68 protein-coding genes and 1 riboswitch (1 of these 69 running past the window's edge) are annotated in these 82,740 nt (G+C 61.6%); of the genes, 33 read left to right on the top strand and 35 right to left on the bottom strand.

The genetic code is table 11. The features are described from left to right. Positions 1-29: 29 nt before the first annotated feature. The 8 genes from M5B42_RS16290 to M5B42_RS16255 all read right to left on the bottom strand — a co-directional run bounded on the left by M5B42_RS16290 (position 30) and on the right by M5B42_RS16255 (position 8,464). Positions 30-2,561, bottom strand: coding sequence for a sulfite reductase flavoprotein subunit alpha (locus M5B42_RS16290; protein ID WP_248746404.1), 2,532 nt, complete (start codon positions 2,559-2,561; stop codon positions 30-32). A gap of 173 nt (positions 2,562-2,734) precedes the next feature. Next, the gene (locus M5B42_RS16285) at positions 2,735-3,142 is read right to left on the bottom strand and encodes a type II toxin-antitoxin system HicB family antitoxin (RefSeq protein ID WP_100941218.1); all 408 of its coding nucleotides are present in this window, start codon (positions 3,140-3,142) and stop codon (positions 2,735-2,737) included. Continuing rightward, a complete protein-coding gene (locus M5B42_RS16280; RefSeq protein ID WP_100941219.1) occupies positions 3,111-3,335 on the bottom strand; it encodes a type II toxin-antitoxin system HicA family toxin in 225 nt (74 codons plus the stop codon). The genes M5B42_RS16285 and M5B42_RS16280 overlap by 32 nt, the downstream gene beginning before the upstream one ends. 180 nt (positions 3,336-3,515) lie before the next feature. Continuing rightward, positions 3,516-4,679: a type III PLP-dependent enzyme gene (locus M5B42_RS16275; RefSeq protein WP_103494710.1), complete on the bottom strand. Its 1,164-nt coding sequence runs from the start codon at positions 4,677-4,679 to the stop codon at positions 3,516-3,518. Between the two features lie 337 nt (positions 4,680-5,016). After that, the gene (locus tag M5B42_RS16270) at positions 5,017-6,174 is read right to left on the bottom strand and encodes a betaine/proline/choline family ABC transporter ATP-binding protein (protein WP_248746403.1); all 1,158 of its coding nucleotides are present in this window, start codon (positions 6,172-6,174) and stop codon (positions 5,017-5,019) included. Beyond that, on the bottom strand, positions 6,171-6,824 hold the full coding sequence (locus M5B42_RS16265) for an ABC transporter permease (protein WP_248746402.1): 654 nt from the start codon (positions 6,822-6,824) through the stop codon (positions 6,171-6,173). Before M5B42_RS16265 ends, M5B42_RS16270 begins: the two co-directional genes overlap by 4 nt. Before the next feature lie 9 nt (positions 6,825-6,833). Next, complete coding sequence (locus M5B42_RS16260; RefSeq protein WP_248746401.1) at positions 6,834-7,727, bottom strand: glycine betaine ABC transporter substrate-binding protein; 894 nt, start codon at positions 7,725-7,727, stop codon at positions 6,834-6,836. Between the two features lie 20 nt (positions 7,728-7,747). After that, a complete protein-coding gene (locus tag M5B42_RS16255) occupies positions 7,748-8,464 on the bottom strand; it encodes an ABC transporter permease (RefSeq protein WP_103494714.1) in 717 nt (238 codons plus the stop codon). Positions 8,465-8,804: 340 nt separating this feature from the next. Here M5B42_RS16255 and M5B42_RS16250 point away from each other — a divergent pair, with 340 nt between their 5' ends. Together M5B42_RS16250 and M5B42_RS16245 are read left to right on the top strand one after the other, a co-directional pair. Further along, entirely contained in the window at positions 8,805-10,388 is a 1,584-nt protein-coding gene (locus M5B42_RS16250; RefSeq protein ID WP_248746400.1) for a peptide chain release factor 3, read from the top strand. A 304-nt stretch (positions 10,389-10,692) separates the two neighbouring features. Beyond that, on the top strand, positions 10,693-10,914 hold the full coding sequence (locus tag M5B42_RS16245) for a hypothetical protein (RefSeq protein ID WP_248746399.1): 222 nt from the start codon (positions 10,693-10,695) through the stop codon (positions 10,912-10,914). Positions 10,915-11,028: 114 nt separating this feature from the next. Here the strand turns inward: M5B42_RS16245 and M5B42_RS16240 are convergent, their stop codons facing one another. The 10 genes from M5B42_RS16240 to M5B42_RS16195 form a co-directional block, all read right to left on the bottom strand. Then, on the bottom strand, positions 11,029-12,000 hold the full coding sequence (locus M5B42_RS16240; RefSeq protein ID WP_103494716.1) for a peptide ABC transporter ATP-binding protein: 972 nt from the start codon (positions 11,998-12,000) through the stop codon (positions 11,029-11,031). Further along, on the bottom strand, positions 12,000-12,968 hold the full coding sequence (locus M5B42_RS16235) for an ABC transporter ATP-binding protein (RefSeq protein WP_103494717.1): 969 nt from the start codon (positions 12,966-12,968) through the stop codon (positions 12,000-12,002). Before M5B42_RS16235 ends, M5B42_RS16240 begins: the two co-directional genes overlap by 1 nt. Positions 12,969-12,978: 10 nt before the next feature. Further along, on the bottom strand, positions 12,979-13,890 hold the full coding sequence (locus tag M5B42_RS16230) for an ABC transporter permease subunit (RefSeq protein ID WP_103494718.1): 912 nt from the start codon (positions 13,888-13,890) through the stop codon (positions 12,979-12,981). 10 nt (positions 13,891-13,900) lie between these two features. Then, positions 13,901-14,911 (bottom strand): ABC transporter permease subunit, encoded by a 1,011-nt coding sequence (locus M5B42_RS16225; RefSeq protein ID WP_100941231.1) that lies wholly within the window; start codon positions 14,909-14,911, stop codon positions 13,901-13,903. 76 nt (positions 14,912-14,987) lie between these two features. Beyond that, complete coding sequence (locus M5B42_RS16220; RefSeq protein WP_248746398.1) at positions 14,988-16,583, bottom strand: ABC transporter substrate-binding protein; 1,596 nt, start codon at positions 16,581-16,583, stop codon at positions 14,988-14,990. Positions 16,584-16,660: 77 nt separating this feature from the next. Next, positions 16,661-18,079, bottom strand: coding sequence for an OprD family porin (locus M5B42_RS16215; protein ID WP_248746397.1), 1,419 nt, complete (start codon positions 18,077-18,079; stop codon positions 16,661-16,663). Positions 18,080-18,250: 171 nt separating this feature from the next. Then, positions 18,251-19,849 (bottom strand): ABC transporter substrate-binding protein, encoded by a 1,599-nt coding sequence (locus tag M5B42_RS16210; protein WP_248746396.1) that lies wholly within the window; start codon positions 19,847-19,849, stop codon positions 18,251-18,253. A gap of 297 nt (positions 19,850-20,146) precedes the next feature. Then, a complete protein-coding gene (locus M5B42_RS16205; protein ID WP_248746395.1) occupies positions 20,147-21,772 on the bottom strand; it encodes an ABC transporter substrate-binding protein in 1,626 nt (541 codons plus the stop codon). 257 nt (positions 21,773-22,029) lie between these two features. After that, the gene (locus tag M5B42_RS16200) at positions 22,030-23,631 is read right to left on the bottom strand and encodes an ABC transporter substrate-binding protein (RefSeq protein ID WP_248746394.1); all 1,602 of its coding nucleotides are present in this window, start codon (positions 23,629-23,631) and stop codon (positions 22,030-22,032) included. Between the two features lie 100 nt (positions 23,632-23,731). Next, complete coding sequence (locus tag M5B42_RS16195; RefSeq protein ID WP_103494724.1) at positions 23,732-24,442, bottom strand: SIMPL domain-containing protein; 711 nt, start codon at positions 24,440-24,442, stop codon at positions 23,732-23,734. Positions 24,443-24,877: 435 nt separating this feature from the next. Here M5B42_RS16195 and M5B42_RS16190 point away from each other — a divergent pair, with 435 nt between their 5' ends. The 5 genes from M5B42_RS16190 to M5B42_RS16170 all read left to right on the top strand — a co-directional run bounded on the left by M5B42_RS16190 (position 24,878) and on the right by M5B42_RS16170 (position 30,812). Beyond that, a complete protein-coding gene (locus tag M5B42_RS16190; RefSeq protein WP_248746393.1) occupies positions 24,878-26,188 on the top strand; it encodes a hypothetical protein in 1,311 nt (436 codons plus the stop codon). 160 nt (positions 26,189-26,348) lie between these two features. Then, positions 26,349-27,608 carry an ATP-binding protein gene (locus tag M5B42_RS16185; RefSeq protein WP_100941239.1) on the top strand — a complete coding sequence of 420 codons (1,260 nt, stop codon included), beginning with the start codon at positions 26,349-26,351 and terminating at the stop codon, positions 27,606-27,608. Continuing rightward, a complete protein-coding gene (locus M5B42_RS16180) occupies positions 27,605-28,165 on the top strand; it encodes a response regulator transcription factor (protein ID WP_100941240.1) in 561 nt (186 codons plus the stop codon). Before M5B42_RS16185 ends, M5B42_RS16180 begins: the two co-directional genes overlap by 4 nt. A 96-nt stretch (positions 28,166-28,261) precedes the next feature. Then, the gene (locus M5B42_RS16175; RefSeq protein WP_248746392.1) at positions 28,262-29,992 is read left to right on the top strand and encodes an ABC transporter ATP-binding protein/permease; all 1,731 of its coding nucleotides are present in this window, start codon (positions 28,262-28,264) and stop codon (positions 29,990-29,992) included. A gap of 70 nt (positions 29,993-30,062) precedes the next feature. Further along, complete coding sequence (locus tag M5B42_RS16170; protein WP_103494727.1) at positions 30,063-30,812, top strand: FadR/GntR family transcriptional regulator; 750 nt, start codon at positions 30,063-30,065, stop codon at positions 30,810-30,812. A gap of 4 nt (positions 30,813-30,816) precedes the next feature. Here M5B42_RS16170 and M5B42_RS16165 read toward each other — a convergent pair whose 3' ends face one another. Beyond that, entirely contained in the window at positions 30,817-31,032 is a 216-nt protein-coding gene (locus M5B42_RS16165) for a hypothetical protein (protein WP_248746391.1), read from the bottom strand. A gap of 372 nt (positions 31,033-31,404) precedes the next feature. Here M5B42_RS16165 and M5B42_RS16160 point away from each other — a divergent pair, with 372 nt between their 5' ends. Beyond that, positions 31,405-31,911: a hypothetical protein gene (locus M5B42_RS16160; RefSeq protein ID WP_248746390.1), complete on the top strand. Its 507-nt coding sequence runs from the start codon at positions 31,405-31,407 to the stop codon at positions 31,909-31,911. A gap of 291 nt (positions 31,912-32,202) precedes the next feature. On the opposite strand, the gene M5B42_RS16155 is transcribed toward M5B42_RS16160, so the two are convergent. Beyond that, complete coding sequence (locus M5B42_RS16155) at positions 32,203-32,391, bottom strand: hypothetical protein (protein ID WP_103494730.1); 189 nt, start codon at positions 32,389-32,391, stop codon at positions 32,203-32,205. A 14-nt stretch (positions 32,392-32,405) separates the two neighbouring features. After that, positions 32,406-34,031 (bottom strand): phospholipase, encoded by a 1,626-nt coding sequence (locus M5B42_RS16150; RefSeq protein ID WP_248746389.1) that lies wholly within the window; start codon positions 34,029-34,031, stop codon positions 32,406-32,408. 226 nt (positions 34,032-34,257) lie between these two features. Here M5B42_RS16150 and kdgD point away from each other — a divergent pair, with 226 nt between their 5' ends. The 4 genes from kdgD (at position 34,258) to garD (ending at position 39,697) form a co-directional block, all read left to right on the top strand. Then, positions 34,258-35,169 carry a 5-dehydro-4-deoxyglucarate dehydratase gene (gene kdgD, locus M5B42_RS16145; protein WP_103494732.1) on the top strand — a complete coding sequence of 304 codons (912 nt, stop codon included), beginning with the start codon at positions 34,258-34,260 and terminating at the stop codon, positions 35,167-35,169. A gap of 57 nt (positions 35,170-35,226) precedes the next feature. Continuing rightward, complete coding sequence (locus M5B42_RS16140) at positions 35,227-36,672, top strand: aldehyde dehydrogenase family protein (protein WP_248746388.1); 1,446 nt, start codon at positions 35,227-35,229, stop codon at positions 36,670-36,672. A gap of 98 nt (positions 36,673-36,770) precedes the next feature. Beyond that, a complete protein-coding gene (locus M5B42_RS16135) occupies positions 36,771-38,132 on the top strand; it encodes an MFS transporter (protein ID WP_177099436.1) in 1,362 nt (453 codons plus the stop codon). A gap of 11 nt (positions 38,133-38,143) precedes the next feature. Continuing rightward, positions 38,144-39,697: a galactarate dehydratase gene (gene garD, locus M5B42_RS16130; protein ID WP_103494735.1), complete on the top strand. Its 1,554-nt coding sequence runs from the start codon at positions 38,144-38,146 to the stop codon at positions 39,695-39,697. Positions 39,698-39,872: 175 nt separating this feature from the next. Here garD and glsB read toward each other — a convergent pair whose 3' ends face one another. After that, positions 39,873-40,781 carry a glutaminase B gene (gene glsB / locus M5B42_RS16125; protein ID WP_177099440.1) on the bottom strand — a complete coding sequence of 303 codons (909 nt, stop codon included), beginning with the start codon at positions 40,779-40,781 and terminating at the stop codon, positions 39,873-39,875. A 203-nt stretch (positions 40,782-40,984) separates the two neighbouring features. Here glsB and M5B42_RS16120 point away from each other — a divergent pair, with 203 nt between their 5' ends. Beyond that, a complete protein-coding gene (locus M5B42_RS16120; protein ID WP_103494737.1) occupies positions 40,985-41,272 on the top strand; it encodes a PA4642 family protein in 288 nt (95 codons plus the stop codon). Positions 41,273-41,473: 201 nt separating this feature from the next. Here M5B42_RS16120 and mqo read toward each other — a convergent pair whose 3' ends face one another. Next, positions 41,474-42,982, bottom strand: coding sequence for a malate dehydrogenase (quinone) (gene mqo, locus M5B42_RS16115; protein ID WP_103494738.1), 1,509 nt, complete (start codon positions 42,980-42,982; stop codon positions 41,474-41,476). Between the two features lie 929 nt (positions 42,983-43,911). Here mqo and M5B42_RS16110 point away from each other — a divergent pair. After that, positions 43,912-44,496: a YajG family lipoprotein gene (locus M5B42_RS16110; RefSeq protein WP_103494744.1), complete on the top strand. Its 585-nt coding sequence runs from the start codon at positions 43,912-43,914 to the stop codon at positions 44,494-44,496. 21 nt (positions 44,497-44,517) lie between these two features. Here M5B42_RS16110 and M5B42_RS16105 read toward each other — a convergent pair whose 3' ends face one another. Together M5B42_RS16105 and M5B42_RS16100 are read right to left on the bottom strand one after the other, a co-directional pair. Continuing rightward, positions 44,518-44,724: a hypothetical protein gene (locus M5B42_RS16105; protein ID WP_100941253.1), complete on the bottom strand. Its 207-nt coding sequence runs from the start codon at positions 44,722-44,724 to the stop codon at positions 44,518-44,520. Positions 44,725-44,857: 133 nt separating this feature from the next. Continuing rightward, positions 44,858-46,024 carry a 1-acyl-sn-glycerol-3-phosphate acyltransferase gene (locus tag M5B42_RS16100; protein ID WP_103494739.1) on the bottom strand — a complete coding sequence of 389 codons (1,167 nt, stop codon included), beginning with the start codon at positions 46,022-46,024 and terminating at the stop codon, positions 44,858-44,860. Positions 46,025-46,167: 143 nt separating this feature from the next. On the opposite strand from M5B42_RS16100, the gene M5B42_RS16095 reads away from it, so the two are divergent. The 3 genes from M5B42_RS16095 (at position 46,168) to M5B42_RS16085 (ending at position 47,407) form a co-directional block, all read left to right on the top strand. After that, on the top strand, positions 46,168-46,353 hold the full coding sequence (locus M5B42_RS16095; RefSeq protein WP_103494740.1) for a CPXCG motif-containing cysteine-rich protein: 186 nt from the start codon (positions 46,168-46,170) through the stop codon (positions 46,351-46,353). Between the two features lie 10 nt (positions 46,354-46,363). Then, positions 46,364-46,624 carry a DUF2007 domain-containing protein gene (locus M5B42_RS16090; RefSeq protein ID WP_152741201.1) on the top strand — a complete coding sequence of 87 codons (261 nt, stop codon included), beginning with the start codon at positions 46,364-46,366 and terminating at the stop codon, positions 46,622-46,624. 162 nt (positions 46,625-46,786) lie between these two features. Next, positions 46,787-47,407, top strand: coding sequence for an SOS response-associated peptidase (locus M5B42_RS16085; RefSeq protein WP_103494741.1), 621 nt, complete (start codon positions 46,787-46,789; stop codon positions 47,405-47,407). Positions 47,408-47,419: 12 nt separating this feature from the next. On the opposite strand, the gene M5B42_RS16080 is transcribed toward M5B42_RS16085, so the two are convergent. Continuing rightward, positions 47,420-49,561 carry a methyl-accepting chemotaxis protein gene (locus M5B42_RS16080; protein WP_177099446.1) on the bottom strand — a complete coding sequence of 714 codons (2,142 nt, stop codon included), beginning with the start codon at positions 49,559-49,561 and terminating at the stop codon, positions 47,420-47,422. 275 nt (positions 49,562-49,836) lie between these two features. On the opposite strand from M5B42_RS16080, the gene M5B42_RS16075 reads away from it, so the two are divergent. Further along, positions 49,837-50,655 (top strand): M48 family metallopeptidase, encoded by an 819-nt coding sequence (locus tag M5B42_RS16075; protein WP_248746387.1) that lies wholly within the window; start codon positions 49,837-49,839, stop codon positions 50,653-50,655. A 176-nt stretch (positions 50,656-50,831) separates the two neighbouring features. Here the strand turns inward: M5B42_RS16075 and M5B42_RS16070 are convergent, their stop codons facing one another. The 3 genes from M5B42_RS16070 to M5B42_RS16060 all read right to left on the bottom strand — a co-directional run bounded on the left by M5B42_RS16070 (position 50,832) and on the right by M5B42_RS16060 (position 53,661). After that, the gene (locus M5B42_RS16070; protein ID WP_248746386.1) at positions 50,832-51,416 is read right to left on the bottom strand and encodes a TMEM165/GDT1 family protein; all 585 of its coding nucleotides are present in this window, start codon (positions 51,414-51,416) and stop codon (positions 50,832-50,834) included. Positions 51,417-51,504: 88 nt separating this feature from the next. Further along, positions 51,505-51,624, bottom strand: a riboswitch (yybP-ykoY riboswitch). A 40-nt stretch (positions 51,625-51,664) separates the two neighbouring features. Next, on the bottom strand, positions 51,665-52,663 hold the full coding sequence (locus tag M5B42_RS16065) for a class I SAM-dependent methyltransferase (RefSeq protein ID WP_152741197.1): 999 nt from the start codon (positions 52,661-52,663) through the stop codon (positions 51,665-51,667). Positions 52,664-52,695: 32 nt separating this feature from the next. Further along, the gene (locus M5B42_RS16060; RefSeq protein ID WP_248746385.1) at positions 52,696-53,661 is read right to left on the bottom strand and encodes a 2-hydroxyacid dehydrogenase; all 966 of its coding nucleotides are present in this window, start codon (positions 53,659-53,661) and stop codon (positions 52,696-52,698) included. Positions 53,662-53,750: 89 nt separating this feature from the next. Here M5B42_RS16060 and M5B42_RS16055 point away from each other — a divergent pair, with 89 nt between their 5' ends. After that, complete coding sequence (locus tag M5B42_RS16055) at positions 53,751-54,380, top strand: LysE family transporter (protein ID WP_103494602.1); 630 nt, start codon at positions 53,751-53,753, stop codon at positions 54,378-54,380. Here the strand turns inward: M5B42_RS16055 and M5B42_RS16050 are convergent. Further along, positions 54,364-55,137, bottom strand: coding sequence for a helix-turn-helix transcriptional regulator (locus M5B42_RS16050; protein WP_103494493.1), 774 nt, complete (start codon positions 55,135-55,137; stop codon positions 54,364-54,366). The genes M5B42_RS16055 and M5B42_RS16050 overlap by 17 nt on opposite strands. 106 nt (positions 55,138-55,243) lie before the next feature. Between M5B42_RS16050 and M5B42_RS16045 the strand changes: the two genes are divergently transcribed. The 10 genes from M5B42_RS16045 (at position 55,244) to M5B42_RS16000 (ending at position 74,201) form a co-directional block, all read left to right on the top strand. After that, positions 55,244-56,428 carry an MFS transporter gene (locus M5B42_RS16045; protein WP_248746384.1) on the top strand — a complete coding sequence of 395 codons (1,185 nt, stop codon included), beginning with the start codon at positions 55,244-55,246 and terminating at the stop codon, positions 56,426-56,428. A 148-nt stretch (positions 56,429-56,576) separates the two neighbouring features. After that, on the top strand, positions 56,577-58,259 hold the full coding sequence (locus tag M5B42_RS16040; RefSeq protein WP_103494495.1) for a fatty acid--CoA ligase: 1,683 nt from the start codon (positions 56,577-56,579) through the stop codon (positions 58,257-58,259). 331 nt (positions 58,260-58,590) lie between these two features. Next, positions 58,591-60,450 (top strand): DUF1302 domain-containing protein, encoded by a 1,860-nt coding sequence (locus M5B42_RS16035; RefSeq protein WP_177099452.1) that lies wholly within the window; start codon positions 58,591-58,593, stop codon positions 60,448-60,450. A 30-nt stretch (positions 60,451-60,480) separates the two neighbouring features. Further along, on the top strand, positions 60,481-61,845 hold the full coding sequence (locus M5B42_RS16030) for a DUF1329 domain-containing protein (RefSeq protein WP_152741192.1): 1,365 nt from the start codon (positions 60,481-60,483) through the stop codon (positions 61,843-61,845). A 337-nt stretch (positions 61,846-62,182) separates the two neighbouring features. Then, positions 62,183-64,930: a LuxR C-terminal-related transcriptional regulator gene (locus tag M5B42_RS16025; RefSeq protein ID WP_248746383.1), complete on the top strand. Its 2,748-nt coding sequence runs from the start codon at positions 62,183-62,185 to the stop codon at positions 64,928-64,930. Positions 64,931-65,132: 202 nt separating this feature from the next. Next, on the top strand, positions 65,133-66,827 hold the full coding sequence (locus M5B42_RS16020; protein WP_152741190.1) for an EAL domain-containing protein: 1,695 nt from the start codon (positions 65,133-65,135) through the stop codon (positions 66,825-66,827). 117 nt (positions 66,828-66,944) lie between these two features. Next, entirely contained in the window at positions 66,945-71,231 is a 4,287-nt protein-coding gene (locus tag M5B42_RS16015; protein WP_248746411.1) for a hybrid sensor histidine kinase/response regulator, read from the top strand. A 42-nt stretch (positions 71,232-71,273) separates the two neighbouring features. After that, a complete protein-coding gene (locus M5B42_RS16010) occupies positions 71,274-72,563 on the top strand; it encodes an MFS transporter (RefSeq protein ID WP_248746382.1) in 1,290 nt (429 codons plus the stop codon). A 44-nt stretch (positions 72,564-72,607) separates the two neighbouring features. After that, entirely contained in the window at positions 72,608-73,252 is a 645-nt protein-coding gene (locus tag M5B42_RS16005) for an MBL fold metallo-hydrolase (protein ID WP_248746381.1), read from the top strand. A 97-nt stretch (positions 73,253-73,349) separates the two neighbouring features. Continuing rightward, a complete protein-coding gene (locus M5B42_RS16000) occupies positions 73,350-74,201 on the top strand; it encodes an OmpA family protein (protein ID WP_248746380.1) in 852 nt (283 codons plus the stop codon). 80 nt (positions 74,202-74,281) lie between these two features. On the opposite strand, the gene M5B42_RS15995 is transcribed toward M5B42_RS16000, so the two are convergent. After that, positions 74,282-74,716: a DUF1043 family protein gene (locus tag M5B42_RS15995; protein ID WP_103494503.1), complete on the bottom strand. Its 435-nt coding sequence runs from the start codon at positions 74,714-74,716 to the stop codon at positions 74,282-74,284. A 149-nt stretch (positions 74,717-74,865) separates the two neighbouring features. Between M5B42_RS15995 and M5B42_RS15990 the strand changes: the two genes are divergently transcribed. From M5B42_RS15990 to zapE, 3 genes are all read left to right on the top strand, one after another. Beyond that, entirely contained in the window at positions 74,866-75,495 is a 630-nt protein-coding gene (locus tag M5B42_RS15990; RefSeq protein WP_152741237.1) for an alpha/beta fold hydrolase, read from the top strand. 14 nt (positions 75,496-75,509) lie between these two features. After that, positions 75,510-76,865, top strand: a complete 1,356-nt coding sequence (locus M5B42_RS15985) for a tryptophan--tRNA ligase (RefSeq protein WP_248746379.1) — start codon at positions 75,510-75,512, stop codon at positions 76,863-76,865. 90 nt (positions 76,866-76,955) lie between these two features. Further along, positions 76,956-78,050: a cell division protein ZapE gene (zapE, locus tag M5B42_RS15980; RefSeq protein ID WP_103494505.1), complete on the top strand. Its 1,095-nt coding sequence runs from the start codon at positions 76,956-76,958 to the stop codon at positions 78,048-78,050. 43 nt (positions 78,051-78,093) lie between these two features. Here the strand turns inward: zapE and M5B42_RS15975 are convergent, their stop codons facing one another. Continuing rightward, positions 78,094-78,879 (bottom strand): MBL fold metallo-hydrolase, encoded by a 786-nt coding sequence (locus M5B42_RS15975; RefSeq protein ID WP_248746378.1) that lies wholly within the window; start codon positions 78,877-78,879, stop codon positions 78,094-78,096. A gap of 71 nt (positions 78,880-78,950) precedes the next feature. Between M5B42_RS15975 and M5B42_RS15970 the strand changes: the two genes are divergently transcribed. Continuing rightward, positions 78,951-79,937, top strand: a complete 987-nt coding sequence (locus M5B42_RS15970) for a helix-turn-helix domain-containing protein (RefSeq protein ID WP_248746377.1) — start codon at positions 78,951-78,953, stop codon at positions 79,935-79,937. A 185-nt stretch (positions 79,938-80,122) separates the two neighbouring features. Here the strand turns inward: M5B42_RS15970 and M5B42_RS15965 are convergent, their stop codons facing one another. The 3 genes from M5B42_RS15965 to M5B42_RS15955 form a co-directional block, all read right to left on the bottom strand. Continuing rightward, on the bottom strand, positions 80,123-81,106 hold the full coding sequence (locus M5B42_RS15965; RefSeq protein ID WP_248746376.1) for an asparaginase: 984 nt from the start codon (positions 81,104-81,106) through the stop codon (positions 80,123-80,125). 85 nt (positions 81,107-81,191) lie between these two features. After that, the gene (locus M5B42_RS15960; protein ID WP_248746375.1) at positions 81,192-82,337 is read right to left on the bottom strand and encodes a hypothetical protein; all 1,146 of its coding nucleotides are present in this window, start codon (positions 82,335-82,337) and stop codon (positions 81,192-81,194) included. A gap of 11 nt (positions 82,338-82,348) precedes the next feature. Beyond that, on the bottom strand, positions 82,349-82,740 hold the 3' end of the coding sequence (locus M5B42_RS15955) for a nitrilase family protein (RefSeq protein WP_103494510.1). The gene runs 505 nt beyond the window's last position; only the last 392 of its 897 coding nucleotides appear in the window; the start codon falls outside the window, past its right edge — the gene reads right to left on this strand; it ends in the stop codon at positions 82,349-82,351.

The following is an 82,740-nucleotide window of genomic DNA, read 5'->3' as shown; positions in this document are numbered from 1 at the left end:
AACGATAACGCGGTGTCTCGGTGTAGCCGTCAGTACACATCCCGCCGATAACGTCCTTGCTCGATCAATTGCTCGACGGCCTCGGCCCCGAGCAACTCCAGCAGCACCTGATCGACCCCCGTCGCCATCCCCTGCAAGCTGCCGCAGATATAGATCGCCGCACCGTTCGCCAGCCATTGGCGCAGTTCATCCGCCGCTGCGCGCAGGCGATCCTGGACATAGATCTTTTCTGCCTGGTCACGGGAAAACGCCAGGTCCAGGCGCGCCAGGTCACCGCTGGCCAGCCAGCCTTTCAGTTCTTCCCCGCAGTGGAAGTCATGGGCGATATTGCGCTCGCCGAACAACAACCAGTTGTCCCTCTGGCCATCGGCAATGCGCGCCTTGAGCAAGCTGCGCAAGCCTGCCAGGCCCGTACCGTTGCCCAGCAGAATCAACGGGCACGGCGCCGTCGGCAAATGGAAACCACTGTTGCGCCGCAGCCGCAGGCTGATACCGGCGCCCGGCGCCGCATGCTCGGTCAACCACCCGGAACCCAGGCCCAGGCTGCCATCAGCGTGGCGCTCCTGGCGCACGATCAACTCCAGTTGCCCATCGCTTTCAATGGAGGCGATGGAGTATTCGCGCGGGCTCAGCGGTATCAGCGCATCCACTAGGGCCTGGGCATGCAGGCCGACCAGATGAGCCCGGTTCTCCGGCAACTGGCGTGCTCCCAGGGCCTGGGCGAGGCTTTCCTGCAAACCGTCGAGTTGTACCGGAGTGTCGGCGTCAAGTCCGAGTCCGGCGAGGAAGCGTTCCACTGCCAGGGCACTCTGGCGTGGGAGGATTTCCACCAGGTCACCGGCTTGCCATGGGGTCGCCGTCTCGGTCGTCAGGCCCAGCAGGTAGACGGCGGAACCGGCGCTGCCCGGGTTGAGCAGGTCGCGCTGGCGCAAGGTCCAGTTGGCGAAACCCGGTGCCTGCCAGGCCACCGGAGGCGTGCCGCCGGTCAGTTGGTTGAGTTGCTGTTGCCAATAGCGCAGGGCGTAGGGATCGCCGTTGTCGACTTCGACCGGGGCGAACAGGGTATTGCCGCCACGCGCTTCCAGCCACCGATGCAGGCGTTGGGCGAAACCGCAGAAGTGTTGGTACTGCCGGTCGCCCAGGGCCAGTACCGAATAGTTCAGGGTGCCGAGGGACAGCGGCTGGCCGAGTACCTTGCGTTCGAAACCGCGCGCACTGTCCGGTGCCTCGCCGTCGCCGAAGGTGCTGACGACAAACAGCGCATGCTGCGACTCGCGCAGGTCCCGCTCATTGATGTCGGCCAGCGGGCTGACCCGCACCGGCACGCCAGCGGCCTGCAACTGACCGGCACTCTGCCAGGCCATCTGTTCGGCGAAACCGCTCTGGCTGGCAAAACCGATCAGCCAGGCGGAGGTCTCGCCGTCTTGTGGCTCCAGGTCCAGGCGGGCTTGCTTGACCTGGCGTTTCTTGCGCCGCCGATCGAGGTACAGCAGCCAGCCGGTGACGAAGAACAGCGGCATGGTCAGGCTCGACAGGGTCAGCAGGACTCGCCCGGTGATCCCGAAGTAGCCGCCGGTGTGCAGCGCGTAGAGGCTGGTCAGCAACTGTGCCTTGAAGCTTTGGTCGGCGTAGCGCAGCTGGTCGCTGATCACACCCGTGGCCGGGTCCAGGTTGATCTGGTTGAGGGCCCGCTCATGGGGCGAATCCTTGAGCAGGTAGTAGACCGTCGCCGGTTGCCCGGCCACCGCCGGCATGCGGATGTTGTAGGCGCTGAGGTCGGGGCCCGTGGCCCGCTGGATACTGGCCCAGATCGCGTCGTAGTCGGCGCTTGGCGCCGGGCCGCTGGATGCCGGTTTGCGCTGCCCACCGCCGCGATGCTGGATCGGTGAGTCGGCCAGCAGTTTGTTCAGCCCGTCGCTGTACCACTCGTAGGACCAGAACAGGCCGGTCAGCGCCGACAGCAGGTAGAGCAGCAGGCACCAGGTGCCGGCGACCGCGTGCAGGTTCCAGTTGAAGGCGCGACCTTTTTTCGCCCGGTCGAGGGTCAGCCAGACCCGCCAGTTCAGGGCCTGGCGCGGCCAGCGCAGATAGAGCCCGGAAAGGCAGAAGAACAGCAGCATCAGGGTGCATGCGCCGGTGATCTGCCGGCCGGTATCGCCCAGGGCGAGAAAACGGTGCAGTTGCAATACCAGGGCGAAGAAGTCCTGGCCTTGCGCGTCACCCTGGTACTCGCCGGTGTAGGGGTCGAAATAGCGCATCTGCCCACGGCGTTCACCGGGCGCGGGTGTGAAGGCGACCCGCGCGGCGTTGTCGCCATGGGGGGAAACCCAGAGCATGGCGACGGTCTTGCCTTCGCGGGCTTCGAGCCTGCGCACCAGTTCGGCGGGGGGCAGGGCTTCAGCGTGCTCCGGTACTTCGAGTTGCAGGACGTCGGGGTTGAGCAGGCCTAGCAGTTCGTCCTGGAACGACACCATGGCTCCGGTAATGCCCATGAAAGCCAGCACCAGCCCGGCAGTGATGCCGAACAGCCAGTGCAATTGGAACAGTGTTTTCTTCAACACGGCGACCGCCTTGCTTTCTCGAAGTGATTCTCACGGCGTGCATTATGCCGTGTGTTTGTGAGAATGCGACGAATTCATATTAACGGCGTTTTTTTCGTGTGACAAAACGGACAAAAGCCCCGTTCCTGAGCAGGAGCGGGGCTTGGGTCGATGCACGAGCGGGTGGGTTGGGCTCAGGCGCCTTGCAATATGCGTAAGGCCGCCGTGGCCAGGAAGCCCGACCGACTCTTCTGCTCGGGATGATTGCGCACGTAAGCGTCGATACGGCTCAACAGGTAACCGGGCAAGGTGATATTGAGTTTTTCCGACTTGCCCAGGTACTGGGTGATATCGATGTCCACCAGTGCCCAGATGCAACCTGCGTAGTCCGGGTTTTTCGCGTGCTGGGTCACGGTGCCCGCCCGAGGGATGGGCGCGTCGTCCTCGGCGAGAATTTCCAGGTGTCCTTCGATGGCTTCACGGGCCATGGCCAGGGCATCGTCCAGGTCCTCGCCCGCCGAGAAGCAGCCCGGAATATCTGGAACCTCTACGCCCCAGGCGTGTTGCTCGTCACCGGGTTGAATCGCAATGGGGAAAAGCATGATGGTCTCCTGCTTGCAACTGTGCTTGTTTCAGGATGCTGTTGACTGTCTTGGTCAGTAGGTCCTTCTTCGGATGGGGGATGGTCACCAGCCCTGGCTTGTACAGGTGCTTGAAATGGTGGTGACTGCCCTTGATCCTGACCAGATACCAACCGTCCGCTTCGATAAGCCTGATCAGCTGTCGGCTATTCAAGACGACGTTCCTTGTCGTTGGGGTTTGGTGGTTACTGTACCCACCAAATTCCACAGGGCAACAGTACACCGCTTCGAAAGGTTTTGCAGCATGTGAAATAGAAAAGGCCCGTGAGGGTTCACGGGCCTTTCGGGAGCAACGCGCGGTGTCCGCAAGGCCGCCTTTCAGCGGCCCGGCGCATCACACGTAGAAGGATTTCAGCGGCGGGAAGCCATTGAATTCCACGGCGCTGTAGCTGGTGGTGTAGGCGCCAGTGGACAGCCAGTACAGGCGGTCGCCGATGGCCAGGTTCAGGGGCAGGCCGTACTTGTAGTTTTCATACATGATGTCGGCGCTGTCGCAGGTAGGGCCGGCGATGACCACTTCTTCCATCTCGCCTTTCTTCTCGGTCCAGATCGGAAACTTGATCGCCTCGTCCATGGTTTCGATCAGGCCGGAGAATTTGCCCACATCCGTGTACACCCAGCGCTCGACGGCGGTACGGGATTTACGCGCGACCAGTACCACTTCGCTGACCAGGATACCGGCGTTGGCGATCAGCGAACGGCCCGGTTCCAGGATGATTTCCGGCAGGTCGTCGCCGAAGTCTTCCTTGAGGAAACGGATGATTTCTTCCGCGTAGGTTTCCAGGCTGTTGGTACGGGTGATGTAGTTGGCCGGGAAGCCGCCACCCATGTTGATCAGCTTCAGGTGGATGCCGTCTTCTTCCTTCAGGCGTTCGAAGATCACCTTGACCTTGGCGATCGCCGCGTCCCAGACGCTGATATCGCGCTGCTGCGAACCGACGTGGAAGGACACGCCGTAAGGCACCAGGCCCAGGTCGCGGGCGAGGATCAGCAGGTCCATGGCCATGTCGGTCTGGCAGCCGAACTTGCGCGACAGAGGCCAGTCAGCGGTGGTCGAGCCTTCGGTGAGGATGCGCACATAGACTTTCGAGCCCGGGGCGGCCTTGGCGATATTGCGCAGGTCGGCTTCGGAGTCGGTGGAGAACAGACGCACGCCCTTCTCGTAGAAGTAGCGGATGTCCTTGGATTTCTTGATGGTGTTGCCGTAGCTGATACGGTCGGGGGTGACGCCCTGGCCCAGGACCTTGTCCAGCTCGTAGATCGACGCGATGTCGAAGCTGGAGCCTTTCTTGTTCAGCAGGTCGATGATCTCGACAGCCGGGTTGGCCTTGACGGCGTAATAGACCTTGGCGAATTCGAAACCGGCGCGCAGGTCATCGTAGGCCTGGCTGATCATCGCGGTGTCGATCACCACGAACGGGGTTTCTTGCTGGTCGGCGAACGCCTTCATTTTGTCAAAAGTGGCGCGCGCGAAATAGTCTTCGACCTGAATCGACATGCTGGGAACTCCTACTGGCAAACTAGATTGATCAATGGGTGCAAATGAACGTCCTCCGTATCCCCACTTTGGTTCGCCTACTTCCCAAGGCATGTCGCCGAAAGCAAAAAGGCCATGGGAACAACCGCTTCCCTTGGCCTTGCTGTCTCGTCGTCAGTACTTGAGCCGGATGGATCGTTTCCAGCATGGACGTTCGGCGCGAACTTTAGGACTTGAGGGGCTTGAGATCAACTAAAAATGTCGCGTTTTTACACGCGCCCGTCGCGTAGCCCGGATCAGTCACCTGTTTAACCGACCCGGATGACAGTCTGATGTTCCCGATCACTGACCGATGGTCTCAGGCCATGGCCACTTCAGCGGGCGAGACGATACTGGTCTTGGCCCCGCGCGAACGCCCGGAACTCAGGTAGGCGGCAATCGACTCCTGGGTCACTTCGCCAAGGAACACCCGCTCGGCGTCCATCACCGGCAGCCACGAACGATTGAACTCGTACATCCGCGACAACAGGATGCGCAGGTGCTCGTCGTAGGCCGCCGTGGCGTTGAACTCGCGCAGGAACTGCGCGCAGGTCCCGGTCTGACGGTGCAGGTCGCGACGTCTTACATAACCCAACGCCTTGTTCCCGGCGTCGGTGACCACCACGTAGCGACGGTCATGTTCGTCCATCAGTTCCAGGGCATCGGCCACCGGGGTCTCCGGGCTTACCGAGGGAGCGTTGTCCGCCGCGTCTTCGGCTTTCACCAGCAGCAGGCGCTTGAGGGTGCTGTCCTGGCCGACAAAACTGCTGACGAAATCGTCGGCCGGGTGGGCCAGCAGGGTGTCCGGGTGGTCGATCTGCAACAGCTTGCCGGCGCGGAAGATTGCGATCTTGTCACCCAGCTTGATGGCTTCGTCGATATCGTGGCTGACCATGATCACGGTCTTGTTCAGCGCCCGCTGCATCTCGAAGAACTCGTTCTGGATCATCTCGCGGTTGATCGGGTCGACCGCGCCGAACGGTTCATCCATCAGCAGCAATGGCGCATCGGCCGCCAGGGCGCGGATCACACCGATCCGCTGTTGCTGTCCACCGGACAACTCACGGGGGTAGCGATGCAGGTACTGCTTGGGCTCCAGCTTGATCATGCTCATCAACTCGCGGGCGCGGTCGTGGCATTTCTGCTTGTCCCAGCCCAGCAGTTTCGGCACCACCACGATGTTTTCCTCGATGGTCATGTTGGGGAACAGGCCGATCTGCTGGATCACATAACCGATATTGCGCCGCAGGGTCACCTCGTCGAGGTCGGTGGTGTCTTCGCCGTTGATCAGGATCTTGCCCGAGGTGGGCTTGATCAGGCGGTTGATCATCTTCAGCGTGGTGCTCTTGCCGCAACCCGAAGGGCCGAGGAATACACAGATCTCGCCTTCGTTGACGGTCAGGCTCACGGAATCAACGGCGGTGATGGTCTTTCCGTTGCTTTGAAAGGTCTTGGTCAGGTTTTGAAGTTCGATCATTTGAGCAGTCCTTTTGGAGTCAGCGTGCGTTGCAGCCATTGCAGGAGCAGGTCGGCGGCGATGGCCAGGAGGCTGACCAGGACGGCACCGACGATCAGCATCGACATGTCACTGCGGCTGATGGCGGCCAGAATCAGTACCCCCAGGCCACCGGCACCGATGGTGGCGGCGATGGTCATGACACCGATATTCATCACCACGGCGGTGCGGACACCGGCGAGGATCACCGGCACCGCGATGGGCAGCTCGACCATGCGCAGGCGCTGGCCGAAGGTCATGCCGATGCCCCGCGCGGCTTCGCGGATACCCGGCTCGACACCGGTCAGGGCCAGGTAGGTGTTGCGCATGATCGGCAGCAGGGAATAGAGAAACACGGCGCTGATCGCCGGCAGCGGTCCCAGGCCCTGGCCGAACCTGGAGTAGAACGGCAGCAGCAGGCCGAACAGGGCGATGGACGGCACGGTCAACAGCACGGTGGCGCTGGCTTGCAGTGGCCCGGCCAGGGTGGGGAAGCGGGTCATCAGCACGCCCAGGGGGACGCCGACGACAATCGCGAGAATGACGGCGATGCCCACCAGGGTGATGTGCTGCCAGGTCAGATGCAGGACCTGTGTCCAGTCGAGATGGGAAAAGGCGTTGAGAAATTCCATGTCTTCTCCTCAGTTGATCGGATGTTGGCGCAGGAAATCGGCGGCCACGGCGAACGGGCTTTCATGGTCGACATCGACCCGCGCATTCAACTGGCGCATGGTGTCGTTGTCGAACAGCGCCGCCAGTGGCTTGAGATCGGCGGCCAGTTGCGGATGGGCGTCGAGATAGACCTGGCGCACCACCGGTGCGGCGGTGTAGTCCGGGAAGTAATGCTTGTCGTCGTCCAGCAGCTTCAATTTGAAGGCGTTGAGGCGACCGTCGGTGGTGTAGACCAGGCCGGCAAATACCTGGTCGTTGCGTAGCGCCGTGTAGACCAGGCCGGCGTCCATCTGCCGGGTGTTCTTGCGGGTCAGGTTCATCTGGTACAGCTTGACCATGCCGGCCATGCCGTCGGAACGGTTGGCGAACTCGGTGTCCAGGGCCACCAGGCGGTTTTCCTGGCTGTCTTCGGCCAGGGCCTGGGTCAGGTCGCTGATGCTGTTGATCCGCGGGTATTGCTTGGCCACCTTCTCCGGCAGGGCCAGGGCGTAGGTGTTACTGAACTTTGACGGCGCCAGCCAGACCAGGCCTTTTTTCGCGTCGAGCTCCTTGACCCTTACGTAGGACTGTTCGCTGTCGAGTTTTTCGTCGACATGGTTGTAGGCCACCAGCGACACGCCGGTGTATTCCCAGATCAGGTCCAGTTGCCCGCTTTCCTGGGCGCTACGCGCCAGGTTGCTACCCAGGCCGCCGGTCACCTGGGGGTTGTAGCCCTTGGTGCGCAGGTACTGGGCGGTGATTTCCGCCAGCAGGGTCTGTTCGGTGAAGACCCGGGCGCCGATGCGGATCAGCGGTTTTTCAGCGGCTTGCGCAATTCCCGTGCACAGCAGGACGCAGACCAGTATTGCAGTCAGTCTTTTCATGTTGATTCCTTTGCCGAGCCTTAAGACGGGCGCAACCCGCGTTCCAGCCAGAGGCGGCTGGTCATGGTCACCAGGCCGTCGAGCAGCAAGGCCAGCAGCGCGGTACAGGCGGCGCCGAGTAGCAGTTGCGGCTGATTGTTCAGGGCGATGCCGGGGAAGATCAGGCTGCCCAGGCTGTTGGCGCCGATCAGGAACGCCAGGGGCGCGGTACCGACGTTGATCGCCAGGGCCACCCGCACACCGCCGATGATGATCGGCACGGCGTTGGGCAGTTCCACCTGCAAGAGCACCTGGCGCGGGGTCATGCCGATGCCGACAGCGGCTTCTTTCAGGGAACCCTGGACGTTTTTCAGGCCTTCGTAGGTGTTGCGCACGATGGGCAGCAGGGAGGCGAGGAACAGGGCAAAGATCGCCGGGCCGCTGCCGATGCCCAGCACGCCGAGGGCGATGGCCAGTACGGCCAGGGGCGGGACGGTGTTACCGATATTGAAGATCTGCATGAAGCGTTCCGCGCGCCCGACCATGCTCGGTCGGCTCAGCAGGATACCGGCGGGAATCCCTACGATCAGGGCGGCAAGCATGGAGACAAGAACCAGGATCAGGTGAGCTTGCAGGTAAAACAACAAATCGTCGCGGTACAGTTCGATCGTGTTGATGCCAATCCAGTGGACCAGCAGGGCCAGGAGAGCGACGACAACCGCTCCTCCTATCAGCCCTTTGCCATAGCGAATAGCCACAGGCGGACTCCTTTATTTCAGTCGGCGAGCACATTCCCGAGCGGCAATGCCATTCCTGGCTGTCGGCGAATATGTTCGCGAAATGCAGCTCGTCACTGCCGGCAAAGCGGCAGGCGGTCGAGCCATAAGCGCAGCCTCGTCAGGCTGACTTGCAGGTATTTCAGCCCCCGGTACGATTCAGGTAGCAGGGGAGTGGACGCCTCCACCTTTTAAAAGGTTCCATGGTTGGCGGTATTTAGCCACCCTTGAAGTCACTGCAAACGGGTGAGCGGTGGTCCGTGGGCCTCGGTTTGCGCTATACTCGCCGCCCTTTTTTGACTCACCTGCCAGGCGATTTCCCATGACCCACCAGGCCGCCGAAGTCGCGAAACGCCGCACTTTCGCCATTATTTCCCACCCCGATGCCGGTAAAACCACCATCACCGAGAAGCTCCTGCTGATGGGCAAGGCGATCGCGGTGGCCGGCACGGTGAAATCCCGTAAATCCGACCGCCATGCCACCTCCGACTGGATGGAAATGGAAAAACAACGGGGTATCTCGATTACCACGTCGGTCATGCAGTTCCCGTATCGCGATCACATGATCAACCTGCTCGACACCCCGGGCCACGAAGACTTCTCCGAAGACACCTACCGCACCCTGACCGCGGTCGACTCGGCGCTGATGGTCCTCGATGGCGGTAAGGGCGTCGAGCCACGGACCATCGCCCTGATGGACGTCTGCCGCCTGCGCGACACGCCCATCGTCAGCTTTATCAACAAGCTCGACCGGGATATCCGTGATCCGATCGAACTGCTCGACGAGATCGAAGCCGTCCTGAAGATCAAGGCCGCGCCGATCACCTGGCCGATCGGTTGCTACCGTGACTTCAAGGGTGTTTACCACCTGGCCGACGACTACATCATTGTCTACACCGCCGGTCACGGGCATGAACGCACCGATGTGAAAATCATCGAGAAGCTCGACTCCGACGAAGCCCGTGCGCACCTGGGTGACGAGTACGAGCGTTTTGTCGACCAGTTGGAGCTGGTGCAGGGGGCCTGCCACGAGTTCAACCAGCAGGAGTTCCTCGACGGTCAGCTGACCCCGGTGTTCTTCGGCACCGCCCTGGGCAACTTCGGTGTTGACCACGTGCTGGACGCGGTCGTTGATTGGGCGCCGATGCCTCTGGCTCGAGTCGCCAACGAACGTACCGTGGAGCCGGTGGAAGAGAAGTTCGCCGGTTTCGTGTTCAAGATCCAGGCGAACATGGACCCCAAGCACCGCGACCGGATCGCCTTTATGCGCATCTGTTCGGGCAAGTACGACAAGGGCATGAAAATGCGCCATGTGCGGACTGGCAAGGACGTGCGGATCGGCGATGCGCTGACCTTCTTCTCCTCCGAGCGCGAGCAGTTGGAAGAGGCCTATGCCGGCGACATCATCGGCTTGCACAACCACGGCACCATCCAGATCGGTGACACCTTCACCGAGGGTGAGGCCCTGGGCTTTACCGGTATTCCGCACTTCGCCCCGGAACTGTTCCGTCGCGTGCGCCTGCGTGACCCGCTCAAGTCCAAGCAACTGCGCCAGGGTTTGCAGCAGTTGGCGGAAGAGGGCGCGACCCAGGTGTTCTTCCCCGAGCGCAGCAACGACATCATCCTCGGCGCCGTCGGTGTGCTGCAGTTCGATGTGGTCGCCAGCCGCTTGAAAGAGGAATACAAGGTCGAGTGCTCCTATGAGCCGATCACCGTGTGGTCCGCGCGCTGGATCGATTGCAGCGACAAGAAGAAGCTCGACGAGCTGCGGGTCAAGGCCGTGGAAAACCTCGCGTTGGACGGCGGCGGTCACCTGACCTACCTGGCGCCGACCCGGGTCAACCTGGCGCTGATGGAAGAGCGCTGGCCGGACGTGAAATTCCGCGCGACGCGCGAACACCACTAAGGCGTTGCTCGCGGCGGTATTTGTCGCACCTTTGAAAAACCCGCTGCCCAGGCCGCGGGTTTTTTTATTATGGGCGTTGCAAAAAAATCGAGCTTAGGCAGCGCCGAGAAGGGTAATCAAAAAGATCTATATTCTTTTTGAGTCTAATTGTAATTCAGAATAATTCTATCGCCAGCCAGCAGTTTTCATCTAGCCAGTATGGAAAAGTCCGTTCAACGGGTCTAGGTTCAGACAAGTTGCCGTTGGCTTCTTGAAGTCGGCTGCAAGGTGCTGGTGATCTATCCACAGAGGGACGGAAGCGACGATGAAAATTTTTCAACGCAGCGTGCTGCTGATCAAGGTGCTGGTGTTGTTGATGGTGGGGGCTTCAAGTGCCTGGGCCAGTAATGCGGTGTCGGATCATGGAGCGGTTTCTCCTTCGAAATCCGCGGTGCACGCGCTTTACGCTGATGACACCGACAAAAAAGCCGATCCCGGGTCGGATGATCAAGGTGACAGTGATGAAGACAGTGACAGCGATAGCTGAGTCGCACGAATGAAAAAGCCCCTTGCGCCCAGCGAATAACTCGCTCGACGAAAGAGGCCGTACTACCGTTTTCAGCGCTCTCGCTTACTCAGGAGAGCGCTTTTTTGTTGCCCGTCAGCCGAGGAATTGCTCCGCGTAATGGCAGGCCACCTGACGTGAGTCGAGCTCACGCAAGGCCGGCTCTTCCGTGCTGCAACGCTCGGTGGCGTACGGGCAGCGCTTGTGGAAGGCGCAGCCGGACGGCGGATTGAGCGGGTTGGGCAGTTCACCGGCGATCTTGATCTTCGGCTTCAACGGGTCCGGGTGGATCGCCGGCGTCGCCGAGAGCAGGGCCTGGGTGTACGGGTGCAGGGGACGGGCGTAGATATCTTCCTTTGGCCCCATTTCCACCGGCCGACCGAGGTACATCACCAGCACCTGGTCGGCCACGTGACGGACCACCGCCAGGTTGTGGGAGATGAACACGTAGGCGGTGTTGAACTGCTGCTGCAGGTCCATGAACAGGTTCAGTACCTGGGCCTGGATCGAGACGTCCAGCGCCGAGGTCGGTTCGTCCGCCACCAGCACTTTCGGTTGCAGCATCATTGCCCGCGCCAGGGCGATCCGCTGGCGCTGGCCGCCGGAGAACATATGCGGGTAGCGATGATAGTGCTCTGGGCGCAAGCCGACCTGCTTCATCATCGCCTGGACTTTTTCCCGACGCTCGGCGGCGGACAGCTGGGTGTTGATCAGCAGCGGTTCACCCAACTGGTCGCCGATCTTCTGCCGAGGGTTGAGCGACGCGTAGGGGCTCTGGAACACCATCTGCACATCTTTGCGCAGTTGCTTGCGCTGGGCCTTGTTGGCGCCGGCGACTTCCTGCCCGGCGATTTTCAATGAGCCGGACGACGGCTCCTCGATCAGCGTCAGGGCCCGGGCCAGGGTGGATTTGCCGCAACCCGACTCGCCGACCACGGCGAGGGTCTTGCCGGCTTCCAGCTCGAACGACACGCCATTGAGGGCGCGCACCAGCGCATGGCCCTTGAACAGGCCACGGGAGACTTCGTAGTGACGGGTGAGGTCGCGGGCGGTGAGAACGACGGCCATTACGCCACCTCCTGGTTCAGCGGGAAGAAGCAACGGGCAAGGCTCTTGGCTTTCGGGTCCAGGGTCGGACGCTGCTGCCGGCAGCTTTCCTGCACGTAGGGGCAGCGCGGCGACAGCAGGCAACCCACCGGCCGGTCATAACGCCCGGGCACGATGCCCGGCAGGGTCGACAGGCGCTCGGCCCCCAGGCTGTGCTCCGGAATCGCCTTGAGCAGGGCTTCGCTGTACGGATGCGCCGGCACATCGAACAGGCCTGGCACCATGCCGACTTCCACGGCCTGGCCGGCGTACATCACGCAGACCCGCTGGGCGGTTTCGGCAACGACCGCGAGGTCGTGGGTGATCAACACCAGGCCCATGTTCTGCTCTTGTTGCAGGCTGAGCAGCAGGTCCATGATCTGTGCCTGGATGGTCACGTCCAGGGCGGTGGTCGGTTCGTCGGCGATCAGCAGCTTGGGTTCGCCGGCAATCGCCATGGCGATCGCGACGCGCTGGCTCATGCCGCCGGACAATTGGTGCGGGTAGGCGTCCATGCGGCTGGCGGCGCCCGGGATCTCGACTTTTTCCAGCAGCTCGATGGCACGCTTGCGTGCCGCCTTGCCGGACATCTTCAGGTGCAGGCGCAGCACTTCCTCGATCTGGAAACCTACTGTGTAGCTGGGGTTCAGCGCGGTCATCGGGTCCTGGAAAACCATCGCCAGGTCCTTGCCGACCACCTGCCGACGTTGCCGGGCGCTGAGCTTGAGCATGTCCTTGCCGTCGAAGCGCAGGGCGTCGGCGGTGACAATGCCAGGGTGCTCGATCAGGCCCATCAGCGCCATCATGGTCACGGATTTACCCGAGCCCGACTCGCCAACGATGGCCAGGACTTCGCCTTTGTCCACCGTGATGTCGAGGCCGTCGACAACCGGCACGGCGGTCTGGTCGCCGAAGCGAACGTTGAGATTCTTGATTTCTAGCAGTGACATGGGAATCTCCTCAGGCGGCGTTCTTGAGTTTCGGGTCCAGCGCATCGCGCAGGCCGTCGCCCATCAGGTTGATTGCCAGCACGCTGAGCAAAATGGTCAAGCCAGGCAGACTGACCACCCACCAGGCGCGCTCGATGTAGTCGCGGGCCGAGGCCAGCATGGTGCCCCACTCCGGGGTGGGCGGTTGTACGCCCAGACCGAGGAAGCCCAGGGCGGCGGCATCGAGGATCGCCGAGGAGAAACTCAGGGTGGCCTGGACGATCAGCGGTGCCATGCAGTTGGGCAGCACGGTGATGAACATCAGGCGCGGCAGGCTGGCACCGGCCAGGCGTGCGGCGGTCACGTAGTCACGGTTCAGTTCGCCCATGACGGCGGCCCGGGTCAGGCGCACGTAGGACGGCAGCGAGACGATGGCAATGGCGATCACGGTGTTGATCAGGCCAGGGCCGAGGATGGCGACAATCGCCACGGCCAGCAGCAGCGAGGGCAGGGCCAGCATGATGTCCATCAGGCGCATGATGGTCGGACCGAGGATGCGCGGGAAGAAACCGGCCAGCAGGCCCATGAAGATGCCCGGGATCAGCGACATCACCACTGAGGACAGGCCGATCAGCAACGACAGGCGCGAACCGTGGATCAGCCGCGAGAGCAGGTCGCGGCCCAGTTCGTCGGTGCCCAGCAGGTACTGGATCTGGCCGCTGGCAAGCCACGATGGCGGGGTCAGCAGGGCGTCGCGGAACTGTTCGCTCGGGTCGTGCGGGGCGACCCAGGGGGCGAAGATCGCGCAGAACACCACCAGCGACATGAACAGCAGGCCGGCGACAGCGCCTTTGTTCTTGGCGAAGTGCTGCCAGAATTCCTTGTACGGAGAGGGGTACAGCAGGCTTTGATCGACGGCGGTCGAAGCAATAGTAGTACTCATGATCTTGATCTCAGCGCTGGTGGCGGATGCGTGGATTGACAAGGCCGTAGAGGATGTCCACGACGAAATTGACCACAATCACCAGGCAGGCGATTAACAGGATGCCGTTTTGTACGACGGGGTAGTCCCGGGCGCCGATGGCTTCGATCAGCCATTTGCCGATACCGGGCCAGGAGAAGATGGTTTCGGTCAGCACGGCGCCGGCCAGCAGGGTGCCGACTTGCAGGCCGACCACGGTCAGCACCGGAATCAGCGCGTTGCGCAGGCCATGGACGAACACCACGCGCGCCGGCGACAGGCCCTTGGCCCGGGCGGTACGGATGTAGTCTTCGCGCAATACTTCGAGCATCGAGGAGCGGGTCATCCGGGCGATCACCGCCAGCGGGATGGTGCCCAGCACGATGGCCGGTAGGATCAGATGGTGCAGCGCATCCCAGAACGCGTCGGGCTGGTCGCTGAGCAAGGTATCGATCAGCATGAAGCCGGTTCTCGGCTCGATGTCGTAGAGCAGGTCGATGCGTCCGGACACCGGGGTCCAGCCCAGGCTCACGGAGAAGAACATGATGAGGATCAGGCCCCACCAGAAGATCGGCATCGAATAGCCGGCCAGGGAGATCCCCATCACCCCATGGTCGAACAGGGACCCTCGCTTGAGGGCCGCAATCACCCCGGCGAGCAGTCCGAGGACCCCGGCGAACAGCAGGGCGGCCATGGACAGTTCCAGGGTGGCGGGGAACAGCGTGGTGAACTCGGTCCACACGCTGGTGCGGGTACGCAGGGACTCGCCGAGGTCGCCATGGGCGAGCTTGCCGACGTAGTCGATGTACTGGGCATAAAGCGGCTTGTTAAGACCGAGGCGTTCCATCGCCTGGGCGTGCATTTCCGGGTCGACCCGGCGCTCGCCCATCATGACTTCCACGGGATCGCCCGGGATCATGCGAATCAACGCGAAAGTCAGCAACGTGATGCCGAAGAACGTGGGGATCAGCAACCCCAGTCGGCGGGCAATAAAACTAAACATCGTGTGGTGTACCTCATCAGCCGGTTAGGCGTGCTCATCAGTACCCGGGGTCGGGTACCGACGAGCGTTTGTTGTTCTACTTCACCTGGGTGGTGGCGAAGTTATTCGTGGATAGCGGGCTCATGTGGTAGCCCTCTACGTTCTTGCGCATAGCGGTAAACATCTTCGGATGGGCATCGTTCACCCACAGGACCTGGTTGTGCAGGATCTCCAGGGCCTGTTCATAGAGTGCGGCACGTTGGGCGGGTTCAGTCTTGGCGCGAGCCTGGTCGATCAGCGCCTGGAACTGAGGATTGCACCAGCGGCTGTAGTTTTCGCCGTTTTTCGCCGCTTCGCAACTCAATAGCGGGCTGAGGAAATTATCCGGGTCGCCGTTGTCCCCGCTCCAGCCGGCGGAGACCATGTCGTGCTCGCCTTTTTTCGCACGTTTGAGCATCTCGGCCCACTCCATGACGCGGATATCGAGCTTGATGCCGACCTTGGCCAGGTCGGCCTGCATCAGTTGCGCGCCGAGTTGCGGGTTCGGGTTGGTCGGGCCGCCGCCGTTGCGAGTATAGAGGGTAAAGACCGTGCCTTCGGGGACGCCGGCTTCCTTGAGCAGGGCGCGAGCCTTGTCCAGGTCCTGGGCCGGGTTCTTCAGCTTGTTGTTGTAGCCCAGCAGGGTCGAGGGGTAGGGATTCACTGCGGGGATGGCATTGCCCTTGCCGTACAGGGTGTCGACGTAGTTCTGCTTGTCCAGGGCCAGCTCGATGGCCTGGCGCACCCGCACATCGCTCAGGTACTTGTGTTCGGTGTTGATCGATACGTAGCCGGTGGCCATGGCCGCCATCTCATCGATCTTCAGGTTCGGATCGGCCTTGATGTTCGGCACGTCATCGGGTTTGGGGTACAGGGCGACCTGGCACTCGTTGGCCTTGAGCTTCTGCAGGCGGGTGTTGTTGTCGACGGTGATGGCCAGGATCAGGCTGTCCGCCGGCGGCTTGCCACGGAAATACTCCGGGTTGGCCTTGAAGCGGACCTGGGCGTCCTTGGCATAGCGCTGGAAGATGAACGGGCCGGTGCCGATCGGTTTGCTGTTGAGTTCGTCGAGCTTGCCGGCCTTGAGCAACTGGTCGGCGTATTCGGCGGAGTGGATCGAGGTGAAGGCCATGCCCAGGTCGGACAGGAACGGTGCTTCTGGACGATTGAGGGTGAAGCGCACGGTCAGGTCGTCGACTTTCTCGACGCTTTTGAGCAGGTTCTGGAAGTCCATGCTCTCGAAATACGGAAAACCGACGGTGGACGCTTTATGCCATGGGTTATTGGGATCCAGTTGACGCTGGAAGCTCCAGACCACGTCGTCGGCGTTCAGCTCGCGGGTCGGCTTGAAGTAGTCGGTGGTGTGGAACTTGACACCCTTTCTCAGGTGAAAGGTGTATTGCAGGCCATCGGGGCTGATCTCCCAGCTTTCGGCTAGGGCCGGCTGGATCTCGGTGGTGCCGGGCTTGAAGTCCACCAGACGGTTGAACATTGTTTCAGCGGCGGCATCGCTGGTGACGGCGGTGGTGTAGAGCACCGGGTCGAAACCTTCCGGGCTGGCTTCGGTACAGACCACCAAGGGTTTGGCGGAAACACCGATAGCCACGCTGAACACGGCGGCCGCGATGGCGGCGCGCAGGGGAAGCTTCTTCATGTAAACCCTCCTTGATCGATTGAGCCAGATTAGTCGCTGGGACCGATTCGTCGAATCGGTCCCAGCGCAGTCAGGTGTCAGAGAATGTTGAATGGAATGGTGGTGACCAGGCGGAACTCGTTGATGCTGCCGTCGGCCTGGTTGGCCGTGGCACGGTGCGCGGTGTAGTTGGCGCGGATCGAAGCGGCCTTGAGCGGGCCGCTCTGGATGGCATAGGACGCGCCGATGCCATATTCGTAGTGCTTCTCGTCATGCATGCTCTTCACATCGGCGTAAGCGGTGCCGGTGTAGTGAGTCCCGTCGATGCCCCAGCCACGAGCCTGGTAGATATTGAACTTCAGCCCGGGAACACCGTACTCGGCCATGTTCAGGCCGTAGGCGATCTGGAAGGACTTCTCGTTCGGGCCGTTGAAGTCCGACAGCAGGGAGTTGGCCAGGTAGATACCGTTGGTTTCGTGCAGGTAGTCGAAGTACTCGTTACCGTCGATTTCCTGGTAGGAGAAGGTCAGGCTATGGGCCTGGTGGGTCAGTCCGAACGACAGCGAGTAGGCGTCGTTGTTGATTTCACCCATCTTCTTTTTGCCGGTGTCGAGGGTCTTGTAGTAGTTCAGGCCCGTGGTCAGGCCCAGGATCGAGCTGTCGCCCAGTTCATGGGTGGCACCGAAGTAGTACTGGTTCCAGAAGTCTTCGACGTTGGACACGTAGAGGCTGGTTTTCAGGCTCTTGAACGGCTGATAGTTGAGCCCCGCCATGTTGACGTGATCGGTCTCGACATCGATGTTGGTGTACTCGGAGCGGAATTTCGACAGGCTCTCTTCGGTTCTTGGCGACACCCGGTCAAAGGTGGCGGCGTCGAACGACAGGTTGTTGAACTCTTCGCTATGGATGCTCACGCCTTCGAAGCTCGAGGGCAGTACGCGGTTGGGCATCACATCGACGATCGGCGTGCTGTAGCTCTGCCGGCCGGCGGTCACGGTGGTGTTCGACACGCGGAACTTGACGTTGGCCAGGCCGAGCTTGCTCCACTGGCCCTGCGCGTCGCCGCCATCTTTGGTCAAGGTACGGTTGTTGCCCAGGCCGCCGACACCTGGAATCGGTGCGCCGCCATTGGCCGAAGCCAGGCGTTCGGTATCGCGTTCCAGGGCGACGACGTTATACATCGCCACTTCAGTGCTGACCCCAACAGTGCCCTCGGTGAAGCCGGAGTTGTACTTGACGATGGTGCCTTGCAGCCAGTTGATACGACGGTCGGTAGGGGTCAATACACCATGGTCGTTGTAGTGGAACTTGCCACCACGCTTGAGTTGCTCGTTGGCATACCAGTTGCGGGTCAGGCCGCTCAGGCTCTGATCTTCGAAAAAGCCCTTGGTCTGTTCCTGGGCATTGGTCGAACTCAGGCTCGTCGGTACGAAATCCTGACTCTGGGTTTCAGCGTGGGCCATCACGGTGGCGCTGCTGATCGCTAAAGCCAACAACGCTTTTTGAGAGAGTTTCAAGGTTAAAGCTCCTTATTTTCTTTTTTTAATACCGGCCTTCTAGGCTGGTCCGGCTTTTTTGGTGGACACATTATTTGCTTACGCAATCGTTTGCTTGGCAGGGTTTTGCCGAATTTCGGCTGCAAGTTTGTGTAGGGGCGAAATTCGCCCCCCACAGCGCGGGTCACGGTTTTATTGTTCGATACTGACGCCCGAGAATGTGTTCCGGCCAAAGGGACTGACCTTGAAACCTTCGACTCTGGTGCTCAGCGGCTGGCTGACCGTCGAATGGGCGATGGGTGTAATCGGCACCTGTTGCTTGAGCAACTGCTGGGCCTGTTGGTAGAGCGCCACGCGTTGATCGTGGTCGGTGATGAGTTTGGCCTGTTTGATCAGCTTGTCGTATTGCGGGTTGCACCACATTGAATAGTTGTTGCCGCCAATCGCGTCGCAACCGTAGAGGGTACCGAGCCAGTTGTCCGGGTCGCCATTGTCACCGGTCCAGCCGATCAGGCTGATGTCGTGTTCGCCATTCTTGGTACGTTTGATGTACTCGCCCCATTCATAGCTGACGATCTTCACCTTCAGGCCGATCTTCGCCCAGTCGGCCTGGAGCATTTCAGCCATCAGCTTGGCGTTGGGGTTGTACGGGCGTTGCACCGGCATGGCCCAGAGGGTGATCTCGGTGCCTTCCTTGACGCCGGCGGCCTTGAGCAGCTGGCGGGCTTTTTCCGGATTGTATGGCGCGTCCTTGATGCTCTCGTCGTAGGACCACTGGCTCGGCGGCATGGCGTTGACCGCCAGTTGCCCGGCGCCCTGGTAGACGGCATTGAGAATGCTCGGTTTGTTCACCGCCATGTCCAGCGCCTGGCGGACCTGGAGCTGGTCGAAGGGTTTGTGCTGCACGTTGTAGGCGATATAGCCGAGGTTGAAACCGGGCTTCTGGATGACCTGCAGCTTGGGGTCTTTCTTCAGCCCGTCGACATCGGCGGGGCGCGGGTGCAGGGTGATCTGGCATTCACCGCGCTTGAGTTTCTGCACCCGCACCGAGGCATCGGTGTTGATGGCGAAAATCAGCTGGTCGAGCTGGACCTTGTCCGGGTCCCAGTACTGCTTGTTGGCCACGTAGCGGATCTGCGCGTCTTTCTGATAACGCTGGAACACGTACGGTCCGGTACCGATGGGCTTCTGGTTGATCTCGCTGGGTCTGCCGGCGGCGAGCAACTGGTCGGCGTATTCGGCGGAGAGAATCGCGGCGAAGCTCATGGCGATATTCTGGATGAACGCGGCGTCGACCGAATTGAGGGTCATGACCACGGTCAGCGGCCCGGTCTTTTCGACCTTGGCAATGTTCTTGTTCAGGCTCATCCCGTTGAAGTACGGAAACTCGGTGGGGTAGGCCTTGCGAAACGGCTGCGCGGGATCGAGCATGCGGTTGAAGGTGAACACCACGTCGTCGGCGTTGAAGTCGCGGGACGGTGTGAAATAGGCGGTGGTGTGGAACTTCACGCCACGGCGCAGGTGGAAGGTATACACCAGGCCATCCGCTGAAATATCCCAACTTTCGGCCAGCGCCGGTGCGACGGAGGTCTCGCCCTTGACGAATTCCACCAGCCGGTTGTAGATCGGCTCGGCGGCATCGTTGTCGGTGGCGGTGGTGTACTGCGCGGTGTCAAACCCGGCCGGGCTGCCCTCGGAGCAGAACACCAGGCTGCCGGCAGCCTGGGCAAAAGGGGCACCCGCCCACAGGGCGGCTCCCACCAAAGCGGATAAAGTGAAGGTCTGGCGCATGACGGTCCCAATCCTTTTGTTATTGTCATCGGCGAACGATGGCCGTGTTGGGAACACGGGAACTCTCGCCGATCAAGTCAGTGAATGCAGCAATGCCGCTCGTGAACGCATGTCAGCGAAGTCTTGACGTTACGAGGCCAAGTCGATGCGGTAAATGCGTAGAGCCTTAGAGAGCTGTAGGAAAACTCTGTGCAGCGGTCATCCGTTTGCGTGTTTCCGCCGACGGATTCCGGACAATTCCTGCAATTCTGGCGGGGAGGCGAAGACAACGTCCTAGGACGCTGTCTTCGCGCAACCTCACTTGCTGACGCTGACGCCGTAGAAGGAGTTCAAGCCGAACGGGCTGATCTTGAAGTCCTGCACCTTGGCGCTCATGGGTTGGTACACCGTCGAGTGTGCGATAGGTGTATAGGGGACTTGGTCTTTGAGGATGTGTTGTGCCTGCTTGTACAGCTCGGTGCGTTTGCCCTGGTCGGCGGTCGACTTGGCTTCCTTGATCAGGTCCTCGAAAGGTTTGTAGCAGAACTTCGAGAAGTTGTTGCCGTTGACCGCATCGCAGCCGAACAGCACGCCCAGCCAGTTATCGGGGTCCCCATTGTCACCGCTCCAGCCGATCAGCATGGCTTGCTGCTCGCCACCCTTGGCCCGCTTGAGGTATTCGCCCCACTCGTAGCTGACGATCTTGACGTTGAGGCCGATGTTCTTCCAGTCGGACTGGAGCATTTCAGCCATCAGCTTGGCGTTGGGGTTGTACGGACGCTGGACCGGCATGGCCCACAGGGTGATCTCGGTGCCTGGCTTGACGCCGGCTTCCTTGAGCAGTTCCTTGGCTTTTTCCGGATCGTACTTGGCGTCCTTGACGGTGGTGTCGTAGGACCATTGGGTCGGCGGCATGGCATTGACGGCCAGTTGGCCGGCGCCCTGGTAGACCGATTCGATGATCTGCTTCTTGTTCACCGACATGTCCAGCGCTTGGCGTACGCGCAGGTCAGCCAAGGGGTTGGCGGCGGTCTGGTCCTTGAGGACCGGCATCACGTTGTAGGCGATGTAACCCAGGTTGAAGCCGGCCTGTTCAGGCATCTTCAGGCTGGTATCGGCCTTGAGCGGGGCGATGTCGGCCGGACGTGGGTAGGCGGTGATCTGGCATTCGCCTTTCTTGAGCTTCTGCGCGCGTACCGACGGGTCGGTGGTGATGGCGAAGATCAGGTTGTCGACCTTGACGTCTTCAGGCTTCCAGTAGTCCTTGTTCCCGGTGTAGCGGATGTTGGAGTCTTTCTGGTAGCTCTTGAACACGAACGGACCGGTGCCGATCGGCTTCTGGTTGATGTCGCTGGCCTTGCCTTCCTTGAGCAGCTTGTCGGCGTACTCGGCGGACTGGATCGAGGCGAAGCTCATCGCCAAGTCCTGGATGAACGCGGCGTCCACGGTTTTCAGGGTGAACTTGACGGTCTTGTCGTCGAGTTTTTCCACCTTGGTGATGTTGCCGTCCATGCCCATGTCGGTGAAGTACGGGAATTCGGTCGGGTACGCCTTGCGGAACGGCATGTCCTTGTCGAGCATGCGGTTGAAGGTGAACAGCACGTCGTCGGCGTTGAAGTTACGCGTCGGCTTGAAGTAGTCGGTGGTGTGGAACTTGACGCCTTCACGCAGATGGAAGGTGTAGCTCAGGCCGTCCGGGGTCACGTCCCAGCTGGTCGCCAGGCCAGGAATCACGGCGGTGCCGCCACGTTCGAACTGGCTCAGACGGTTGAAGACGGTTTCCGCGGAGGCGTCGAAGTCGGTTCCGGCGGTGTACAGGCCTGGATCGAAACCGGCCGGGCTCCCTTCGGAGCAGAACACCAGGTTAGTCGCGGCGACGGCGAACGGTGCGCTGGCCAAGAGGCCTGCGCCGACTAAAAACGGAATGACTGCTTTTTTAAGCATGGTGGCCTCATGATTTGTTGTCATTTTTGGTTTTGAGGACGACCTCGTGAGTCGACCTGCGGATACTTATGCAGGCCCCATACCCATTGCAAGATGCAGAGACGTGCGAAGCCTCAAAGAGTGGCACGAACGTACACGAATGTCGCATATGTGTAAATTCTGACGCATTTGACAGGTTTCGAGGGTTTTTTCAGGTGCGCGGGGCGCACTTCAAGCGGGCAACCGGGGCGTCTGGCGCACCCGGTTGGGGCGTTAAGTTACTGGCCCAGGCTCACGCCGTAGAAGGGTGTCAGGCCGAAAGGGCTGATCTTGAAGTCGTGCACTTCCTTGCGCATCGGCTGGAACACCGTCGAGTTGGCGATCGGGGTGATCGGCACCTGTTCCTTGAGGACTTTCTGCGCCTGCTGGTAGAGCTTGACCCGTTCGTCATGGTTGCTGCTGAGCTTGGCTTTCTGGATCAGTTGATCATAGGCCGGGTCGCACCATTTCGCGTAGTTGCTGCCCTTGACCGCGGCACAGCTGTAGAGCACGCCGAGCCAGTTGTCCGGGTCGCCGTTGTCGCCGGTCCAGCCGTAGATCATGACGTCATGCTCGCCGTTCTTGGCGCGCTTGATGTACTCGCCCCACTCATAGCTGACGATATTGGCCTTGATCCCGACCTTGGCCCAGTCGGCCTGGATCATCTGCGCCGACATCCGCGCGTTGGGGTTGGAGGCCCTTTGCACGGTCATCGCCCACAGGTCGATGCTGGTGCCTTCGGCCACGCCGGCTTCCTTGAGCAGCGCGCGGGCCTTGGTCGGGTCGTAGGGCGCGTCCTTGATGGTCGGGTCATAAGACCACTGGCCTGGTGGCAAGGCGTTCTGCGCCAGTTGGCCGGCGCTCTGGTAGACGGCCTTGATGATCGCCGGCTTGTCGATGGCCATGTCCAGGGCCTGGCGGACCTTCAGCTGGTCCAGGGGCTTGTGGGTCACGTTGTAGGCGAGGAAGCCGAGGTTGAAACCTGGCTGCTGGAGCACCACCAGGTTCTTGTCCTGCTTCATGATCTCGATATCGGCCGGGCGCGGGTAGCCGCTGACCTGGCATTCCCCGGCCTTGAGTTTTTGCAGGCGGGCGGCGGCATCCGGGGTGATGGCGAAGATCAGGTTATCGAGTTTGACGTCCTCGGGTTTCCAGTAGTTCTTGTTGGCCACATAGCGGATCTGCGAGTCCTTCTGGTAGCGCTTGAACACGAACGGCCCGGTTCCCACCGGCTTCTGGTTGATGTCGGCGGCGCGACCTTCCTTGAGCAGCTTGTCGGCGTATTCGGCGGACTGGATCGAGGCGAAGCTCATGGCCAGGTTCTGCACGAAGGCGGCGTCGATATGGTTCAGGGTGAAGCGCACGGTCTGCTCGTCGAGTTTTTCGACGTTCTTGATCGTGGTGTTGAGGTCCATATCGCTGAAATACGGCGATTCCGAAGGGTAGGCCTTGCGGAACGGATGATTGGCATCGAGCAGGCGCTGGAAGGTGAAGAGCACGTCTTCGGCGTTGAAGTCGCGGCTCGGCTTGAAGTCGTCGGTGGTGTGGAACTTCACGCCGGAGCGCAGATGAAAGGTGTAGCTCAGGCCGTCCGGAGCAACGTCCCAACGGGTGGCCAGGCCGGGCTCGACCTCGGTGCCGCCGCGCTTGAACTGGGCCAGGCGGTTGAACACGGTTTCGGCCGAGGCGTCGAAGTCGGTGCCGCTGGTGTACTGGCTCGGGTCGAATCCGGCGGGGCTGGCTTCGGAGCAGTAGACCAGGGTCGAGGCCGCCTGGGCCAAGGGTGTACAGGCGAGCAGGGTGGCCGCCAGCAACAGCGGTTTGAAGGCAATCTTTTCCATTGAAAAGCCTCGAAGGTGCGTAATAGAGCGGGGAGGGTTCCGACTCTAGCACGGCCTATCGAGGCCTTGGTGCCGACAATACGGGGTCAGTGAAGAGTGGTTACTGCTGGACCTCGATCACCCCCTCGGCATTCATGTTGACTTGTGCCTTGCCGGCTTCCACGTCCGGTGTCGGCGCGGCATCCATGGCTGGGGCTTTCATCATCATCATCGCGCCACGGGCGAACGGCTGTGGATAACCGTTGCTGCTGAGGTTCAGGTTGACGATCTTGTAGCTCTTGCCGCCCAGGGCCTCGGTGGCCAGTTGGGCACGTGCCTTGAACGCAGCGATGGCTTCCTTGAACAGGGCATCCTCGCTGGTCTTGCGGGTGGCGGTGGAAATGGCGAAGTTCATGCTTTCCATTTTCAGGTCCTGCATCAACTCACCGGTCAGCTTGGACAGCGCGGCGAAGTCGGCGCTTTCCAGGCGCAGCTCGGCGCGTTCGCGCCAGCCGGTGATCTTCTGGGTCTTGTTGTCGTAGATCGGGTAGCTGTTGCGGCTGCCCTGGCGCAGGGTGATTTCCTTGACCGCCTTGGCCTGGCCCAGTGCCTTGTTCAGGGTGGTGGTGATATCGGCGGCGAGCTTGGCCGGATCGCTGTTCTGCGCCTCGGTATAGAGGGTCACGATCATCAGGTCGCGGTCCACTTCCTGGCTGGCTTCGGCACGCAGGGAAATCTGGTTGTAGTGCGGCTCGTCGGCGGCCAGGGCCGGCAGGCTGGCCAGGGTACTGAGGCTGAGGGCGAGAAGGGCGGCGCGGCGCGTGAAGTGCATAAAGGCTCCTTGGGATTCGATGCGCGGGTGGTGTCGGGCAGTCCCGCGTGCAGGCATCAGACTACGCCGGGATTGTCCGGTTCGCGTCGTTACAACTTCAATACATATAGCGGCCACTGCCCACGAGGTTGCGCTGTTTTTACCCGTGGGGGCAGATCGACACAAGGCGGCTTTTCACCGTGCTGGCGGCATTCAACGCTTGTCCGTCGGTAGCGCAGGGAGTGGTTGCGCGTCTCATGGACGACTTTGAGCAAAGACAGAGAATGCACAAATTATACGAGAAAATTTATGTCTTTATACTTAGATCAATCGCTGATCGTTAATAAGGGTTTTTATATCTAATCCATCTAGTGAACTGTCATTTCTGACAGGTGACGATTTACTATCAGGCGCGTTAATGTCTTTTCTTCGTCAATCCTTATGGAGGGTTAATATATGACTGGTTCAAATGATTCAAGCGAAAAAGCAGAGGTTCGGGGTAGCCTGGACTATACGTTTGGTGTGGCCGGTAAAGTTTATTTGTTTGATGGCACCGGAGTTTATCTGCAGCCCTGCGCTACTCATATACTCCCAGACGGAAAAATACTGTGCGCAGCCTACTCGGTTCAGCTTCAGACGACCTATCTGATCAGGCTTGATGATCGGGGTGTTGTAGATGCAAGTTTTGGTAGTGCGGGGATTTCTCGATTTAAGTTGTCTGATTTTTTTCCAGGGGTGGGGCTGGCGCAACCTTATAATGTGAAATTTGATGTTGATCGTAATAAGGTTGTGATGGGTTTCTTTGTCGGTGATGGATCTAATACCGGAGTCACTGGGTTGGCAAGGTTTGAGTTGAATGGGAATTTAGATGAGGATTTCGGGATTGACGGGGTAATGATCTGGAGCTATGAAGGTACAAGCAATGTTCCGTGGGCAGCGGTTTCACCTGATGAGGAGGCTATACGAAACGCCGGCTCCCGGAATTATGATGGGGCGATGGTGTTATTGGATGACGGCGGCGTCATGATTCTGTCCACTCTCCGTGTCGGTGCTTTTGATGTGACTTTTCTCACGAAAGTGGGTAATGATGGTTTCCTGGATAAAACATTTTGTGAAGTGGGATACAGGTATATTTCTCGAAATAATCGGCATGTCTGGGCCGAAGACCTTGTGCGCCAAGGTGACCATTTTCTGGTGGCAGTCACCTCTCGCTTTACTGGGGACGGGGAGTGGTTTATTGCCAGATATGATGCTGATGGTAATTTGGATACTCACTTTGCGAACGATGGTTACTATGATGGCCAGCCGAGTGTCAAAAACGTCATTTTGCCTAGGGTGAGCGACGCGAAATTGTATTTTGTCGGGACCTCTGCAAATACAGCCTCCCAGCATTTGTTCATTGTGCTCCAACGTCGTGGAATGGATGGCCAGGTGGATCCGCTTTTTGGAGAGCAAGGATGGGCTGGCTCTGTCGGTGGTCCAAACACGGCTGACACTGTCGTCTGGAAAGCGGCGCTCTATAATCCGCGATCAACCGTGGTCGTTGCAGGCTCTGTTGCACTTGCCTCTTCTGGCTTTAGTAAGGTTTTTATTGCCAGCCTCGAGCAGGATATGGGGTGGGACGGTACCTTTGGTAATGAGGGGGTTGTCATGTTCGACGGTGAGGCCATTATCAATGGGCTTTCTGTACAGCCGGACGGGAAAATTATCTTCATTTACAAAGTGGACCAGTCCGCCGCCTTTGCTCTGGTGCGATTGCATGGATAAACAGTGGCGTTCAGCCGGCCGTTGAATCGTTTTCCAATGACCGGTTTCACAAAGCTCACTGATGTTTGCCCACTGTGGCGGTTTGCCGCACATTCGCCTGTCCGCGCCCCGGCTGGTTATACTCGTGGCGATCCGCCTGGAGCGCTCATCAGGAGAGCTCATGCTCGCCCCCGTTCAGTTGTTGTCCGCGACCCGTCAGAACCTCTGGCGCCTGACCTTTATCCGTATTCTGGTGCTGGCGGCCCAGGCCGGTTCCGTGGGCATCGCCTACTGGTTCGACCTGCTGCCGCTGCCCTGGCTGCAACTGGCGATGACCCTGGCCTGTTCCATGGTGCTCTGCGCCTTCACCGTGGTGCGCCTGCGGACCACCTGGCCGGTTACCGAACTTGAATACGCCGTGCAACTGGCCTGCGACCTGTTTATCCACAGCGCCTTGCTGTATTTCTCCGGCGGCTCGACCAACCCCTTCGTCTCCTATTACCTGGTACCCCTGACCATCGCCGCCGTGACTTTGCCCTGGCGCTATTCGGTGGTGCTCTCCGGTGCGGCGCTGGTGCTCTACACCTTGTTGCTGGTGCAGTTCTACCCGCTGGAAACCTTCCCGATCTCTCGGGAGAAGCTGCAGATCTATGGCATGTGGCTGAGCTTTGCCCTGGCCGCCGCGGTGATCACGTTCTTCGCCGCGAAGATGGCCGAGGAATTGCGCCGCCAGGAAGAGTTGCGCGCCCTGCGCCGTGAAGAGGGTCTGCGGGACCAGCAACTGCTGGCGGTAGCGACCCAGGCCGCCGGCGCCGCCCATGAATTGGGTACGCCCCTGGCGACCATGAGCGTGCTGCTCAAGGAAATGCGCCAGGACCATTCGGACCCGCTGCTCCAGGACGACCTGAGCGTGCTCCAGGACCAGGTCAAGCTATGCAAGCAGACCTTGCAGCAACTGGTCCGCGCCGCCGAGGCCAATCGCCGGCTGGCGGTGGAGATGCAGGATGTCACGGTCTGGCTCGACGAAGCGCTGAACCGCTGGCACCTGATGCGCCCGGAAGCCAGTTACCGCTTCCAGCGCCTGGGCCAGGGCGATGTGCCGCGCCTGGCGCCGCCGCCGGACCTGACCCAGGCCTTGCTCAACCTGTTGAACAACGCCGCCGATGCCTGTCCCGAAGGCCTCGAAGTGCAGTTGGACTGGGATGAGGAAAACCTCACCATCAATATTCGTGACCACGGCGCCGGTGTGCCGCTGGCCATCGCCGAGCAGATCGGCAAACCGTTTTTCACCACCAAGGGCAAAGGTTTCGGCCTGGGCCTGTTCTTGAGCAAGGCCAGCGTGACCCGCGCTGGCGGCTCGGTGAAACTCTACAGTCATGAGGAAGGCGGCACGCTCACCGAGCTGCGCCTGCCCCGTGTTGCCCGAGGAGAAGAAGCATGAGTGACGAGATCCAGGTCGAAGGCGAGGAACTGCCGCACCTGTTGCTGGTGGACGACGACGCCACCTTTACCCGTGTGATGGCGCGAGCCATGAGCCGTCGCGGTTTTCGCGTCAGCACCGCCGGCTCCGCTGAAGAGGGCCTGATCCTGGCCCAGCAGGACCTGCCGGACTACGCCGCGCTGGACCTGAAGATGGACGGCGATTCCGGCCTGGTGCTGCTGCCCAAGCTGCTGGAGCTCGATCCGGAGATGCGCGTGCTGATCCTCACCGGCTATTCGAGCATCGCCACGGCGGTGGAAGCGATCAAGCGCGGGGCCTGCAACTACCTGTGCAAGCCGGCGGATGCCGACGACGTGCTGGCGGCCCTGCTCTCCGAGCATGCCGACCTCGATACCCTGGTGCCGGAAAACCCGATGTCGGTGGATCGCCTGCAATGGGAGCATATCCAGCGCGTGTTGACCGAGCACGAAGGCAATATCTCCGCCACCGCCCGCGCCCTGGGCATGCATCGGCGGACCTTGCAGCGCAAATTGCAGAAACGGCCGGTGCGGCGCTGAACCGCCGCTGAACGAATCCTTTTCAAATCGCGCTACGCCGGGCGCGAATCATCTATGATCGGTTGGTGAAATTTCTTACGCCAACCGAGCCTTAGAATGACTAAGAACGCTGAATATTCCGCGGTCAACGATGCAGTAGAAGGGCATTTTTTTCGTAGGGTCTGGCAACTGGCCTCGCCTTACTGGCGCAGTGAGGAGAAGGGCAAGGCCTGGCTGTTGCTGATCTGTGTGGTGGCCCTGTCACTCTTCAGCGTCGGCATTTCGGTCTGGCTGAACAATTGGTACAAGGATTTCTACAACGCCTTGCAGGAGAAAAACAGTGCGGCCTTCTGGCACCTGATCCTGTATTTCGGCGGGATTGCCGCCGTGGCCATCCTCGGCGCGGTCTATCGGCTGTACCTGACCCAGATGCTCACCATCAGTTGGCGCCGCTGGCTGACCGAGCAGCATTTCAAGCGCTGGCTCGAGCACAAGAACTACTACCAGATGGAGGCGGGCGGGAACACCGACAACCCAGACCAACGGCTGAGTGAAGACCTCAACAGTTTTACCGCCGATACCCTGACCCTGGGCCTTGGCCTGTTTCGCACGGTGGTCAGCCTGGTGTCGTTCTCGATCATCCTCTGGGGGGTATCGGGGAGTATCGAAGTCTTCGGTATCAGCATTCCCGGCTACATGTTCTGGTGCGCCTTCCTCTACGCGGCCGTCGGCAGCTGGTTGACCCGGCTGATCGGTCGCCACTTGATTCCGTTGAACAACCAACAACAACGTTTTGAGGCCGATATGCGCTTCTCGTTGGTGCGGGTTCGCGAAAACGCCGAAAGCATTGCCCTGTATGACGGCGAGCCGAATGAAACGCAGCGCCTGAGCTCGCGTTTCGGCAAGGTCTGGTCCAACTACTGGGCGCTGATGCGAGTGACCAAGCGCTTGACGTTCTTCACCGCCGGTTACAGCCAGATTGCGATCATCTTCCCGTTCATGGTGGCGGCACCGCGTTATTTCGCCGGCAAGATCCAGCTCGGCGAGCTGATGCAGATCAACTCGGCGTTCGGCAATGTGCAGGAAAACTTCAGCTGGTTTATCGATGCGTACTCCAACCTCGCGGTGTGGAAAGCCACCTGTGACCGTCTGCTGAGTTTCCGTCAGGCCATGGTCGACAATGAAGAGCGTGTTCCGGCCATCGACGTGCAGAGCCAGGGTGAAGCCTTGCAGGTGAACAACCTGGAGCTGGATCTGGCGGACGGTCGGCATCTGCTGGCCGGTGCGAACATGAATGTGGCTCCGGGCGAACGGGTGATGCTCAGCGGGCGTTCCGGCACGGGCAAAAGTACCCTGTTGCGGGCCATGGGCAATCTCTGGCCACGGGGCGGTGGCAGTATCCGGTTGCCGGCCGCGCGCTCGCTGTTCCTGCCGCAGAAACCTTACCTGCCGATTGGCAGCCTGCGTGAGGCAATGAGTTATCCACAACCCAGCGATGCCTACTCGGATGAGCGTTATCAGGAGGTCTTGCAGACTTGCCGTCTGCCGCACCTGGCCGGGCGCCTGGAGGAAAGCAATCACTGGCAACGCATGTTGTCCCCGGGCGAGCAGCAGCGCCTGGCCTTCGCCCGTGCGCTGTTGTATGCGCCGCAATGGCTGTTTATGGACGAGGCCACCTCGGCCATGGATGAAGAAGACGAAACGGACCTCTATCAGGCCCTGATCGATCAGATTCCGGGGCTGGGCATTGTCAGCGTCGGCCATCGCAGCAGCTTGAAGAAATTCCACCCACGGCATCTGCGGATCGAGCGTGGACACCTGGTCACTCAGGAAGCGGTCAGCGCATAGCCACGGTGATCGTACAACCCGGTTGAGCTATGATGCGCGCTCAGCCGTTCAGCCGAGATAGATGTTCGATATGGAAAACCAGAGCGCCGGGCTTCGCCCGACCCGAAAGCGCCGTAGTCTTGCCCAGGAGCTGGTCACCGTGCTCTCCGAGCAGATTCGCGATGGCCAACTCAAGCGCGGGGACAAGTTACCCACCGAGTCGGCGATCATGGAAGCCCATGGTGTCAGCCGCACGGTGGTGCGCGAGGCGATTTCGCGCCTGCAGGCGGCCGGGCAGGTGGAAACCCGCCACGGCATCGGCACCTTTGTGCTGGACACGCCGAGCCCCAGCGGTTTTCGGATCGATCCGGCGACGGTGGTGACCCTGCGCGATGTGCTGGCGATCCTGGAGTTGCGGATCAGCCTGGAAGTCGAGTCGGCGGGGTTGGCGGCGCAGCGGCGCAGCGCCGAGCAGTTGGCGGCGATGCGGGCGGCGCTGGACGCGTTGAATGAAAGTGCGGCCCATGCCAGCGATGCGGTGGCGTCGGATTTCCAGTTCCACCTGCAGATTGCCCTGTCCACCGGCAACCGCTACTTCACCGATATCATGACCCACCTGGGCACCAGCATCATTCCCCGGACCCGCTTGAATTCGGCGCGGCTGGCCCATGATGACCAGCAACACTATATGAATCGGCTGGGGCGCGAGCACGAAGAGATCTATGAGGCGATTGCCCGCCAGGATTCCGATGCGGCGCGGGCAGCGATGCGCCTGCATCTGACCAACAGCCGCGAGCGGTTGCGCCAGGCCCATGAAGAGGCCGAGGCGCAGAAAGGCTAGTTTTTCAGGGGGTGTAGACATCCGTCTCAAGGTCTACTGTATAGGTGAGGTCGTCTTTCTCCCTAAAGATTTTTTGGACGACGATGAACGTGAAGTCGGGAAGGGCATCAAGTATGAGAAGGTCGCCTCGGTTTATGGAGTCGCCCAGGGTTATCTCCTTGACGGAGGCCCCCTTGGAAACTTTGTTTTCGGGTAACTTGATCCGATATGAATGTGCCATGACGGGTTTCCTTTCACCGGACCTGAAGTGATTTCAGGCCTTCTGAGATCATTCAATTCCCCCGTGAGATTTGTCGCTACTGTTAGAAATGACAGTAGCGACAAACGGTCTGCTCCTGGATCAACCGCCGTTGAGGATCGTCCGATCCACGCGCACGGCCCATTTCGTGGCTTTTGCCTGCACATCAAATGCCACTTTCCCCGTCGCATCCGCTGTTGCACGGGGATCTGACCGTTCGTCGTAACTGTTATTTCTGACAGTTACACCAAGACGCATCCTAGGTTTAGGCTTCTCACACCTGAAAGCGTATTTTTGTTTTTCAGGCCTCCATTGAATTAATCGATATTCAATAAATGATGAAAGGGTGCCAGTATGAAAACTCAGCCAGAAGCCTGGAACATAAAAATTTTTCTTGGTGATGTTCTCGTTGAAATACCTGAACCCCGAGAGCAATATGAAGCTGCCCTCATCAGGATGAAGGTTGGAGAGATTTTATATATAAAAGGCCAAAAAGTTAGAGTCGTTAACAAAGACGTTGTGTCGGCCTTGAGTATTGCCAATAGAAGCTATCGAGTGAACGTTGCTTTTGTGGCAAATGTCAGCACGGAAGCAACCTCGCCTGAATCCGGCTTGCCTAGGTCGAAAGCCAAGAAAGAAAGTCACCAGGAAGAGCCTGTCACCGTAACAAAGATTAAAAATGGAAGTATCATGGCAAGTTGGGGGTCGTGGGAGAATTTTGCTTCCGCCTATTTGTCAAAAGGCGACATCATCACCTACGCGGCGTACCCTGATCAACGCAATGAAATAATCGGTGTTGAGTATTATGACTTCGCGGAAGATGGGTTTCTTATACGACAAGTTACGGAGCTATTGAGCTAGGCCTGAAAGTTTGACGTGGCGGCTGATGTATTCGTTTTTTCTCCCTCGGAAAATTTTTGACCTTGACCCTCTTTGATGCAGTGAATGTTTTAATCAGTCGGCATGCTCCTGACGAGGCTGAGTTGCAGAAGAACCAGGCGTTTTTGCCGTTTATGATGTTGTCTGGTCGTACGTCTTCGCGGGCAAGCCCTGCTCCTATAGTTTGGTGTCGTGCACAAAACCAGTGAACGACACCAAACTATAGGAGCAGGGCTTGCCCGCGAAGAACGATAACGTGGTGCCCTTGGCGGATTACCGCTTCAGAATCGTCCGATCCACACGCACCGCCCATTTCGCGGCTTTCGCCTGGGTGGCGAATACCACTTTCCCCGTCTCATCCGCCGTCGCCCGGGCAATCGCCACGCCATCGGCCAGCAGTTCCAGCGGCATATCCTTGAGTGACTGACCGGAAGCCAGTTCGAGTTTTACGGTAAAGGTCATGACTGATCTCCCTGTCACTGATGGTTGTCGATAAAGGTGGTGGCCTGGCCGTCCAGGGTGCCGATCAGCTCCGGCGAGCCACCACGGAACTGACGGAACACATTACGTCCCGTCCCGCCCACCGGCACATTCAACGTCGGCTGAAAGCGATCGGTCAGTTCGGCATAGGCCGTCCACGGGCCGATATAGGACTCATCCAGCCCCTTGGTGTAACTGAAGGCATAACGCACGGCATTGCCCGGCAGCCAGTTGGGCTCGCTGGGCGTGCGGCTCTGCCAGCCATCGGCCTTGATGGTCGGGGCCACGCCGGGCGGGTTGAGGTAGCCCGCAGGCAGGTTCGGTTTGTAGTCCTTGAGCAGCAGGTAGGTACTCCAGCCCCACCAGCTGTCGCTCTGGCTCCGGTCGTTGAGGTTGTTGACGTCGTTGCGGCGCAGCACGGTCTTGCCCTTGAGGGCGAACAATGGAGCGAAATTCAGGCTGTCCTGGCTGTTTTCCACCTTCGTCAGGTCCGGCACCGAACGTAGCGCGGCATAGGCTTCGGGAGGTACGACGACGCCACTGAGAAACACCGCGAAGACTTCATCCACCGATTGCTGCACCGCCTGTTTGACCCGCAGTCGGTTGCTGCTGTCGACCGTGTCGAAATAGCGCTTGTCGCCGTAGCAGTTCCAGCGATCCCCCTGGGCGTTGCTGACTTTCAGGCCGAACTTGCTGTCTTCGTCGTGCATGAAACGCGAGATCAGCGAACCCACATCGCTGGGGGTGACGCTGTCGGCCAGTTGCTTGCGCGGCACCCGCAGATGGCCGCCGGAGAACAGGTCGGTGAGGAAGTGGTCGGCAAAGGCGTTCATCGCGTAGGCCAATTCCAGATCCTGGTCGACGCCGCTCTTGTGCGCCAGGGCGGCCTGTTGCAGGGCGGCGGCGTGCCCGGCCTGGTAAGCCAGCAGAGCCCATTCGCCGAAGTGGTCCCAGTTGCTCGCGGCCAGTTTCAGATAGCGGCCAAGGGGGAACAGCGGCGAGGCAAGGCTGCCGCCACCGGTAATCTTGTTCCATTCGCCGGAGAGGGTATCGCCCAGTTCGTCGTAGGCTTCGTGAGGCTGCTTACCGTCCTTGATCGCCTGGTTGGCGGCGTTGATTTCGGTTTTCATCACCTGCAGGATTTTCTGCGCTTCGTCGCGGGAGGCGGGCAGCACTGCCAGGGAGTTGAAGGACGCGGTAAAGCGCGCCTGACGATCTGCCGGAGTGCTGCCGTCGGCGATCGGGCGGTCCGCAATCCCGTAGAAATCGCCACCCAGGGCGACGATCTGGCCGTAGGTCAGGGCCAGGCCGTTGGTCAGGTGCAGTTCGACCTGCCAGGCCGGAATGGCGGGTGCGTCCTTGGCAAAACGCAGCTGGGCGCTGTCGCCGATGGCGGTGTGTTCACCGCCTTCGAAGCGCGCCTGGGGCTTGCCCTTGAGCGCGCTGTCGAACGCCGTTGGCTGGTGATACTTGAGGGTGTGATGACCTTCGGCGAGAAGAATCACCGCCGCGCCATCGCCTGGAATGGCGATGCCTTGCTCGGTGAAAAGGGTGTCCAGCTCGGCAATGACCTTGCCGTCGTGCAGCAGGAAATCCTGTGCGTGCTGTGGAGTGGCTGACATGTCTGGCTCCTTGATATGTCGTTTTTATCGTTCAGATTAACTGTATGTATATACAGTTAAAGTTGAGCTTAGATGAAAAACTTCCTACGTCAAGGAGGGAGATTTTTGTGGGATCGGCTGAGCGATTCCTGTTGACCTTTATTATTTAAGTTGTACGATGACGTACGACATCAGCCAGTCTGCGCTGTCTCTTTCATCACAACGTGCTTCCCAGGGTGTTCGAATAATGAATCCACAAGAACTGAAGTCCATCCTCTCCTCCGGCCTGCTGTCCTTTCCGGTGACCGATTTCAATGCCCAGGGCGATTTCCATCGTGCCGGCTACGTCAAGCGCCTGGAGTGGCTGGCCCCTTACGGCGCCACCGCGCTGTTCGCCGCCGGCGGTACCGGTGAATTCTTCTCCCTGGCAGCCAGTGAATATTCCGAAGTGGTGAAAACCGCCGTCGATACCTGCGCCGGTAGCGTGCCGATCCTCGCCGGTGTCGGTGGCGCGACCCGCCAGGCCATCGAGTACGCCCAGGAAGCCGAGCGTCTTGGCGCCAAGGGCCTGCTGCTGCTGCCGCACTACCTGACCGAAGCCAGCCAGGAAGGCGTTGCCGCCCACGTTGAAGCCGTGTGCAAGTCGGTGAAGATCGGCGTGGTGGTGTACAACCGCAACGTCTGCCGCCTGACCGCTCCGCTGCTGGAACGTCTGGCCGAGCGCTGCCCGAACCTGATCGGCTACAAGGATGGCCTGGGCGATATCGAGCTGATGGTGTCGATCCGTCATCGTCTCGGCGATCGTTTCAGCTACCTGGGCGGCCTGCCGACCGCGGAAGTCTATGCCGCGGCCTACAAGGCCCTCGGCGTGCCGGTCTACTCCTCGGCGGTGTTCAACTTCATCCCGAAAACCGCGATGGATTTCTACCACGCCATTGCCCGGGACGATCACGCCACCGTCGGCAAGATCATCGACGACTTCTTCCTGCCGTACCTGGATATCCGCAACCGCCGCGCCGGCTATGCTGTGAGCATCGTCAAGGCCGGGGCGAAGATCGTCGGTTATGACGCCGGTCCCGTGCGCACGCCGCTGACCGATCTGCTGCCGGACGAATACGACGCCCTGGCCGCGCTGATCGACAAGCAAGGCGCACAGTAAGAACGAATAAACAGGCCGCTGAGCAATCAGCGGCTTTTTCGGTTCAGGAGGTTTTCCGTGGCAGATGCAAAACGTTTCGACAACTACATCGGTGGCCAATGGGTCGCCGGTGCCGAGTACTCGGCCAATATCAACCCGTCGGATCTGTCCGATGTGATTGGCGAGTACGCCAAGGCTGACCTGGCCCAGGTGCAGTCGGCCATCGACGCCGCTCGTGAGGCGTTCCCGGCCTGGTCCACTTCCGGCATCCAGGCCCGCAGCGATGCGCTGGATAAAGTCGGTTCGGAAATTCTCGCCCGTCGTGAAGAGCTGGGTAATCTGCTGGCCCGGGAAGAGGGCAAGACCCTGCCCGAAGCCATTGGCGAAGTGAGCCGTGCCGGTAATATCTTCAAGTTCTTCGCCGGCGAATGCCTGCGCCTCTCCGGCGACTACCTGCCGTCGGTACGTCCCGGCGTCAACGTCGAAGTGACCCGTGAAGCGCTGGGCGTGGTCGGCCTGATCACTCCATGGAACTTCCCGATCGCGATTCCGGCCTGGAAGATCGCTCCGGCCCTGGCCTACGGTAACTGCGTGGTACTCAAGCCGGCCGAACTGGTTCCGGGCTGTGCCTGGGCCCTGGCGGAAATCATTTCCCGCGCCGGTTTCCCGGCCGGTGTGTTCAACCTGGTGATGGGCAGCGGCCGTCTGGTCGGCGACGCTATGGTCAACAGCCGGAAAGTCGACGGCATCAGCTTCACCGGTTCGGTCGGCGTCGGCCGGCAGATCGCGGTCAACTGTGTATCGCGCCAGGCCAAGGTGCAGCTGGAGATGGGCGGCAAGAACCCGCAGGTCATCCTCGATGACGCCGACCTCAAGCAGGCCGTCGAGCTGGCGGTGCAGAGCGCGTTCTACTCCACCGGCCAACGTTGCACGGCGTCCAGCCGTTTGATCGTCACCGCCGGAATTCATGACAAGTTCGTCGAAGCCATGGCCGAGCGCATGCGTTCGATCAAGGTCGGCCACGCCCTCAAGAGCGGTACCGACATTGGTCCTGTGGTGTCCCAGGCGCAACTGGAGCAGGATCTGAGCTACATCAACATCGGCCAGTCCGAAGGCGCGCGCCTGGTCTCCGGCGGTGAGCTGGTGACCTGCGATACCGAAGGCTATTTCCTCGCGCCGACCTTGTTTGCCGACAGCGAAGCCTCGATGCGCATCAGCCGTGAAGAAATCTTCGGCCCGGTGGCCAATATCGTCCGCGTCGCCGATTACGAAGCCGCTCTGGCCATGTCCAACGACACCGAGTTCGGCCTCTCCGCCGGTATCGCCACCACCTCGCTGAAGTACGCCAACCACTTCAAGCGCCACTCCCAGGCCGGGATGGTGATGGTCAACCTGCCGACCGCCGGCGTGGATTACCACGTGCCGTTCGGCGGGCGCAAAGGTTCGTCCTACGGTTCCCGCGAGCAAGGTCGCTACGCCCAGGAGTTCTACACCGTGGTCAAAACCAGCTACATCGGTTCGTAATCCGCTTTACCCGCACGGGGCTCTTGCCTGAAGCCTCGTGCGGTACATCACTGAATGTTTTACCCGCGTAAAAAAATAAAGAGTGGGAGTACATCTACATGCAAGCGACCAAGCAGACACATGTCCGCTATTTGATTCTGCTCATGCTGTTCCTGGTGACCACGATCAACTACGCCGACCGTGCCACCATCGCCATTGCCGGCTCCAGCCTGCAAAAAAGCCTCGGCATCGACGCCGTCACCCTCGGTTATATCTTCTCCGCCTTCGGCTGGGCCTATGTGCTCGGGCAGATTCCCGGCGGCTGGCTGCTCGACCGTTTCGGCTCGAAAAAAGTCTACGCCCTGAGCATCTTCACCTGGTCGCTGTTCACCGCCATGCAAGGTTATGTCGGCGAGTTCGGTGTCTCCACCGCGGTGGTCGCGCTGTTCATGCTGCGCTTCCTGGTGGGCCTGGCCGAAGCGCCATCCTTTCCCGGTAACGCCCGTATCGTCGCGGCCTGGTTCCCCACTGCCGAACGCGGCACCGCCTCGGCGATCTTCAACTCCGCGCAATACTTCGCCACCGTGCTGTTCGCGCCGCTGATGGGCTGGATCGTGTACACCTTCGGCTGGCAGCATGTGTTCCTGGTGATGGGTTGCCTGGGCGTGGTGTTCTCGCTGATCTGGCTGAAAGTTATCCACAGCCCGCGCCAGCACCCGATGATCAACGACGCCGAGTTCAACCATATTGCCGAGAACGGCGGCATGGTCGATATGGACCAGGGCAAGGCCGCCGGTGGCGGTCCGAAGTGGGACTATGTGCGCCAGTTGCTGACCAACCGCATGATGCTCGGTGTCTACCTCGGCCAGTACTGCATCAACGGCATCACCTATTTCTTCCTGACCTGGTTCCCGGTGTACCTGGTGCAGGAACGCGGCATGACCATCCTCAAGGCCGGCTTTATCGCCTCCTTGCCGGCCATCTGCGGTTTTATCGGTGGTGTGCTGGGCGGGATCATTTCCGACTACCTGCTGCGTCGCGGCCATTCCCTGACCTTTGCCCGCAAGGCGCCGATCATTGGCGGCCTGTTGCTCTCGACCACTATCGTCGCCTGCAACTACGTGGACATCGAATGGATGGTGGTGGGCTTCATGGCCCTGGCCTTCTTCGGCAAGGGTGTGGGTGCGCTGGGCTGGGCGGTGGTTTCCGATACCTCGCCGAAGCAGATCGCCGGTTTGAGTGGCGGCCTGTTCAACATGTTCGGCAATATCGCCTCCATCACCACGCCGATCGTGATCGGCTACATCATCAGCGCCACCGGTTCGTTCAAGTGGGCCCTGGTGTTTGTCGGCGCCAATGCGTTGTTGGCGGTGATCAGCTATGTGGTGATCGTCGGTGAGATCAAGCGCGTCGAACTGCGCGATCCGCCCGCCGGTCCCAAGCTCAATAGCGAGCCCCGTCTGTCCCAAGCCCATTCCTGAGGAGCGGCGTCATGCAGTTGATTGAACATTCCGACTCGCCGCGCTATATCCGCCTGCACGAGCGGGACAATGTGGTGATCGTGGTCAATGACCAGGGTGTACCTGCCGGTACCGAGTTCCCGGACGGCCTGGTGACCCGCGAGCACATTCCCCAGAGCCACAAGGTGACGCTGGTGGATATCGCCGAGGGCGGCGAAGTGATCCGCTACGGCCAGGTTATCGGTTATGCGTTGCTGCCGATTCCCCAGGGCAGTTGGGTCAAGGAAGATCAACTGCGCATGCCTACCGCGCCGCCGCTGGACAGCCTGCCGCTGTCCACCGATGTGCCGGCGGCCCAGGCGCCGCTTGAGGGGTTCACCTTCGAAGGTTATCGCAATGCCGACGGTACCGTCGGTACGCGCAATATCCTCGGCATCACCACCACGGTGCAGTGCGTCACCGGTGTGCTGGACCATGCGGTCAAGCGCATCAAGGATGAATTGCTGCCCAAGTACCCCCATGTCGATGACGTGGTGGCATTGACCCACAGCTATGGCTGCGGCGTGGCGATTACCGCGACCGACGCCTATATTCCGATCCGCACCGTGCGCAACCTGGCGCGCAACCCGAACCTGGGCGGTGAAGCGCTGGTGATCAGCCTGGGCTGCGAGAAGTTGCAGGCCGGCCAGGTGATGCACGAGGGCGACAGCTCGGTGGATCTGAGTGAGCCCTGGTTGTATCGGCTGCAGGATTCCAGTCATGGTTTTACCGAGATGATCGAGCAGATCATGGCGCTGGCGGAAACCCGTTTGAAGAAGCTCGATCTGCGGCGTCGGGAAACCGTGCCGGCGTCGGAGCTGATCCTCGGCATGCAGTGTGGCGGCAGTGATGCGTTTTCCGGGATCACCGCCAACCCGGCCTTGGGTTATGCCTCCGACCTGCTGCTGCGGGCCGGGGCGACGGTGATGTTTTCCGAAGTGACGGAAGTGCGCGATGCGATCTACCTGCTGACCTCGCGGGCGGAAAACCTGCCGGTGGCCGAGGCACTGGTGCGTGAGATGGATTGGTACGACCGCTACCTGGCCAAGGGCGAGGCGGACCGCAGCGCGAATACCACGCCGGGGAACAAGAAGGGCGGGTTGTCGAATATTGTCGAGAAGTCCCTGGGCTCCATCGTCAAGTCCGGCAGCAGTGCGATCAACGGCGTGCTTGGCCCTGGCGAACGTTTTACGCGCAAGGGCCTGATCTTCTGCGCGACGCCGGCCAGTGATTTTGTCTGCGGCACCTTGCAGTTGGCGGCCGGGATGAACCTGCATGTGTTCACCACCGGGCGGGGTACGCCTTATGGGCTGGCAATGGCACCGGTGGTGAAGGTTTCGACCCGTACTGAGCTGGCACAACGTTGGCCGGACCTGATCGATATCGATGCCGGGCGGATTGCCACCGGGCGGGCAACGATCGAGGACCTGGGTTGGGAGTTGTTCAACTACTACCTGGATGTCGCCAGCGGCCGGAAAAAGACCTGGGCCGAGCAGCACAAGCTGCACAACGACATTACCTTGTTCAATCCGGCGCCGATTACCTGAGTCTCAAGGACGCCATCAATCCTGTAGGAGCATGGCTTGCCAGCGAAGGGGCCCGTAAGATCGCCAAAAGCTTCGCGGGCAAGCCCTGCTCCTACAGGTTATTTGGCGTTTTCAATATCTCACTTCCTTAACTGACTGGTATTTGAGCAACCCCGCTCGCCACATTGTGGTGTTTTTAAAACACCGACCAACCAATCCGCTCGCTCAGCAGCTCCAACGCCGCCATCCCCACCAGCGAGTTGCCGGCCGCATTCAGCTCCGGTGCCCAGACGCACACGGTAAAGCGTCCCGGCACCACCGCGACAATCCCGCCACCGACACCGCTCTTGCCCGGCAAGCCGACCCGATAGGCAAAGTTCCCGGCCTCGTCATACAGCCCGCTGGTGGCCATGATCGAGTTGACCTGCTGGGTCTGGCGCCGGGTCAGGATCTGCTCGCCGCTGTGCTTGCAGAAGCCGTCATTGGCCAGGAAACCGAACGCCCGCGCCAGGTCGATGCAGTTCATGCGCAGGGCACAGTGGCTGAAATAGCTGCGCAGCACGGCTTCGACATCGTTGTGAAAATTGCCGAATGACTGCATCAGATAGGCCATGGCCGCGTTGCGCGCCCGGTGCTGGTACTCCGACTCGGCCACCTTGCCGTCCACCATGACCTGCATATTGCCCGACAGGCGCCGGGCGAAATCGCGCATCGACAGCGCCGGCGCGGCGAAGCGCGATTGATTGATATCGCAGATCACCAGGGCGCCGGCGTTGATAAACGGGTTACGTGGGCGACCGCGTTCGAACTCCAGCTGCACCAGCGAGTTGAACGGCTGCCCGGAGGGTTCATGGCCCAGCCGCTCCCAGATGGCCTCGCCGGAGTGGTTGATCGCCTGCACCAGGCTGAAGACCTTGGAAATACTCTGGATCGAGAATGGCGTCTGTGCGTCGCCGGCGCAGAACATTTCGCCGTCGTTGCCATACACGGCAATACCCAACTGATTGGCCGGCACATCCGCCAGCGCCGGAATGTAATTGGCCACCTTGCCCTGGCCGATCAAGGGCCGGACTTCATCGAGGATCTCGTTCAACAGCGCTTGCATGCTCGGGCTCGCAGTCACTTCCCGCCGGGTTGCGGGGCTACATGCTGCTAGACGCCGCGTGCGGGCTTCGGAGCACAGTTTTTACGCTCGGGGTTGAGCCGTTGGCGCCTGTGTGGACCGGATCAGTTCGTACTCGTTGAGACCGGAGCAGAGGCGGGGGTAAACTGCCTGCCCCGTGTAATGTCTGTTGGCTGGAGCCGGTAATGCGCAAAGATAAGAAACAGGTGATTGGTGACGAGATCGGCGATGCGCAGATCAAGTTGTTTCTCGATTTCGAGCCGGTCGACGCCACTTCGCCGTCCCTGCACAAACTGATCAAGGCCTATCGTGGCCTGCGTATCGACGATTTCGAGCGCTTCCTGGGGTTCTTCAAGGAAGCCGGTTACGACCTCGACGGCAAAGACGAGCACGGCCAGGACTTCGTGAGTCTGATCCGCGACCAGCGTAATGCCGGCGACTATATCGAGTTGATCGACAAGGCTCGCGGGTAAGATTCAAGACCGCGTTGCCTGCATCGCGAGCAAGCTTGCTCCTACAATGCTGCGGCGAACCGATATTTTGCGTACGGCGCCATTCCTGTAGGAGCAAGCTTGCTCGCGATGAACGATAACGCGGGCTTTCGTTGAATCCTGATCAAAAAAAACGCCCCGCTCTTCAACCGAAGAGCGGGGCGTTTTTTGTCAGCGATCACCTCAAGCGTAGCTTTCGGTCTCGCTGCTCGGCTCAACCAGTTCCAGGCGAACGTTGTTCTGCGCATTGATCTGGCGATACAACGCTGCATCCGTCTCCAGGACTTTTTCCCGTGCCGGGAAGATTTCGTGGAGCTTGGCTGCCCACTCACCCTTGGCCTTGTCCGCGAAGCAGCGCTCGATCAGTTCCAGCATGATCGACACGGTCACCGAAGCGCCCGGCGATGCACCGAGCAGGGCGGCCAGCGAGCCGTCCTTCGCCGCCACCAGTTCGGTACCGAACTGCAGGACGCCGCCTTTCTTCGCGTCTTTCTTGATGATCTGCACCCGCTGGCCGGCCGTTTCCAGGCGCCAGTCCTCGGCTTTCACCTCCGGGTAGAAGCGGCGCAGGGATTCCAGGCGCTGCTCCATGGACTGCATCACTTCGCTGATCAGGTACTTGGTCAGGTCCATGTTGTCACGGGCCACGGCCAGCATCGGGCCGATATTGCCGGCGCGTACCGACAGTGGCAGGTCCATCAGCGAACCGTGCTTGAGGAACTTGGTGGTGAAACCGGCATAAGGCCCGAACAGCAGGGATTTCTTGCCATCGACCACGCGGGTGTCCAGGTGCGGCACGGACATCGGTGGCGAACCCACGGCGGCCTGGCTGTAGACCTTGGCCTGGTGGTGCTTGACCACATCCGGGTTGTCGCAGCGCAGCCATTGGCCGCTTACCGGGAAGCCGCCGAAACCCTTGCTTTCCTCGATGCCCGAAGCCTGCAGCAGCGGCAGCGCCGCGCCACCGGCACCGAGGAAGACGAACTTGGCATCGACGTCACGGCTGTTGCCGCTGTTCACATCCTTGATGCTTACGGTCCAGCCGGCGCCATTGCGCTTGAGGCCGGTGACGCGCTTGCAGTACTTGACCTGGGCATCGGGTGTGCTGGTCAGGTGCTTGAGCAACTGATTGGTCAGGGCGCCGAAGTTGACGTCGGTGCCTTTCATCACGCGGGTCGCGGCAATCGCCTCGTCGGCCGGGCGGCCCGGCATCATCAGCGGCATCCACTCGGCCATCTTCGCGCGGTCTTCGGTGTACTCCATCTCGGCGAAGGCATGGTGCGGATGCATGGCTTCAAAGCGCTTCTTGAGGAACTCCACGCCTTTTTCGCCCTGGACGAAACTCAGGTGCGGCACCGGGCTGATGAAGGATTTGCACGAGCCGAAGGTGCCTTTCTGGGTCAGATAGGCCCAGAACTGCTTCGACACCTCGAACTGGGTGTTGATGTGCACGGCTTTCTTGATGTCGATGGAGCCGTCAGCCGCCTGCGGCGTGTAGTTCAGCTCGCACAGCCCGGCATGGCCGGTGCCGGCGTTGTTCCACGGGTTGGAACTCTCCGCGGCACCGGAATCCATCAGCTCGACGACTTCCAGCTTGATCGCGGGGTCGAGCTCCTTGAGCAGCACCGCAAGGGTGGCACTCATGATGCCGGCCCCAACCAGGACCACATCAACTGCTTCGTTATGCGCCATTAACGCGTCTCCAAAATCTGCAGCACCACATTGACGGCATGGCTGCCGGGCATGGGCGGGGCACGTTTGACGTTAGCCCAGCAATGACCCGACCAGGATGGCCATGTCCGATTCTTCGCAATTTCTTGCAACTTCAGCGGACGCTGCCGGTGGGCCCAAGGTGCGTATGAACGCATGTGTGGGCAACACGGGCAATTCGACTTATGGTCAAGAGCGTCCGATTCGTGCAACCAAATCCGTAAGCGAACAGGCGTCAAGCACCTGTCGGGGTGTATCGGGTCCTGTGTGATGAGGTCGTTGGGGACGCTGATGGTGCCTGTTCAGACGCGAAACTATTCATTTGTTCGCCACACTCTCGTGAAGTTGTGAAAACCCGTTTTTTCACGCTCTTTTGAAGACGTGAACCTCAAAAAAGGGCTGCCGCGGTCTGTCACCGGGCCCGCGGTGCGAATACCCGCCGGGAAGGGCAGGCGGCACGGGCCAACAACTCAGTGAGCGAGCACAAGGGCAGCTCTGGCAGATTCGCTGAAAACGGTGGTTTGCGCAGGTAACGGCAAGCTCGCCGGCTTCACTCGATCTGTGTGGGCGGCTCTCTGTGGGCAATACGAAGGTGCCGATGCAAGCGCATTGGCGGTGCTGCGAGGCCCGATCAGGAGACGTCCTTATAATCGGGGGGAGATTGTAACTAAGAAACGGGGGGAAATGGTCGTGTTTAATGACTTTTATTCGACATCTGGTCAGATGCCGGGCAGCGGCATCGTTCAGAGGCCGTGCGCAGGGTTGCAGAACCCTGTGACAGGCTTGTGACGGGAACGCTGGCCGCCCGGGTTTGTCAGACTTTTCAGCAAGCCGTGGTGGCGCTGGTGAGCGACGCCCGGGCCCCGCTATACTCAGCGTCTGAATGATGCCTGGTCCTTGGAGAGATGAGCATGTTGCAACGCCTGTTGTTCGGTTTGATCACTGTAACCAGTTTGACACTTGTCGGCTGTGCCAACAGCCCGCAACAACTCAGCCCGCAGCCCACGCTCACTACTCAACTGGCGCCGGTCGGTCATGGCCAGCCGGTGGTGGTGCGGGTGGTGGACGGTCGTCGTTCGCCGGTATTGGGCACGCGGGGCGGTCTGTACCCTGAAACCAGCGCGATTACCGTGCAAGGCGCCGACCTGATCCCGAAACTGCAGGCCCAGGCTGAAGCGGCCGTGCGCCTGTTGGGTTTTACCCCTTCGCCGAATGCGATGAATGCGCCGACCCTGACCGTGACCTTGTCCGACCTGACCTATCAGTCGCCGAAAGAAGGCGTCTACGTGACCGAAGCGACCATCGGAGCCAACTTCCGCTCCGATGTGACCAACGCCAACCGTCGTTACAGCGGTAGCTACGGGGCGTCGTTGAACCAGCGTTTCGGCATGGCGCCGAACGAAGAGTCGAACACCAAGTTGATCAGCGACGTGTTGAGCGATGCGCTGACCCGGGTGTTCAAGGACCCGAAAATCGGCCAAGTGCTGAGCGAGTAAGTTGAGTGGTGTGGAGCCGGCTCACGCCGCCTCCACATAAAGATCCAGCATACTCACTCCGGTCAGCAGATCGGCTTCCGGCAGGTCGGCGTGCTGGTGCCCGCCCAGGGCGCAATAGACCAGCCAATGGCGGTCCTGGACATTGAACGACATGGCGTCCACCAGGGCTTGCTGTTCGTCACTGGGGGCGATCAGATAAAGCCGATCCTGGTTTTCTGCGTGCAGCATGACAAGCTCCGTGGGCTATCGAGGGGCGACAGACTGGCTTGTTAAGGTGACGTTCCGGTGACAACGGAAATTAACCCGACCAACAGAAACAACAACGGCGCCCGTGGGCGCCGTTGTTGTTTGCAGATCGTGGCTATGGAAGCCCCAGACCGGCTTTGACCCGATACTGATTACGCACCGGCGTGGCGTATTGCTGCACCAGGTACGGACGGTGCTCGACCGGGCAGGCGTCCAGGCGTTCCTGCCATTGCGCCTGGGCCTTGGCCAGTTCGTCGGCGGCAAACACCTGGGCGGCGCCCGGTACCTGCAATTGCGGATCGGCGTCGCTCCACTGGGCATACGCCAGGTAATGCACCGGGAACAGGCGATAACCTTCGAGGATCTGCCGGTCCATTTCCGTGGCCAGGACCTTGGTGTCCTCGAACTCGCCGGTCAGTGGCGCGGCGAAATTCACATGGACCCGGCCCTTGTAGCCGGTGATGCCCTTGGCGATGCTGACGTCATCCTCGCCCGGCGCCTTGGTGTAGCTGCCGGTGGTGGCGCGGATATACAACTCGCGGGCCTTGGCCTGGTCGCAGGGATCATATTCGTAGCTGATGGACACGGGAGTCAGGTTCAGCGAACGGATGACCTCGGCGAACGGCTCGTCCTTGCGGCTCATGTGGAACATTTTCAGGATCGCCGATTCGGTACGGTCGTCGCCATCCTTGGCCCGGCCTTCGGCCTGGGCGATCCAGATCGACTGGCAATCATGACGGATCGAATGGTTGATATAGGCCGAGAGCAATTGATAGGCGGCCATCTTTTCCCGCCGTCCGGCGATCGAGCGGTGCACGATAAAGCTCTTGTTCAGGCGCATCAGGTCGCTGACAAACGGCTTCTGCAGCAGGTTGTCACCGATGGCGATACGCGGTGTGGGCAAACCGGCGTGATACACGGCATAGTTGACGAACGCCGGGTCCATCACGATGTCCCGGTGGTTGGCCAGGAACAGGTAGGCCTGGCCTGACTTGAACTGTTCGACGCCGGTGTAGGTGACGCCGTCGGTGGCGCGCTCGATGGTCTGGTCGACGTAGACCTCGACCTTGTCCTGCAAGGTGGCGACCGAGGTCACGCCGGCGAACTCACGGCGCAGGCGGTGGGCGATCAAGGGTCTGAGCAGCCAGCCGAAGGCACCGGCCAGGCGCGGGAAGCGGAAGTGGGTGAGGATATCTAGAAACGCCTGGTCGCCGAACAGCCGGGCCATGACGGCCGGTACTTCACTGTCGTCGTAAGGTCGGATGGTATCGAATTCGCCCATATTCTCTCTTGTTGGAAACGGCTAGGGTAAGTAGAGGTTTGAGTGATAAATAACAAAGCCCGGTCTGGAAAATAAAGCCCAGACATAAAATAGCCTTGCAAATAGACCGGCGATTATACGCACAAGTCACTTCGGAGGCCGCGATGCTGGAAACTGAGCGTTACGAATGTCCCTATTGTGGTGAAATCGGTGAGGCGGTCCTGGATCTGACTGGCGGCGACCAGAGTTATATCGAGGACTGTGCGGTGTGTTGTCGACCGATCACCTTTGTCCTGCAGACCGATGGCGAGGAATGGATGCTCGACGTTTACAGCGAGAACGAGCGATGAGGGCGCCCCCATGCAGCGTATCTACGAGCCGGAAAACCTGATGGAAGGCGAGCTGCTGCAAGGCATGCTCGCCAGTGAAGGGATTCAGGCACACCTGGCGGGGCGTGACTTGCTGGGTGGGGTGGGAGAGTTGCCGGTCTTCGGCTTACTGGCCCTGGCGGTGGACAATGACCAGGCGCAATGCGCGCGGGAGTTGATCGCCGCGTACAATGCGGCGTTGCCGCTGGCCGGCGACGAGCCGGAGAGTTTTCCGGATGTGCTGGTCTGTTAGTTTCTTGAAAGCACCGCGCACCTTGTGGGAGCCGGCTTGCTGGCGATGGTGTCCGTCAGGGCGCTGCAAGGCTCAAGGGCCTCATCGCCGGCAAGCCAGCTCCTACAGGGGCTGTGTTGTACCTTGATTGCCCCGCGTTTTTGAAAAGAGCCGTATTGCCCCATGTGTGGACGTTATGCCCTGTTTCGCTGGAACCCCACCTTCGCGGCCTTGCCCGGCTTTCCCGCCGACCAGCAGGCGCAGTGGAATATTTCGCCCAATGATTCGGTGCTGATCCTGCGTGCCGCCGAGGGGCAGCGTGAGCTGGCCCGTGCCCGCTGGGGGCTGACCCCGGCGTGGCTGACCGATCTGTCGAAGACACCGGCCCATGCCCGGGCCGAAACCCTGGCCGAGCAGCCGATGTTTCGCCAGGCGTTCCGCGAACGGCGTTGCCTGCTGCCGGCCAACGGTTTCTACGAGTGGCGCGGAACCCAGCGCAAGCGGCCTTATTGGCTGACGCCGGCGGAAGGGTCGAGCCTGTTTTTTGCGGCGATCTGGGAGGCCTATCCGGTGGATGGGCATGTCTGGTTGAGCACCGCGGTGGTGACCCAGGCGGCGTCGAATCAGCGGCGGCCGCTGATCCTGGATGCGGCGGGGCAGGAAACCTGGTTGTCGGCGCAGGCCTCCATGACGGATTTGCAGGCGCTGCTGGCCAGCCCCCAGGCGCCCTTGCGCGAGCGGGTGCTGGCCAATCTGGTGAACGATCCGAAGCTCAATGCGCCGGAGTGCCTGACGCCGGGTTGATTCGGTGAAGTCCTACACCCTGAACTGATTGATCAATCGCCGCTGCTGCTCCGCCAGCTTGGTCAATTGCGCACTGGCCGCGCTCGACTCGTCGGCGCCGCCCGCTACTTCATTGGCCACCTGGCCGATATTGATCACGTTGCGGTTGATGTCGTCGGCCACCGCGCTCTGTTCCTCGGCCGCGCTGGCGATCTGGGTGTTCATGTCGTTGATCACCGACACCGCCTGGGTGATGCTTTCCAGCGCCTGGGCCGCCTTGGCCGCGTGCTGCACGCTTTCGTCGGTCTTGGCCTGGCTGTCTTCCATGACCTTGACCACGTCGCGGGTACCTTGCTGCAACTGCTGGATCATCGACTGGATTTCTTCCGTGGCCTTCTGGGTCTTCTGCGCCAGGTTGCGCACCTCGTCGGCCACCACCGCAAAGCCCCGGCCCTGCTCGCCGGCCCGGGCCGCTTCGATGGCGGCGTTGAGCGCCAGCAGGTTGGTCTGTTCGGCAATGCCACGGATGGCCGTCAGGATCGCATTGATGTTCTCGCTGTCCTTGGCCAGGGTCTGCACCACGCTGACCGCGCGGCCGATCTCCAGGGCCAGGGCGCCGATGGAGGTCGAGGTGTCCTTGACGATGCGCATCCCGTCGCTGGCGGCCATGTCGGCATGGCTGGCGGCCTGGGCCGCCTGGGTCGCATTGCGCGCCACGTCCTGGGCGGTGGCGGTCATTTCCTGCACGGCGGTGGCCACTTGGTCGATCTCGGCCATCTGCTTGTGCACGCCCTGGTTGGTCCGGATCGCGATATCCGCGGTGTGTTCGGAGGAGTCGCTGACACTCTGCACCGAGGTCACCACCTGGGTGATCATCGCCTGCAACTTGATCAGGAAGGTGTTGAAACCCTTGGCGATCGAGCCCAGTTCGTCGGCACGGTCGCTGGTCAGGCGCCGGGTCAGGTCGCCTTCGCCCTGGGCGATGTCGTCGAGCATGGCGACCATCTGCTTGAGGGGACGGGCGATGCCGTGACCCACCAGCCAGATCACCAACAGGCCCAGGCCAGCGATCACCAGGCCGACCATGGCCATGCCGAAGACATCGGCCTTGCGCTGGGTGTCGAGGTCGCCTTGCAGCTTGTGCAGGTCAGCCATGACGGCGTCCAGCGGCAGCTGCATCATCAGGGTCCAGCGCGCGTCGGTCTGGCCGATGCCGAAGGGCAGGTAGAGCTCGATGGTGCCTTTGTCCTTGTCGACGTTATAGGTCACTTCGCCGCGATTGAGCTTGCCCATGGTCGCGACCTTGTCGGCCCCGAGCACGTCCCCGGCCTTCTCGCCGAATTTGCTTGAGTCCTTGGTGTAGGCCACCAGGCGACCGTTGCTGCCCACCAGCGCCATGTTGCCGGCACCGCCATAGAGTTTCTGGTTGGCGGCCAGCAGCATGTCCTGGATGAAGTTCACCGACAGGTCGGCGCCGACGATGCCCTGGAACGCGCCGTTGAGCAGGATCGGCTGGATAAAGGAGGCAAGCATGACCATCTTGTCGCCGACCTTGTAGGGCGCCGGGTCGATCACGCAGGACTTCCTGGTTTCCTTGGAGCACAGGTAGTACTCGCTGGCGCGGATACCGGTGGAGAGCAGTTTCTGGTCGTCCACATCCACCAGGCTCGACTCGCCGAGGGTGCCGTCGTCGTTACGGAACCACCAGGGCAGGAAGCGGCCGTCCTTGGGGTCGATACCGGCGACCTTGGTGTCGACATAGGCGGCGTCGTTGTGGTCCAGGGCGTTCTTTTCCCAGCCGATATAGGTGCCGAGGATCTTCGGGTTCTGCTGGACGTTTTCCTTGACCAGGCTGATCAGTTGTTCGCGGCTGAGGCTCAAGGCGGGCTTGCCGTCGGCGCCGGTGGTGCCGATCAGGCTGTTGACCCGGACCAGGCCGCCGGCAATCAGCAGCGGCGCTTCGAGTTCGCGCTGGATCTGGCTGACCTGGGTGCGGGCCAGCGCATCCAGGCGCTGCTGGATCACCTGTTCGAATTGCGCCTGGGTGCGCTGTTGCACCATGTCCTGGGTCCTGGCCCCGGAAAACAGGGCGTAGACCACCAGGGCCCCGACCACGCTGAGGATAATGGCCCCGGCCAGGGCCGCGACGGAAAACTGGATCGACTTGAATTTCATGGGAGCCCCGGACGCAAGGAGTGACATCTGCCAATTTGTATCGGCTGCATTTTTCACGAGCATGAGGGGCCAGTGACGAAATGACTGCTTTGGATGTGTGCAGGTCGCAAATGGATAGGTACGCAGGCCCGCTCCGCGCGGCTTTGTCGGATTTATGAATCTTTTCCTACGGGAGGTGCGTGATGTATCCGAAATTGATGTGCTACACGTCGTTTGTATCTGGCGTTGATACAAATCACCGCCTAGGATAGCCGCAGTTTTCAGGGAGAGTGTTCATGGCTAGAGCTTGGGTGTTGGGCGCGTTGAGCGCGAGTTTGCTGTTGGGCGGGTGCCAGGCTGTCAACACCACCAACGGTGGGGCGGTCGGGGTTGAGCGCAAGCAGTACATGTTCAGCCTGCTGTCGAGCCAGCAAGTCGACCAGATGTACGCGCAGTCGTATCAGAAGACCCTGGGGGAGGCGGGTGGCAAGGGCGTTCTGGACAAGACCAGCGCCAATGCCAAGCGGGTCCAGGCGATCGCCAAGCGCCTGATCGCCCAGGCGCCGATCTTCCGTCCGGATTCGGCGCAATGGCAGTGGGAGGTCAATCTGATCAAGAGTGACGAGCTCAATGCCAACTGCGGTCCTGGCGGCAAGATCATCTTTTACAGTGGCCTGATCGATAAGCTCAAGCTGAGTGACGACGAGATTGCCGCGGTGATGGGCCATGAAATTGCCCACGCCTTGCGCGAGCACGGTCGCGAGGCGATGTCCAAGGCTTATGGGGTCGAGATGGCGAAGCAGGGCGCGGGCGCCTTGTTCGGCCTGGGGCAGGACAGCCTGGCGCTGGCCGATACCGTGGCCAACTACGGCATGACCTTGCCCAACAGCCGGGCCAATGAGAACGAGGCGGACCTGATCGGCCTGGAGCTGGCGGCTCGCGCCGGCTACAACCCGAACGCGGCCATCAGCCTGTGGAACAAGATGGGCAAGGCGGCTGAAGGTGCGCCGCCGGAGTTCATGAGCACCCACCCGGCGTCCGATAGTCGTATTGCTTCGTTGGAGGCAGCGATTCCGAAGGTGATGCCGTTGTATCAGCAGGCCAGGAAGTCCTGAGCTGCTTGCGGTGAACCCGATATACCGTTCAATTAAAGCCGAACACGGTCCCTGTGGGAGCCGGCTTGCTGGCGATGGCGTCCGCATGGGCGGTGCCAGGCTGAAGGGCCTAATCGCTGGCAAGCCAGCTCCTACAGGTTGCGTGGTGTTTTCAATATCCCGGCAAGGGCGGGGCCTCAGAGCCAGCCGCTGCTCTGCATCGCCTTGTACACCGCGACCACCGCGAGGATGAAGAACGCTGTCGCCGCCAGCCGCCGGATCAGGGTCAGCGGCAGCTTGTCGGCGGCGAAGTTGCCCGCCAGTACCACCGGGACGTTGGCAATCAGCATACCCAGGGTGGTGCCGATGATCACCAGCCACAGCTCCGGATACTGCGCCGCCAGCATCACCGTGGCGATCTGGGTCTTGTCACCGATTTCCGCGAGGAAGAACGCAATCAGGGTCGTCAGGAACGGGCCGAACTTGCGCGCCGTGGTGGTCTCGTCATCGTCGATCTTGTCCGGTACCAGGGTCCACAGGGCGGTGGCGGTAAAGCTCGCCGCGAGGATCCAGTGCAACACCGCATCGGAGAAGAAACTGCCGAACCAGGCGCCTACCGCGCCGGCTGCCGCATGGTTGGCCAGGGTTGCCGCGACAATACCGGCAATGATCGGCCAGGGCTTGCGAAAGCGTGCAGCGAGAATGAGCGCGAGCAGCTGCGTCTTGTCGCCGATTTCGGCCAAGGCAACGATTGCAGTGGGGACGAGCAGGGAATCCAGCATCAGGTTTTCCTAAGGGGCGGGTCGACACGGCTATGACACGTACAGCCTCCCCGCCCCGGGTAAGGTGTTCGTGTCATAGGTCTTGTCAAACCCTGGGCCCGTCTGTGCGGACCGTGGGTCGCATGCGCCATGGTCTGTTGACCAAGTATGTTGACGCATGCCGGACGAGCGTGGCGCTCGTGGGAGACTACTCCCCTAGGACGGAGCGGATTCTGCCTAGGCAGAATCCATTGCGCAAGCCTTCTTTTTCAACCGCGCTTGGCGCTGTAGACCCGGAAGCCCTGTCCCTCGGCCTTGGTCACGCAGCGTCCGAGATGCTCTTCGATCAGCGGCTGATAACGTAGGAAACTGTTTGCCACCAGCCGAAGTTCGCCGCCGTTTTTCAGATGTTTCGCTGCTTTTCGCAGCAAGTTCTCCGTCGCCAGGTAATCGGTGTGGACCCCGACATGGAACGGCGGATTGCTCAGGATCGCACTCAAGCCCATGGGCGCGGCGTCGATACCGTCACCGGTCAACACCTCGGCGTCGAGGCCGTTGGCGGCCAGGGTCAGGCGACTGCTGGCGGTGGCAAAAGCGTCGACGTCGAGCAGGATCACGTGGTTGTGCGGGTAACGCCGCTTCACGGCCGCGCCGAGGACACCGGCGCCGCAACCGAAGTCCAGCAGGTTGCCGCTCGGCAGTTTGTCCAGGTGTTCCAGCAACAGGGCACTGCCGCGATCCAGCCGGCCGTGGCTGAATACCCCGGGCAGGCTGACCACCTTGAGCGACCCTTCGGCCAGGTCCAGCTGGTAATGTTGCGCCAGGCTTTCCAGCGTTTTGGCGACCGGTGCTTCGGCCACGGTGACCTGCCACAGCTGGCAATGTCGGGCGCTGTCGAGCTTGCGCGGCTTGCCGAAGGGGTTGAGCTGCTTGGCCGCGCCTTCGATACCGCTGCGTTTTTCCCCGACCAGGAACACCTCGCCACCCGGCAGGCGCGAGGCGATGGCGTTGAGCAGGTAGTCGGTCAGGTCCTTGGACTTGGGCAGGAACACCACGGCGCTGTCGAACGGGATCTCGGGGATATGCACGCCAAAATGGCTGCGGCCTTCGAAGCGCGCCTCCAATGCCGCCTGATCGCCGGCGTGCCAGCACCAGCCGTGGGCGTTGGGCAGGCGTCCGAGCAGGTCGTCGGCGGGCAGCCCGGCGAGCAACAGCTTGCCCTGGAAATAATCGGCCTGACGAAGCAGTACTTCACTGCGCGGATCCATGGTCTGCTCCCTGAAAAAAGTGCCGCAGTCTATCAACTGACAACCCGCAACGCTGCCCCGTTGAAGAAACCCAGGGCGTTTTCCGCCAACTGGCCGACAATTCGTTGCCGGGCCTCGCGGCTGCCCCAGGCGTTGTGGGGGGTGACGATCAGGCGCGGAATGTCGCCCGCCAGCAGCGGGTTGCCGTTGGTTGGCGGTTCGACGCTCAGCACATCGGTGGCGGCGCCGCCCAGGTGGCCGCTGCGCAGGGCGTCGGCCAGGGCCAGTTCGTCGATCAGGCCGCCGCGGGCGGTGTTGACCACAAAGGCCCCGGGCCTGAGCTGCGCGAGTTCCGAGGCACCGATAAAGTGGCGGGTGTATTCGTTGAGCGGGCAGTGCAGGGTCAGCGCATCGACCTGCGGCAGCAATTGTTCCAGCGGTACGCGATCGGCCCGGGCCGGGCGACCGGGAATCTGCCCGAGCAATACACGCATGCCGAAGGCTTCGGCGAGCCGCGCCACCGCGCCGCCGAGTTCGCCATGGCCGAGCAGGCCGAGGGTCTTGCCCTCCAGTTCGACAATCGGGAAGTCCAGCAGGCAGAACTGCTTGGCCTGCTGCCAGCGGCCTTCACCGACGGCTTTCTGGTAATCGGTCAGGCGCGTGGCCAGGGCCAGCAGCAACATCAGGGTGTGCTGGGCCACCGACGGCGTGCCATAACCCTGGCAGTTGCTCACGGTAATGCCCAGGGAGCGGGCGGCGGCCAGGTCGACATTGTTGGTGCCGGTGGCACTGATCAGGATCAGCTTCAACTCGGGGCAGGCGGCCAGGGTGGCGGCGGTCAGCGGGACCTTGTTGCTGATGGCGACGCTGGCGCCTTTCAGGTGTTCGATGACCGTCTCCGGCGTGGTCGTGGCATACAGGCACAGCTCGTCGAAGCAGGCCCGCAGCGGATCGAGGTCAAGATCGCCGAGATCCAGGGAAGGGTGATCGAGAAATACCGCGCGGCGGGAGTTGCTCATCAACTGTACCTTTTGTGCTATTGGATGAACGCGTAAGGTGACGAGCCTAACAGACATATTCAGTTACCGAGGAGCCCATCGCCGTGTCCATCTACCTGACGGAATTCCTGACCGTTGCCCTGATTCACCTGCTGGCGGTGGCCAGTCCCGGCCCGGACTTTGCCGTGGTGGTGCGCGAGAGCGTGACCCATGGTCGACGTGCCGGCACCTGGACCGCGCTGGGCGTCGGCACGGCGATTTTCCTGCATGTGGGCTACTCGCTGCTGGGGATCGGCCTGATCGTGTCGCAATCGATCGTGCTGTTCAACGCCTTGAAATGGCTGGCGGCGGCCTACCTGCTGTACATCGGCTTCAAGGCCATCCGTGCCAAGCCGGCCCAACCGGTGAGCGACGAGCTGGCCTTGCAGGTCGGTGAGCGCACCGCGCGCGGCGCCTTCACCTCGGGCTTTGTGACCAATGGCCTGAACCCCAAGGCCACGCTGTTTTTCCTCTCGCTGTTCACCGTGGTGATCAACCCGCACACGCCGCTACTGGTCCAGGCCGGCTACGGCGTTTACCTGGCCGTGGCCACCGCGCTGTGGTTCTGCCTGGTGGCGATGCTGTTCAGCCAGCAGCGTGTACGCGCCGGTTTCGCCCGCATGGGCCACTGGTTCGACCGGACCATGGGCGCGGTGCTGATCGCCATCGGCGTGAAGCTGGCCTTCACCGAGATGCATTGATCGAACTGAACTGGTTCAGGGCATTCAGGTAGTCCCGCGGGTTGTCGCCAAGCAGGCGACGAAACATCGAACTGAAGGCCCTGGCGCTGCCATAGCCCAACACCTTGGCCACGTGCTGCACGCTTTCCCCGGCGATCAGGCGTGGCAAGGCCTCCATCAGGCGCAGTTGCTGGCGCCAGGCATTGAAATTCATCCGTACTTGCTGCTGGAACAGCCGCGCCAGGGTCCGGGTACTGGCGCCGACCTGCTGTGCCCAGTCTTCCAGGCTGTTGGGGTGGTCCGGGGTTTCCAGCAGGGCCAGGCAGATCCGTTGCAGGCGCCGGTCCGTCGGCATCGGGATATGCAGCGGCAGGTTCTCCAGGGCCGCCAGTTCCTCCAGCATAAGCTGCTGGATCAGTGGGTTTTTCGCCTGTTCCGGGCCTTGCACCGCACGCACGATCAACTCCCGCAGCAACGGCGTCACCGCCAGCACGCAGCAACCGTGGAGGTTGGCCGGGGAATACTCGGCGGCGATAAATAACGACCGCATGCGCACTTCGCCGCTCATGAAAATCTCATGCTCGACCCAGGGCGGAATCCACACGGCGCGGGTTGGCGGGATGATCCACGCGCCTTCGGCGGTGACCAGGCGCATGACCCCGCACACGGCATAGAGCAACTGCGCTTCCTGATGGACGTGCAGTTCCTGGTGTGCGCCGTCGACGTAGTCGCGGGGATAGGCGCTGACTGGGCCGTGTAGGAAGTGGCTGATTAACATGTCTGATTCTACAAGTCTGTCTGGTTTGATGAGTTTGTTGGCAGAAATGCGTTTTGCCGCCAACTTAGCATAACGGACCGATAACAATCCTGACGTGTGTGCCGCGATGAACCAACCCCGAAACGTAATCCGCTACATCAATGCCGCCCATGTGATCGACCACATGTTCATGCTGATTTATCCCGCCGCCGTGCTTGGCATGGGCCAGGCCTTCGGTCTCGACTTCGCCCAGATGATCGGCCTGTCCCTGGGCGGCTTCATTGCCTTCGGCGCCTGTTCGCTGCCGGCCGGCTGGCTGGGGGACCACTGGAGCCGGCGGAGCATGATGCTGCTGTTCTTCTTCGGCATCGGCGCCGCATCGATCTTTACCGGCCTGAGCAGCACGGCACCGATGCTGACCCTGGGGCTGACCCTGGTTGGCGTCTTCGCCGCGATCTACCACCCGGTGGGCACGGCGATGCTGGTCAGCTACGCGCAGAACCGTGGCCGTGAAATCGGCGTCAACGGCATGTGGGGCAACCTCGGCGTGGCGTTTTCGGCGCTGGTCACCGGCTTTCTGGTGGCGCAGTTCGGCTGGCGTTCGGCGTTTATCCTGCCGGGGGCGGTGTCGATCATCCTCGGTGTGCTGTTTGCCTTGCAGGTGCGCGAAGAACCGATCCCGCTGCAGCCCCATGTGAAACTGCGCAACGCCAGCGGCCAGCAGATTTCCATGATCATGGTGTTCAGCGTCCTGGCACTGGTCACGGCCACCGGCGGGGTGGTGTTCAATGCCACCACCATGACCTACCCGAAACTGTTCCAGGAGCGCCTGCATGAGTGGCTCGCTTCGCCGCAGTTGCTCGGGGTGATCGTCAGCCTGGCCTACGCCTTTGGCGCGGTGGCGCAGTTGAGCATCGGGCGGATGCTCGACCGCATGAGCCTGAAGTGGCCGTTCGTGGTGCTGACCCTGTGCCAGGCACCCTTGCTGTTCGGCCTGGCCTACGTCGACGGCCTGTTGGTGATGGTCCTGGGCGCGGCGCTGATGTTCGTGGTGTTCGGCCAGGTGACGGTGAATGATGCGATGGTCGCCAATTTTGTCGCGCCGCAGTGGCAATCGCGGGTCTTTGCCTTGCGCTACTGCCTGTCGTTCGGGGCCAGCGCGACGGCCATTCCATTGATCGCCTTTGTCGAGCCGCGCCAGGGTTTTGCCGGCCTGTACCTGATCCTCGCGGGCTTTGCCGCACTGACCTTTGTCGCCGCGCTGGTGTTTCCGCGCACCCCGGCCCTGCAGCCCGCCGGACAGCCGGCCTGAGCCTTGGCGAAGGTTTCCGTGGGTGCTGGCTGTGAGCTAGCACTCACGTTCGTCTGCAAATCATTCCTTTGGGTGATTTAGTGGATGCGCGGTGGCTCTAGAGTGCCTATCTTTAGCTTCGACCGTGCAGACAGACCAAGGAAGCTCCATGTTGCAGACTCGTATCATTCCGCCCGCCGAAGGGGCTTATCAATACCCCCTGTTGATCAAGCGCTTGCTGATGTCCGGCAGCCGCTACGAGAAAACCCGCGAGATCGTCTATCGCGACAAGCTGCGCTACAGCTATCCGACCTTGAGCGAGCGCGTCGCCCGCCTGGCCAATGTACTGACGGCGGCGGGGGTCAAGGCCGGCGACACCGTCGCGGTGATGGACTGGGACAGCCATCGCTACCTGGAATGCATGTTCGCCATCCCGATGATCGGCGCGGTGATCCACACCATCAACGTGCGTCTCTCGCCCGAGCAGATCCTCTACACCATGAACCACGCCGAGGACCGCTTCGTGCTGGTCAACAGCGAGTTCGTCGGCCTGTACCAGGCGATCGCCGGGCAACTGACCACGGTGGACAAGACCCTGCTGCTCACCGACACCGAGGACAAGAGCGCCGAGTTGCCGAACCTGGTGGGCGAATACGAGCAACTGCTGGCGGCGGCGAGTCCGGTCTACGACTTCGAGGATTTCGACGAGAACTCGGTCGCCACCACCTTCTACACCACCGGGACCACCGGCAATCCGAAAGGCGTGTACTTCACCCATCGCCAACTGGTGCTGCACACCATGGGCGTGGCGACCATCATGGGCAGTATCGACAGCGTGCGCCTGCTGGGTACCAACGACGTCTATATGCCGATCACCCCGATGTTCCACGTGCACGCCTGGGGCCTGCCCTATGTGGCGACCATGCTCGGGCTCAAGCAGGTCTATCCCGGCCGCTACGACCCTGAGCTGCTGGTGGAGCTGTGGCGCAAGGAAAAGGTCACGTTCTCCCACTGCGTGCCGACCATCCTGCAGATGGTGCTCAACGCCAAGGCGGCCCAGGGCACCGACTTCAAGGGCTGGAAGATGGTGATCGGCGGCAGTGCGTTGAACCGCACGCTGTATGAGACCGCCAAGAGCAGGGGCATTCAACTGACCGCCGCCTATGGCATGTCGGAGACCGGTCCGCTGGTGTCCTGTGCCCACCTCAGCGAAGAATTGATGGCCGGCAGCGAGGACGAACGCACCACCTACCGGATCAAGGCTGGCGTGCCCGGGCCGTTGGTGGAGGCGGCGATTGTCGACGAGGACGGCAACTTCCTCCCGGCGGACGGCGAGACCCAGGGCGAACTGGTGCTGCGCGCGCCCTGGCTGACCGAGGGGTATTACAACGAACCGCAGAAGGGCGCCGAGCTCTGGGCCGGCGGCTGGCTGCACACCGGCGACGTGGCGACCCTCGACAGCCTGGGGGTGATCGATATCCGCGACCGGATCAAGGACGTGATCAAGACCGGCGGCGAGTGGATCTCCTCCCTGGCCCTGGAAGACCTGGTCAGCCGCCATCCGTCGGTACGTGAAGTCGCGGTGGTGGGCATTGCCGATCCGCAATGGGGCGAGCGTCCGTTTGCCCTGCTGGTCTTGCGTGAAGGCCATGAAATCGGTGCCCGGGAGCTCAAGGAACACCTCAAGCCCTTCGTCGAGCAGGGGCACTTGAGCAAGTGGGCGATTCCGAGTCAGATCGCCCTTGTTACGGAAATTCCCAAGACCAGCGTCGGTAAACTGGACAAGAAGCGCATCCGTATTGATATCGTCCAATGGCAGGCCAGCAACAGCAGCTTCCTCTCGACCCTTTGAGGTGTCCCCACCACGCCCGAAAGGGCGTGGCAGCCCCACCAAGCAAGTGCTTGGCTTGTCGAATTCGAATTTTCAGTCATTCTTGCCCGCCGCTTTTCAGCGGCTTGGCGAACGCATTGTTTGTGCAGTGATCTCAGGGTGCAAATCACACTTTAGAGGGATCAAGCGGTACCACCTGCTGGATATAGTCCGCTGACGGATTTTCAGGAGTGGGGCGGGCCAGCGATAAGCCGCCACTTCGGGCGAGGGTTGGGAGTGTCTGCTTCCCTTTCGTCCGAGGCGTTCCTGAAGGTACTCACTGCCAAAACAATAAAGCACATGGAGTATGTCGATGATCGCGCTAAACCCGTTCTGGCGCCGGGCGAAACTGCCCTTGGCCGTCAGCCTCGCCTCTACACTCGCCGGTCCCGCCTTTGGCGTCAGCTTCAATGTCGGTGAAATCGAAGGCAGCTTCGACTCGTCCCTGTCCCTGGGGGCCAGTTGGTCGACGCAGAATCCCAACAGAAACCTGATCGGCGTCAACAATGGCGGCGCGGGGTTGTCGCAGACCTCCGATGACGGGCACCAGAACTTCAAGGCCGGGGACACTTTTTCGAAGATCTTCAAGGGCGTGCATGACCTTGAATTGAAATACGGCGATACCGGCGTGTTCGTGCGTGGCAAGTACTGGTACGACTTTGCCTTGCAGAACCAGGACCTCGACTTCAAGAACGTCAGCAACGACGGTCGCCAGGAAGGTGCCCGCTCTTCCGGCGCGGAAATCCTCGATGCCTTCGTCTATCACAACTACAGCATTGCCGAGCTGCCGGGCACGGTGCGCCTGGGCAAGCAGGTGGTGAGCTGGGGTGAAAGTACCTTTATCGGTGGCGGCATCAATGCGATCAACCCGATCGATGTGTCCGCGTTCCGTCGTCCGGGGGCCGAAATCAAGGAAGGCCTGATTCCGGTCAACATGTTCTACATGAACCAGAGCCTCACCGATAACCTCTCGGCGGAAGGCTTCTACCAGATCGGCTGGGATGCGACGGTCACCGACAACTGCGGCACCTTCTTCTCGCAGTCGGATATTTCCTCCCATGGCTGTAACAACAACCTGCGGGTGTTGAATTCGACCGCCACGATCAGTCCGGCCCAGCAAGCGGGCCTACGGCCGTTTGGTGTCGATATCAACGGCGAGGGTGTGTTGGTTCGGCGCACGCCCGACCAGGATCCCAGCAGCGGCGGTCAGTTCGGCTTGGCCATGCATTACAACTTCGAGCCGCTGGACACCGAGTTCGGCGCCTATTTCATGAACTACCACAGTCGCGCGCCGATCTTCAGTGCCAAGGGCGCCTCCCAGGCGGTTTTCAATGCTGCTCCGGGTTTCGGTGCCGCGGCCCCCTTGGTGGTGGCCGGCAACTCCAGCTACTTCATGGAGTACCCGGACAATATCCGCCTGTATGGCTTGAGCTTCTCCACCACCTTGCCCACCGGCACGGCCTGGAGCGGTGAGTTGAGCTACCGGCCGAATGCGCCGGTGCAGATCAGCTCCACCGATATCCTCTATGCCGGTGTCACGCCATTGCCGGGCCTGGGGAATGCCTCGATCCTCAAGGGCTCGCCGGGTCAGACGATCAATGGCTATAACCGCAAGGAAATCACCCAGTTCCAGACCACCTTCACGCATTTCTTCGACCAGGTCATGGGGGCCAGTCGCCTGACCCTCGTCGGTGAAGCGGGGATCACCTATGTGGGCGGTCTGGAAAGCCGCGACAAGGTTCGCTACGGCCGGGATCCGGTCTATGGGCCGGGCACCTTGCCCAATGGTTTTTGCCCAACCCTCAATGGCAGCACCATCGCTGGCGCGGGTCCCGGCGCGGATGCCAGCAACCGCAGCACCAACTGCAACAACGATGGCTTCACCACCGCCACCTCCTGGGGTTATCGCGCCCGGGCCATCTGGGAATACCCGGATGTCTTCGCCGGGGTGAACCTCAAGCCCAACGTGGCCTGGTCCCATGACGTGAAAGGTTACTCGCCGGGCCCTGGCGGCAACTTCGAACAAGGGCGCAAGGCGGTCAGCCTGGGCCTCGATGCCGAGTACCAGAACACCTACACCGCGAGCCTGAACTACACCAACTTCTTCGGCGGCGACTACAGCACGGTGGATGACCGTGACTTCGTGGCCCTGAGCGTTGGCATGAACTTCTAAGACCGTTGCACTTGAAGGAATAACAACAAGATGAAAATCACCAAGAATCTGCTTCAGGTCGGTGTGTTGGGATTGTCGTTGCTGGCCACCGGCGTAATGGCGGCGGTGTCCGCCGACGAGGCGGCGAAACTGGGCGCGAGCCTGACCCCGATGGGCGCGGAAAAGGCCGGCAACGCAGCCGGCACCATCCCGGCCTGGACGCCGATGGCCAAGACCATCGGCACGGTCGACAGCAAGGGTTTCCTCTCCGACCCGTACGCCAATGAAAAACCGCTGTTCATCATCACCGCGCAGAACGTCGAGCAGTACAAGGACAAGCTGGCCCCGGGGCAATACGCGATGTTCAAGCGTTACCCGGAGACCTTCAAGATGCCGGTCTACCCGTCCCATCGCGGCGCCACCGTACCGGATGATGTGTTTGCCGCGATCAAGGAAAACGCCACCAGGACCAACCTGGTCAGCGGCGGCAACGGCCTGGAAAACTTCAAGACCGCGGTGCCGTTCCCTATCCCGAAAAGCGGTGTGGAAGTGATCTGGAACCATATCACCCGCTATCGCGGCGGCAGCGTGACCCGCCTGGTGACCCAGGCCACGCCCCAGGCCAACGGTTCGTACAGCCTGGTGTATTTCCAGGACCAGTTCGTCTTCCGCGACAAGATGAAGGACTACGATCCGGCCAACCCGGGCAATATTCTCTTCTACTTCAAGCAGAAAGTGACCGCGCCGGCGCGTCTGGCCGGTGGCGTGCTGCTGGTCCACGAAACCCTCGACCAGGTCAAGGAACCGCGTTCGGCCTGGGTCTACAACGCCGGCCAGCGCCGTGTGCGCCGGGCCCCGCAAGTCTCCTATGACGGTCCGGGTACTGCCGCCGACGGCCTGCGCACCTCCGACAACCTGGACATGTACAACGGCGCGCCGGACCGCTACGACTGGAAGCTCGAAGGCAAGAAGGAGATGTACATCGCCTCCGACAGCTACAAGCTCGATTCGCCGCAACTGAAGTACGCCGACATCATCAAGGCCGGGCATATCAACCAGGACCTGGCGCGCTACGAGCTGCGCCGCGTCTGGCACGTGGTCGCGACCTTGAAGGAAGGCCAGCGGCACATCTATGCCAAGCGTGACTTCTATATCGACGAAGACACCTGGCAGGCGGCGGTGATCGACCACTACGACGGTCGCGGTCAGCTCTGGCGTGTCGCCGAAGCCCATGCCGAGAACTACTACGACAAGCAGGTGCCTTGGTACGCCCTGGAAACCCTCTACGACCTGCAGTCCGGCCGCTACCTGGCGCTGGGCATGAAGAACGAAGAGAAGCAGGCGTATGACTTCGGCTTCACCGCCACCACCAGCGACTTCACCCCGGCCGCCCTGCGCCAGGACGGCGTTCGCTGAAACTGTGGGAGCGGTGCTTGCCCGCGAAGGGGCCCTTAAAGTTGCTAAAAGCTTCGCGGGCAAGCACCGCTCCCACAAAAGCTCTGCCCCTAAACAAGTTCGGCTCTCAAATAGGCATCGCTCTCACAGGCAACCGTTACAAGCGCAGGCCGCATCCTGCGTTGAAACGCCCCGGCTGATTCGGGGCGTTTTTTTGCTCGCGGGATATGTGTGGCTAAATATTTCAGATTCGATGCTTTTCGACAAAATTACGACAATAAGCCTTCATTACGGCGCTTTTTACCGCTAGTCTGCGGACATCTGCCTGCCGATAACAGCCCTTCAACAAGAGCCGGCCATGACTGATCTGTCCCGTGTGCAAGGTCCCGTGGGCCCGGCCATACCTGCCCTGGAAGGACGCTTCTACCGTCCGCCACTGCCGGACGGCTATGTATTGCGGCCGCGCCTGTGCGAACGCCTCGGCGCCGGGTTACACGGCCGCCTGCTGCTGATCAGTGCCCCGGCCGGCTTCGGCAAGAGTTCGCTGGCGGTGGAGTTCTGCCAGGGTCTGCCCGGGCATTGGCAAAGCCTGTGGCTGGGGCTCAACCCGCGGGACAACGATCCGGGGCGTTTCCTTGAGCGCCTGCTCGATGGCCTGCAACATTACTTCCCAGGCGTCGGCAGCCAGGCGCTGGGCCTGTTGAAAATGCGCCAGCGCCATCAACCCTTCGCCTTCGAGGAATGGCTGGACGGCCTGCTCGAAGAGCTGGCATTGCATCTCTCCAGCACCGCGCCGCTGTTGCTGGTGCTCGACGACTACCATCTGGCCCAGGGCCCGGTGCTGGATCGTTGCCTGCAGTTCTTTCTCAATCACCTGCCCGCCGGTCTGCTGGTGCTGGTCACCAGTCGACAGCGGCCGGAGTGGCACCTGGCGCGCCTGCGGTTGTCGCGGCAACTGCTGGAATTGAACGAGCAGGACCTGCGCCTGACCCACGACGAATCCCTGGACCTGTTCGAGCGCCACAGCAGTTCCTTGCGTGGCGAAGCGCTGAACAACCTGATCGAACGCAGCGAGGGCTGGGTGGCCGGCCTGCGCTTCTGGCTGCTGGCTGCCGCCCAGGCCAGCAGCGACATGGCGTTGCCCCAGGTCCTGCAAGGGGGGACCGGGCTGATTCGCGACTACCTGCTGGAGGAGGTGATCGATTGCCTGCCGCCCGAGGTCCAGGCCTTTCTCTACGACACCGCGCCCCAGGAGCGCTTTTGCAGCGAACTGTGCGACGGGATTCGCGAATCCCACGACAGTGCGCAGATCCTCAGCTATCTGCAATCACACCAGGTGTTCCTGGTACCGCTGGACGAACACGGCCATTGGTTCCGTTATCACCACCTGTTTTCCGACCTGCTGCGCAGCCGCCCGCCGAGCAATGCCCTGGTCCCCGCCGCCAGCCTGCACCTGCGGGCCTGCCGCTGGTTCAGCACCCAGGGCCTTTTCGATGAAGCAGTGGAACAGGCACTGCGCGCCGGGCATCTGGATGTGGCGGCCAACCTGGTGCAGAACCTCTCGGAAGAACAACTGCTGGCCGAGCAGAACGTCGGCATGCTGCTGCGCTGGAAAACCGATTTGCCCGACCGCCTGCTGGTCAGCACGCCACGTTTGATCGTGCTCTACGCCTGGGCCTTGGGCCTGGCCTGCCAGCTGGACGCGGCCGAAGAGCTGGCCAGCCATCTGAGCCGCTTCCTGCCCGCACCTTCGGCCACGGCGCAGAAGTCCATGCTTGCGCAATGGCTGGCCCTGAGCGGGATCATCGCCCGTGGTCGGGGCGATCGTCAAAAGACCCAGGCCTATTGCGGCGAAGCCTTGCTCAGCCTGCCGCATAAACGTTACGGCCAGCGCCTGGTGTGCCTGTCGACCCTGTCCAACCTGGCGATTGCCGATGGCGACCTGTGGCGCGCCCGTGGCCTGAATCGTGAGTCCCTGGAGCTGGCCCAGCGGGTCGGTAACCCCTTGTTCGAGGCCTTGGCCCATTACGACCGGGCGCGGGTACTCCAGGCCCGTGGCGAGGTGCTGCGCGCGCTGGATGAGGTCCGCCAGGGCTTGCGGCGCCTGGAGGGGTTATCCGCCCAGCGGTTGTACGCCGCCCGTGCCCGGTTGACGCTGTACGAGGGGTATCTGCTGACCCTGCGCCTGCAACCCGAAGCCGGGCGCATTCGCCTGCTTGCCGGCCTTCACGAGGCGCGGGCCTGCCGGGATATCAGCGTATTAGTCGGGCATTGCGTGATTGCCAGCCAGGACGGGCGCAATGGCGAGTTCGCCAAGGCCTTTGCCGAACTGGCCGAGGCCGAGCGCTTGATGCATATCTGGGACGTGCCGCCGATCTACTACCTGGCAATGATCACCCTGATGAAATGCCAACTGTGGCTGGCCCAGGGCCGTATCGACCTGGCCGAAGTCTGGCTGGGGCGTCTGGAACAGACCTATAACGGCGATCAACCGGCGGCGGCACCGGAGTTCCATCTGCAACTGCCCCTGCATATCCAGTTGCAGCAGGCGTTGCTTGAAGCCTTGCGCGACAAACCGGCGGCCGCGCGGCAGCGGTTGGCTAAGCTGGTGGAGCAGGGCCAGGCCAGCGGCGGCCAATTGCTCAGCGTGATGGCCTGGAACCAGTGGGTGCTGGTGTTGCTGGCGACGGCGCGGGAGGCCGAAGCCCGGCCGCTGTTCGCCCGCGCGGTGGAGGCCACCACGGGCGGCGCGCTGTTGCCGTTCCAGGCCCTGGTGAAGGCGCATCCGGAGTGGATGCGCGAGCAACTGTTACACGGCCCCGACACGCCGCTGCGACAAAGCCTGCTGGCGCTGCTGCCGGCCCCGACGGTGCGTGAAGCGGGGGAACTGGCGCAGCCGGTCGAGAGTCTGAGTACCCGTGAGCTGGCGGTCCTGCACTTGATCGCCCAGGGTTGTTCGAACCAGGAGATCAGCGACCAGTTGTTCATTTCCCTGCACACAGTGAAAACCCATGCCAGCCATATCAACAGCAAGTTGGGGGTCGAGCGGCGGACCCAGGCCGTGGCGCGGGCGCAGGAGCTGGGGTTGCTGGGCGAATCGCGCTGAGCGCTTCGGCCTACCGTTCGCCCCGCGAGCCGTCGAAGAAGCTTCGACGGGGTGGCTATGTGCCTTGCGTCAGCTATAACCAATAGACGTCAGCACTCACTTTCAACGCCTTGAACGACTGAAGGCTGACGAGGGGGGAGGAACGGCGCCACGTCAGCGCTCTTTGGTCATGAATTACAAAGGAATTGCCTGGGAGCAAGGAATGCGCGAGTCCACATTTAGTCCCTCTCCGGTTGTCCTGATCGTTGACGACCAGGCGACCGAAGCGATGATTCTCCGCGAGTCGGTGCGGGACCTGGCCCAGGTGCATGTCGCCACCAGTGGCGAGGAAGCGCTGCGAGTGGCACGCCAATGCCGTCCCGATGTGGTCCTGCTGGATATCGAGATGCCCGGCATGAACGGCTTTGAGGTCTGCAAGGCGCTGAAGGCCGATCCCAAGCTGTCCGACGCCGCGGTGATTTTCGTTACCTCCCATGCCCAGGCCGATTACGAGCTCCAGGCCTTGGGCTACGGCGGTATCGATTTTATCCAGAAACCCCTGAATATCCCGGTGGCCAGGGCGCATATCAACGCTCATATCACCCTGCGCAACGAAGCCAAGCGCCTGGCCAACCATGACGCCCTTACCGGCTTGCCCAATCGCATGCTGTTGCAGGATCGTGCCGAGCAGGCGCTGAAAATGGCCCGGCGCGATCACGGGCGGCTGGCGATGTTGTTGCTGGACCTGGACAATTTCAAGGCTATCAACGACTCCATGGGCCATTCGGTTGGCGACCAGATGCTCAAATATGTGGCGACGCGCCTGTCGATGCTCCTGCGCGGCATGGATACCCTCAGTCGCCAAGGCGGCGACGAGTTCATCATCCTGCTCTCGGAGGTGGACGGTTTCGAGGCGGTGGGCGATTTCGCCGAGCAGGTGCTGGCGGCCATTTCCAGCCCGTTTTCATTGCAGGGCACGCGCTACGACCTGAGCGCCAGTATCGGCATCGGGGTGTTCCCGGAAGACAGCGATGATCTCGAATCGCTCTACCGACATGCCGACGCCGCGATGTATCAGGCCAAGCTGGCGGGGCGTAACCGCTACCTGTTTTTTTCTCCCGGTATCGAAAGCGGCATGCGTGCCCGCCACTTGCTTGAACGGCATATGCGCGCGGCCATCGAGGAGGGGGTGTTCGAGGTGTTCTACCAGGCCAAGGTCGATGCCCAGGACCAGTGCGTGGTCGGCATGGAGGCACTGATCCGCTGGCGCAACGGCGACGGCAACCTGGTCTCGCCAGCGGACTTCATTCCGCTGGCCGAAGAAACCGGGCTGATCATCCCCATCGGCAAATACGTGCTGCTCCAGGCCTGCAAGGACACCTGCAAACTCCATGAGCTGGGCTATCCGGTCTGCGTCAGTGTGAACATCAGCGCCGTGCAGTTTCGCGAAGAGTCGTTCCTCGGCATGGTCAAGGGCATCCTCCTCGACTCGGGCCTGGAGCCGCGCTGGCTGGAGCTGGAAATCACCGAAGGGGTCCTGGCCCGGGACATCGACAACGCCCGCGAAACCCTGGTGGCGCTCAAGGAATTGGGCGTGCACGTGGCCATCGACGATTTCGGCACGGGGTATTCGAGCCTGGCCTATCTCAAGCGGTTTCCCATCGATGTGTTGAAGATCGACCAGAGCTTTGTACGCGACATGCTTACCGACAAGAGCGACCTGGCCATTGTCGAGGCGATCATCAAGTTGGGGCAGGCACTGGGCCTTGAACTGGTGGCCGAAGGCGTGGAGACCCCGCAACAGGCCGCCCTCCTGCTGGAACGGGGTTGCCGGATCATGCAGGGCTATCTGTATTGCCGACCAATTCCGTTTACCCAGATATGCGCCTTCCTGTCTTCATGGCCACGAACGGCATGAGGGCCGTGGGGCCAGTTGCCGCCGATCGATATCCCGACCCTCGGGATCGCCGCACTGCTCAAGGGAGCCCCAGTGTTGAAACGAGCTAGCCTGTCTGCCCTGAATGGGCGTGTCGCGATGATCCTGGCCCTTGGGCTGGTGGCGACGGTCGTGGGATGCCTGATCCTGCACAATAGCAATGAGCAACGTACCCGCGAAGCCCTCGACGCCGAGGCCGAAAGTGCGGTGCAGTCGGTGTTGACCCGGCTGCAGCTTTACCAGTACGGCTTGCGCGGTACCCGTGGCGCGATGATCACCGCCGGCGTGGATGGCATGACGCGGGAGATTTTCCACCGCTATAGCCAGATGCGTGACGTGCCCAAGGAGTTTCCCGGGGCCCGCGGGTTCGGCTTTATCCGCCGGGTACCGGTTCAGGAACTGGATGCGTTTGTGCGCCGGGCCCGGGCCGATGGTGCACCGGACTTCACTATTCGCCAGTTTGCGCCTCATGACGGCGACCTCTATGTGATCCAGTACCTGGAGCCTAACGCCGACCAGTCGGCGGCCTTCGGCCTGGACATCGCCTCGGAGGCCGACCGGGCCGAGGCAGCCCGGGGGGCTGCACGTAGCGCAAGCGCGCGCATCACATCGCCGATCACGCTGGTACAGGCGTTGGGCAGCCCGGAACAGTCGTTCCTGATCCTGTTGCCGATCTACAAGGACGGTATCGTCCCGCCCACCGAGGCGGAGCGCGAGGCGGCGGTGGTGGGCTGGGGCTACGCACCTTTGCTGATCGAGAGTGTGCTGGGCGGTTTGTTACCGGAAAGCGAGGCCGTGAACCTGCGGCTCACGGACATTACCGTGCCGGGGAAGGAGGAGCAGTTCTACCAGACGAGCTATGCGGCGGGGGCACAGCCGGTGGGGTTGATGACCCAAACCCTGGAGCGCGACATCTTCGGTCGGCGCTGGCAGGTCCAGTTGGAGGCGTTGCCGCTGTTCGCCCAGCGCCTGCACCTGGTGTCGCCAACGGTGGTGTTTTTCCTCGGTGTCCTGGCGACCTTGCTGCTGGCCGCGCTCGCGGCCATTGCCGGGATCAGCTCCCAGCGTCGTCTGCAGGTGATCGCCGAGCAGGCGCGGCTGGCCTCGATCGTCGAGGGCTCGGCGGACGCGATCATCGGAAAGACTCTGCAAGGTGTGGTGACCAGTTGGAACAAGGGGGCGCAGAAGCTGTTGGGTTATACCGCGCAGGAGGCGGTGGGCCTGCCGCTGGTGAAGCTGATCGTACCGCCCGAGCTGGCTCCGGAAGAGGTCGATATCCTGGCGCGTATCGCACTCGGCGAGACGATTACCAACTTCGATACCCTGCGGCGGCGCAAGGACGGTTGCAATATCCATGTGTCGGTCAATGTTTCCCCCATCTGCGACGAACACGGTCGGGTGGTCGGTGTTTCCAAGATTCTTCGCGACATCAGCGCGCAGAAGGCCGCCGAGGCGCGGATTCTCGAACTCAACTCCAGCCTCGAAGAGCAGGTGGCGGCACGCACCTCGGAGCTGCGGCGGATCAATCTGCTGTTCAGCAGTGTGCTGCGTTCGGCCTCCGAGGTGTCGATCATCGCCACCGATCTGGACGATGTGATCAGTGTGTTCAACGAAGGCGCCGAGCATATGCTCGGTTATCGCGCCGAAGAGTTGCTGGGCAAGACCACGCCGGCACTCCTTCATGTCGAACAGGAAGTCACCCGCCGTGGGGCTGAGCTCAGCATTGAGTATGGGCAGGTCATCGAAGGTTTCAGGGTCTTTACCCACAAGCCGGAGTTCGAACACTCGGAGACCCGCGAGTGGACCTATGTGCGCAAGGATGGCTCCCATGTGCCGGTCAGCCTGGTGGTGACGTCCCTGCGCGACGACGAAGGGCAATTGATCGGTTACCTGGGCATCGCCGTCGATATCACCCAGCGCAAGGCCGCCGAGCATCAGCTTGAGTTGAGTCTGCAAGCGAGCCGGGTGATCCGGGATCAATTGTTGATGGCCGCCGATGTGGCCGAGTTGGGTATCTGGACCTGGACCCTGGCGGACAATGGCTTGCAATGGAACGACCGGATGTTCGAGTTCTACAGCCAGCCGCTGACCCTGCGTGATAACGGCTTGAACTATGCGCACTGGTACGAGCGGGTTCACCCCGAGGACGTCGAGGCGGCCGCCGCGCAGTTGGCGGCCGCCGTCGCCGGGGAGGGCGTGTATGACCCGATCTTCCGCGTGCAGGCGCCGGACGGCCGGATACGTTTCATTCAGGCCGGCGCCCAGGTCGAGCGTGATGCCCAGGGGCAAGCCCTGCGGGTCACCGGTATCAACCGCGATATCACCGCCCAGCGCGAGTTGGAGTCCTATCTGCTGCGGGCCAAGAACCAGGCCGACAGCGCCAGTGCGGCCAAGTCGTTCTTCCTGGCCAATATGAGCCATGAAATCCGCACGCCGATGAACGCGGTGCTGGGGATGTTGCAGTTGGTCCAGCACACCGACCTCAAGGCCCGCCAGCGCGACTACGTGGTCAAGGCCCAGACGGCGGCCAGATCACTGCTCGGGCTGCTCAACGACATCCTCGACTACTCCAAGATCGAGGCCGGCAAACTGCGCCTGGACCCCCACCCCTTCGAGCTCGAGCCGCTGATGCGCGACCTGGCGGTGGTGCTCGCGGGTAACCAGGGCAGCAAGGAAGTCGAGGTGATGTTCGACCTGGACTCCGATCTGCCCGGCAGCCTGGTGGGCGACAGCCTGCGCTTGCAGCAGGTGCTGATCAACCTGGCCGGCAACGCCCTGAAGTTCACCCAGCAGGGCCAGGTGGTGGTCAGTATCCGACAGTTGAAGCGCCTGCCGGGCTCGGTGAAGGTTCGGGTCGAGGTGTGCGATACCGGCATCGGTATCAGTGCCGAACAACTGCAGCGGGTGTTTGACGGTTTCGCCCAGGCGGAAGCTTCGACCAGCCGCCGTTTCGGCGGCACCGGGCTGGGCCTGGTGATCTGCAAGCGCCTGGTCGGCCTGATGGGCGGTGAGTTATTGGTCGAGAGCGAGGTGGGGGTCGGTAGCCGGTTCTGGTTCGATATCAGCCTGGATGTGGCCCGCGAGGAGGCCCTGCGGCTGTCCTGTCCCGGTGTCGATTCGACGATGCGCCTGCTGGTGGCCGACGACAACTCCATGGCCTGTGAGCTGCTGCTGCGTACCGTGCGCTCCCTGGGTTGGACCGCCGACACGGTGAGCGGTGGCACGGCGGCGGTCGAGGCCGTGCGCGCAGCGCAATTACGCGGCGAACCCTACGATGTGGTGCTGATGGACTGGCGCATGCCGGATATGGACGGCCTCAGCGCCGCCCGCTTGATCAGCTTGCAGGAACGGGCCGCGCCGCCACCGATGGTGATCATGATTACCGCCTACGGGCGTGAGGTCCTGGCGGATGTACACCACGAAGGCGATGCGCCCTTTGTGGGGTTTCTCACCAAACCGGTGACGCCGCGGCAGTTGGCCGATGCGGTCCAACGTGCCTTCAGCACCAGCGAGCCGCTACCCGAGGCCTTGCCCGGGCCGGTCAGGCCCCGGCGCCTGGCCGGCTTGCGCTTGCTGGTGGTGGAAGACAACGCCCTCAACCGTCAGGTCGCCGACGAGTTGCTGAGGGGCGAAGGTGCCCAGGTCATCCTGGCGGAAGGTGGGTTGGAGGGCGTCAGCCAGGTGATGTCGGCGTCGACGCCGTTCGATGCGGTGCTGATGGATATCCAGATGCCGGACATCGATGGCCTGGAAGCGACGCGGCGGATTCGTCGCCACCCGCATTTTGCCCTGTTGCCGATCCTGGCGATGACCGCCAACGCCTCCAGCAGCGACCGTGAGGCCTGTATGGCGGCGGGCATGAACGATCATGTGAGCAAACCCATCGACCTTGAACAACTGGTGCTGAAGTTGCGCGTCCAGACCGGGCGCGAGGCGCCTCAGCCGTTGATGATGAGTGAGGTGCGCCAGTATTCGACGGAGTCGGTGATCGAACCACGGGATTCGATCATGAGCCGCTTCGGTGGCAATCTCGAACTGATCTGCACCGTCCTTTACACCTTTGGCGCGGAGCTGGAAAAACACCTGGCGTTGCTTCCGACACACCTGCAGGACCGTGACGGGCCGGCGGTGGCGGCGGTGCTGCATGCGATCAAGGGCAGTTCCGGCACTGTCGGTGCGCGGGCCTTGTCGCAGCGTGCCAGTGCCCTTGAACGCGAGCTGATGTATGGTGATGCGGCGGCGGTGCTGCGGGTGCTGGAGGACCCGCAATGGTTGCCGGAACTCAAGGAACTGCTGGTGCGCAGTGTCGAGCAGTTGCAGACGGCGTTTGGCACCGGGTATCGAGGGGATTCGCCCAGGGAGGTGGCTTCGGGGCCGTTCTCTTGAGCCTTGGTCCTGGTTTGGAGAGGGATTGGACTCGCATGCTTGATGAAACTGTTTAGACCTTTACTGCAGCGACCGGTGGCCTTGCTGTGGGGAGGGCTGGCGCTCTCGGCCATCGGTGATGAGTTGTTCGCGATTGCTGTTGCCTGGATGGCGGTGCAGGTCGCGGGCAGCGATGCCAGTTGGCTCGGTGCCTTGCGCGGCACGGCCGCATTGGCGGGAGCGTTGCTGGGCGGGATCTGGGCCGAGCGCTGGGACCATCGACGCACGATGATCGGCGCCGATCTGGTGCGCGCCGGGTTTGCCCTGATACCGATGCTGTCCTGGGCGTTGGGCTTTATGAGCCTGTGGACCCTGGCGATACCGGTCATGCTGATGATGATCGTCAACTCCCTGTTCGAACCGGCGTTGCGCGCCAGCCTCCCTCGGATTGTCGCGGCGCCGGGGCAGTTGCAGGCGGTTAACGCGCTGTTCGACGTGATCCTCCGGGTGGCGCGGGTGATCGGGCCGATGCTGGCGGCGGCCATCACCCTGCTGATTCCGCTGGAGCAGCTGTTTACCCTCAACAGCCTGACGTTCCTGATCTCGGCCTGGGCGCTGATGAAACTGGGCAAGGCCCTGCCGCGTCAACCGGCCAAAATGATCAGCCGGCGCGCCGCGTTTGCCGCCGGTTGGCGCAGCCTGGTCGGCCGGCGGCGGATGCAGGTGGTGTATGTGTGTGCCGGGTTGGGCAACGTTGCCTGGAGCCTGGGGATGTCCATCGGCATGGCGCTGGCGGTGGTCAAGTATGATATCCAGGGCTTTGGCTTCCACGGCTTTGCGGTCTACGGCCTGATCATGGGGGCTTATGGCGCGGGCAACCTGATCGGCATTTTTGTCGTCGGCAACCTGCAGATCCGTCGCCTGTATGGTGGTTTCAGCTTCGGTTCGGTGCTCAATGGCCTGGGCATTGCGATCATTGGCGCGGCGGTGCTGTACCTGCCGGCGGAGCACGTCCTGGCCGGCATGATGTTCGGCGCCGGCCTGGCGGCCCTTGGCGGTCCGGTGATCGATATCTCGTTTATCCTGCTGATTCAAACCACCTTCAGGCAGAGCGAGATCGCCGGTCTGGCCAGGCTGCGTTTTGCCGCGATGGGGGCCTCGATCCTGATTGCCGGCGCGTGTGGCGCGGCGCTTTATGCGCGCTTCGAACCGGGCAGTGTCATCGTCGGGAGTGGGATTCTAGAAGTTATCGCTGGTGTGTTGGTGTTGCTCGTGCCCAAGGGCAGTGGCCGTGCCGGCGTGAACAGCGATGAATTAAGCCAGACACAGTATTGTCCCCAGCAGCAGGAATGAACCCCGGGCTGAATCAAACCCTACTAACTTCACAGTGAACACCTATGGACGCTGCAAAACCTAGCCTGATTCGCGAAACCTTCCCCGTCGGCCCCTTGCAGTGCAACTGCACCCTGATCGGCGATCCGATCACGAAAAAGGCCATTGTCGTCGACCCGGGCGGCAACCCGGAGCTGATCCTCGCCCGGCTCGAAGCCCATGGGCTGAAACTGGTCAGCATCATCCATACCCACGCGCATCTGGATCACTTCCTGGCCTCCGGCCAACTCAAGGAAAAAACCGGCGCGACCCTGCACCTGCACAAGGAAGACCAGTTCCTCTGGGACAACCTGGAAATGCAATGCAACCTGTTCGGCGTGCCTTACGTACCGGTGCCGTCACCGGACCAGTGGCTGGCCGATGATGAGGAATTGGCCTGCGGCTGCGGGGTGGCCCTGCATACGCCGGGGCATACCCCGGGCTCCATGAGCTTCTGGTTTGCCGACGCCAAACTGTTGATTGCCGGTGACACGCTGTTTCGTCGCGGGATTGGGCGCACGGATCTGTGGGGCGGCGACCAGGCCACGATCGTGCGTTCGATCAAGCAGCGCCTGTATACCCTGGACGAAGAGGCGACGGTGGTCACCGGGCACGGCCCCGACACCTGCCTGGGCGAGGAAATGCGCGAAAATCCTTTTGTTCGTGGCTGAGAAGTTTCATGGAATTTTTACCATTCGTCATGTTCCAAGGCCAGCAGGAGTCTATTGTCATCGACTGTTGCACCTTAAATGAGTAGGAGCCTGATTCATGTTCACCTCGCGTCGCTTGATTATCGTCGCTACCGCCGTCGCCCTCGTGTCCGGCTGTGCATCGCAAAACCCAAACCCGTATGACAGCCAGGGACAGGCACAGCAGCAACAAAGCTCAGGGGGCATGAGCAACACCGCCAAGTACGGCAGCATTGGCGTGCTCGCCGGGGCCGCGGCCGGTGCGCTGATCGACCACAAGAACCATGGCAAGGGAGCGCTGATCGGTGGTGCCCTGGCTGGCCTGGCGGGTGCCGGTTACGGCTACTACGCCGACCAGCAGGAAAAGAAACTGCGCGAGAGTATGGCCAACACTGGCGTCCAGGTGCAGCGCCAGGGTGATCAGATCAAGTTGATCATGCCCGGCAGCATTACCTTCGCAACCAACTCCGATGCGATCGCCAGCAGCTTCTATCAGCCACTGAACAACCTGGCCAACTCCCTCAAGGAGTTCAGCCAGAATCAGATCGAAATCGTCGGCTACACCGACAGCACCGGCAGTCGCCAGTTGAACATGGACCTGTCCCAGCGCCGCGCCCAGAGCGTTGCCAACTACCTGACCTCCCAGGGGGTCAGCGGGGCCAATCTTTCGGCTCGCGGTGCCGGCCCGGATAATCCGGTGGCCAGCAACGCCGATGTCAACGGTCGGGCGCAGAACCGTCGGGTGGAGGTCAACCTGAAGGCGATTCCCGGCCAGAACTACGGCCAGCCTCAGGGCCAACCTCAAGTTCAGCCGTATCCGCCACAAGGCCAGCCGCAGTACCAGCAGCAGGGCCAACAGTACCAGCAACAAGGTCAGCCGCAATACCAGCAGGGCCAGCAGTACGGTCAGCCGGTGCAGCAATACCCTTGATTGCCTGACTGAACCCCAGGTGTAAAAAAGCCCGCCCGATCACTGATCGGGCGGGCTTTTTAATAGCGCTGGAAACCGGCTTATTTTTTCAGGCCGTAGTGCTCATCCAGCATGCCGGGCGCATTGGGCGCCTTGGGGGCGTAGTCGCGTGGCGGCTCCTGGCTGCGCGGTGGTGTCAGGCGTTCCCGAGGGCTCTGTACCGCATCGGCGTGCAGGGCGGCGAGCAGGCGTTGGCGGGTCTGTTCGTCGAGGGCCAGGCGGTTGGCACCCTCGGCGAGATGGTCTTGCACTTCCTGGTAGCTCTGGGTGAGTTTTTTTACCAGGTTCGCGGTGCTGTTGAAGTGGGTGACCACTTCGTTCTGATAACTGTCGAAACGTTCCTGGATATCGTCCAACTGGCGCTGCGTGCTGCTCGGAGCGGCACTCGGGACCAGACGGGCGACCAGGAAACCAATGGCGACACCGGCAACCAGGGCAAGAGTCGGCAACAACCAAACTAAGAGCGAGTGTTCCACGAGTCCTTCCTCTATAAACGGCTTTGCTTTACGTTAACGGCTCGGACCTGCGCTGTATACCGCGATCTTAAGGTCGCAGTCATGTCAGGCACAGACTTTTAGCTAGACGAGTCGACCCCTTGAGAGGTCACGGAGTTCCTTCCTTGCTGATGCGTGAAACCCCTGTATTGATCGATGGCCCTGTCGGCCAACTGGAAGCCTTGTACCTGGATATCCCCGAACCACGGGGCCTGGCGCTGATCTGCCACCCCAATCCGGTGCAGGGCGGCACGATGCTCAACAAGGTCGTCTCGACCCTGCAGCGCACGGCGCGCGATGCCGGCCTGATCACCTTGCGCTTCAACTATCGCGGCGTCGGCGCCAGTGCCGGCAGCCACGATATGGGCCACGGCGAAGTCGATGACGCCCAGGCCGCCGCGCAATGGCTGCTCGAACGGCACCCGGACCTGCCCTTGACCCTGTTCGGTTTTTCCTTTGGCGGTTTTGTCGCGGCGAGCCTCGGCGGTCGCCTGGAAGCCCAGGGCCAGACCTTGCAGCACCTGTTCCTGGTGGCGGCGGCGGTCATGCGTTTGCAGGCGGTCGACCGTCTGCCGGAAAACTGTCCGCTGACCCTGATCCAGCCGGAAACCGACGAAGTGATCGATCCGCAGCTTGTCTATGATTGGTCCGCCGCGCTGGAACGTCCCCATGAGCTGCTGAAAGTGGCAGAATGCGGACACTTTTTCCACGGCAAGCTGACCGATCTCAAGGATCTGATCCTGCCGCGCCTCTCGAATTGAACAAGCGACCCTCCATGACCACACGTACGCGCATCCTTACCGGTATCACCACCACGGGCACGCCGCACCTGGGCAACTACGCCGGCGCGATCCGCCCGGCGATCCTCGCCAGCCGCGACAGCAACGCCGATTCGTTCTACTTCCTGGCCGACTACCACGCCCTGATTAAGTGCGATGACCCGCTGCGCATCCAGCGCTCGCGCCTGGAAATCGCCGCGACCTGGCTGGCCGGTGGCCTGGATGTGGACCGCGTGACCTTCTATCGCCAGTCGGATATCCCGGAAATCCCCGAGCTGACCTGGCTGCTGACCTGTGTCGCCGCCAAGGGCCTGCTCAACCGCGCCCATGCCTACAAGGCCTCGGTGGACAAGAACGTCGAAGGCGGCGAAGACCCGGATGCCGGGATCACCATGGGCCTGTATAGCTACCCGGTGCTGATGGCCGCCGACATCCTGATGTTCAACGCCCACCAGGTGCCGGTCGGTCGCGACCAGATCCAGCACGTGGAAATGGCCCGCGACATCGGCCAGCGCTTCAACCACCTGTTCGGCCAGGGCAAGGAATTCTTCGTCATGCCCGAAGCACTGATCGAGGAAAGCGTCGCCACGCTGCCGGGCCTCGATGGCCGGAAAATGTCCAAGAGCTACGACAACACCATCCCGTTGTTCAGCAGCGCCAAGGACATGAAGGAGGCGATCTCGCGGATCGTCACCGACTCCCGCGCGCCGGGCGAAGCCAAGGACCCGGACAATTCGCACCTGTTCACCCTGTTCCAGGCGTTTTCGACCTCGGCGCAGGCTGCCGAATTCCGTGGCGAGCTGCTGGCCGGCCTCGGTTGGGGCGAAGCCAAGAGCCGCCTGTTCACCCTGCTGGACAACGATCTGGGCGAGGCCCGCGAGCGTTATCACGAGCTGATCACCCGTCCGTCGGACCTGGAAGACATTCTCCAGGCCGGGGCGAAGAAAGCCCGCAGCGTCGCTACCCCGTTCCTCGGCGAACTGCGCGAGGCGGTGGGCCTGCGCTCCTTCGTCAACCAGACCCAGGTGGCCGCGAGCAGCAAGAAGAAAGCCGCGAAGGCCGCGCGTTTTGTCAGCTTCCGGGAAGACGACGGCAGTTTCCGTTTCCGCCTGCTGGCCGCCGATGGCGAACAACTGCTGCTGTCGCGGCACTTTGCCGATGGCAAGGCCGCCGGTGCGGTGACCAAGCAATTGCAAGCCGGCCAGGCCCTGGATATTCGCAGCGAGGCCGGGCGTTTCAGCGTCTGGCTGGAAGGCGAGTGCGTGGCCGACAGCGCCGAGTTCGCCGACGAAGTGTCGCGTGACGCGGCCATCGAGGCGTTGCGGGTCGCGTTGACCCCGGCACAGGATTGATTCGAGGCCTTCCCGACCAAGGGTTGATTGCCATTCCCACGGGCCGTCGCTAAAGTGACGGCCCGTTTTTGTTACCTTGCTAACGAAATTATGACGCCCCTAGAACGATATCAAGCTGATCTGAAACGCCCCGAGTTCTTTCACGACGCGGCCCAGGAAACGGCAGTGCGCCATTTGCAGCGCCTGTACGACGACCTGATCGCGGCCTCGCAGAACAAGCCGGGCCTGCTCGGCAAACTGTTCGGCAAGAAAGACCAGGCGCCGGTCAAGGGCCTGTATTTCTGGGGCGGCGTCGGTCGCGGCAAGACCTACCTGGTGGACACCTTCTTCGAAGCGCTGCCGTTCAAGGAAAAGACCCGCACGCACTTCCACCGCTTCATGAAGCGGGTGCACGAAGAAATGAAGACCCTGACCGGCGAGAAAAACCCGCTGACCCTGATCGCCAAGCGCTTTGCCGCCGAGACCCGGGTGATCTGTTTCGACGAGTTCTTCGTTTCCGATATCACCGACGCGATGATTCTCGGCACCTTGATGGAAGAGCTGTTCAGGAACGGCGTGACCCTGGTGGCCACCTCGAACATCGTGCCGGACGGTTTGTACAAGGACGGCCTGCAACGCGCGCGCTTCCTGCCGGCGATCGCCCTGATCAAGCAGAACACCGAGATCGTCAACGTCGACAGCGGCGTCGACTATCGCCTGCGGCACCTGGAGCAGGCCGAGCTGTTCCACTTTCCGCTGAACGAAGCGGCCCAGGAAAGCCTGCGCAAGAGCTTCCGCGCGCTGACGCCGGAATGCACCCAGGCCGTCGAGAACGACGTACTGATGATCGAGAATCGCGAGATCCGCGCGATCCGTACCTGCGACGACGTGGCCTGGTTCGACTTCCGCGAACTGTGCGACGGCCCGCGCAGCCAGAACGACTACATCGAACTGGGCAAGATCTTCCATGCCGTGTTGCTCAGCGGTGTCGAGCAGATGAGCGTCACCACCGATGATATCGCCCGTCGATTCATCAACATGGTCGACGAATTCTACGACCGCAACGTCAAGCTGATCATCTCGGCGGAAGTGGAACTCAAGGATCTCTACACCGGCGGGCGCTTGAACTTCGAGTTCCAGCGCACCTTGAGCCGTTTGCTGGAAATGCAGTCCCACGAGTTCCTGTCGCGGGCGCACAAGCCTTAACCGTCATCCCCGGCGCGGCCCACGAGCCGCGCAGTATTCGGGGTTACCCGGCGGTGGGGAAGGTCAAGACCTCTCCATCCCTGGGAATCAGCAGGCGCGCTTCGACGCCGGCCAACTGCGCCGCGTCGGCCAGCGAGCGGCGTTTCACCGGGCAGTGGCTGAGGGCTTCCAGGTGATTGGCGATCACCAGGCCCGCTGACCGCTGGGTGAACTCGATCACCTCTTCAATGCCCATGATGATGTCCCCGCCCAGATCGAAACGCGCGCCACCCGCCGGCACGACGGATAACTGTGGTCGATGCTCGGCGACGAACGCCTTGACGGTCGGCGTGAGCAGGGTATCGCCGCTCAGGTAGAGACTGGGCTCGCCGGGCATTTCAATCAGATAACCCACCCCGTGTTCCATCATCTTGCCCACCAGCCCTTGTCCGTGGGTGCAGCGGACCGTGCGAATCCGACCGCCGAGGAAAGGGCTGGGGTGTTCATGGTCGCTGGGCAACGGCTGCACGTTCAAGTCGTGGGTGGCCAGATAGGCCGCGTCGTGGGGCGTGCAGATCACCGGTGTGCCGGTGTCGCGCAGCCATTTTTTCGCGGCGCGATCGAGGTGATCGAAGTGGCCTTTCTGGCAATGGGTGATCAGGCAATGGGTGACCGACTGGAGTGCCTCCGTGGCCGATACCGGCAATTCGACCAGCGGGTTGCGATTCCTGGCGCGAAATACGCGTAACGATGGCAGGGCGTTTTTACGCGCGAGCATCGGGTCGACCAGAATACGATGGCGGCCGAACTCCAGGATAATCGTCGCATTGCGTAGCTGATGGATGTGCATGCTCATACCTCTGGGAAGAGGTTGCATTGTGTTCGACCGGGCGGTCACGCAGAATGGCGGGATTGGACATAATGGATTCAGTTTCTGCCATGAGCCGGCCTCTTCGAATTGGATTGCTGCTGTACCCGGGTTGCATACCGTCGGGGCTGCTGGCCTTTGCCGATCTTTTGTATGCCGCCAACCGTCGCGCTTCGCAGACGCTCTTCGAAACCGTGTTTGTCGCCTTGCAGGCAGGCCCGGTGGCATGTGCCGGTGGTGTGTCGTTGCAGGTGTCCCAGGCCTTGTCGGAGGCGGACGTTGATGCGCTGCTGATTGCCGGCTTCTGGGCCGAGTCTTCCCGGCAGGTCGAGAAGGTCGTGAGCGATAACAACGCTTTGGTGTTGGCCTTGGCGGCTTGTTCGAAGCGGGTGCAGTTGTGGAGTTATTGCACGGGTGTCTGCCTGATCGCCGCGAGCGGGCGGCTGGAGGGGCAGGCGGCGACTGTGACCTGGTGGCTGGCGGGTGCCATGGCTCAGCGTTATCCCAAGGTGGACTGGCAGAGCCAACGTCACTGGGTGATCAATCCGTCGACTGCGACGGCTTGCGGGGTGACGGGCTATTTGCCGATTGCGCAGGCGTTGATCGAGCGGGCGATCGGTCAGGAGCTGTTTCACGACCTGGCCAAATTGATGGTGTTGGCGCGTCCGGTCCAGGCGCATCCGGCCTTTGCGGCGATGAGCCTGATCGAGCAGTCGAGTTCGTTGTTGCGGCAGTTGCACCGGTGCGTTGAACAATCGCCGGCGGAACAGATCACCGTGCAGCGGTTGGCGGAGCAGTTGGGTTTGTCCCCGCGCACGTTGGCACGCAGGGTGAGTGCGGAGACCGGTGTTGCGGTGGCGGCCTATGCGCGGTGTATCAAGCTCAATCAGGTCAGTGAGCGGCTGATGCTGACGTCCACGGCGGTCAATACCATCAGTGCTGATTTGGGGTTCAGCAGTGATTCGAATTTGCGGCGGATGTTCAAGGAACTGACCGACTTGACCCCGCTTGAGTACCGGCAGCAGTTTGGGCGGCGTTGAGGGATACGCGGTGTGGCGTCCCGACGCAGCTTTTGGCGTTCTTGATGGCCCCTTCGCTGCGATGCGGCGTCCCGACAAGCCAAGCTCCTACAGTACGGCGTCGAACACGGATCTTTTGTACGGCATGGACCTGTAGGAGCAGGGCTTGCCCGCGAAGCTTTTGGCGGTCTTGACTTCTACAGGGCTTATCCGAAATGACGCAGGTACTCCGGCAGCTCGCTGCTTCGCTGGCAGCCGATCAGCAGCCACAACAGAATCCGCGCCTTGCGTGGACACAGAAACCCCGCCATCTGCGCTCCACGCTGGATCAGGTCAATTTCGCTGCCGACAAAGCCATAGGAGTGACTCGCCGTTGAACCGGCCCCGGTACGTGTACCGATCACCACCGGGATCTTCAACGCCAATGACGTGATCGCCTTGGCCCAAGCTTCGCTGACATGACCGGCACCGAAACCGGCGATCACCAGACCGTCGTAGCCCAACTCCGGCAGCTTCTCCAACATCAGCGTATCGGCTGACAGTGTCGCTTCGAGCAGAGCGATCCGCTGCCCACTGGGAACCGGCAACGGCAAAATTTTTCTCGGCGCAGGAGCGTGCAGATAGCGCACGGCATTTTCGATAATCAGGCCGTTGGGGCCGAACACCGGCGAACCAAAGGCTTCCAGTGCCAGCGCATCGCTCTTGCGCACACGACTCGCGCCGTGGACCTGGCCATTGAGCACCACCTGCACGCCACGCCCGCGACTGGTGCTCGACAGGGCAACCAAGCCCGCATGCAGCAGGTTCGCCGGACCATCGGCGCTGATCTCGGCGGCTGAGCGCATCGCCCCGGTCAGCACCAGCGGCTCCTCGCGATCCCAGAGCAGTTCGAAAAAGAACGCGGTCTCCTCCAGGGTGTCGGTGCCCTGGGTGACCACCACGCCGCTGGCGCCTTGTTCGACTTGATGCCTGGCCCAGTCGAGGACACCGAGCAGAAAGTCGAAGTCCAGCGAGGCACTGGGTTGCAGGCACAGGGTCTCGACGTGGGTCCGGGCCAGAGTCGCCAGCAGCGGCACCCGCTCCAGCAGGGCCTGGCCGTTGACGCTGGGCACCACGCCTTGGTCCGGGTGGGCGGCTTGCATGCTGACAGTGCCGCCCAGGGCGGCGATGGAAAGTTGAGGCAAGGACATGGAGTTCTCGCTGATAAAAGGTCGGGAAGAGGCGATGCCGGCGGCACCAGAGTACCGCCGGGTGGAGGGAAAAGCGCTGTTCGATTCAGACCAGCCTGAGCAACCCGCCGAGCAGCGGCACGATCAGTGCCGTGCTGAGCGCCATCGACAGCACATTGCCGATATACGGGTGCATATGCCCCGGGACCCGCCGCGACAGGACGACGGCCAGCGGCGGTGCGATCAAGGCGCCGAGCAGGGCGCTGGCGATCACCACCAGTGTTCCGCCGCCATGGATCAGTACGGCGGCCGGGGCGACGGAGACAATCGGGATATAGGTCGGGTACCAACCCCGCGCAATCCATTGCTGTCGCCAGACCATCACACCGATGGCCGACGCCAGGGCCTGGGCCGCGAGTATCGGCAGCAGCAGGTCCGAGCCGTAGGCTGGCCCGGCGGGGTTGAGCCCGTAGGCCAGCAATACCCCCAACAGCAATCCCAGGCTCGCCCATTCGTTACCGAAGAACGGCGCTTCGGAAAAGTCGGCGAGTACCCGGCGCATGCCCCAAACCAGCCCGTGATTACTGGCTTTCGGCACAGGCGCTGGTGCGGTGACCATCGCCGGTTCCGGTTTCACCAGCGCCGGCCAACGCCGACACAGCGTAAAGGCCATCACGCTGCCGAGAGCCATCCCCAGCACATTGCCGATCACCGCCGGCAGGTTCAACGGATTGCAGACAAAGTTGACCAGCAGCAAGCATAACGGCGTGACCAGTAGCGCCCCCATGACTGCACCGCTGGCGGCGATCCGCATCCCCGGGCCAAACAGCAGCACGGTGGCGGCGGGAACGGAGACAAAGGCGGCGAACGTCGGTTGCCAGCCATAACGCGGCACGCTCCAGCCCCACAGCAGGTTGCTCAGCAGCAGGCCCAGCAGCGAACTGCCGATCAGCCAGGGCCACAGGCCGCTGCCATAGCAGATGGCAAAGCCCTGCCAGGCCTTGCCCCGGCGATGGGCCCAATGGGCCAGGCCGGCACCGGCCAGCAGGCCCAACGAAGCCAGCTCATGTTTGTAGAAAGCCATTTCGCTGATATCGCCGAGCACCCAGCGCAGCCAGGCACCGGGGGCGGGCAGGTTGTCCATCATATGCAGGTAGCCGGACCCGCCGAAGGGCAGGCTCAGCCAGACCAGCAGGATCAGGCCCAGGCCGAGCAGGCCGACGAGCCGGCTCGGGTTGGAGACAGTGTTCATCCCGACCTCCTTCAGCGCGGCAGGGAAGGATGGCGGAGGTAGCCGAGCATACCGTCGTAGAGGTCGGTCCGGCGGTCCCTGGGCAGGTCGTTCAGGCTGTTCCAGATCGGCGCGCTGCGGGCGCTGACCAGATCGATATCGGCAAACAGCACGGCCTCATCGATGGGCGAGGCTACCTCGCTGAGGGGCCAGCCGTTGGTCCCGGCGATCAGCGAGCAGCCGAGGAAGCGCTCGCCGCGATCGCTGCCGACGCGATTGGCCGCGGCGATAAACACGTTATTGACGTGGGCCGCGGTGATGGTCAGGTACGAGGCCATGCATTTGCCGGTCTCGTCGAACAGCGGCGGCGGGGTCCAGACCCAGTTGTTCAGGCTGCAGATGATATCCGCGCCCTGCTGGCTCA

Source organism: Pseudomonas sp. MWU12-2037 (genome assembly GCF_023242345.1).
GTDB lineage: Bacteria > Pseudomonadota > Gammaproteobacteria > Pseudomonadales > Pseudomonadaceae > Aquipseudomonas > Aquipseudomonas gingeri_D.
This window is presented reverse-complemented; position numbering and strand designations above follow the sequence as displayed.

Excerpts from the sequence above, each read along its gene's own strand:
- M5B42_RS16235 (WP_103494717.1), bottom strand. The coding sequence starts at position 12,968 with ATGTCACTGCTAGAAATCAAGAATCTCAACGTTCGCTTCGGCGACCAG.
- zapE (WP_103494505.1), top strand. The coding sequence starts at position 76,956 with ATGACGCCCCTAGAACGATATCAAGCTGATCTGAAACGCCCCGAGTTC.
- M5B42_RS15965 (WP_248746376.1), bottom strand. The coding sequence starts at position 81,106 with ATGTCCTTGCCTCAACTTTCCATCGCCGCCCTGGGCGGCACTGTCAGC.
- M5B42_RS16120 (WP_103494737.1), top strand. The coding sequence starts at position 40,985 with ATGCGCAAAGATAAGAAACAGGTGATTGGTGACGAGATCGGCGATGCG.
- M5B42_RS16090 (WP_152741201.1), top strand. The coding sequence starts at position 46,364 with ATGCAGCGTATCTACGAGCCGGAAAACCTGATGGAAGGCGAGCTGCTG.
- M5B42_RS16240 (WP_103494716.1), bottom strand. The coding sequence starts at position 12,000 with ATGGCCGTCGTTCTCACCGCCCGCGACCTCACCCGTCACTACGAAGTC.
- M5B42_RS16025 (WP_248746383.1), top strand. The coding sequence starts at position 62,183 with ATGACTGATCTGTCCCGTGTGCAAGGTCCCGTGGGCCCGGCCATACCT.
- M5B42_RS16060 (WP_248746385.1), bottom strand. The coding sequence starts at position 53,661 with ATGAGCAACTCCCGCCGCGCGGTATTTCTCGATCACCCTTCCCTGGAT.
- garD (WP_103494735.1), top strand. The coding sequence starts at position 38,144 with ATGCAGTTGATTGAACATTCCGACTCGCCGCGCTATATCCGCCTGCAC.
- M5B42_RS16065 (WP_152741197.1), bottom strand. The coding sequence starts at position 52,663 with ATGGATCCGCGCAGTGAAGTACTGCTTCGTCAGGCCGATTATTTCCAG.
- glsB (WP_177099440.1), bottom strand. The coding sequence starts at position 40,781 with ATGCAAGCGCTGTTGAACGAGATCCTCGATGAAGTCCGGCCCTTGATC.
- M5B42_RS16095 (WP_103494740.1), top strand. The coding sequence starts at position 46,168 with ATGCTGGAAACTGAGCGTTACGAATGTCCCTATTGTGGTGAAATCGGT.
- M5B42_RS16285 (WP_100941218.1), bottom strand. The coding sequence starts at position 3,142 with ATGCTTTTCCCCATTGCGATTCAACCCGGTGACGAGCAACACGCCTGG.
- M5B42_RS16225 (WP_100941231.1), bottom strand. The coding sequence starts at position 14,911 with ATGTTTAGTTTTATTGCCCGCCGACTGGGGTTGCTGATCCCCACGTTC.
- M5B42_RS16220 (WP_248746398.1), bottom strand. The coding sequence starts at position 16,583 with ATGAAGAAGCTTCCCCTGCGCGCCGCCATCGCGGCCGCCGTGTTCAGC.
- M5B42_RS16270 (WP_248746403.1), bottom strand. The coding sequence starts at position 6,174 with ATGATCGAACTTCAAAACCTGACCAAGACCTTTCAAAGCAACGGAAAG.
- M5B42_RS16080 (WP_177099446.1), bottom strand. The coding sequence starts at position 49,561 with ATGAAATTCAAGTCGATCCAGTTTTCCGTCGCGGCCCTGGCCGGGGCC.
- M5B42_RS16275 (WP_103494710.1), bottom strand. The coding sequence starts at position 4,679 with ATGTCGATTCAGGTCGAAGACTATTTCGCGCGCGCCACTTTTGACAAA.
- M5B42_RS16210 (WP_248746396.1), bottom strand. The coding sequence starts at position 19,849 with ATGCGCCAGACCTTCACTTTATCCGCTTTGGTGGGAGCCGCCCTGTGG.
- M5B42_RS16195 (WP_103494724.1), bottom strand. The coding sequence starts at position 24,442 with ATGCACTTCACGCGCCGCGCCGCCCTTCTCGCCCTCAGCCTCAGTACC.
- M5B42_RS16155 (WP_103494730.1), bottom strand. The coding sequence starts at position 32,391 with ATGACCTTTACCGTAAAACTCGAACTGGCTTCCGGTCAGTCACTCAAG.
- M5B42_RS16185 (WP_100941239.1), top strand. The coding sequence starts at position 26,349 with ATGCTCGCCCCCGTTCAGTTGTTGTCCGCGACCCGTCAGAACCTCTGG.
- M5B42_RS16015 (WP_248746411.1), top strand. The coding sequence starts at position 66,945 with ATGATCCTGGCCCTTGGGCTGGTGGCGACGGTCGTGGGATGCCTGATC.
- M5B42_RS16165 (WP_248746391.1), bottom strand. The coding sequence starts at position 31,032 with ATGGCACATTCATATCGGATCAAGTTACCCGAAAACAAAGTTTCCAAG.
- M5B42_RS16030 (WP_152741192.1), top strand. The coding sequence starts at position 60,481 with ATGAAAATCACCAAGAATCTGCTTCAGGTCGGTGTGTTGGGATTGTCG.
- M5B42_RS16000 (WP_248746380.1), top strand. The coding sequence starts at position 73,350 with ATGTTCACCTCGCGTCGCTTGATTATCGTCGCTACCGCCGTCGCCCTC.
- M5B42_RS16250 (WP_248746400.1), top strand. The coding sequence starts at position 8,805 with ATGACCCACCAGGCCGCCGAAGTCGCGAAACGCCGCACTTTCGCCATT.
- M5B42_RS16205 (WP_248746395.1), bottom strand. The coding sequence starts at position 21,772 with ATGCTTAAAAAAGCAGTCATTCCGTTTTTAGTCGGCGCAGGCCTCTTG.
- M5B42_RS16135 (WP_177099436.1), top strand. The coding sequence starts at position 36,771 with ATGCAAGCGACCAAGCAGACACATGTCCGCTATTTGATTCTGCTCATG.
- M5B42_RS15970 (WP_248746377.1), top strand. The coding sequence starts at position 78,951 with ATGGATTCAGTTTCTGCCATGAGCCGGCCTCTTCGAATTGGATTGCTG.
- M5B42_RS15960 (WP_248746375.1), bottom strand. The coding sequence starts at position 82,337 with ATGAACACTGTCTCCAACCCGAGCCGGCTCGTCGGCCTGCTCGGCCTG.
- M5B42_RS16035 (WP_177099452.1), top strand. The coding sequence starts at position 58,591 with ATGATCGCGCTAAACCCGTTCTGGCGCCGGGCGAAACTGCCCTTGGCC.
- M5B42_RS16070 (WP_248746386.1), bottom strand. The coding sequence starts at position 51,416 with ATGCTGGATTCCCTGCTCGTCCCCACTGCAATCGTTGCCTTGGCCGAA.
- M5B42_RS16200 (WP_248746394.1), bottom strand. The coding sequence starts at position 23,631 with ATGGAAAAGATTGCCTTCAAACCGCTGTTGCTGGCGGCCACCCTGCTC.
- M5B42_RS16245 (WP_248746399.1), top strand. The coding sequence starts at position 10,693 with ATGAAAATTTTTCAACGCAGCGTGCTGCTGATCAAGGTGCTGGTGTTG.
- M5B42_RS16265 (WP_248746402.1), bottom strand. The coding sequence starts at position 6,824 with ATGGAATTTCTCAACGCCTTTTCCCATCTCGACTGGACACAGGTCCTG.
- M5B42_RS16190 (WP_248746393.1), top strand. The coding sequence starts at position 24,878 with ATGACTGGTTCAAATGATTCAAGCGAAAAAGCAGAGGTTCGGGGTAGC.
- M5B42_RS16005 (WP_248746381.1), top strand. The coding sequence starts at position 72,608 with ATGGACGCTGCAAAACCTAGCCTGATTCGCGAAACCTTCCCCGTCGGC.
- M5B42_RS16230 (WP_103494718.1), bottom strand. The coding sequence starts at position 13,890 with ATGAGTACTACTATTGCTTCGACCGCCGTCGATCAAAGCCTGCTGTAC.
- M5B42_RS16020 (WP_152741190.1), top strand. The coding sequence starts at position 65,133 with ATGCGCGAGTCCACATTTAGTCCCTCTCCGGTTGTCCTGATCGTTGAC.
- M5B42_RS16180 (WP_100941240.1), top strand. The coding sequence starts at position 27,605 with ATGAGTGACGAGATCCAGGTCGAAGGCGAGGAACTGCCGCACCTGTTG.
- M5B42_RS16010 (WP_248746382.1), top strand. The coding sequence starts at position 71,274 with ATGAAACTGTTTAGACCTTTACTGCAGCGACCGGTGGCCTTGCTGTGG.
- kdgD (WP_103494732.1), top strand. The coding sequence starts at position 34,258 with ATGAATCCACAAGAACTGAAGTCCATCCTCTCCTCCGGCCTGCTGTCC.
- mqo (WP_103494738.1), bottom strand. The coding sequence starts at position 42,982 with ATGGCGCATAACGAAGCAGTTGATGTGGTCCTGGTTGGGGCCGGCATC.
- M5B42_RS16160 (WP_248746390.1), top strand. The coding sequence starts at position 31,405 with ATGAAAACTCAGCCAGAAGCCTGGAACATAAAAATTTTTCTTGGTGAT.
- M5B42_RS15990 (WP_152741237.1), top strand. The coding sequence starts at position 74,866 with ATGCGTGAAACCCCTGTATTGATCGATGGCCCTGTCGGCCAACTGGAA.
- M5B42_RS16150 (WP_248746389.1), bottom strand. The coding sequence starts at position 34,031 with ATGTCAGCCACTCCACAGCACGCACAGGATTTCCTGCTGCACGACGGC.
- M5B42_RS16045 (WP_248746384.1), top strand. The coding sequence starts at position 55,244 with ATGAACCAACCCCGAAACGTAATCCGCTACATCAATGCCGCCCATGTG.
- M5B42_RS16110 (WP_103494744.1), top strand. The coding sequence starts at position 43,912 with ATGTTGCAACGCCTGTTGTTCGGTTTGATCACTGTAACCAGTTTGACA.
- M5B42_RS16170 (WP_103494727.1), top strand. The coding sequence starts at position 30,063 with ATGGAAAACCAGAGCGCCGGGCTTCGCCCGACCCGAAAGCGCCGTAGT.
- M5B42_RS16100 (WP_103494739.1), bottom strand. The coding sequence starts at position 46,024 with ATGGGCGAATTCGATACCATCCGACCTTACGACGACAGTGAAGTACCG.
- M5B42_RS16175 (WP_248746392.1), top strand. The coding sequence starts at position 28,262 with ATGACTAAGAACGCTGAATATTCCGCGGTCAACGATGCAGTAGAAGGG.
- M5B42_RS16260 (WP_248746401.1), bottom strand. The coding sequence starts at position 7,727 with ATGAAAAGACTGACTGCAATACTGGTCTGCGTCCTGCTGTGCACGGGA.
- M5B42_RS16075 (WP_248746387.1), top strand. The coding sequence starts at position 49,837 with ATGGCTAGAGCTTGGGTGTTGGGCGCGTTGAGCGCGAGTTTGCTGTTG.
- M5B42_RS15985 (WP_248746379.1), top strand. The coding sequence starts at position 75,510 with ATGACCACACGTACGCGCATCCTTACCGGTATCACCACCACGGGCACG.
- M5B42_RS16085 (WP_103494741.1), top strand. The coding sequence starts at position 46,787 with ATGTGTGGACGTTATGCCCTGTTTCGCTGGAACCCCACCTTCGCGGCC.
- M5B42_RS15975 (WP_248746378.1), bottom strand. The coding sequence starts at position 78,879 with ATGCACATCCATCAGCTACGCAATGCGACGATTATCCTGGAGTTCGGC.
- M5B42_RS16105 (WP_100941253.1), bottom strand. The coding sequence starts at position 44,724 with ATGCTGCACGCAGAAAACCAGGATCGGCTTTATCTGATCGCCCCCAGT.
- M5B42_RS16040 (WP_103494495.1), top strand. The coding sequence starts at position 56,577 with ATGTTGCAGACTCGTATCATTCCGCCCGCCGAAGGGGCTTATCAATAC.
- M5B42_RS16050 (WP_103494493.1), bottom strand. The coding sequence starts at position 55,137 with ATGTTAATCAGCCACTTCCTACACGGCCCAGTCAGCGCCTATCCCCGC.